The following is a 115343-nucleotide window of genomic DNA, read 5'->3' on the forward strand; positions in this document are numbered from 1 at the left end:
AAAGGTTCAGGTCGCATATACGTACAGACTATTAGAGAAAACTTCATTCTTTACAATTTAATTCATTAGCCCAAAAAACACTACTATTCCACTGTTTCTTAAAATTTATATAATAGGAAAAAGGACTTTTAAGCGCTTGATGTTGATAGTATTTGAATAACAATATTGTCTTATAGCCCAACACTTGTTCTTCGGTTTTATTATTCAACATAAAAAACATAACTGTTGGCGAAGGCTTGGGCTGGAGCTTATCATAACTCCATTTAAAAACGGGCTTTATCCTAAAACCACCACTAGGTGCTTTTAAATGTAGAATTGAAGGTTCTGGAACATAAATAACATCTATACCATTATTCCGTAATTGCATTCCAAACTCATTATCCTCACCATAACCAAATTCTAGTGCCATATTAAATTGGCATTTTTCTAATATTTCACTTTTTATAAAACTATTTCCTGAACCAAAAGTAAGTGACTGAATTTCATTTTTGTAGAGAATAGACTCCTTAACTTGTGGATAAGATGTTGTGATTGCCTTTGTTCCATACTTTTCTATTTTCAAAAAAATAGTACTAAGCAAAAAGGATTCAAATCGGTTATCATCATCCGCAAGAAAAACCCATTCACTCTTCACTTCTTTTAAAGCTACATTACGAGCATTGCAGGCTCCAGCTTGATGTGTGAAGATATGTTTTATTTCAAAGGGCCAACGCTCATTTACTAAATAATCCAATTCAGATATACTGTTTGCTATTGGATTTTGTTCTACAATAATTACTTTTTCAGGAAGGAGCGTTTGCTTCGCTAAATCGTGCAAAACAGCATACAAATAGGCCTTCCTTCCTATTGTTGGAATAATAACATCAATACTTTTATCGCGAACTACTTTTCGGGAAGATGCTACGGGTATTTTATCCAGATTAATGCTAGTATTGTTTCTTTTTTTATAGAAAAAGGAAGCTAGAAAAGGAAATACTAGTAATTTCTTTTCGAAAAAAAACAGATTAAATAACAATATAAAAATCCAACGTGTTTTATAATGTTGCTTAACAAAACGGAAAAGAGTGAAATTTGAGTGTCCTGTAATTTCTTTGCTATCGCAATTTTTAAAAAGTTGCGGTTCTGAATAGCTGAGCAATCCTTTAGGCATCAATAATTTTGCTAAAGAATTCAGATAATAATCAAAATCCGAGTTAAATGGAATTTCTTTACCAACTGCTAATACTACCGATGCATGAATCATTCCTACTGCACTGCTCATTTGCCACGTAGGGAAACATACTTTTTTATTAACTTTTACAAACAACGACTCATCAACATAACCAATCATATTTCCTAAATAATTAGCAGTATTGGGGTCATACGAGAGCAGTAATTTATCATGATGAAACAGTTTGCTTAACTCCCCAACGTTTAAATTATCTTGGCAGGCAACCGCACACCAAACAATACAACTATTAGGATATCGAACCGCAAGCTGAAACAATCCTTCTGCAATTGAAAGTCCAAAATCTAAAGCTATTGGTTGCCCTAAATGATCTTCAATTGTAGCAATTTTTTTAAGGGAGTGATAAATAAAAATCAATAGCTATTTTATTAACGATTTATAATAAGACAAACTCTCTTTTGCCACGACATCAATACTAAATTGCTGCATCACTTTTTGTCTTGCTGCCAAACCAAATTCCTGTTGCATTGAGTTATTCTTAAGCAAGCTATTTATTTTGTTCGCATATAGTGCGTGTTTTTTTGGATTAACCAAAAAACCACTCAAGCCATCTTCTACAACAGCTGTAGCCCAACCAATGTTAGACGTTACTACCGCTTTTTCCATTGCCATTGCTTCAATCCAAGACACGGGTAATGCTTCTGCAAAAGAAGGAAATACACAAACACTGGCTTGATTAATATGCGTTTGTATCGCATCATAAGGTACAGCTCCAATATAGCTTACGTTGAGCAAGGCGTCTTGAGTAAATAAACCGCGCATCATTTCCCATGTAGAAGTGGATCCTGAAATAATATCAGGCACATCCTTACCTACTAAAATTAATTGAGCAGTAGGATTGTTTATAAGGACTTCATTGAAGATGAATGGTAGTTCAAGTAATCCCTTTTTCCGGATCAAACTTCCAAAATACAAAATGGTATTGGGTACAACTTCTATTTCCTGATTTCTCTTAAAAGTAGCCGTATCGATAGCATTGGGGATAATATGGAAATGTTCTTTTAAACCAAAAACTTTATTTGTGGTATCAGCAGTAAACTGACTTACAGCAAGCAACCCAGTTGCTTTTTGTAACGCTCTTTTTTCATGAAATTTATTTTTCCATTTTACGGGACGCTGATCCAGATGACAAAAATAAGTATCGGAGCCATTCAATCGAATAACAACCGGACACTTTTTAGGGGAAATAAAAGAAGTGATTCCGGTCCAATCTGGTGCTTCTACAAGATCTATTTGCTGCTTATCATATAAGTTATTGATGATTCGTTCTAATTTTTTTCGAGTAAAAAACCAAGACAATCCCTTTATTTTGATATTTTTAATCTGTTGGATTGTAATCCCATTATCTTCAAAAACACTGTCATTGTTTTGACCATAAACAAGTACGCGAACAACACAGCCCTCATCTATAAGTCCCAGTGCTAGGTTTTTAATACTAGTTCCAATCCCGCCAGAAGCACCCGTAAGTGCGTGTGGATATTCAGGAGTTAAAAAAGCTATCTTCATTTATTGGATTTAAAAAAATCATTAATCACTACAGTTGTAAAAATACGAGCACCTGCATCGTTCATGTGTCCGCAAGATGAAAAATACTTATTTTCCTTTACTACATTTTCATAATTGTGAATCTCAGGGTAGGCCTTATGTACTTTATCAAAATAATTCATTCCCACAACATTCTCACACATGGGCGTCATGATAGCAATGAAATGAATATTATTGGCTTTACAAACTGCTTTAATCTCTTCATAATATTTATTATGTGGTAAAGGATTTAAGTTGACAATATTATTTTTCATATTTCCTTTAGTTGTATTGCCTAAAGGATAATAGCCTTTATTATCTAAAATTCTAGTAGGTTCCTTTATAGCGGTTTTAAACATATCTCTAAAACCTATTCTTGTTTCAAACTTGAGGTACCTGTAAAACGGAATATAATAGAGCTCGTTAAAATCATCTTGCTTATCAAAATGTTTTTTTACAGTTTCAGAACGATGTAAATAGGGTAAAAACTTAGCTGAAACCCCTTCTGCTTCGTGATCATTGGATAAATTTAAGTCGGCTTCCAGAATCACATTTTTAATCACATAGTTGCGTTCAATCATCAATTTAAGTAACAATGAAGCTTCATATAAATGCCCGCCACTCATCCCGTAATTGAATGTTTTCAAGCCTTGTTTTTCGAATAAATCGGAAACAAAATGATTATTGGCTCTAGACGAACCTAAAATAACCACATCATATTCACGCGCAGTTGAATTAAAAACATAATCAATTTTTCCTCTGTTTTTTGATCGTTTGTAAATGGTAGTGTAACCAAAGTCTAGCACTATTGCAACAACTACAAGAACGAGGCTCATTTTTAAAATAAAAAGTAAAAACTTTTTCATATCAATTGGTACTATATGTTTTTAAAACTGGAAGTAGATAAATTCCTTGTAATCAGAATAGGTCCCTAAGGCTATAATAGCAGCAATTGCTAAAGCTACTTTGAACCAACTGTTTTTACCCGAAAGCGGTTCTTCTTTGAATCGATTGTTCCATTCGACCACAACAAAAAGAATAATCATCAACAAGAGTTCGTAGTTGTATCTTTCATTAGACAAATATTGCGAACTGAAACTTCCGTCGGTAAATATTCTTTTGATGTACAAAACAGCATCTGTAATCGACTTTGCTCTAAAAAAGATCCAAGCCAAGCACGCTAATGCAAAAGTATAAAAGATGTGCAGGATCTCTTTTGCGGAAACGAAATTCCATTGCAATTGCACCATCTCCATATTAGACCTATTTTTATTAAGTAATAAAAGCGGTAAGAAATACAGAGCATTGATAAATCCCCAAGCCAGATACGTCCAATTAGCGCCATGCCAGAAACCACTAACTACAAAAATGATAAACACATTGCGTACTTGTTTCATTTTAGACCCTTTGCTTCCTCCCAACGGAATATATAAATAATCCTTGAACCACGATGACAACGAAATGTGCCAGCGGCGCCAAAACTCGGCAATATCTCTAGAAAAATAAGGGTAATTAAAATTTCTTAGTAAATCCATCCCGAACAACTTAGACATTCCCAATGCCATGTCCGAATAACCTGAGAAATCACCATAAATCTGAAAGGCAAAATAAACAGCTCCCAAAAGTAACGACAACGAATTCATATGGGTATAATTATCAAAAATAGCATTGGCATAAGTGGCACAAGTGTCGGCAATAACCACTTTTTTAACCAATCCCCATATAAATTGATAAGCACCTTGCTTGGCTTTCTCATAGTCAAACGTTCTTTTTACCTTGACTTGGGGTAACAAATGCGTGGCTCTCTCAATAGGTCCAGCAACTAAGAGTGGAAAATAACTCACAAAAAGAGAGTAATCAACAAAATTATATTCGGCTTTTATCCTTTTATAATAAATATCAATTACATACGATAAGCCATGGAACGTATAAAACGAAATTCCCACTGGCAAGACCACGTCTAGCAAAAAAGGAGATGACTTTAATCCGAAATCACTTAAAAGTGTCGCAAATGAGCTGGCAAAGAAATTGTAATATTTAAAAACCCCAAGAAACCCTAAATTGATTCCGATGCTTAACCAGAACCAAAATTTCCTGATTTTTTCGTTCTTGTTTTTTTCTATTTGGATTCCGGTATAATAATCCAGAAAAGTAGAAAAAACCAATAAAAATAAAAAACGCCAATCCCAGCAGGAATAGAAATAATAGCTCGCTAGAATTAAAAGTAGGTTTTGACTGCTTTTGGTTTTATTAAAAACAAACCAGTACAATACAAAAACGATGGGTAAAAATACAGCGAAGCTTAAGGAGTTAAAAAACATATTGAAGGGCTAAATTGAAGGCGCAAAAATAAACCTTTTATTTACACATTTGTATTGTGTATATAAAATGGTGAAAGATCTTTTTCTATTACTATAGCTTCTGGAGAAATTACTGCAAAATGACTAGAAATACTTTTTGTAACCACTGCATTTGCACCAATAGTAACATGATCTCCTATGGTAATATTACCAAAAACACAGGCGCCAGGTCCTACAAAAACATTATTACCTAGAGTAGGAACGCCTTTATTTTTACCATAATTACTTACACCAAAAGTGATTCCCTGTGAAATATTACAATTATCGCCAATAACCGTATCGCCATGAATAACAATACCGCCAAAATGACCAATGTAGAAACCGTTACCAATTGTTGTTCGATATGAAATATCAAAACCATATTTAACTTTTAATCTTCGCAACCAAACAAAGAAAAAAAAGAACAACAATCTATTTCGTTTTCTATAGTATTGAGTTAATCGAAAAATTGTCATAAATTTCAAGCCTGGATTAGGCATGATGACAAAGGTTTTTAGCAATGTTTTAAAACCAAGCGTACTGACACCACACCTTTTATAATCAGATAAAATAGTTTCTTTTAGCATTTTTATTTATTACAAATTGCGTTTATGGCTTGCCAGACCCTTTTTGAAGCCTCATTTGCAGGATGCTGGTTAATAATTTCAAACCATTCTTGCGCTTTAGTAGCTATTAATTTGTGCTCACCATTCAAAACTTTTTCGATTTTAAAGGCTATTTCATCAGCACTATTCAACCAAAAAACGGACTCTTTATGAGGCATTGATCTAAAATGTATGAATTTATATATCTTGTCTACAAACCAATCTTTTTTTACTTTATCAGGCACATCATAATTAATAAAACCACAAGGTTTACTGTTAGTTGCAAAATCAAACACCATAGAAGAACCTAAATTCACTACCATTTCAGTATGCGCAATCGTATTGATTTGTAATTCAATGTCTTTAATCGTGGGCAATATAGCACCCCAATTAGTTCCTTTATTTTCCCATAACGGCGCTAACGCAACAATAATTTCACTATATTTCTCAAGAACAGTATCGTATCTTTTTGAAAAATCTACGGGACATCTTCTAAAAATTACACCGAGATTATACCCCTTTTTATTCAACTCCGCTACCGCTGCAGCTACATCTTCTAAATAGCGTTGATCATCGGGACAAGTGGTTACATCATCTCCAGAATAACAAATGTATTTTTTATTTAAATCTAAATTATTATTTTCAAAAAAAACTTCTTTTGACAGCTTTTTCTCCTGATTAAAATGCGCTTCAAATTGAGGGGATCCAGTAATAAAAACCTGTGCTTCTTTTATATAAGGATAATAAAATAGAAGTTCTTTTTTCATGTATTCACTCCATACGCAATAATAATCTGTTTCAATAACCAGGGTGGCCTTGGGCAAATTATCCCAAGAAAAAATAAACGCAACCGTGGGAATTCCTAAAGCTTTAGCTGCCAATATAGGCGCTATAGAAACAGTATGCCTTTGATTTGTACAAAAAACCAAATCAGGTTTTTCTTTCTGCAATGTTCGTAAGCATTCATGATAAAAAAGCGTTTTTTGCTCTTTTTGAACTATTTTTTTGCGCACACTTATTAATCCCTTTTCAGAAGAATGAAAGGCTATAACAGTATTTATAAATACATTTTTTAATTTATTTTTAATCCCTGTAGTATTCTGTATAAAACGGTAGGAATTATAAGTCTGGTCTTTGGTTTTCTTGCTATTTAAATTCAATTCAATTTGCTGACGTGCATTTTTATACAATGTAGTTAAAGGATGTGGTTTAGCATTTTCAATTTTAATCTCTTCAAAACCTATTGTAGAGAGTTCAAAAGGGGTGCCATTCCAATACACACTATCAAACCCATTACGAATGCCTATATCATGAAAATCAGTATAGGCAAAATTGCGCAAACCAATTCCGTCTGGCAATAAAATAAATATTTTTTTATTTGGCATTATAACTCTCTAAATTGCTTTTGATGATTGATGGCCCATAATTCCCCATTTTCTATAGTCGCTAAAAACAGTTGTGCACTATTTCCTTTTCCAAAATCAGCTACTACATCAGTAGCAGTATGGGAATTAATTATGGTTAAGGCGCTATTTATACTTTCCTCTGTATAATCAACATTCACAATAGCAGCATGTACTGCTCTATTTTGTTGTCTTGTTCCTATGTTAATAATAGGAATATTATAATAAGGAGCTTCTCTAATCCCTGCGCTACTATTTCCTATAATAAATTGTGCATTTTTAAGTAAAGTCAAGAAATATTCAAATCGCAACGAAGGAAAAACTCTAAAGCGATTATTTCCTTTTAATCGTTCATACTCTTCAATAATAAACCGACTTCCTAAATCATTGTTGGGATAAATCACAACATAGTTGCGACTGTCAGCTAACAAACTACTAACAAAGTTAACGGCATATTCTTTCATTTCATTAGCTTCTGTAGTTACGGGATGAAACATAACTACAGCAAATTGTTCAAAATCAATTTGATAATATTCTTTAACGAGAGAAAGTAAAGGGAGACTATCCGAAAACATAATATCTATATCTGGAGAGCCAATCGTAAAAATAGAAGATTCAATTTCGCCCATTTGAAGTAGACGCTTAGCTGCATCATCATTAGAAACAAAATGAACATGACTTAATTTACTCACACTATGCCTAATTAGCTCATCTACTGTACCAGATAATTCTCCTCCTTCAATATGTGTGACAAGAATATTATTTAACGACCCTACTATAGCTCCTGCTAATGTTTCTACACGATCACCATGCACCACAATTAAATCAGGATTTATTTTTTTGACGTAACGAGATAACCCCTCAATAGTTTTGGCCAAAGTCAAATCCATTGTAGTTTCGTGAGTATGGTTTTTAAAAGTGTGAATGTTCTTAAAATGACAACGTTCAATCTCTATTAAAGTATAACCATATTCCTCTTGCAAATGCATTCCGGTAACAAAAACAAATACCTCAAAGCTGGGATGAACATCCAGAATTGAAATTAACGATTTTATTTTTCCAAAATCAGCACGAGTACCTGTTAAGAATATTATTTTTTTCATTAATTTATTTTTTCAATCACGAGTGTCATGGGAACGGAGTCGAAGCGCTTACGTGTAATTACGTTTTTCGTTTAACTAGATTCTCGACTCCGATCGAATGGACAATTGTTGTTGCACGCATCTCTGTCAGGCTGAGCGGAGTCGAAGCCCTTTTATCAAATCACTTTTCATATTAACAAGATTCTCGACTCCGCTCGAATTGACAATTGTTGTTTCAATTACGACTGTCAGGCTGAGCGGAGTCGAAGCTCTTTTTGTCAAATTACGTTTTATCTAAACTAGATTCTCGACTCCGCTCGAATTGACAATTGCTGTTTCATGCTCCACTGTCAGGCTGAGCGGAGTCGAAGCTCTTTTATTAACTCACTTTTCTTTTAAACCACATTCTCGACTCCGCTCGAATTGACAATTGTTGTTTCAATTACGACTGTCAGGCTGAGCGGAGTCGAAGCCCTTTTACAATCATAACCCTATTAAACAAAATTTTCGACTCCGCTCGGATTGATAATTGTTGTTTCATTTACTACTGTCAGACTGAGCGGAGTCGAAGCCCTTTTATCAAATTACGTTTCATCTAAACTAGATTCTCGACTCCGCTCGAATTGACATACGATTTTTCAATCACGATTGTCAGGCAGAGCGAACTCGAAGCCCTTTTATTAAATCACTTTTCATGTAAACTAGATTCTCGACTCCGCTCGAATTGACAATTGTTGTTTCATGTACGATTGTCAGGCTGAGCGGAGTCGAAGCTCTTTTTGTCAAATTACGTTTTATCTAAACTAGATTCTCGACTCCGCTCGAATTGACAATTGTTGTTTCAAGTACTACTGTCAGGTTGAGCGGAGTCGAAGCTCTTTTATTAACTCACTTTTCTTTTAAACCACATTCTCGACTCCGCTCGAATTGACAATTGTTGTTTCAATTACGACTGTCAGGCTGAGCGGAGTCGAAGCCCTTTTACAATCATAACCCTATTAAACAAAATTTTCGACTCCGCTCGGATTGATAATTGTTGTTTCATTTACTACTGTCAGACTGAGCGGAGTCGAAGCCCTTTTATCAAATTACGTTTCATCTAAACTAGATTCTTGACTCCGCTCGAATTGACAAACGATATTTCTCGGCGGCGTCGAAACCCATTTACTCAATATCTTCCAATTTCAATTGCTCATCATTCTCTATATCCCTCAAAGCAATGTTACCTATCAACTCATTAAATCGTTCGGCTAAAATTTCACCCGTTCCAGGTCGTTTTACCCAAATATTACCCATGGTAAACGGTTCTCCTTTTCGTATTGGCTTAATAGTACATACTGTGGCAAAAGCAAAATCGATGGTCACTTGTTCCTCTTTGGCTGGTTCTTTACTACCACCGCGCATTTGCCAAATTTCATTTGATGCTACAATTAAATCTGCACATGCTTTTTCGTCCATACTACACACAATATCTGGACCAGTGCGTTGCATAGTATCGGTAAAATGACGTTCTAAAATACTTGCGCCTAAGGCTACAGCTCCCAAACACGCATTGTTATTTAAGGTATGATCTGACAAACCAAATACCTTATCTGGAAAAGCTTCCTGCAGTTGTGTCATGGCACCAAAACGAACCAAATGAATGGGGGTCGGATACAAATTAGTAGTATGCAATAAAGCTACTGGCACTTTATGTTTATCAAAAATAGCTACCGCTTTTGCCACACTTTCGATAGTATTCATTCCGGTACTCAAAATAACGGGTTTACCAAACGAAGCAATGTGTTCTAGCAAAGGATAGTTATTACATTCTCCAGAACCTATTTTATAAGCTGGTACATTAAATTTTTCTAATCTGTTTGCCGCCGCTCTAGAAAATGGTGTCGAGATAAAGAGCATGCCTTTACTTTCAACGTATTTTTTTAAACTTAATTCGTCTGCTTCATTTAAAGAACAGCGCTCCATGATTTCATAAATAGAAACATCGGCATTGCCTGGAATTACTTTTTTGGCAGCACCACTCATTTCATCTTGTACAATATGTGTTTGGTGTTTTACTACCTCCACTCCTGCTCGATGAGCGGCATCAACCATTTCTTTGGCAACAGCCAAGGAACCCTCATGATTAATACCAATCTCGGCAATAACCAAAGGTGGGAAATCGGGTCCTATTTTTCTTCCTGCAATTTCTATATAAGGATTCATAAAATACGTTATAAGTTATGCCGCTCGATTGCGCTCGAGCTGGCAACTGTTTTACTTTGTCATGTCGAGCGCAGTCGAGACACTTTTTTTATTAAATATTCCGCATACTCTAAATCCTCCAGAGTATCTATGTCAACATTGGCGTAAATATGATTTACTTCTAACGGAAAGGCATTTTCAGAAATAATTATACCTTTAGCAATTAGTGCCGCTTTTGTGATGTAAAGCAAACCATTTTCATAAAATAAAGGGGCTAAATCTTGACTCCTTTGTCCTATTTCATAATTAAACGGAACAAATTTTTGATCTATTATTTTTCCCAATTTATCTTGATTTCTAGTTACCGTAAACAAACTATCACACTGTTTTGATTCAAAAGTAGTAAAAGCATCTTCTAATAAATTTTCGGTTCGAAGTGGATTTGTTGGCTGTAATAAAATAACATTTTCAACTTTGTACTCTATTGTTGCAAGCGCATGTTTTAATGCCGATACTGTAGGTTCATGATCACCTGACAAACTTTCTGGTCTATCAATGACTTTAACTCCATAATGAATTGCAGTTTTTTTGACAGCTTCATCATTTGTAGTAACATAGATCGCGTCAATGAATTTTAAATTATTTTGGGCATATAAAATACTGTGCGCTAATAAGGGAATCCCTCCTAGTAACAGATTGTTTTTATTTGTGAGTCTTTTAGAACCACCACGCGCAGGGATTATCACGATTGTTTTCATTAAACTTTACCTTTAAGTAGTTTGAATTTCTGGTACCCAATATATTTTTGCTGGCGCTAGACTTTGATAAGCAACATACTCCGTTGCAGTTAGTTTATTCCTATTTTTTAATATCTTAAAACCATTTTTTAATACATCAATTAGCACGATCCCTATTATTTTAAAAACCCTCCAATCCCCTTTTAGAACTTTTGTAGTAAATTGAATCCAAATTGAATACGCAATCTTTCTAGGAATAACTACTGCAGGATAAAACAATAAAAATAAAAACCATCCAGAGCGTAATGAGCTCCTTAAACGAATATGATAGTCATCATTTTTCTTTCGTAGTTTCATATCCACCCTATGATTTACGAGTACATCAGGCAAATAATTAATTTCCCAATTCTTTTTAAACAGTTGATACGAAGCAAAATCCTCTTCACCATAAAAAACAAACCATTCAGGATAATTGGGTATAGCACGCCAAGCCTGCATATTCCACACGTGCGCACATCCTACAAAACTTTGAACGCGGCAACGAACATCCTTAGAAATTAAATTATCAGGAATCGTTGTTCCCCAGTAAATCCTGAAAGCAATCAAACCACATTGGGGATTCGATTTAAAATAATTTTCAATTAAAAGTAAAGGATTTTCAGTCAAAAAATGAGCATCATCGTCTAGTGATATCGCATAATCCGCTGTAGTTTCATTCAGCATTTTATTCCTACAATATAAATACCCTTTAGAAATTTCATTTCTATAAAGAATAACATCCGGAAAGTTATTTTTTACAAAGGCAAAGGTACCATCAGTAGAACCATCATCATAAACAACACAGCTTACGTTATCTTGTAAAAACAAATAGTGAATTTTACTTAGTGTTATTTGTAAATCTTCCTTTCTGTTTTTAGTACTTATTAAAATTGAAAATGATTTTTTTTTCATGAATGAAAGCCTCAATTACCCACAACTTGGATTTATGTAGTAATAAAATTATACGTTTTTAATAAGTTTTTAGGTAGTTTTTTAAAACTATAAAACCATTTTGACATTGAACTATTAAATATAATTGTTGCAATTATTTTTCTTTTAATAAATACTATTGCTTGATTACAAGGTTTATTTTTAACAAAACCAGATACAATTTCGTTTTGATATTGGGCATTTTTATAAGTTACCTCTTGCATCCAATTTTCTAAAACATTACCCATGTGGAATGCAAAATTATCATATGTTGTAACCCTCCAGTAGTCGTATTTAAAATGTAAACTATCAAGATAGCCCTCAGAATCGCCTCCCAATTTAAAATTAAAATAAGAATGTACCTCGTCAAACAGTTGCTTTTTGTACGTAGCTACAAAATGTCCAGACCCTATGTACACGGTCGTTTCTTTTTGCTCTAAACCTAAGCTGAATTTTAAAAAATCTTTATTATAATCATCATTCCAACCAATGCTTTTGTAAAAGTTGATGAGCCCTTCTTTAGATTTTACAGGTAAAAATTTAACCTCATCTGAAAAGAACTTATCAAAAATCATATTTTCACAATTCGCTTTAAACATATTGAACTGAGGAACAATCCCAACAACACCTACTTTAGGCATTTTTTTAAATACCATAGCTGTTTCATATTGCCAATTGGGCAAAAACAAAACATCTGCATCTGTTATAGTCACGAGTTCAATATCATTACCCGTTACTCCTTTAATAATTGCATTGAGTTTGCCTATATTATGGGTATGAATAATTTCATGAATGTTTTTTTTACTATGCTCATTGTCTAGATATTCCTTTACCTCAATACAGCTCCCGTTATTTACAATACTAATAAATGTTTTAGAATGTGTTGTGGCAATAAGAGATGCTAAACAGAGTTTCAAGATTGCAAAACTATCTTTGAAATAACCTTCCTGATTAGGGATATAAACAGGGATAACAACCTGATGCAGGTAGGGATTTGATTCTTGTAATTTATCTTTATGTGGATTTGATCCTATTCTCATTTTAAATTAATTAGAAACTAAAAATAAGTTTCCAAGATTTTTGTTGATTATTGATTTACCTAATAAGCTATAATTTTGAAGTTCTAAATATTTTACTATTTCTGATGTAATATCGTTTTGTAAATTATCATCACTTTCAACGACAATTATTTTCGGTCTATATTTTGTCCAATCATTTGTTTTCAGAATTTCTAAATCATAGCCCTCAGCATCTACATCAAAAAAATCTAATCTATCATTTTCATTTAAATTCTGATCTAAAATTTCTTTCAAGGAATATAAAGGAATTTTAATCTTCTTTATAATTTTAGACTCTAAATTATGCTTCTTTATAAATTCATAGCTTAGGGTATTCATCGAACTCTCCTCTAACATATAATAATCTAAAGTCGTATTTGAATTTCCAATACCCGCATTTATAAAATGATCTGAGGACCTAAACTTATCATAAAGAGGCTTTAATTCAGGATTAGGATCAATACAAATGCCCTTCCATTTTCGTAGATAAAAAAAATACGTATTGGATGCTTTAATTGGATGCCAACAACCAATATCAACGTAGGTACCAGGAATGTCACTGTTAATTAGCTTCATTAATTGAATATCATCGCCCGATTTTGAGAAACTAATATTATATCTCTTTCTGATTATTCTCTTAAGCATATCTATTATCATAGAAAATTCTAACTATTGATTATCTGTTTCAATCTAATTTGAAAATTAATGTCACTAAAATAATTTCCAAAAGAATATACCGGTTCATAATTAACCATACACTCTAACATTAAATTTTCTAATTTTTCTTTAATTTCTTCAACATTCCCCATAGTAGCAATATATTTAGGATTACTAATTATATTTCTTAATTCACTACGTTGTGGCGAAACACAAAATACAGCTTTATTCAAGGAGGCTAAAAAGGGTGCTTTTCCCACTAATATACTAGAACTATATGGACCGTTTTCTAAAATAATAGTAATATTAGAATAGTTAGCTTGCTCGAAGGCTGAATTTGAGAAATTCAAAGTTGGTAGAATAATAATATTTGCGCAGTTACTGTACTTTTCAATTAAGAACTTAATATCTCCACCCCCCAAACGCAATACAAATTCCGTTTCACTTTTTAATTTTTCATTATTATTTATAATGGCTACATATGCCGAAAGTAATCCATCAATATCCCTTCCTGATTGTATGGAGCCATGATAACTAATGGCAAGTTTTTTTTCTTGTTTACGCACACTTACTACATCTGTTAAATTAAAAACAGAGCTAGAGAATTGATGTGGTAAAGTGTAAAACTTTTTTCTAGAACCGTATAAAAACTCTAAATCATTTGACATTAACTGAGATGTGCTCATACATACCTTTGCTTGTTGGACCACTTGAAACATTAATTTCAATCTAAACAACTCCACACCTGACAGCTTATGATGAGAACCTTGGTACCAAAAATAAGGATAGGGATCATGAAAATTAATAATAGCCTTTTTAAGTATTGGTAAGTTTCTTGCTGCTAATAATGTTTCGTGATCTAAACCAGAACTTCTAATAAAGATATAATTGTATTGTTCATAATCAATTTTTGAGATATAGGCGCTATAAGATTGATGCACAAAACGGTCGTATAATGAAATATGGAAAAATCGCCACGAAATTCGATTCAACCATTTTATTACAAAAGGAGCTTTTAGATTAAGAACATGTGTATCAATGTTATCTACAGGCAATAAATCTAATTGATCTTCACTTACGTGATTTTTTAAATACAATACATCAATTATAGCATCTGGGAATTGCGTGCGAAGCTTAGCCAAAAAAGATCTTGAAACAATACCTTCACTAGCTCCAGATACCTTCAAGTTTTGAGCTATTATTAGAAATTTCATTTAAAATTTTATTAACCATTGATTTATAAAAAACAGCACAATTATTAACCATCTTTAAGCTTTTTATCAAAACTTCGAACACTATTCTATTCTTTCTTTTAACTTTAATATTGGTTTTTCTACAATAACCCAAGAAAGGTAGCTAATCCCAATAATGAAAACCGTTTGAATAAGAAATTCCAAATAAGAAAACTTATTAATTGAAGCAGGGGTTATCCAACCTATTTTTTGAAGCACCCAAACCCAATATTTTGGCACGATATTATGATACAAATATATCCCATAACTTATAATTCCAATAAAATTTAAAACTTTATTATCAAGTATATAAGTGACCAAAATACTTTTAGAATCATACCTGCAATACCCAATAATCGCTATTGCCAATAATGATATAGCCAAACGTTCTGAAAAAAAAGGTATTACAGCAACTATATTATGTATGCAAACCAGCAATACTATTGGAAGTAAAATAAGCTTCGAAATTTTAACAAAGAGTATTTCGTAATCCGGTCTAATGATTTCAACATAGGCAAGTAAAGCACCTATTCCAAAAGCATTAACACAGGATATTGTCAGGATATTTCCTAATCCACTATAGAAAAAAGGCGCGCAAGTTCCGATAATAATAAGTAATCCTATAAATAATAATATTCGTTTTTTAAAAACAAACAATAACAACAACGGCCAAAATATATAAAACTGTTCTTCGACAGAAAGTGACCAAAGATGAGCTAATGAACCAAACCATCTGTTTTCATAATAATTCAAATAGTTCGAACCATAAAAAACATACCACAAAATATTTTCCCTAAATTGATTTCCAATAATACCTCCTGTTAAAAACATAAATAACAGCAATAAATAATATATAGGAAAAATTCGTAACGATCTTTTAATAAAGAATTTTTTTATAATTGTTAGGTTCGTCAAACCAACCTCCTTGTCACCAATTATTTGAAAAAAAAGTGTGCGAGAGATCAGAAACCCGCTTAAAACAAAAAAAACATCAACGCCGTAACTTCCTATAGGAAAAATGTTAACAATACTATCTGCTGGAAAACGATGAGAAAGAATGACAAAAATAACTGCTATAGCGCGAATACCATTTAATCCTGGTATGTATTTAATCATATTAAATGTTTGTTGTCTTTTTCCATTTTATATATTTATCGTAAAAATATAACCTTAATGGCAGTTGAAAATATATTAACTTCCATCTCCATTTTTCAAATAATGACAATTCTAGTTTATTTATAATTCTATTGAATAAATTATATTCTTTGTAGTCTAATGCTATTTGAATGAAATAACGAATTATTTCATAAGAAGCTAACTTCTTCTTGTGCAAATCATCAATTACTAATACTATAGCATCCGCATAAGAACGTAAACTTGCTAATTTTCTGTTACCAAAATCACCAGTAATAGATACATCGTGTTTTCTTCCATAATAAAGCGTTTTGTCAATCGATATACCTTTATTTACTGAAGTAATAATTCTTGCATAAACTTCCCATTCTTCTGCGTACTTTAAATGCTCTGTATATCTATGGGTAATGTAGCATTCTTTAGTCCACATAACAGCACAAGAATTAAACTGCAGTTCATTCCGTAATATTCTATTAATATCTGTACTATCTATATAAAAAGAAGTGTACTTTTTTGAGTAATCAAAATCATAAATAAAATTTCCTCGAAAAACATCTCGAATGTACCTACAAAAAGAAATACCCTTTGTCGCTAATTCATTTACACACAATTCTAAATTTTGGGGATGAGCAATATCATCATCATCAAAAAAGATTATATAATCCCCTTTGGCAAGATCTAAACCATAATTCCTACTGCCTGGTAAACCTTTTTTATACTTGGTCGTTCTTGGATAAAATTTAAATCTATTATCGGCTTCAAGTATAGGTGCTATTAATTCTCTAGTATTATCAGTTCCGCCATCATCTATTATCAAACACTCCCAATCATGAAAGGTTTGGTTTTGAATTGATTTTAGTGATTCAAGAATATATTCTGCTCTGTTGTAAGTTGCAAGGATAATGGAAACTTTGGGTTGCATTTATTTAAAAATTGATTTAATAAACCGAAAAGGCTTTAAAACGGCAGTTCCGATTCTAAATTCTAATCGTTGCGTATTTTTAATCTTTTCTTTTTCCTCTCTTTCTATCTTAAACAATAGATAAGTTACGAAGGTTTCAAAATTTCTCTTGTATAATTCTTGATGCTTATTATAAATATATTTCAATAGCTCATACTTTTTAAAGTTTGCTATAGTTGATGTAGAATTAGTCCTTCTTCTATAATTATATAATGGTTCTTGGATTATGTAAGCTCTCCCTCCGTCTTTTAAAATTCTAATAAAAAACTCCCAATCTTCAAATCCATTTCGCATTTCTTCATCATATCCACCACATAATAACCAATCTTTTTTTGTAAACATTGAGGTTCCTAACGCCTCATTTTCCTGTAAAAAATTAACTATTGTACCTCCAGAGGGTGAAAAAACATTTCTATTACCATTGTCATACAAACGATTTGCCATACAGCTAACAATTTTAATATCATCATTTGCAAAAAATAATGGTATCGCTTTTTCACAAAAACTGGTTTCAAAAAAATCATCACTATCTAAAACTAAAATATACTCCCCTTTTGACACTCGAATTCCTTGGTTTCTAGCAGTGCTTTGCCCCAGGTTTTCTTGCGTAATTAACTTTGTAACTCGAGACGCGACTTTTTTTAGGACTTCTTTTGTTTTAGTATTTGATCCATCATCTACAACAATGACTTCTATGTTAGAATAAGTTTGATTTAAAGCTGAATTAACAGCTTGCTCAACATACTGCCAGTCATTATAGCAAGGGATTATTATAGAAACAAGAGGTGTTTGTATCAAAATTTAGATTTTAATTCAGTTTTTCTTTTACTTTTTTCACAGCTTCAAGCCATTCTAAACCATATTTCGCATCTGGTTCTAGGTAATTGCCTTCCGCCCATTCGTTCCACGACTTAATCATGATAAACTGAGGATTATTATTGTTTTTTATAAGTTGATTAACGGCTACTTGTAAATGTTCCTGCCAAGCAGTTGGATTTGCATTTTTAAAAATTAAAGATTTTTTTCCACTCCTTGCAGAGTTGTCCCAATTAGGAAAAACACAGGAAATATACTTTGGATTGGGGAAATTTATATTAAAGGTTGAAACTCCTTTTTTGTAATCAAAAATTAATGGTTTTTTTCTAACCCCTATTTTATAAGATGCAGTTAATTTTTGTTTTAATTTATTTTCAACTTTACCTAAAAAACTGCGTGGTTTAAACAAAGATTTTTTTTCATAACGCATTTTATGAAAAACATCCATCCCAATTTGCCCATATATTGAAGTGTTATTAAGCAAAACATCTACTGAAGAAACTAATGTAGAAATAAAATAAACACCTCCAAATCCCTCATTAATAGCTAAAGTATTAAATAATTTAAGGAATAAATCTAAATCAGGAATATCTTCTATCCTATATATATGAAACATGGGTTTGTTAGCAACCTTAATATAACGCTCATCTTTAAAAAAAGGGAGTAAGTAATCAAAATAAGCACGGTACCCTTTTTCACCTTCATAGAGTTGCTCTATTAAAACATCTGGATTATCTAAACCATGCCAGATCCCTTTCCAGGTTTCATTTGCCCAACAGAAACAAAATGGCAACTTTATATTTTCATTTCTTAGCATTGCCTCAGCTGGCTTTTCTAACAGCATTTTTCCGTTTCCAAACCAATATTGATAATAAACAAAACCATCAATACCAAACTGTGCAGCAAGTTGTGCTTGCTTTTCCTGAGTATCAGGGACACGTAAATCATATAAACCCAATTCACCTGGTAAGATAGGTTGGTAATGTCCTTTGAATAAAGGTTTTGCTTTAGTAACGTTTGTCCATTCTGTAAATCCTTTTCCCCACCACAAATCATTCTCAGGAATGGGATGATATTGGGGAAGATAATAGGTTAGAAATTTAATTTTGTTTCCGGACATTATTTGACTTGATTTATACTAAGAAATTATTGTTTAGACTTTTTATATTTTCCAAAAATAGAAAAACCAAAGAAAACAGAACAAAAAACATCTATAGCAAATTTTTCGCTTTTTAATTTATACTCATATTCATTTCGGTTTTGTTCTAATTCTTGTTGCATCTTCTTAAAAGACCCATAATGTTCAACAAAAAAATCAGCATGTTTAACACTTAAATAATTTGATAAATAATCTGATTTTAATCCTTTTGTTTTATCGAGCATTGAATTAGACTTCACTCTATAATAAAACCCTACTTCTTCTAGTTTTTTTACTCCACCACCATTCTTAAGCATTGCAATCCAAAACTCCCAATCTTCCCAACCATATATCATTTTTTCGTCATAACCTCCAATTATTTTCCATTCTTGCTTTCTAAATATTGCTGAACAAAAAATAAGATTATTTTGACTTATATTATACAAGCTAAAATTAGGCAAAACCCAATTTCCAGATTCATCCCCAAACTTCTCTGCCTTACAATAAACTAATTTTAAATTGGGATCTCTTTCAAACTCTGGTACCGCTAGTTCCAAATATTTGCTACTAATTCTATCATCAGCATCTAATGGCAAAATGAATTCACCATCAGCTATCGCAATTCCTGAATTTCTTGCAGCACTTAATCCCCCATTTTCTTTTTCTAAATACTTAAAACGAGAATCTTTTATTATCCATGTATTTGCAATTGTTGCTGTATCATCTGGGCTACCATCATTTACTATAATACATTCCCAATTAGTATAGGTTTGCTTTAACACCGATTGCAACGCTTCGGACAAATACTGAGCTTGATTGTAACAAGGTACTATTATTGAAACTTTTTTAGTAATCATAGCTTTTAAAAATCGTCTTTAAAAATCGCTTAGTAATTTTTTTAAACTCTTTAAAATTAAAAAAGCGTAGGTAATAATAAAATAAATCTTTCCATTCTGACAAAGTCAATTTCCTAGTTTTAAGAATTTCGTTTTCATATTTTCTTAAAAGTGACGTTCGTTCTTTTTTTTTATAATATAGAAGCTTATCATATATTATTTTTTTATAAAATGAAACTTGTGACTTATTTTTAAGGAAACAATTATCCGTTTTACCTGAAATATTTAATTGCGATAAACGTACAAAAACAATGCTTTCATTAATACTGTAAATTGGTTTATTCCAAGAAAAATCAAGCCAAGCCTGATCATCACTATTCCAAGCCAGAGGATAGTCATAAAAATGATGTTTAATATATGTTTTTCTAGAAAAAATATACTCTGATAAAGAACTTCTGGTTTGGTGATTGAATTTTCTTAAATAGGAATCAGTTGCAGACTCCCAAACTGGATGTTCAAATTTTTCAGAAACTTCATTATTCTCTTGAACAATCATTTTAGTAGCAAAACGAATTACTTCAGCTTTTTTATAAAATTGATTATAATTTTCATACCAGGATGCAACAACATAAGCATCTAAATAATCATCGTCCCCCAAAATCATTATCCACTCCTCATTTTGGCTCAAAGCAATACAACGATCCCATTGTTTTACTAATGAAGTTCCTCCGACATTTTCTTCAAATCTGTGATAAATATGTTCAAATTTACCTTGGTATTTTTGTATCAGGCTCAATGGGTTTTCTGGACTTGCATCATCACCAATGTAGACCTTAAACCTTTTGTCCGTTTGGTTAGCTAACGATTGTAAGGTTTCTTCAAAGAAAGTAAGTTTATAAAATGGGATAATAATTGCTAGCATTTATTTATCCTGAAATTTAGAGATTACTTTTTTTAAAATTTTTTGAGGGGTTTTATAATTATTTATCAAGTACATTACTTTTTTAAATAAAGTAGAATTGAAAACAAATTTCACCAAAGGATTATACTTTTTTAAAAGAAACCATTTTGACTTATTGTGAATTTTCCAAAACATTTTATCATAACAAAACCTATGTAACAAATCCATTTCGTTTACTTCCTTAAAATGATTTATTTGTGAAGCCTGTTTATTATGTAATCTAAAATAAATTAAAGATTTATCCACAAAGCCAGTATCAAAATAACACAAAACTCTCCACCAAAACTCTATATCTAAAGCTTGAATTAAATCCTTGTCAAAGTATCCTGTTTTTTCAAAAATTCGTCTATTTAATAGAACAGCGGTTGGTTCTCCAAATTTATTTTCAGGAGAGTGCATGAAATATTCGTCTCCTAAACATTTCTTTCCTTTAACAACTCCATTAGTAACATTTATAGCTTTCCACTTATTATGTAAATTTTCAAAATTTCTAATCCATGTAGTAATAAACAAATCTCTTTTCTCGAAAATAAAATCTCTTTTACAATAAACTAAATCAACTTTATTAGTTTCTGCAAACGTAACCATTTCTTCAATACAAGTTTCTTTCAAAACATCATCTTGAAACAAAAACTTAATGTATTCCCCTTTTGATTTCTTAACGCAGTTGTTCCAATTTTCACCAATGCCATTTGGCTCATGATGAAAAATCCGAATGGGTATTTTTGTTTTTCCTTTAAACGCTTCAATTAACTTTAAAGTGGTATCATTTGACGCATCATCCGAAACCACTATTTCCAAATTAGCATAAGTTTGTATAATTGCAGAATCCATAGCTTCAACAATAAATTGTTCTCCATTATAAGTTGGAATACAAATTGAAACTAAAGGGGTTATTCTATCCATAAACGTTTTTTTATACGTAGCCATACCTCGACTAGCAATTCCTTTGAGGTCTTCATTTGTATTGTTTCACTTAGCCCAAGTTCAATCTTATTATTATCCAAAAAATAATGATAAAAACTCTGATTTACTTTAATACATGTATTCAATTTCTCCAAAACTTCCTTATCTATTCGGTTTTTATAAGTTTTCACAAAACCAATAATTCGTTCTAGCAAGAGTGCTGATATAAAATTATTTGAATTATTATGACGGACTAATAAAGCGTGAGTATAAGCCGTATTAAAATTTTTAAAATAATCTCCCTCTCTACTCCAGACCCCTACTCCCTCTCTATAAACAGCCATCTTTTGTTCTAAATATTTTAATTTACCCTGTTCTGCAAGCAACATATAAAGAAAATAATCGCCTATAGGTGATAATTCAAATTCTATAGGAAATCCGTTTAATACGTTTCTAAAAACTACTGATGGGGTGTGTATATAATTACCCAGTCGGGCTAAAGTTTCTATAGTCTCATAATTTTCAGGTACTACTGTAATAAAATCATCTACTACGGCACCATCTGTTTTTAAAATATCAACTTGATGAAAACACATTACATATTCTGTATTTGCTTCTAGAAAATCAACTTGTTTTTGCAATTTTAAAGGATCTGTCCAGTAATCATCACCTTCACAAGTTGCTATATATTTTCCTTGACATTTATGATAAGCATCAATATAGTTTAATTGCATTCCAATATTTTGCGAATGCTTAATATATTTTATTAAATTTCCTTTTGAATGACTTCTAATAACCTCATTAATGATTCCATCTGACGAATCAGGAGAACAATCATTAGCTACTATTAATTCATAACTAAAATTACATTCCTGATCCACAACACTCTCTATAGCTTGTCTAATGTATTTTTCGTGATTATAAGTAATCATTAAAACACTTACCATCATTGACTAATTTTTTTTTCCATATAAAAAAAATTTAATTCTCTTTCTATTTTAACGAATCCGTATTTTTCATAAAGTCTTATCGCATATTTATTTTCAACATGAACTTTCAAACCATATTTTTTAAATCCTTTACCTATAATTTCTTTCAATGAAAATTCTAACAAACTTTTTCCATATCCCAAATTTTCAAATTCTTCCTTAACAATAATCATCGTAAGAAATGCCATCTCTTTATTTGGTTCGTTATCATAATAAGCAATAAATCCAATCAAAATATCATTCTTAATTATTGAAATTATTGAGGCTTTTTTAATTATTTTTTCAACATAATTTTCCAAACCAATGTCGGAAAAATTCATTATAAATTCAGTGTTTAAATTCTTAAAAAGCTCAATAATTTGTTCTTTCATATCAATTCATATTTGTCAAACATATTTTTTATATCTTCCAAACTGTTAAACATCATGACATCAATAATTGAAAGCCAAGATATAAAATCATTATTATATTGAGTATAAACTATTGACTCTGTTTTAATAAAATTAAGGGCAATTCCGTTTTTATCAAATATTTCTTTATTATATAATTCTTGCCCCCCAATTGCATTAAAATAATTTGTAGCTCTTAATTCTTCACAAATAGCAATAACTTTATCTTGACCCTTTAGCCCATTATTTTTTTCTAAAGTTGAAGAAATTCTAAAAGCCGTATTAATTTGCAAGTAATTAGATATTTTAAATAAAGAAAATATCAAAAATCTAGATAAATTATCTTCATCACTTGACAAAATTTCCTCAATAACAGGAAATGCATCCCTAAAAAAAGGGGCCTTTTTATATTCTTGTTCTATTGTTTTAAGCAGTTTTTTTTTATTTTTTCCAACTGTAATTTCTTTAATTTTTTTAAAAGAACTCGCCCCTTCCACTTGCAAAATAAAATTATGTTCTTTTTTATTTACTAAAATACTATTTCTAGTAATCCATCCTTGTTTAATAAAATTCACATCATCATAAACCACAAAAACATCAACCGCATTAATTAACTGAAAATAACCTATATATGGAAAAAAATAGGGCTGCATAATAGCTACTTTCATAAAAAAACGACATTTATTAGTAGCGTTATTTTCACAAGTTCTGCTTCTGACAAGCCCACATACAAAGGCAAACACATTATTCTTGAAGCAATACTTTCAGAAACTGGCATTGATCTACCTTTTGTATATTCAATTGTATTTAAGGACGGGTAAAAATACCTTCTTGGGTAAATTTGATTCTTATTCAATACTTCTTCAACTAGCAATAAATCTTCTTCTGTTTCAAATACAACTGGATAATAACTGTAATTCCATTGTGTATTCTCTCGTATTTTTAAAGATTTTAATTTCGAAAAATCAAGATTTGCATTGTAAAAATCTACAACTTTTTTTCTTTCAACAAGTATTGTGTCCATATAAGGCAAAACTGCCAAACCCATTGCAGCTTGCAATTCAGACATTTTTCCGTTAATCCCTAATCCATAGAAAGCCAAGGGGCCATTATGTCCAAAATTATGGCTGTAAAACAATTGCTGTTGTAAAGCTTTGTCATTTGTAAACATAGCTCCACCTTCGCCAGTATGAAAAAGTTTAGTCGCATGAAAACTACAAGTATTTACATCTCCATATTCAAAAATTGATTTGCCGTTGTACTGTACTCCAAAACAATGTGCCCCATCATAAATAACTTTTAAATGATGCTTTTTAGCAATAGCTTCAATTACCGTCACATTACATGGATTTCCAAAAACATGAGTAGCAAGGATAGCAGTTGTTTTACTAGTAATGGCTGCCTCAATTTTAGTTTCATCAATTGTCCAATATTCAGGATGAATATCTACAAAAACGGGGATACAATTTTCCCAAACTATGGCTGCTGTAGTTGCTACATAACTAAATGGAGTTGTAATAATTTCCCCTCCATTAGCTAACAACTTCAACGCTATTTGTAATGGTATGGTTCCATTATTAGTCACTATTATATTAGTAACTTTTAAATATTCTTTTAAACTTTCTTCTAACTCTATTACTAATTCCCCACGGTTTGTTAACCATTGATTATCCCAAGCTCTTTGAACATGATGTTGGTATTCTTCAATAGGTGGTAAAAATGTCCTAGTTACGTTTATCATTAAAAATTAATTTTATAAGCATCAATAATGCCGTTTTTCTTAATAAAAACTAATTCTGCTAACCACAAAACTTGCGGATGAAAAGGTCTATTTAAATCCGTAATTTCAAACAAACGATAGCCTTGTTCATCCATAAAACTAATCATTTTCAAAAAACTGTTATCAAATTCTTTAATAAAGACACCAACTTCCACCATAAATATTTCCGTTTTACCAAAAAAGCTACTTGCTCCTTTCAAAACTTCAATATCTAACCCTTCCGCATCAATTTTAATAATATCAGGAGTTGGTAATTTACTATCTAATAACAAACCATTTAAAGTCACAACGGGAATCTCAATTTGTTCAAAACCAGCTGCTGCAGCCTCTTTTTCACTATACCTAAAAGAACAACTATCATCTCGATCTACAATTGTAAATTGAAAACTACCCGCTTTTTCACCCGCTCCAACTGCATAAAACTGCACTTTACTATTGGTGTCTAAAATATCTTGGAAAGAATTCTTTAACCAGTGTTGAGGTTCTAATAAAGTATAATAGGATTCAGGGAAATGTTTTAAAACTTCTCTTGTCCAACTACCGTGATTTGCACCAACATCAACAATATGTTTTGGTACAAAACCAATTGCTTTTAAATTATTAAATAAAATGCTTAACAAGCTATTTTTATTAAACTCATCAACAATCAAGGTTGGGATACTATTCACTTTAACATACCCAAGCTTTATTGCAAGTGGATTCATTAGTTTAATGAGTATTCTTTTTATTGTTTTTTTCAAAATTTCAATTTTAATCGATATTATATTTTACTCCATACAAACATAGGCTTTATGAAACCAGGTTCTCTTCCTAACCAGGAACCTATTTGCCTTTGCGATTCTTGTACAGAAAAATTCATAATATCTGATTCTGTAAATAGCGTTATTTTAGCATCTTCAATAAGGTACAAATCCATAAAATAAGTACCAATATTTAAAAACCCTTTAGGAAAAGTACATTTAATAGTATTCTCTCCATTTTCTAATTTAATCCCCGATTTTGAATTAGAAAAAGTAAATAAGGTTACCCCTTCATCATCTTTTAGTACATAAGTCAGATGTAATCTTTCAGCATTATTTTTAATAATAATCCTGGTATTAAACTCAATGATTTGTTCCTCATCTAAAACCTCATCAGCTATTCCACCCTTTGGGTTTATAAAAATCTCGTTTAATTTAAATCGATCATAATCGTAATCATCACTAAAGAACTTATGGTTTAGTGCTTCTGAATGTCCTCTTAAATAATTAGATACTGCATTTGTTATATCCCCTTCAAAAACCACCTTTCCATGTTCCAGCACAACTCCCCTCGTACACAAGCTCTTTACCGCCGCCATATTATGACTCACAAACAAAACCGTTCTTCCGCCTTGCTTTGAAATATCTTGCATTTTACCAATGGCTTTTTTCTGGAACTCGGCATCACCTACAGCTAAAACCTCATCGATAATCAATATTTCAGGCTCTAAGAAAGCCGCAACGGCAAAAGCCAATCGCACAGTCATTCCAGAGCTGTATCTCTTAACGGGTGTATCTATGTAACGCTCACAACCTGAGAATTCTATGATTTCAGCAATTTTTGAGGCAATTTCTTTCTTGGTCATGCCCAGAATAGCACCGTTTAAAAAAATATTTTCTCTACCGGTCATTTCTCCGTTAAAACCAGTACCTACCTCGAGTAATGAAGCCACACGCCCACCAAACTTGATACTACCAGTAGTAGGGGCAGTTACCCGCGATAAAATTTTTAGTAAAGTAGATTTTCCAGCACCGTTTTTCCCTATTATGCCTAATACTTCTCCGCGCTCCACTTCAAAATTAATATCTTGTAAAGCCCATACATAGTCGCTTTCGCCTTTTGTACTGCGATCATTAGTATCTCCTATTTTTAGATATGGATTTTCTTTACCGCGCACTTGATGCCACCAGCGGTTAAGGTCATGACTCAATGTACCTGTACCTACTTGTCCTAAGCGGTATTGCTTAGAAATATTTTCGGCTTTTAGGATAATATCTTTGCTCATTTTATTATTTTCACTCTTAAATAAAGCATTAGGAGTCAATTTATTTTTATTTTTATAAAACTCAGGTTTAACTTCACAATTATGTTGCTTATCTAAGTTCTTCCCACAGCTTCGCATCCTGAGTCCCAATAAATTGGATTTCTCAGCATTTAACGTGGTTATTTTACACCTACAACTACTCTAATTTTAAATCTTAATAATTACTAAAAGTTCTTTTAAAATTACGATTAATTAATAAAGAATCACCAACTAAACCGTATCTATAAAACTTTTTTCTGTTTTGTTAAAAAACAATACACCTACTAAAAACAATACTATTGTTACCACAAAGGTATAAACCAAACCTAGCACAGTCATCTCACCTACATTTAACAACATATAACGGGTAGTCTCTATTATATAAGCAAGCGGATTGTACTTGATTAACCAAACGTAATCAGGCATTTTTTGTTGTACTAAAGCCATAGGATAAACCACCGCCGAAACATACATTAACAATTGTACTCCAAAACCTAGGAGATAGCTAAAGTCCCTATATTTAGTAACCAGTGACGAAATAATCATTCCCAAACCCAAACCCAATACGCCCATTAAAACAATCAAAACTGGAAATAATAAACACCACCCATTCAAACTAATTGCTGCTCCTTGAAAGTAATAATAGATATAGAAAGCAATGAAAATAAAGAATTGGATTCCGAATTTTAATAAATTAGAAACCACGATAGAAATAGGCACGATGATTCTAGGGAAATACACTTTACCAAAAATCCCAGCATTAGCACCAAATGTATTTGAGGTCCCAGTAAGACAGGCAGTGAAGTAATTCCAAATCGTGATTCCAGCAAGGTTGAATAAAAACGGAGGAACCGTTCCTGTAGAAATACCGGCAAGATTATTAAAGATTATAGTAAAAGTAATTGAGGTAAATAAAGGCTGAATCAAATACCATAGCGGACCTAGAACAGTTTGTTTATACACCGTAACTACATCTCTCTTTACAAAAAGGAACAACAAATCCCTATATTGCCATACTTCCTTAAGATTAAGGGAGAAGAACTTATTTTTAGGTGTTATTTCAAACAACCAATCGTTATCTGTATTTTGGGACTGATTCATCTAAATGTACTAAAAAGCTATTAGTAGGTTAATATGCATTTTGCAACTCTATAAGTGTACCTGGTATTCTTAATCCACAAATATAGCATTTTGACCCTAATATTGTGTTTATTTTAAGATTTCTAATTTCCAAATCCCAGAACCAGTACCTATCTACCTGATTATAAATTATTTCAACAAACAGACTTGTATAATGATGACATAAGAAATACGCTAACCAACAACTATCCCTCCCCACAACTGTCACCCTGAGCGGAGTCGAAGGCCTGATTAAAACAAAACCAAAATTCACAACAAAACGAAAAACCGCCCTTAAATTAAAAACGTCAAAAAACAACGAAGCAACGACGCGGCAGCAGTCCGCGAGTGAAGCCTAAAAGGCGAACGGCTCGGGCTGCGGAGCAGAGTGCTGAGGTAGTTTTTAAGCTTTGATCCCGATAACTATCGGGATCAGGCACTGTTTTTTGTTATTATCATCCTGAGCGGAGTCGAAGGAAAAATCAAGAAAAAAAGTAAAAACGTGAAAAGAGAGTAAACATCATTTTTTAACTATTCAAACTAAAAATTCAGAAATATATCAAACAAATAATAAAATACACAACTGTCACCCTGAGCGGAGTCGAAGGCCGCCTGATGAACACAACTCAAAAACCCACAACTCAAAAACCCACAACGGTCACCCTGATCCCCACAACTGTCACCCTGAGCGGAGTCGAAGGCCCGATTAAAACAAATCAAAAAACCCACAACGGTCACCCTGATCCCCACAACTGTCATCCTGAGCGGAGTCGAAGGCCCGACTAAAACAAATCAAACATTCACAACTATTTCCACCACTATCACCCTAACCCCCACGACGATCACCCTATTTCCACAACAGTCATCCTAACCCCACAACTGTCACCCTGAGCGGAGTCGAAGGCTAGAATAACACAAATCCAAAACCCACAACTATTCCCACAACAGTCATCCTAACCCCCACAACTGTCATCGGGAGCGGAGTCGAAGGAAAAATCAAAGAAAAAAAGTAAAGAATCTGTAAAAAAACCTAAAACTGGCTCAAAAAAAAAGTCCAAACCATAAGGTCTGGACTTTTATTAAAGTTCACTCAAATCACTTAAAGTGAAACTACGGTTTGCGCTTCTTCATTATAATTTTAAGAAGTAACGATACTGTAAAACTGACCACAGCACCTACAAATGCCAAAACAACTGTTTTCAAAACATCTTCTGAATGTAGGTGAGGTACCAGACTCAATAAGGTACCTCCTGCTGTGTTTACCTTGGTAGAAATAGTAACAGACATCGCTACTTACAACTTACGAGCAACGCCGTTACCGCCACTCAAAGTGTCTAGAGCATCATCTTCACTCGTCGTAATTTGACTGATTGCAGAAAGTACCCCTCCAACAACAGCCAAATACCCTCCAATAGAACCCACAATAACAGGCAAAGCAATTGGAGCTGTCAAAATGACTCCACCAACTGCCGCCATTCCCAAACCAATATTTCGAAGCACTTTAAAAAATCTTGGTGTTGGCGCTTTTATTCTTTTTACTATAGTCATAATTTTTTGTTTTATTATTCCAGTTAAGGAATTAAGATTGAACAATTAAACACACATCAGCATCACGATCTAAAATTTTATCAACAATTCCCTTTAGTTTATAAAATGCTTTTCGGGATGACAATCCCCTTCCCTCTCCTGATAATTCAGTAACAGGAGCAATGCAACCACGCAGTTCTAAAAGGGCATTATTAGCAGGATGAATCAAAATGCATTTTCTATTCATCACTTTCATCACCTCTAAATGCCACTTAAATTTGGTACTGTAGCGTTTTCTAATAAAATACTTCCCTTCTGGAATACAAGAAACCGACGTTTCATTCTCTTTCCACGGCAATTCAATAGTATGGCAAATAATGCCCCCTTCAAAGCGCAACACACCATTTGTTCCATTAGGAAAATAAGTTCTGGAGAGTACTAAAACCATGTTACAATCCACTTATTAAAATCAAAGCCAATGGATTGTAGGAACCGTTTTTCAACGGATACATCTTTCCATTTACCTCCTGATAGTAAACCACTCCAAGAGCTAAAAAGAGCGGACTTACGCTATTAGGCTCAAGTACATTATCATGATGTATTGCCACAGTTGGACTTGTATCCCACTTAATAAGAGCACTTTCAGAAGTTGCCACAACAAAAGTTTCTAGTTCAAAATTCACTGCTGTACCTGCAGATGTAATTTTAAAATGGGTGGTCCCCCCTGGAGCGGCAAGCATGTTCGCAGGAACAAACGAAGCCAAGTCAATAGACAATACACCACTAACCCGATCAATTGCCCCTACAAAGGGGGCAAACAAACTACTTCTTAGCTTTCCACTAATGTTAAACTCAAAACCAATAAGCAATTCCGCCTCACCATCAATTACATTACGCAAGCCACGCTCATTGACAAGATCTGCTTGAATAACTTTAATCATACGTTGAGTAAGCCTACTCGCTACTTTCCCGTCTGACGCATTAAGAAGCAAGCCTCTCAATGCAGTTCGCAACGTTTTCCCAGCCTTTCCCGCACGGCCAAACTCTGCTCCATTCTCCCTCGTACGTTGAAACGCAGGGTCATTTGCAATTCTACTCGCTTCAACGCCGCCTTTCTCACGCGCCAGGTGCCCGTCCTTAGTCTTATAAAAAGTAATATCTCCAATAGTACCTTTTAATTTAATGATGCCTTTTTGTCTTGCCATAAGTCCTAAAAATTTTAGATTTAAAATAATTCACCTACTCTCTCATCTTCAACATTCGTTGCAACTAAATCTTGAATGATTTGATACAAAGATGCTAATAATACAGCCATGTTTTAAAAGGCTGTGGTCACAAACGGTACTAAAACGCACATAATTACCTACTTTAGTAAACATACAACACATTAATTTCCATAACTTTACAAAAAAAAAGCCACTTCCATGGAAAGGAGAGCGGCTGCGAAACCAGTAAAATTATAAAAGGTGATTGCAAAAAACATCAGGGTATGTATTTATCCCAAGGATGTACAACGAATTACAGGCAAAACATACAGGCAAGCCAGGTTGTATTTGAATAAGATCAAAACCAACTTAAACAAAGAACCACACCAACTAATTTCAATTGAGGAATTTTGCGTGTATTCAGGGCTCCAAATGGAACATGTACTACGTTGTATAATCGGATAAGGATATAAGGTCTTTTAAAAATAGACTGATACACAACCACAATAAAGCAATACCAGTTCAATAAGAAGTTCTAGCACTAGTTCAAATGACGAACCACTCCATCAAAAAAAAAATCCATCGTCAAAATCACACTCAAATTTAAAACGTCTAAAACAAGCAATAAGCACGTTTTTAATTTCTCCCCTTTGGGCAGCTAAAAACCAAAAAAAACACTAGGCTACTTCTGCTACCTCAACTATCATTTTTATCATTACCCCTCATAAACGCATATAGCTTCACTCTTAATAAATACTCCCATAACCTAAACCACCAATTATTTCATACCATGAAACACCTCAACTAGCTAATTCACCCAGAGTTACTCTTGGAGTAGGATACTAAAAAAATGACTAACCACCTCACTACAAACTACCTGTTCAATTCCCGAATTGAACACTATACTTTTAGCAAATAAAAATTACATTATATAGTTTTGTCTGTCTTTTCAAGCACTTGTCTTGATATTCCACAATCAATTCCTCACTATACAATCTAATGGAAAATCAAAAAACAGAACAACGCATAAAGGCTATTTACCAGATGCTTTTTGAAATGGCAACTGGTAATCTCGCTTTTCGAATTATCAAAACAGATCAAGACGACGAAGTCGATAAACTGTCTGAAATGCTTAATAAACTCGCTGGAGAAATGCATAATATACTACTCCAATCAGCTTACGTTAACCTTCATTACAGTTATCAAAACTTAGTACAAACAACATTTATCTTAGACAATAAGTTCCTTATCAGCAATTTTAATGCACACGTTCTACAAGCACTATACTATGAATCTGAAGAATTATTTCAGGCAGATTTCGGGAAATTTATTGCGCCACAATCCTCAAGTATTTGGAATAAAAAAAAGGAGGAAGCTTCTCTAGATGATAATTACCATAGCAATGTTCCTCTTATTTTTGTTACGGGTAATAATAAATTACTTCCTGCTTTTTGCACCATTTCACGGCTGCGTTACAGTGACAAAATAATAGTAAACTCCATTACTACAATAGTGCAAGAATTGCTGTCAGACCCGAAGTATGTACTAAAAATAAATCCAGAAAGACAATCCGAAGTGGTCATCATGCAAAATCTTTATGATTACATTTTAAATCACTTGGAGGAACCACTTCCTACCCTTAAAGAATTAGCTGTGCTTTTTGATTGTAATGAATACAAATTGAAACTTGGATTCCGTGAATTTTTCAAAACAAGTATATATAATTTTTACCACGAAGAAAGATTAAAAAGAGCACATGTGATGATCCAGCAAACCAAGATTCCGCTCAAAGAAATTGCAATAATGAATGGCTTTAACACCTACCTCAACTTTTATAAAGCATTTAAAAAAAAATTTAAATATGCACCAAGTGAAGTAGATCGTAGCCCGAATGAAGCTAATTAAATACGCAACAACTTCAACTCTATTTTGAATAACGAAAGTTCTGATTTGCATACTATTATAATTTTATATTGTAGAATTTTACAAGACTAAAAAAAGCAAATTATGACAACTTCTGAAAAAATTAAAAGTACAATAGTGAATATCATAAGTGGGCTCTTTATTTTGCTTTTTACGTATGCAGCTACCAACAAACTACTTGATTTCGAAAATTTCAAACAGCAACTGGGGCAATCACCGCTGTTGAGCTCTTTTGCCGAGCAAGTAGCATGGGCGGTTCCGGCAGCTGAATTTTTAATTGTCATCTTATTGGTTTTACCAAAATTTAAGTATCCAGCCTTAATATCATCTTTCGTGTTAATGCTAATGTTTACAACTTACATCTATATTATTTTAAATCATAGCGCATTTGTTCCTTGTTCCTGCGGAGGTATTTTAGAAAAAATGAATTGGCACGAGCATTTGATTTTCAATCTAGGATTGGTGTTGTTGGCACTGATTGGATTGTGCTTGCAACCAACACCATTTAGTACTATAAAAAAGAACTTAATTGTGATATCCAGTTCTGGATTAACAGCCTTTAGTATAGTAATCGCTTTATTTCTAATCTCAGAGAATATCCATAGTTATCACAATAAATTTGTGCGGCGCTTATCGAGTGCCCCTGCAACCAAAATCAAGGACTATAACCTCAAATTAAGGTCATACTATTTTGCTGGAGCAGATGGTGATCATGTTTACTTGGGAAACACAACCTCTCAATTATTAATGACCGTTGTAGATACAGCGTTAAATATAACAACAATACGCAGTATTACTCTTGATAAAATCGACCTGCCTTTTCGTTCACTGACAATTAGAGTAAACGCCCCCTATTTTTATATTTATGACGGAATGGTTCCTTGCATATTTAGGGGACAAATTTCGGACTGGAAGGCTAAGTTATACAAAAGTGGCTCTGAGTATTTTACCTATGCAGAAGCTATTGACTCAACCTCTTTGGCAGTTCGCGTACAAAAACGAGGAAATGGGGAAAGTATAATAGGGAAAGTTGATCTACTCTCTAATGAAAAGACAGTATTAAATCATAATTTATTGCAAAAACAGATGGACGGCCTTTTCGATACTGATGGCTCTTTAATGTATAGTAATGAACTTAACAAAATAATTTATTTGTATGCCTATCGCAATCAGTTTATTGTCGCTGATCCTAAACTAAATTTAGATTATAGAGGCAATACAATAGACACAATCGCACATGCAAATATTAAATTGGTAGATTTAGAAAAACGTGGAGAGCGAAAATTTGCAAAAAAACCGTTGCTTGTAAATAAAGATGCAGCCGTTTATGGCAATCTGCTCTTTGTAAATAGTAATATTCCTGGTAGGTATGAAAGCTTAGAAATGTGGAAACTAGCCAGTATTGTAGATAGCTATAATATCTCCTCAAATAGCTATCTCGAAAGCTTCTATGTCTACGATGTTGACAAACAAAAGTTACGGGACCTAATAGTACAGGGTGATAAGCTTTACGCCCTAGTGGGAAATCACCTTATATGCTACAAACTACAGCCCATAATTACAGCTAATTATAAAAAACAGAGTCGGTCGTAAACCCGACTAAGCAATCTATTGGCCAAATAGCAGGACAAGATCGAAAACCTGTAAAAAAGAGTAGATCATAACTTTTAATTTTTACGATTATGAAAACTAAAATTTTTAAATTCGGTATGCCGGTAGCGTTTGTTGCTCTCGGATTAGTTGGTGCTTTATCCTCAAATGCGATGGAAAAAAAAGCATCCGTACGAGCTAGTGAAACGGGGTATAAAAAGGTAATTGGTGCTGCCCAACCTTGTCAACCTGTAGAATCGTGTGATAACGTTCAAGGTCAGCTTTGTAAGTCAAGTATTGACAATTCACAGTTGTATCGTCGCATTAGTGACAACCAATGTCCAACGATGTTGTTTAGAAGTAATCCTTAATTTTTAAAGAAAAGCCGCCACAAAAAAAATGTGACGGCTTTTCAATTTAAGGTTGTAAATATTTTGCAAACCAGGCTTCAATTCGCTTTGTTAGATCCGCTTGATTTTTCTTATCTATTATTGTGTGAGATTCGGCGGGATAGATCAGCAAAGTATGTTCTTTCTTCAACCTTCTCAAAGCAAAATAAAACTCGATGCTTTGAAAATAATGGACCTGTTTGTCTTCTTCTCCTGTCCATGCCAATAAGGGTGTCGTTACTTTTTGAGCCAGTAAAACTGGTGAATTATTGAGGTAACTTATCGTATCTTCAAATAAAGACACTCCTATACGTTCCTGATCCATTTCATATCGATAAAACTCTGAAGTCGCATAATTACTGTTATAATTAAGATAACTTGATACTAAATGGGTAATTGCTCCCCCGGCGACTGCTGCAGCAAACCGATTTGTTTTTGTTATGATATAATCCGTTTCAAAGCCACCAAAGGAGTGCCCTGTCAATCCAATTCTATTGGGGTCAACAATATATTTTAAAAGAACCGCATCAACTGCAGCCAAAACACATTTTTTTGCTGATGCACCTGTTTGCCGCATTTCATAGACAATATCAGGCAAGAGGATAAAATAACCTTTTGACGACAATACCGAAAAGTTAATCCCATTCTCGTTCAATAGCGTCGGGTTAACATACCGATGTAAACTACCTCCTTGTCTTTCATAAATGCTAACAATCATAGGATACTTGATCGTAGGATCAAAATCCGCAGGATAAATTAAAATACCTGATAAGGGTTTTCCATCTACAACATACGAAACCTTCTCAACCTTAGCCCACAAATAGTTCATGTGTTGTGGATTACTTTGATGTAGTTCATTTAATTTCCCTGAAGAATCATGGAACATAAGTTTAGGCGGTTCATCAAACTGCTGCGAGATAAAAGTAAAAGCGTTACTATTTTTAGCCTTTACTACACGATCAGCTCTATTGTATTCCCAAACAATTGGGTTCACGCTGGTTATTGAATCATAGGAATAAAACCCACTATACCCTGTCGCAGCATTTTGGGCAGATAAAATCCAATGCGCTGAATTAGTGATGATAGCATTGGTTCTATCCATGTAATCGGACTTAGAGGAGAGCCTGCGTTGAGCCGTTGCAAAACGAAAAGTAGTTTTATTTTCACGCCCCTTGGTCAACCGTTTCTTTGTCTTTCCGTCAACACTAATCATCCAAATATCAAACTGGTCATAAATGAAAAGAGAGTTATCGTCTATGCTCCACCCTGCAATACCATATAAAGGAACCTGCCCCGCACGATCATAATCGATATCACGAACTGGAACGCCCATATCTTGCGTAATATTTCGGTGTTCCTCCTTCTTGAAATCATATACCCACCAGTCACCATTTACGGAATAAGATAAGTAATTGCCCTTGGGCGAAAATGCCGGCTCCATCCCCGTCCCAGGATATCCTTTGAGCAACAATCGCTTTGTACCTGTTTGAACTGCAGTTACATAAATATCCCTCGATCCTATACCATCAAAATGTGGCTCAGATTCGAATTCATTCCAAGTCAACGCATATGCTGCGCTACGACCAATTAATGCAGAGGGCTCTTCTCTATTGCTAATCTGCAAAAACCGACCCGAAGCTACAAACCATACCGCGATCTTATCCTGTAAGCTAACGTCTCCGTACATTTTTGAATGGGGATAGATTTGCTTGTCATTTCCATTCCATACTTGAACAACTTCGGCTGTATCTTCATTCAGCACATTTTCTTTCAACCTGAAAAAGATACGCTTTTCATCATTGGAAATAGTAACCGAACTAAAACCACCGCCTATACTCATATCCTTAGGAAAATTGGAACAGCTTTCCGGATCAAATAACAAAAGCTTCCCTGTAGTTAATCGATAGGCATACAGCTTGCCTCTCAAGCCATTATTTTGAACAAAGGCAATAGTTTGGTTAAGCCAACTCAGGTTTTTAATCTCTCCCTCTGTTAAAACCGGTATCTCTTTTTTCGCATAATTGCCAAATATCTCAAGAACCTGAACCTTCTCTTTTCCAGTAACGTAGGCAATTGCATCCTTGCGTGTATTCCATATCCATTCGTTGACATTATCAGCACTAGTCACGGTTACGCCAAGCCTATTTTTTACAGTTAAGCGTTGGTTCCCACTTTGATCATCACTAATCAATAGTAAGTAGTTACCATCTCCCGAAAATGAATAGCTGCTAATCTTCGGGAAGTAATTCACTTTTCCTGATCTTAAGTCTTGCACAACCAAGGTATCATTCTGCTTACAAACAAACCAATTTTCACCATTAAACACACCATTTGTACCATGAGGGAATGCGTATTTTTTGCTGCTTTTTGTTGCTATTGCAAATAGCGTATCAGCTGTATCGTATTGCAAACTGTAACTTGCCCACCCTCCCCTGTCAGAAATACAGTGCGATAGCATAGCACTCCATAAATGATAATCTTCTTCCGGTACCGTTTTCTTTTGTAAAACCTGCCCTATTGAAAGGAAGCCTATTAGCAAAAAACAATATGTAGCTAAGCGGAAGAAAAAAGAATGACGAAGTTTTTTCTCTCTCTGAACTATTCTAGTAACCATCATTTTGCGGGGCAAGATTCGGGTTTAACAACAATTCATTTTGAGGTAGCGGCAGTAACCTATCTGTAGTATTCCAACCCAATTTCACAGGAAACAATGCAGTATCCAGTAAGTCATTTCTTTTTAGGTCAAAAAAGCGGTGTCCAAATTCACAAAAAAGCTCTGTTTGGCGTTCCTCTAGCACAGCAGTGATAATTTCTGCATGAGTTGTTGCTGCTGTATTCCCTAAACCTGCTGTATTCCTTATCTTATTCAAATCTTCTTTAGCGCCAATCAAATCACCTTGATGGGCTCGGGCTTCAGCACGAATCAGATACTGCTCAGCTAGTCGGAGCACAATCGAGTATTCTACAGAACTCCCCGTATTGGAAAACTCTTTATATTTATAAGCGTGAGACCAACTAGTAACACCCGTTGTAATCATTTTTGTCCAGTGCACTTTTCGTTGATCATTAGCCTCAAACGCAGTAAGAATGGTCGGTGAGAGAGATGATGAAGGTGGCGGCCCGCTAAAAAACACAAATGTTGCAGCTTCCTTTGTATTGTCTCCCTCCATCGCAGGTAGCAATTGCCAAATCGTAGTTGTACTTTCTTTGAGGAAAACTTTATCAAGATCACTCTCCCAGACATAAATAGCTGTTTGGTTCAGAACGGCAGAAGCAGCATGGCAAGCCTGATCCCATAAATGGAGATAAAGATTAACTCGCGCCAGCATCGCATAAGCCGCATAGCGGTTTGGCCTTGCACGTTCAGTACTAATATACGATTCGGGCAAAAGTACAATAGCCTGCTCAAGATCAGATTTAACTAAGAGTAGGCCTTCATTTTCACCTATACGAGGCGCAATGCGATTGGCTGAATAATTGGTGCTACTAATATACGGCACACCACCAAAGGAATTTACCAAATAGAAATGAATCAACGCTCGTACAAAAAGAGCTTCTCCTTTCAATTGGTTACGGTCAGATTCTGGCAAAGAAACAGAATGATCCACACCTTCAATCACAGCATTAGCAGCATAAATTTGGCTATAGCTACTGTTCCATAATTGTGCTATTTCCGTTCCCGATGCTTGCAAAGTATTAGTACCGTAATTAAATGATAAACTACCCGGATTATAATAAGAGGTAAGTTCATCACTGTAGAGCCCCAACTGGTTAGACAACCCTGTAAACAGACCTGTAAACAGGCCATTATCGCGCATTTTTGTGTAAATATCGGTCATCGCGGCAGTAGCAGTAAGACGGTCTTCAAAAACAGCATCAGCAGTAAGCTGTGAATCTGGAAGGTCAACTGCTGTGAAGCTATCGCAGCTTGTAAACAGGATAGCAATACTTAGAATCAAAATAGGTAACATGGCTTTCTTGGATAGTATATTTTTCATGGCTTCAGTTAAAAAGTGATTTGTAATGTAGAAGTATAAATGCGTAAAGGGGGCATGAAACCGGCAACCTTAAATTCAGGATCCCCTCCCTTGTAAGAAGTGAGGACAAGTACATTTTGTCCCTGCACGCTCAGCTTGCAACTAAAGGATTTTGTCCATTGTTTTGGCAAATCATAGGTCAGTGAAATATTCTTCAACCTGATGTAAGAAGCATCCGCTATAACCGCATCGCTTTGGGAGTAAAGGGTATTTGCACGCTGGGCAGTAGGATTGATTCCTGTACTATAAAGCTGATTAGGACCACTATCTCCCGGATTTTGCCAGTGAGACACAAACGATGCCGGCTGGTTCGACATGGTTCCCGGCAAAACGGTTCCAAAGGCTTCAGTGTAGTTTTCCTGCTTAACAAACTGAAACAAAAAGTCCAGTTGCACCGCGCCGTACTTCAACTGATTTTGCAATCCCCCATAAAACTTCGGATTCAGTTCTTTTACAAAACCCCTGTCGTCATTAGCCGATAGTTGACCATCACCATTTAAGTCCTCAAACTGATAAGTACCAGTCAGCGGGTCAAGACCAATAAAATGGAATAACTTGACAATATTCAAAGGTTGACCAATGACAAATTGAGATTGATAAGATGATGCTTCCAGATCTGGAAAAGAGAGCAGTTTATTCCTAGCGCGAGTAAAATTGAAATTCGTTGTCCAACTCAATTTATCGCCTTGTAGGTTCAACGTACGCAAGCTCAATTCATAACCACTGTTTTGTACTTCTGCGTCAAGATTTGCCTGTATCGAGTTAAATCCAGTAATTCCTGGTAAAGGCACACCTAGTAATTGACTGCTAGAACGATTTCGGTACCAAGCCGCAGTCAAAAAAATACGGTCTTTCACAAATCCTGTTTCTAGTGCTACTTCAAGTTTTCGGTTGGTTTCCCATCCAAAATCCTTATTGAATAATCTTGTGGGTTGTAAGCCGCTTGTGCCTCCATAATTGCTGCCAGAGGTACTGTAGGTATCAAGGTATTGGTAGTCTCCTATCTGATCATTTCCGGTGGTACCATAACTGGCTCGTAGCTTTCCAAAACTGAGGAAGGCTGCATGTTTTTTTATAATGGGTTCGTCACCAAAAAGCCATGATGCCCCAACAGCCCCAAAGCTTGCAAACCGCTTAGCAATCCCAAAACGGCTTGATCCATCCCTCCTACCCGTCATATTGATACTATAGCGGCCTTTCCAGTTAAAATTTGCCCTGCCAAAAAAAGCTTGGTATTGGTATACCGTTGCATCACTGTTCATAATGGAGAATAGCGAGGCCGATGCTGGATTTTCAAGTAGACCGTTGCTCGAAAATCCATAGCCCATATGCACAACTTGGTTCGACACCTGCTGTTGAAAAGTGCTGCCGGCAAGCAAATCAATCTTGACTTGTCCTGCTGTCAACTGGTAGTTAGCCTGCGGCTCAATAATCCAAGAATTACGGCTGGTATTGTTCTCAAAAACTAACGAGGAGGAACTGTCTAAACCATATGCGGGGTTATACATTGTGGAAGGCAACAAATTTAATTCTTTGTAACGCAAATCGCTATAACCAAAACTCGATTTGAGTTCGAATCCTTTAAACAGACTGTAGGAAAGCAGTGCATTCGCAATAAGGTCATTAGTTCTCCCTTTAAAGTCCGTCGCAAGTAATTGTAGCGGATTTTCAAAAGTACCGTTTTCCCAATTCAAATTCCCTGATGCATCATAAAGCGAGGTGCATTAGGCGCTAAGCTTAGAGCGGTTCCCATAAAGTCAGCTGTTGGCATAATATTGTTTTGTACCACATAACCCGTGGTAAAATTAATCCTGAACCGTTGGTCTTCTGACTCATGATTAAGATTCAGGTGAACATTGCCTTTTTCATACTTATAGTCACCCGGAAACACAGTAGTCTCCTTATTATAAGTACCACTTAAAACAAATTGCGTTTGCGTTGAACCGCCTGACAATGAGGCTTGCATAGTACTAATACTGGAGTTCCCTCCCAATAATTCTTTTTGCCAGTTCGTATAGCGGTTTTGATCCCATGTTCCATTAATGTCATAGGCAGTAGCAGGATAATCCGTAACGCCATCATTGGCATACGCTTCACGCCTCATGGTGAGATATTCTTCGGTATTCATTAGCTTCATAAAGCGGGTGACATGGCCGGAACCACTAGAGACACTACCCGTGAATTTAGTTTTACCTTCTTTTCCTCTTTTGGTGCTAATGAGCACCACACCGTTAGCACCACGCGAACCGTAAATAGCAGTTGCATCAGCATCTTTCAATACTTCTATGCTTTCTATATCCCCAGGATTAATGCTATTTAACGGACTCGTTCTTCGTGGCAAATGTCCAGACGTAAAAAGACTTCCAATGGGTTCAGAAGCATAAGGCACACCATCCACAATATACAAGGGGCTGTTACCATCAAACCGCAGGCTATTTTGTCCGCGTATCTGGATATCAAATCCCCCACCGGGCATTCCCGTAGTCTGCGTAATATTGACACCTGCCATACGGCCTTGCATGGTGGCCAGCACATTGGTTACGGGTTGTGTTGCTATGTCTTTAGCACTAATTCGGGCAATGTTTCCCGTGCGTTCGCTTTCTTTAACGGTATAGTAGCCTGCATTTATTTTAACTTCCTGAAGTGCAGTGGCATCTTGATGCATTTCAATATTAATCATAGCGCGGCCATCAACAGGAATCGTTAGGGTTTTGTACCCCATAAAGCTAAAAATAAGGAGGTCGTTAGGAGATGCGGTGATCGTAAATTTCCCATCAAAGTCAGAGATAACAGTTGCTTTTACTTTTCCTTTTATAGAAATAGTAACACCCGTTAAGGGGTTGCTACCGTCTGTAATCGTACCGCTTATTTGGGTTTGTTGCGGTACGGCGTAGGTTTGCTTTAGTAGCTTGGTTGCTAAAGCAGGGGTGTAGCTAAGGGAGAACCCGATAATGATCAGGTACCAAAAAGCCCATCTCCCCTTGTAAAATGAATTTTTTTTCATAATATTGGGTTAGTTAATGGAAACGTTAGTTTTTTTAGCAAGGGTCCTCTAGTCAAGTTTGCCGACGAGTTAGAGGGCCCTTTTTGTTGTAATAGCCTGTACGGCACTGTAGTACTAATTCAAAATAAAGAACAAGACCGTACAGGCAGTAATGGAGTTTCTTTTTTTTTTTAATTCATAGGCAGACACAAGTTGATACGGTTAAACAATAAAGGCTATTGCGAGACGATAAAAAGGAAGAAGCGTTGCTAAGAATGAAGTGGAGTAAATACCAAAATAAGGAGCATAAAAAATGGCATGGAACTCAGCTTACTGCGCCGAAGGTACTGGTATACCGTGCAACAATAAGTGAGCCCACGCCATGGGACGTGAGCATCGTACTTATTATCTCGTTGCTTAAATTACCAGTTTTTCGACGCGAGATTCAAAGCGAATGCTTCAATATTTTAATATGAAGAAACGCAAATTTAATATTAATTACAAATCTATGCAAAAATATATTGTAATCCAAGTGGATTACATAAAGTTTTTAAAATAGAGCAAAATTGCACTATGGCAGAGTTAGAAAAAGAAGATATAATTTTAAAAAATAAAATAGCTGATAGAATCCAGTTCCTTAGAATAGAGACTGGACTTTCACAATCTGAATTTGCTCAGAAGCACGATATCGATAGACAAATTATAAATAGATGGGAGAGCACTATTAATAAAAGAGGAATTACTATCTACACAATTAATAAATTCTGTAAAATGATTGGAATCTCACTTAAAGATTTTTTTGACTTTTAATACTACTTCCAAATTGCATATTGAAATTTCCGAATTGCATAGCGTTCTAAAATACAAAATCATTTATTGCATTCTTATAATTTAAGAATACAGCAAATGAAGTGGTATGAAATTATAGGGTTAATGGTGGTATGGGTTTTAGGTCTTTATAGGAGAGCTAAGTTTTATGAGTCCATGAAAGATTATTTTTATAATGATCGATGGAGAACTGGGCGGAAGAAGTAAAAAATACTCCGTGCTAAAATTAGCTTTCTAGTGTGTATTCAAGTTAAGTCAAAATATCACTAAATGTGGGTATTGTAATCATAATTAAAAAAGACTTTATTTACGAACTAGAATATATAGCTTCAGATAGGGTAAAACTTTAAAAAAAGCGTTACTTATTGATGTTATATATTAGTTGTAATATATTTTAACGCCGAATTTTGCGGTGAAAAATTCCTTGCTTCACTCCTACTAAGAAAATAATCTGCAATCCAAAAAGTTGTCGTTTATAAAAGAAAATTAGAACAGTTTTATGTGAAATAGATTCTGGCGAAATCGTCAAGCCGAAAATAATTTGCTTGAATTAAAGTGATGCAGTTTGCGTCGAAATAGATTGTGGCGAAATCGTTAAGCCGAAAGTAATTTGCTTCAATTAATGCGATGCAGTTTGTGGTGAAAAATATTGTACCGAAATCATTAAGCCGAAAGTAATTTGGATTAATGAAAATGATGCAGTTTGTGGCGAAAAGTATTGTGCCGAAAAATTGAATAACGAGAAATCCTTGTGTTGATAAAAACATATTACAACAGCGGTTTGCATAAATGGCGAAATATGTGGTAAATTCACGTTTATCTTTCGCAAGAAATTTTATCTTAGCCGAAAATAATCGGTTACGAAGTTCGCCACTTCTGCAAGCCGCGACACGTTGTGCGAAACCATAAACCGAAAAAATGAGAAATGATAACTAAAAAAGAACTTTTTCTTAATTCAGATTTGAGATGTGGAGGGTTTTATGAATTATGCATTCAAGTTTGTAAAAGTGAAAATATTAAACCTATAAAAGAGTACACAGATTTTATATGGAACTTAAAAAATGTAGATGGACCATTTGACAAAAATTTTAATATTATAGAAGTGAATATTGAAAATATGGAACATCAAGGAATAATGAATCTTGGAAATTATTCAATTCCGTTTAAAACATTCAACATAAGAGAAGAAAACCCAATTGAAACAGGTTATAATTGGTTTGATATAAGTTTTTATGCTGAAGCAATTGAGAAAATATTTGGCGAAGAATATACAACGTGGACGGAAATTCAAAATTCCCCGAAATTATTAACCGCTTTTTTTCACCAAGTAATGAAATCTTTTTTTGAAATACATAATTTTGAACTTGCAATGATAGATTACGAAGTATCAGGTCAATATTATTTTAGTGATTTGAAAAGTAACTTCGAAAACTATACTTCGACAAAATTTTATATTGCGAAAAAACAAATTGAAGAAGTTGCCGAAATAAATAGAAAATTCATAATTGTAGTTGACTAATAAACAAAGTGAAAAATGGCTATCGCACAACAGCGGTTTGCAAAAATTGCGAAATATGTGGTAAATTCACGTTTATCTTTCGCAAGAAATTTTATCTTAGCCGAAAATAATCGGTCACGAAGTTCGCCACTTCTGCAAGCCGCGACACGTTGTACGAGACTTATGCCGAAATTACGCAGAAAACACTTTTGTCAACTAAAAATATATTTCCGCAGGAACTTTTAAGTATTGTGTTTAGCCGAACTGTGCGCGTAGAATCAAATCAGAAGAAAAACTAGTGGAAATTGATCTTATCGGAACTGTGCGCGTAGAATTGAATCGGAAACTGAAACGGAAAATTAGATTTTAGCGAAAAATGCGTGAAGAATTTTGTCTGTAAAGCGGAAACTGAAAACTGGACTTAGCCGAACTTTGCGCGTAGAAAATTAAATAGAAGAAAATAAGATTATTCGAGCAAAAAAAAATTGAATATTGCGGTTAAAATTGTAATTTCGACTAAAAATAAGCCTCGTACAACAGCGGTTTTGATATAGTGGGGTTTTAGTGGAATTATCGTTTCGCTTCAAGTTTTCATTAAGCCGAAAATTTATCGTTTACGAATTCCCCACCATTTCAAAGCCGCGACACGTTATAATATATATTTCGCCATTTTTGCGGTGAAAAAATCACTTACTTCGCACCTACTCAGAAAATAATCTACAATCAAAAAAATTGATGATTATTAAGAAGGTTTTGAAAAAGCTTGTGTCGATACAAATTCTGTTAAAATCGTTAAGCCGAAAGTAATCTGATGAAATTAAAGTGATGTAGTTTGCTTCGAAATAGATTCTGGCGATTCATCAAGCCGAAAATAATTTGCTTCAATTAAAGTGATGCAGTTTGTGTCGAAATAGTTTTTGGTGAATTCATTAAGCCGAAAGTAATTTGGTTCGATTAAAGTGATGCAGTTTGCGTCGAAAAATATTTTGTTGAAATCGTTACGCCGAAAGCATTTTGGTTAAATTAAAGTAATTCAGTTTGTAGCCAAAAGTATTGCGGTGAAAAATTGAATAACGACGAAATTTTGTGCTGAAAAATACATATTATAACAGCGGTTTGCATAAATGGCGAAATATGTGGTAAATTCACGTTTATCTTTCGCAGGAAATTTTATCTTAGCGGAAAATAATCGGTTACGAAGTTCGCCACTTTTGCAAGCCGCGACACGTTAGGCGATATTTTGAAAAAAAAACATGAGAAAGAATGAAAATGTAATTAAGGAAATAGATTCTTTTCAAACTATTCCTTTCCGCTTAAATGACATTTTTACAATACCTATATTCATATTTATAGGAACGGTTATCCTGATAATATTAAATCCAGAAGAAAAAAGTGAACAAACTTATTATCAATTATATTATATATTTATCCTTCCTCTAATAATATTAATGACTTTATTTTTAACATTGGGAAGAATTTTTATAAGATGGCACAACCTAAAATCATTAAAATACATTCTTACAAACCAAAGAATATTATTTATAGACAGACAATTTAATAATGTAGTTAAAGCTTTTGAATTAAATGAAATTGAAATAGACTTTACAGAAAATTCCTCAAACAACGGATATATAATTATCAAAGTTCCTGAACCAAAAGAATATGTTGATTCACTCGAAATAGCTAGTTTATTTTTCACAAAAAGAACTCGTGGAATTCCATTGTTTGAAAATAAAAATATAATGTATAATATTTCTAGCGTTCGTTTAGTATTTAAAAAGATAATTGAAACTCAAAAAAACATCGCCTAACACACGTCTCGCGCAATTTGCGAATTTAGTGGAATTACCGTTTTTTATCGTATTTTCGTTGAGCCGAAAATACTCGTCTTCGTAAGTCGCAAACTGCGCGAGGCGCGAGAACGTTAAGCAATATAATATCAAAAAAAAATCTGCTTAAATTCACATTTGTGATTAAGTAGTAAATATTTTGAAATCAGCATCTTAAGCGGAATTTGGAATGAAAAATTATTGCTGAAATGTTTCTGGCGAAAGTTGAAACGGAAAATGGTTACCGAAGTGTTTGTGGTGAAAGTTGAAACGGAAAATGATTGCGGAAGTGTTTGTGGCGAAAGTTAGAGCGGAAAATGATTGCCGAAGTGTTTGTGGCGAAAGTTGAAACGGAAAATGATTGTCGAAAGTTAGTGCGGAAAAATGATAAAAAACAATTAATAGAAAAAATTCTGAAAATTCATTCAAAATCCACAAAATATTACTAAAATTGTAGTATAATTACATTGCTTAACAACGGTTTTGCAATAGTGGGGTTTTAGTGGAATTATCGTTTCGCATCATGTTTTCGTTAAGCCGAAAATTTATCGTTTACGAATTCCCCACCATTTCAAAGCCGCAAGACGTTGCTGTGAATATCGCCAAATTTTGGGCTGAAAAATCAGAATAGAATATTTAATTGGACAATATTCTGGTTTAATGAAAGTGATACAGTTTACGTCGAAATGGATTGTAGCTGAGTTAAACGTGAAACGGAAATACTTTTGTTTAATGAAAGCGATGCAGTTTGCGTCCAAATATATTTTAACAGAATCGAATCGTTTAACAGAAAATAATTAACACCAATTAAAGCGATGCAGTTTGTGACGAAACATATTGCGGCGAAAAATAGAATTACGAAAACGATTGTGATTAATAAAATACTCACAGCAACACACGTTTTGCCGTATTTGGGGTTTTAGTGGAATTATCGTTTTTATTCGTATATTCGTTTAGCCAAAAATAATCGTTTTACATGCCCCAAACACGGCAAAGCGTAGGAACGTTATAATATATATTTCGCCATTTTTGCGGTGAAAAAATTACTCACTTCGCTCCTACTAAGAAAATATTCTGCAATCCAAAAAATTGATGATTATTAAGAAGGTTTTGAAAAAGTTTGTGTCGAAATAAATTCTGTTAAAATCGTTAAGTCGAAAGTAATCTGATGAAATTAAAGTGATGCAGTTTGCGTCGAAAAATATTGTGGCGATTCATTAAGCCGAAAGTAATTTGGTTAAATTAAAGTGATGCAGTTTGCGTCGAAAAATCTTATGATGAAATCGTTACGCCGAAAGCATTTTGGTTAAATTAAAGTGATGCTGTTTGTAGCCAAAAGTATAGCGGTGAAAAATTGAATAACGACGAAATTTTGTGCTGAAAAATACATATTATAACAGCGGTTTGCATAAATGGCGAAATATGTGGTAAATTCACGTTTATCTTTCGCAAGAAATTTTATCTTAGCCGAAAATAATCGGTTACGAAGTTCGCCACTTTTGCAAGCCGCGACACGTTAAGCAATATAATATCAAAAAAGAAAAATCTGCTTAAAATTCACATTTATGATTAAGTAGAAAACATTTTGAAATCAGCATCTTAAGCGGAATTTGGAATTAAACATTATTGCTGAAATGTTTGTGGCGAAAGTTGAAACGGAAAATGATTACCGAAGTGTTTGTGGCGAAAATTGGAACGGAAAATGATTGCCGAAGTGTTTGTGGCGAAAGTTGAAACGGAAAATGATTGTCGAAGTGTTTGTGGCGAAAGTTGGAGCGGAAAAATATAAAAAACATTTAGCTGAAAAACTTCTAAAAGTTCATTTAAAATCCACAAAATATTACTAAAATTGTCGTATAATTACATTGCTTAACAACGGTTTTGCAATAGTGGGGTTTTAGTGGAATTATCGTTTCGCTTCAAATTTTCTTTAAGCCGAAAATTTATCGTTTACGATTTCCCCACCATTTCAAAGCCGCGACACGTTGGTAGCAAGTTATCAAAAAAACGCAGAAAAATAGAAATATATTAGAATTATAATACTAAATGAACAAACGAAAAATATACGCAATTTCAATCATTCTCATAGCTGTAATATTTTACACTTATACTTTTATGCCAAGAAAATTTGAAATTGGAGGAGGTTCTTGTTATCAAGGAATAACAGCAATGTTTATAAGATTAATTTTAGAAGTTTGTGCAATTTTAAATATAATAGCTTTAATACTCTTGTTTAAGTCAAAAATAAACGCGCCAAAAACACTAAGCGTAATTTCTTTAATTATATGGTCTCTAATTAGTTTTTTTAATTTTGTTGACCAAACCACAGAAGACTTTATCATCCGAATAAAATATTTTACTCCTTTTTTAATTGTTAACATCTTAATTATTTTGATTATTAACCAAATAAAGAAAACTAAAAGCACATTAAAAGTTGAATGAAATATGAATAAAAACCAGCTACCAACAACCGTTTTGATATAGCTGGAATTTAGTGGAATTAACGTTTCGCATCAAATTTTCATTAAGCCGAAAATTGAGCGGTTACGAACTTCCAGCCATCTCAAAGCGGCAAAACGTTAGGCGATATTAACGCAAAAAACCTGAATATTTTGATTAATATATTAAAAAATGAAGATAAATTAATTCTAAAGTACACCATTGATGCTGATTATTTTTTTCAAAACAGAAATTGGATAGAAGAAAGATTAGAAAATAATGAATCATTTAAAATTTCAAAAATTTTTAAAATTTCTTCAGATCTTGAACTTAAGAAAAACGAAGATAATAATGAAGATTTTAAAGAATATAATTTCACAATTGGCTATAAAGAAGGAAGTAAATATAAAATCATAAATGAAGTTTTAGAGATTGAATATGATTGTTATTTAACTAATGATATCGATATAAATATTGAACATTTTTTATCAGGGACAAAAGTAAATATCATTCAAAAAATAATTAATCTGACAAAAGAAGATTTACTTATAGGAAATGAAGAGGGCGATAATTTATCATCAGATGATTTTGAAAATTTAATTAAACTCTTTCCAAATAATTATGAGATTAATTTATACCGAGATTCTAGAATTACAGCAGTTCTAAGAAACTTTTTCGATAATGTTCCTGATAAAAAAAATCAATATGAAAGATATCTCGAAAAGAAACCAATCACGCAAAAGGAACCTAATCTAGAGTTCAAAAAACTATTTTCAGAAAATGAAATTATAAAATATGAGATCATTTTAATCCAACTTAAAGAAATGTTGGAAAGTGAAGATAAATACAACGAAAATGATTGGCAAAATGAAATAGTAGATATTATTTCGTTAGTGTTTCCAAAATATATTAAAGTAATAAAAGAACTTAAGTTTACTGACACAAACTCAAAAAACAGAAGACTAGATTTTGGATTAATCGATTTCGATGGTAATTTAGATATTCTTGAAATTAAGAAATCTGCAAATATCAGTATTCTTAACAAAGGTTTATATCGTGATAATTTTATTGCGAATCGTGATTTAATAGGTTCGATTATGCAAATTGAAAAATACATATACTATCTCAACAAAGGAGGTAATCAATTATTATCCAAATTAAATAAAAAATATTTACCGGAAATAGGATTAGAAATTAACATTACAAATCCTAAAGGAATTATAATATTAGGCAGAAGTATTAACTTTAATAGTGAACAAAAAAGTGATTTTGAAATAATTAAAAGAAAATATAATAATATTGTTGATATACTTACATATGACAATTTAATCGACAGAATTGAAAAAATTATAAATTCATTCAAAATTGTGGAAGAAAAGTAACATCGCCTAACAGCGGTTTGCATAAATGGCGAAATATGTGGTAAATTCACGTTTATCTTCCGCAAGAAATTTTATCTTAGCCGAAAGATTACGGTTACGAAGTTCGCCACTTCTGCAAGCCGCGAAACGTTGTAATATATTTTAGCGCCGAATTGGAGAATTCAAGAACCTAACGCAACAAATGATAAATTTTATCTTTGTTGAATTATGGAAAAAAAGTACAAAAGATTATCCTTCGAAGAACGTATTATAATTGAGACTTTACTCAAGGAAAATAAGTCCAAAAGCTACATTGCAAAACAAGTAAACCGAAATAGATCCACCATTACCAAAGAAGTGAAACTTTGGATATTAAAGCCAACCGACATCTACAAGGCTGATTTAGCACATTGGTATGCTTTAGAAAACAATAAAATCAAAAGAACTCAAGATAAAATAAACTCACATCCCAGACTTAAAATGTTCATTTATAGAAGTTTATTAAAGGGGACGAGCCCTGAATTAATGGCTGGACAAATCAAGGTATTATACCCAAATGACCCTATTATGTCCATTTCTTACGAATCTATTTATAAGCATATTTATAGATTTAGACAATCTACGTTGGGTAAAAAACTAATCAAACTTCTACCCTATCATCATCACAAAAGACGGGACAAAAGGAAATATGGTATAAAAAAAACTCGAATCAAAGACCAAGTCAGTATTGATGATAGACCTAAATATATCGAGGAACGCCTTGAAGCTGGACATTTAGAAGGAGATTTAATGATTGGTGTAGCACACAAAAGTGCTATTGGAACCATTGTAGATAGAAAAACTAGATTTTTAATTATTGTAAAAATCAACAACAGAAAATCCAAAACAGTAACTCACGAATTTGCAAAGCTCTTAAATAAACAACCTCAATACCTCAGAAAAACAATGACTTACGATAACGGAATAGAAATGGCTAATCATAAATGGCTCTCAGAAAAAACTGGAATGGATATTTATTTTGCACATCCATACTCCTCATGGGAAAGAGGAACAAATGAAAATACTAATGGACTAATTAGAAGGTTTTTACCCAAAGGAACCGACTTTAACACAATAACTATTGAAGAACTAAAACGAATAGAAAACAACCTAAATAACAGACCTAGAAAGGTTTTAGGTTTCAAGACACCTAATGAAATGAGAAGCGAGGAAATCAACAAAATGAATCAAGCAACGGCTTAAGTTTGGAAATAACTTTTGGCTCCTTAAAAAGCCAAAAAAGTTATTCTAAAATTAAGCACATTATCTAAGAAAAATACTAAATTTGATTAATTAAAAAAAACTAACACTGTTGCGCTAGACCCTTGAATCCGCCATTTTGCGGTGAAAAATTCCTTGCTTCTCTCCTACTAAGAAAATAATCTGCAATCCAAAAAGTTGTCGTTTATCAAAAAAAATTGAAAAGTTTTATGTGAAATAGTTTCTGGCGAAATCGTTAAGCCGAAAATAATTTGCTTCAATTAAAGTGATGCAGTTTGCGTCGAAATAGATTTTTGTCAAATCGTTAAGCCGAAAATATATTGGTTAAATTAAAGTGATGCAGTTTGCGTCGAAATAGATTGTGGTGAAATCGTTAAGCCGAAAATAATTTAGATTAATGAAAATGATTTAGTTTGTAGCGAAAAGTATTGTGGCGAAATCATTAAGTAGAAAATAATTCGCATTAATGAAAATGATGCAGTTTGTGGCGAAAAGTATTGTGCCGAAAATTTGAATAACGAGGATTTTTTGTGCTAATAAAAACATATTACAACACTGGTTTAGCATGATAGGGAATTTAGTGGAATTTCCGTTTTTTTTCATATATTCGTATAGCCAAAAATAATCTGCTTAAAAGTTCCCCACCAAGCTAAGCCAGGAACCGTTGTAATATATTTTAGCGCCGAATTTTGCGGTGAAAAATTCCTTGCTTCTCTCCTACTAAGAAAATAATCTGCAATCCAAAAAGTTGTCGTTTATCAAAAAAAATAGAACAGTTTTATGTGAAATAGATTCTGTCGAAATCGTTAAGCAGAAAGTAATTTGGATAAATTAAAGTGATGCAGTTTGCGTCGAAATAGATTTTGGTGAATCGTTAAGCCGAAAGTATTTTGGTTAAATTAAAGTGATGCAGTTTGCGTTGAAATAGATTATGGTGAAATCGCTAATCCGAAACTAATTTGCTTCAATTAATGCTATGCAGTTTGTGGCGAAAAAAATTGGGACGGAATTATTAAGCAGAAAGTAATTTGGATTAATGAAAATAATGCAGTTTGTGGTGAAAAATAGAATAACGAGAAATATTTGTGCTGATAAAAAACATATTACAACACTGGTTTAGCATGATGGGTATTTTAGTGGAATTTCCGTTTTTTTTCATATATTCGTATAGCCGAAAATAATCTGCTTAAAAGTTCCCCACCAAGCTAAGCCAGGAACCGTTGGGTGAAATGACAAAAAAAAACAGACGTGAAAGAAAATAATGATAAATTTGATGAAAATTTACTTGAAGAAATTCGACTATGTTTTGGAGGGTGGATATTAAGAGGCAACAACTTTGAAATTGTACCTAAGGAATTAACGCATAGTTATTTATTAAATAATTTTAGTCCCTCGGAACAAATCAAAGAATATTATTATTCTCCTTGTCGAGATATGTTTACAGACAAAGATTTTGAATATTTCAAATCTACTGGTTACGTTGGAAATCCAAAAACAACATTAGATATTTATCCGTTTTGTTTTGATGGAGCATTTATTCAAAGAAAGCAACTTTATTATAGAATAGCCAGTCTAATAAGTAGGACGGAAAACTATAATAATAAACCATTAAAATCATTTATTGATCTTTTCCCATATTTTGAAGATTATGGCAAAGGATTTAAAGTTGGTTTTGAATCATTTGAAGATGATTGCATTAAAAAATTCCTACCAATGTTTGCTGATAAATCTGATTTTGTAAACAAAACTTTTGAATATGTTAATAAACATGTAATTTTTAGTCATAGTTGGAGGAATAATCACTCAGGCTTTAAAGTTTCAAAAAACATTCAACAAAAATTCGATTCACCAGGAGAAATTATCGAAGCATTTGAAGACGGTAAATTTCAAGGTTATTTTTATCGAGCTTGGAGTATAATTTTATCAAACGTTAATCTTTTTGAAAGTTTATTTAGCGAAATTACGAATGTCAATGCAATTGATTCTTCCATTATAAGTGACATCTTATATGCATCACATACAATGCAACAAAATAAGATTTTTTGGAATGCTGATGAAGATACAAAAACAAGACAATTACTAGATTTACTACCAAATAAATATCAAGTTAAAGATCAATCAAAATATGGTAAATCTTCTGTCGGAAAAAAAGCTGGAAGTGTTGATGGTGTTATAAAACATAATGAAATTGATATTTTTGTTGAAGCATTTTCTCTTAAAAGTCTTAACCGAAAAATTATTAAGACACATATTCATAAATTAGAATTAAACTATGATTCAAAAGGATTAAAAGAAAAGTTTATTATTATTTATTATAATTTAGCAGTAAATAAATTTGAAAACTCTGTAAAAAAGTATAAAGAATATATAGAAAATGAACATTTATTTGTTTTTCCTTTATTTAATGAAATTGAAGAGATTGAAGTCAATTATACAGACAGTAGATTATTAAAAACCTATCATAAAAGAGAGGGAAAAGAAGTTGTTTTGTATCACTTATTATTAAAGTTTCCTGAATAAAGTCACTTCACCCAACAGCGGTTTGCAAAAATGGCGAAATATGTGGTAAATTCACGTTTATCTTTCGCAAGAAATTTTATCTTAGCCGAAAGATTTCGGCTACGAAGTTCGCCACTTCTGCAAGCCGCGAGACGTTATAATAGATATTTTGCCATTTTGCGGTGAAAAAATCACTTGATTCGCTCCTTCTCAGAAAATAATTTGCAATCCAAAAAAATGATGATTATTAAGAAAGTTTTGAAAAACTTTGCGTCGAAATAAATTCTGGTAAAATCGTTAAGCCGAAAGTAATCTGATTAAATTAAAGTGATGCAGTTTGCGTCGAAAAATATTGTGGAGAATTCATTTAGCCGAAAGTAATTTACTTCAATTAAAGTGATGCAGTTTACGTCGAAAAAAATTGTGGTGAAATCGTCACCCCGAAAGTATTTTCGTTAAATTAAAGTGATGCAGTTTGTTTCCAAAAGTATTGCGGTGAAAAATTGAATAACGATAGAGTTTTGTGCTGAATAATACCTATTATAACACTGGTTTAGCATGATGGGGAATTTAGTGGAATTTCCGTTTTTTTTCATATATTCGTACAGCCAAAAATAATCTGGTTATAAGTTCCCCACCAAGCTAAGCCAGGAACCGTTGGTAGCAATTTTACCGCAGAAACGAAAATCAGAAAACAAAATTAAATGAAAATATTTTTAAGTTGGTCAGGAAATAAAAGTAAATTAATAGCCGAATCTTTAAAAGATTGGCTTGAACAAGTAATTCAGTCAACAGAACCTTGGATATCAACCTCAATTGAAATGGTCTAAAGAAATATCTGACAAATTAGAGGAATCTAAAGTTGGAATAATTTGTCTTACACGAGAAAATCTAAACGCACCTTGGATTCTATTTGAAGCAGGTGCAATTTCAAAATCGTCAGATTCTTATGTTTGTACTTTTTTGACAGACATTTCTTCACCAAGTGAAATAACAGGTCCACTATCTTCATTTCAACATACAAAATTTAGTAAAGAAGAGCTTTTAAAACTTTGTAAAACTATCAATAATAGAATTAAAGAAAATAAAGGCGGAAAATCTTTAAATGAGAAATCTTTAGAAGAAGTCTTTGATATTTTTTTTCCGAAATTAGAAACTAAAATTAATGAAATATTATCATTAAATGAAAGTGAAGTTGATACACTACCCCATTTAAGAACTGATAGAGATTTGTTAGAAGAACTTGTTGAAAATCAAAGATTATTAAAGGAAAAATTAAATGACGTTTGGACAAACAAAGAAGTCAATGAAATTATAACTCAATATGTTAATAAGTTCGTAGAGTCCAAAAACGTATCAGATTCTTATATAGTGGATGAACCGTATATAACAGAATTTTGCGAAAAATTATCCAATAATCCCTTAGTTAGAAAATTATTTGCGAAAAGAGAAGATTTAATAAAATTCTTGGAAGACAAATACGGATTACCATTCTAAAAAAAACTGCTACCAACAGCGGTTTGCAAAAATGGCGAAATATGTGGTAAATTCACGTTTATCTTTCGCAAGAAATTTTATCTTAGCCGAAAATAATCGGTTACGAAGTTCGCCACTTCTGCAAGCCGCGACACGTTGTACGAGACTTATGCCGAAATTACGCAGAAAAAACGTTGCCAACCAAAAATATATTTCCGCAGGAACTTTTGAGTATTGTGTTTAGCCGAACTGTGCGCGTAGAATCTAATCAGAAGAAAAACTCGTGGAAATTGAACTTATCGGAACTGTGCGCGTAGAATTGAATTGGAAAGTGAAACGGAAAATTATATTTTAGCGAAAAATGCGTGAAGAATTTTGTCTGTAAAGCAGAAACTGAAAACTGGACTTAGCCGAACTTTGCGCATAGAAAAATAAATAGAAGAAAATAAGATTATTCGAGCAAAAAAAATTGAATATTGCGGTTAAAATTGTAATTTCGACTAAAAATAAGCCTCGTACAACAGCGGTTTTGATATAGTGGGGTTTTAGTGGAATTATCGTTTCGCTTCAAGTTTTCGTTAAGCCGAAAATTTATCGTTTACGATTTCCCCACCATTTCAAAGCCGCGACACGTTAGCAGATATAATCCCAAAAATAGAACTTAAAGTGATAAAAGAAACATATTTCCTATTTTGTGAAAATCCTTTTGAATCAAATAAAGTTGATGAAGATTACGCAGACGAATTTGAAAGTGCAAAAATAAATGGATTCAGAACGTTACTTTTCAATTTTGACGATTTGACTAGTGAATTTTATTTTAAAAATGCAACTAAACAAATAAAAGCAAGCGAAAATTTAAGCAATGTAATTTATAGAGGCTGGATGTTGACACCAAAACAATATTCAAATCTGTATGAAGATTTACTTTCAAAAAACTACAAACTAATAAATAATGTAACTGAATATCAAAATTGTCATTATTTGCCTGATAGTTTAGAATTCATCGAAAGTAAAACTCCAAAATCAGTTTTTGAGAAATTTGAGAATTCTGAAAGTATTGAAAAACTAATTGAAAAAACAAAAAAATTCGGTTCAAATTCAGTAATTCTTAAAGATTATGTGAAATCTGAAAAGCACGATTGGGAAACTGCTTGTTACGTTTCAGATGCCTCAAATGTTCAAAATCTGAAAAACTCAATTGAAAATTTAATTAGACTTCGTGGAAAATATTTAAACGAAGGAATTGTAGTTAGAGAATTTATTGAACTCAACGATTTGACTATTCATTCCAAAAGCGGAATGCCTTTGACCGAAGAATATAGATTATTCTTTTTCAATCAAAAACTTGTAGAGATATATGATTATTGGGAAGAAGGTAAATATGATTTGATAAAGCCTGAAACCAAAGAGTTTGAAGAAATTGGAAAAAATGTAAAAAGCAACTTCTTTAGTATGGATATTGCACGTGAGAAAAATGGAAATCTAATAATTATTGAACTTGGTGACGGACAAGTTGCTGGATTACCAGATAAAGCAGAAAGAAATGAATTTTACAAGAAACTAAAAAATTACATCTGCTAACAGCAGTTACACGAGATTTGGGTATTAGGCTTAATTTGAAGATGGTTTTGTACTTGGAAAATTAGTCATTAACCGAAAGATTAGGCTTTCTTAATCCCAAACCTCGTGTAGCTGCGAAACGTTATAAGCCATGTTAAGACTGACAAATCCTGAAATAGGTTGACTAAAAATTAAACACTTTTAGTAAACTATGGAACCCACAAAAAACGGACACTGTCCAAAAATTGAGTACAAAAAAATTGGTTTTGACCTAAAACTTTCCATCATTGACCAAATTTCAAACGGTCAAATTTCGGTAAATCACGCTTCCAAATTACATGGAATTTCTCGCTCTTCAATAACCTATTGGATGAAAAAATTGCGTTCCTTTGAACAAAATTCTAAAGCCATGAGTAAAAACGAGGAAATCAAAAAACTCAAAGAACGAATCGAAGAACTTGAGTTCATCAAAGACTTTCAACAAATGATAATTGCTGATTTTGAAGTAAGCACTAATCTTGATTTTGCAAAAAAGTCATTACCCGAAGCATTACTAAAAGAAGTGGAGAAAAAAAAGAAAGACCTTTTAAAATAAAATGGTTCTCCCAATGCTTCGGAATAAGCAAACAGGCTTATTACAAACGAATGAACAAACAAAAAACAGAAGATTTACAGGCTGTAAAGATCAAAGAACTCATAACACCTATCCGTCAAAAAATGGTACGATATGGAGGTAAAAAACTACACTTGGATATCAAAGATGACTTTCTAAAAAATGATATAAAAATGGGTAGAGATAAGTTTATTCACTTTTTAAAATATCATAATTTATTAATCAAAAAAACAAAGCTTTATCATATAACAACTGACTCTAAACATGGGTTTTACAAGTCAGACGACTTACTTAAAGACCTTGAAATAAAACACGCAGAACAAGTCTTTGTTAGCGATATAACCTATATTAAATTAGCTTCACAACATGCCTATTTAGCCCTGGTTACTGACGTTTATTCCAAGAAAATAATGGGATACAAAATTGATACAAATATGAAAGTTCAACTTGTCAAAGACGCAATGCAAATGGCTGTTAAAAACAGACTTTATAAAAATGAAAATCTAATCCATCATTCCGACAGAGGTATACAATATTGCTGTCCGGACTTTGCTGAATTTGCCAAATCAAAGAACATTATTTTAAGTACAACTCAAAATTCAAGCCCTTACGAAAATGCAGTAGCCGAAAGAATAAACGGAATTTTAAAACATGAATTTGGACTAAATAAAACAATTCCAAATTTAAAAACAGCACAAAAAATGGTGAAACAAGCTATAGAAATTTACAATAATGAGCGTAGACATTGCTCTCTTGAAATGAAAACACCACAATATGCACATAAAAATCAAACCCATCAATACAAGCCTTATAAAAAGAAAAAAAATACTAATTTAGTTGCGTAGGAATGTTGACAAGTTTGGAAAAAAATCCTTTCAAAGATTTTTTCTAAACTTATCAATATTCCGACTACAATCACCTATTTTTGAAATTATACATTAACAAAAAAAGGTCAACCTATATCAGGACAAGACAGACGACCGACATAATAAGAAAAAATGCTAAGACAAGAATTGCAAACATATTTTGACAGAGTTTATCCCTTCTCTAAAATTGACACCGAACACACTCTTGGTGGACAAGTTCATATAAGATTTGAGCTTGGTGGAGAAGAATTGGAAAACGGAACAGAAGAAAGAGTTAAGCAATCAACAGACAGAGCATTGACAATTTTCAACGAAACATTTACTGACCCGACACACGAAATTTTCATTCTAATTTATGAATACCAAGGCGAAAATATTTTCAACGCCACAAACAACTATTTACATAAACAATTTCCTGACGACAGGTTCACGAAATTCTACATTCAATTGGAAACAGTAAATACTCGCTACTTCACTACAGACGAAAACGGGAATGATGTTTTAGAAAAAGATGAAGTTAGAATTATAATTGGAAAACTGTCTGTTAAGGACATTAACGTAAAAAATATTTTAAACGGAATTGCAAACACCGAAATGGGTTTTGACCCGGGAATAGACCAAAGGATTTTCTTTTTCGACCCAACTACTGACAAAGCATTTCAAATGTATGACGACAGAGGATGTTATGTTTGGAGCGACAAAGCAGACAAAATTCGGGACATTTACATAAAACGAAGTGATTGGATTGTTGAATATCACAGACCTGAAATCGAAGAATATTTTAAACTATGACAATAAAAACGGTTTATAACAGGCGTTCCTATGTAAAGCATCATTAAGTTATTAACAACTTTTGAGAGGGTTATATGTAAGGTGTTTTTCAAGTATAGAATTCCGTTCCAGCGGCTTGTTGAAAAATTTGGAAACAACTTTTTGTCGGCCGTAGGCTTTAGACAGAAAAAGTTATTCTAACTTTTTCAATAATACCACAAATTACTTTCTCTTTTTCTTCATCGTTTATCTTTTAAAAATCGTAAGATTCACGCTCCTATATGTGGTCTGCTTGCACAGCCACCAGCATCGGTATGATTGTAAGCCCCAAGAGCTTCGCTCGAACTGTTGAAGCAATAAATAAAATAGCTACCTGCTTGGCGATGTGGCTTCCGGTTACAGAACCCCCACGGCTGTTTTGTAAGCTGTTTTTCTTGTAGGGTTGAGCTTTTTTAAGATGGTTATTTTTATTTTCCAATAGCTATCGGTATTAAATCCCTATTGATTTGGTAAGCTGTTTCGGTTTTGATTACCGATAAAATGCTACGGGCCTTCTTATGAGCCACTTTTATAATAACGCTTTTTACGTTTTTTCCTTGATGTTTACGGTAATAGTTTTGCATCTCAACATCTTTTCTAATAGCGATCTAAGCTGCTTCTACTAAATAACTGCGCAATTGTGAACGACTTCTTGGCGTAATTCCTAAGTATTTTTCTGATCCTCCACTATTGTAGATTCCTGAAACCAATCCAACGAATTAACTAAATTGTCCTTCATTATTAAAACAACCTAAAGCAACGCATCCAGACAAGACTACGTTTACTAAATAACCTCCTATGCTAGGAATACTTTAAAAAAGTAAATCTCTCGTACTAGCCTTTCAGGAACAAGCACACATTGGATAGACATTATGTAACATTTTGAATAAACAGTTCAAACATTAGTATTTCACTTAAATTCGCCAAAGGATTTAAAATGCCTTCGTTAAGACAAAATAAATTTTATAAAAAAAGTACTTCATTAAAACAGATCAAATCTAATCACTTTTTCTTTTAAAATTGCCTATTGCAATTCAGGAAATGAACTATACAATTCAGGAATTCAATAGTACATAATTTGCATTAAATACAGCACTACAATAGATTTGTTATTTACTCCCAAATTCAATAACAACAAACCTACTATGAAATTATTTTCAGAATCCCTACAGTTAGAAATAAATTGTCAATTAGAAATGATAACGACACAAAGTCAAGAACTAGTAGAGCAATCAGAGCAAGCCATAAAAGTATTAATTACAGCTTTAGAAAAACTAAAAGCTTTTTCAATCAATTACAAGTTTGAAGATAAAAAGGAAGAAGTTAATTTTTTCAAAAACATCAAGCCACAGTTTACGGCAACACTTATTTATTTCAAAGAGATTAACGCAATCGAAAGCAAAAAACCGTACGGTTCCAAAAAAAAATTATGCAAATATTATACAAACGAAATAAGAAAACTAAAAAATTTCTTCAATAAAAACCAGGAATTACACCAGTATCACAAGACAAATAATAGTTGTCTTGATAAAAAATACTTTGTAAGAGGCAAATACAATATTAAATTAACTCCAGACAGTTTTTACTTTCAGGCAGACGAACGCTTTTCTACTGCTCATGATTACAAATGGGCTAAAATTATAGCAAACGAAGTATTAAAAACAAAAGTAGAATCATTAATAAAAAAACTAACTAAAAATCCTGAGCAAGGACAACCTTATAAAAAACAAAAATGGACAGCTTCAAAAGTAGAATTGATCGAATTAATCTATGCACTCCATACTGCGGGCGTACTCAATCATGGGAAATCAGGATTACAGGAGATTACGAAATGTATAGAATCTGTATTTGATATAAATTTAGGACAATTCCACCGTGTTTTTATAGAGATGCGAAACAGGAAATCAGAACGAACAAAATTCCTAACCAGTCTACGAAATAACTTACTAATCCGCATGGAAAATGCAGATGAAAACTAAATGAACCTTTATTAAATCGAGCGCAGTCAAATTGAAATAATGGTTCTCGACTCCGCTCGAACTGACAACAGACTACTTTACAAATAGTTTAGATGTAAAACGAAAGATTCAAGAATACAAAACAAATAATAAAACTCAAAACGGTAATCCTGATTCTCACCACTGTCACCCTGATTCCCCTCAACTGTCATCCTGAGCGGAGTCGAAGGCCCGATTAAAACAACCCAAAAACCCACAACGGCCACCCTAATTCCCACAACCATCACCCTGATTCCCACAACTGTCACCCTGAGCGGAGTCGAAGGCCCGATTAAAACAACCCAAAAACCCACAACGGCCACCCTAATTTCCACAACCATCACCCTGATTCCCACAACTGTCACCCTGAGCGGAGTCGAAGGCCTGATGAACACAACTCAAAAAACCACAACTATTTCCACAACCGTCACCCTGATCCCCAAAACTGTCACCCTGAGCGGAGTCGAAGCCCTGATGAACAAAACTCAAAAACCCACAACTATTTCCACAACAAAACAAGCACTAAACGACTAGCAAAAAAACACATATTTTTTCACTATATTTACCTAACAACCAATACAATAACCCAGTTAAAATAGTAAAAAAACAACCTTTATACCAATGAAAAAAATATATTTTATACTAGTATTGTTTTATGTTGGCATGGCGGCTCAAAATAATTTTAGATTACCCGACAGCCTTAGTACCAAAAGCTATAGTTACTTCAATGAAAAAATAAGGTATAAAGTTAAAGATTCTACCATAGAGAAAATACATGCTCACTCATGGCTAGCCAAAGCTAAATTTGAAAAAAACCACAACCAAATGACAATGGCCTACAAAGCACTAATCTATAAATTTGATAAAGAAATTAGTCTTAAATATGCTGATAGTTCTATTGCTGCTGCAATAAAAACAGCAAATTCAGAGTTAATTGGGTCTGCTTACATGATAAAAGGAGCGCTATTATTTGATAACAAAGAAATGATGAATGCTTTAGATAATTACCTTATAGCAGAAGTACATATCTCTGAAATAGAAAATGAATACCTAAGTTACAAATTAAAGTATTGTATAGCGCTAACTAAATATTACCTAGGCCATTATCAAGAAGCCATAGACTTATTTAAAGAATGCATAACCTACTTTAAAGAAGAGAATGATCATGCATATCTAAAATCACTTTATTCTTTAGGTCAGTGTTACACACGTACAAACAAGACTCCATTAGATAGTCAAACAAACGAAGTAGATTGAAATACGGTAGCTGACTTTGAAATAATGAGAATGAAACCATATTTCATTTTTTCAGAAAGTATGAATGAATCCTTTAAAGATAATTATGGCAGTGCTATATCTAAATTAACGACTGCATTATCAGAAATTAAAAAAAACAAAGACTTTGCTGATGAAACGATCGCCTCTTTTTATATAGGCAAAAACTACTGGATTAAAAATGACAAGGACAAAGCCATAGTATATTTTAAAAAAATAGAAAAAATCTTTGACAAAGAAAAATATATAAATCCTAAACTAAGAGAAGCTTTTGAACTAATTATCAATTATTACACCCTAAAAAATGATAAAAAACAACAGCTGCACTACAGCCAAAAATTAATAAAAGCCGACCAAGTAGTAGAAAAAAAACACCAATATCTTTCAGAAAAAACAACCAAAAAAAACAATACCAATACATTACTAGAACCTAATAAAACTTTAATAAACACGATAAATTACCCACTAGTTACAGTGATAACAGCAATTGCCACACTAATAACGTTGTTGTATAACAACCAATATTTTGACAAAAAAATATTTAAAAAACCAATACCACAAAAATTCGAAACTATAAAACCATCAGTACCCGCTTCTGTTAAGGAATTACCCTTTGACTTGAACCCAGAGTTGATTACAGCCATTCTAAAAAAATTAGAGAAATTTGAAAGCACCAAGAAATACTTAGAAAAGGACATAAATTTAATAAAACTAGCTACAATACTTAATACAAACACCAAATATGTGTCAAAAGTCATTGCAAAATACCGTAATAAAGGAAGTATAGAATACATCACTGATTTTAAGATTGATCACATCATCCACTTACTCAAAGAAGAAAAGAAATACCGCAATTACACAAACAAAGCATTAGGTGATGAAGCTGGTTTCGGATCCACACAGAATTTCACTAGAGCATTCCTTAACCGAACAGGAATATCACCTACCTACTTCATCAAAGAACTTAATAAATCAGTCAAACCTATCTCCCAGAACCTCCACCCTGATTTCCAACCACTGTCATCCTGACTTCCCACAACCATCACCCTAACCCCCACAATTGTCACCCTGAGCGGAGTCGAAGGCCCGATTAAAACAAAACCAAAATTCACAACGGCCACCCCTGAGTTCCAAAACCGTCACCCTGATCCCCACAACTGTCACCCCGAGCGGAGTCGAAGGCCAGATTAAAACAAAACCAAAATTCACAACGGCCACCCTAATTCCCACAACTGTCACCCTGATCCCCACAACTGTCACCCTGAGCGGAGTCGAAGGCCTGATGAACACAACTCAAAAACCCACAACTATTTCCAACACTATCACCCTAACCCCCACAATTGTCACCCTGAGCGGAGTCGAAGGCCCGATTAAAACAAAACCAAAATTCACAACGGCCACCCCTGAGTTTCAAAACCGTCACCCTGATCCCCACAACTGTCACCCCGAGCGGAGTCGAAGGCCAGATTAAAACAAAACCAAAATTCACAACGGCCACCCTAATTCCCACCACTGTCACCCTGATCCCCACAACTGTCACCCTGAGCGGAGTCGAAGGCCTGATGAACACAACTCAAAAACCCACAACGGCCACCCTAATTCCCACCACTGTCACCCTGATCCCCACAATAGTCATCATGAGCGGAGTCGAAGGCCTGATGAACACAACTCAAAAACACACAACCGTCACCCTGAGTTCAACAACCATCACCATGATCCCCACAACTGTCACCCTGAGCGGAGTCGAAGGCCCGATTAAAACAAAACCAAAATTCACAACAAAACGAAAAACCACCCTTAAATTAAAAACGTCAAAAAACAACGAAGCAACGACGCGGCAGCAGTCCGCGAGTGAAGCCTAAAAGGCGAACGGCTCGGGCTGCGGAGCAGAGTGCTGAGGTAGTTTTTAAGTTTTGATCCCGATAACTATCGGGATCAGGCACTGTTTTTTGTTATTATCATCCTGAGCGGAGTCGAAGGAAAAATCAAGAAAAAAAGTAAAAACGTGAGAAGAGAGTAAACATCATTTTTTAACTATTCAAACTAAAAATTCAGAAATATACCAAACAAATAATAAAATACACAACGGCCATCCTAATTCCCACCACTGTCACCCTAACCCCCACAACTGTCACCCTGAGCGGAGTCGAAGGCCTGATGAACACAACTCAAAAACCCACAACGGCCACCCTGAGTTCAACAACTATCACCCTAACCCCCACAACTGTCACCCTGAGCGGAGTCGAAGGCCCCGTTAAAACAAAACCAAAATTCACAACAAAACGAAAAACCGCCCTTAAATAAAAAAAGTCAAAAAACAATGAAGCAACGGCGCGGCAGCAGTCCGCGAGTGAAGCCTAAAAGGCGAACGGCTCGGGCTGCGGAGCAGAGTGCTGAGGTAGTTTTTAAGTTTTTTATTTCAAGGCACTGATTTTTTTGTTATTATCATCCTGAGCGGAGTCGAAGGAAAAATCAAGAAAAAAAGTAAAAACGTGAAAAGAGAGTAAACATCATTTTTTAACTATTCAAACTAAAAATTCAGAAATATACCAAACAAATAATAAAATACACAACTGTCACCCTGAGCGGAGTCGAAGGCCCGACTAAAACAAATCAAACATTCACAACTATTTCCACCACTATCACCCTAACCCCCACAACCATCATTCTGAGCGGAGTCGAAGTACAAATCAATAAAACTCAAACATTCACAACTTCTCCTTCACTTCTGAAATAAAAACAAAAAAAGCACACAACTTTACAAAAAAAAATACAACCAACCCCCAAAGAAAAACCCATAGAATGATGAACCAACAAGCCAATGAAAACCCACACGAAAATAAAAACTACCAAAAACACCTAAACCTATTCTTTGACCGCACCATGCAGGACAATAAACTACATCCCTCACACATTAGCCTATATATGGTGCTATTCCAAATCTGGAATCTAAATCAATTTCAAAACCCAATTAGCATAACAAGAGGAGAATTGATGCACCTAAGTAAAATTGCTTCTAAAGCAACCTACCACAAATGCATAAGAGAACTAAATGACAAAGGCTTTCTAAAATACGAACCCTCATTCAATCCCTACAAAGGAAGCAACGTACACCTCATCAACTTTGCGGCAAACCAATAATGGGAATAAAAAGCGAAACAATTAAACGGAAAAATCAACAACGATAAAATAAAAAAATGGTAAAAATAATAGCGCCCTTTTTGATAAAAGGCACCATAGGAGACATGAATTTTGTAGTAACCGCAGACGGAAACAACTATGCGCGTTTAAGAAGGGAACCGCCAGTTTCATCACTAGAATTCAGAACAAACCCAAAATACGAATGCATTCGCAATCACGGAAAGGAATTCGGACAATGCACTAAAAAATCAGTACTGTTTCGTCAGCTAGCAGTACAGTTCAATAGAGTAGCCAAAGAGGGCAGCTTCGCTGGAAGAGCAAACAAACTCCTCTTTGAAATTCTACAAGAAGACACCAGCGAAGAAAGAGGAAAAAGAACCCTCTCTGCAGCCTTAAAAACCAATAAAGGCAAAGAAGCCTTAGTAGGATTTGAAAGCAACAAACTAAGAGCCTTACAGCAAGTCCTTAAAATAAAAGAAGAATGGCACCAACAAAGTCAGACACTAACCTTGACCAACTTCAACCCACAAAACCAGCTAGACTGGCCAGACCAAGCAACCCAGGTACAACTAACAATTGCTACAGCAAATTGGGACTGTGAAAACGAAACCTTTGAAACAAACTATAGTGACACAATAGTACTAGACAAAGAAGCAGCCACACAAACCATTAAACTAACAACCGTCTCACCACAAGCAAAACAACTACACCTAACCTATTTGTGCATCTGTTTTGCAAAAAAGGACACCTTCAACTACAAACTGCTACACCGCAAATACAACACGGCAACAATTATAGCCCAGCACACACCATGATCCCAAGACAAACGAAAACCAAAAAACCGTACACAGTCCGAGTTGATTTTTTGTCCATCGAGCGCAGTCGAGAGGTAGTAGTGACTCACTACGGTACGCTAACTGACAATGAGACGCCGCCATAAAGGCTATGGAAAACGACATCGACTTATTAGAACGAAAAAAGGCCCACAAAGACGTTGTCTTTGTGGGCCTTTTTAAAGCGTAATACAGTTATTTATTTTAAATCCAAGTGTTCAAAGGCTGAATTCATACTTTTGAATTCAGGAACAATTTGCTTCATTTTCAAAACAACTTCTTCGTTCTTAAAATGATTGGCAATCTGAATCAATTCATCAATGTCAAAATGTAAAACTTCAAATTCATCTTGAAGCTCTTCAGCTATCATAATTTTTTCATGATAGGTAGGGATCGTTTTGGAAGTATCATTTAATAATTCTTCATATAACTTTTCTCCAGGCCTTAATCCTACGATCTTAATATTGATATCTTTATCAGGAATAAATCCAGCTAGTTTAATCATTTTTTTAGCCAAATCTATAATTTTTACAGGTTTACCCATATCAAAAATATAAATTTCACCTCCATTCCCCATTGCTCCAGCTTCCAATACCAGTTGGCACGCTTCAGGTATGGTCATAAAATACCGTATAATATCAGGATGGGTAATTGTCACGGGACCACCTTCAGCTATTTGTTTTGTAAACAAAGGAACAACAGACCCATTTGAACCCAAAACATTCCCAAAACGAGTGGTTATAAATTTAGTGGCTTTGAAATCATTTTGCTCTTGACTTTTAAGTTGAAGGGATTGCACATACTTTTCGGCAATGCGCTTACTAGCTCCCATTACATTACTGGGGTTTACTGCTTTATCAGTCGAAACCATAACAAATTTATGAACTTGATAGTGACAAGCCAAATCCGCAAGAATTTTAGTTCCCAAAATATTTGTTAAAATCGCCTGAGAAGGATTTTCTTCCATCAAAGGCACATGTTTATAAGCTGCAGCATGAAAAACCACTTGAGGTAAATACGTCCTAAAAACATTATTCATTGCTTCTTTATTTCTAACATCAGCAACTATAGTAATGATTTTAGACTTGAATTCATTGTTTTCCATTTCTAAAAACAAATGATGCAAAGGAGTCTCAGCTTGATCTAAAACAAGAACCGTTTTGGGATTAAAATGCAATACTTGCCTAACGATCTCACTTCCTATAGAACCAGCGGCTCCTGTAATCAAAACAGTTTTATCTTTCAACTGTTTTGTAATTCCTTTAGTATCTAAAACAATTGGTTTTCTTTCCAATAAGTCCTCAATTTGTATGTTTTTTACTTTTTGAGAAATTTCTTTCTGATTTTCCCAATCGGTAATTAAAGGCACCATGTACACTTTATAATTAAACTCCAAACATTGATCAACAATAGTCAATCGTTCTTTTTTGGAAATACCTTTATCAGCAATTATCACCCCCTCTGCACCTATCGAACGCATTAGAATTGGCAATTTTTTCTTTTGAACAAATATAGGTAGGTCTAACATTCGTTTGGACGAATTTTGATTGTTTTTATCTACAAAACCAACTATTTTAAATCGGGCAGGTGTTTCTAACTTTAAGGCTTTTGCAACAGAAATAGCATTGGCATCTGTCCCATAAATTAATGTCCTAATCAAAGTTACATTATTCGTTTCTGCAAAGTAACGTTCAAAAGTTTGTTTGATCACAACACGATACAAAAACAAACCACAAAAAGAAAGTAACATATTTATAAACAAAGCCGTATTTAAAAAGGCCTTAGTACCATAGACAATCGAAAAAATAAAATTCAACAGAAGAAAAAGAAGGAGTACCGACATTTGTGAAAACAAAAGCTTTACGGCATCAATATAGGACGAATGTCTAATAATCCCTGAATACGTTCTAAACAGCCAAAAAAAGAAAATATTAACTAAAAAAAATACAACTAAAAAAAGCACCTTATTGGACACAAGAATATAAGGTAAACCGGTACCGTGAAAAATCAGTTTAGTAAATAAAAATGCAATTATTAAAACACTTATGTCCATAAAAACAATGATCCATCTAGGCAAGTAGCTCAAGTTTTGGATATTAAGTTTATGATTCGTTCTTGAAAAAAAACCGGAGATTAAATCGGCCAGTCTTGGTTTTTCATCTATGTTCACAATCGTGTAGGATTTAATTATTGTTTAATTTTTATTGAAGACAAAAATACAATTAATTTATAAAAAAAATGTTTTTGTATTAAATGAAATTACAAATAGTGGTATTTATGCTAGTGAAAACAGCTCTTGGAAAACTTTTTTAATGCTCCTTTGTTCATCAGTGGTTAAATTGGAACTGGAAGGAAGACAGAGGCCACCATCAAAAAGAGCTGCGGCATTGTCCCTTCCATAATAGAAATGCTTTTCGAAAACCGGTTGTAAATGCAGTGGTTTCATTAAAGGCCTAGACTCGATGTTATTAGCGAGTAAAGCCTTACTTACATCTTCTCTTTTAATACCATTAGTTAATTCCGGATGTACTAAAATGGTAGTTAACCAATAATTAGAAAAATAATGCGCGTTGGGGACACTAAATACCGTGACACCTTGAAAAGCTTTAAAAAGAGTAACATAAAATTCATGCACCTTTCTTCTTAAAGTAACATGCTCTTTTAAAACTTCCATTTGACCACGACCGATACCCGCAGAAACATTACTCATTCTATAATTATAACCTAACTCCTGATGTTGATAATGAAGCGCTGCTTCTTTTGATTGAGTAGCCCAAAAAATAACCTTTTCTTTTAATTCCTTAGATTTTGTAACAAGCGCACCACCCCCTGAAGTGGTAATAATTTTACTTCCATTAAAGGACAGCACACTAACATCTCCAAAAGTACCACATTTTTTCCCATAATACGAACTACCCAAAGATTCCGCACTATCTTCTAATATTGGAATTCCATATTTATCAGCTATAGCTCTGACTTCGTCTTTTTTATAAGGAACACCATACAAGTCTACCGCAACAATAACTTTCGGTTTTTTTCCGTTGGCCATTCGATCCATTATAGCTTCTTCGAGTGCTACAGGGCATAAATTCCAAGTTTCTAATTCACTATCTATAAAAATAGGAGTCGCACCAAGATACAATATAGGATTCGCAGAGGCAGCAAAAGTCATCGTCTGACAAATCACCTCATCACCTGCTACTACTCCCAATAGTAGCAAACCCAAATGAATTGCTGCTGTACCGGAGTTTAAAACAGCCACATGACCGCAACCCAAGTAAATTTCAATTGCTTCCTCAAATTTAGTCAAATTCATCCCCACGGGAGCGACCCAGTTCGTATCTAATGCCTGTTGTATGTACTTTAGTTCTCCACCTCCCATATGAGGTAGTGACAACCAAATTTTATCTTTATTCATTTTTTATATAAAATAAAAACAATTGTTTTTATAATAATTTTCAAATCTCCAAAAAAAGTATGATTGTAAAAATAAGCTAAATTCAATTGTACTTTATCGGGAAAAATAATAGTGTCATTATAATTCAAAGGAGCATCCAGTTTACGTAATAACTGCTCTTCGTTTCGATATTTTAAAGAAGCTTCGCTTGTTAACCCCGGTTTCAAAGCCATTATTTTCCGAGATTCTCCTACTAAACGATCATAATAACCAGCTACATCAGGTCTAGGACCTACAAAACTCATATTGCCTTTTAATATATTAATCAATTGCGGGAGTTCGTCTAATTTAAACTTCCTGAGAAACTGACCAATTCTCGAAATTTGTTGGGGTACAGAATCTTTTTTAATGGTTCGCAATTTGTAAATCTTGAATTTTAATCCAAATTGACCTATCCGTTCTTGAACAAACAAACCATTTGATTTGGTATCGAAAGCGGCCATTAACCAACAAATAAAAATGAACCAAGAAAAAAACAATAAAGACAGTAGCCCAAATACAAAATCGAAAATTTTTTTATCCATATAAAAACTTAGTTGCTATAGTTCTTTCAAAATTATTTCAAGACTATTTTCCCAACCACCTTATAGCGAATTAAAAGATAAATCAAAGTCATAAACAGGAGGATTCCAATAGTAAACAAAAGCGATAACGCCCCTTTACTTTCTAGATAAAGCACCATTCCGTTGATAACCAACTGAATTACTGCATACAGTAACGAAACAAACACATGTGAAAAACCTTGCTCGTTGGCTAAATATTGGTACAAATGAGAACGATGCGGTTGAAAAATATTCTCTTTTTTGAGTAACCGATAGAGGATAGTGATCACAGCGTCAATTCCGTAAACACTAAAGAACAAAAGGTATCCTAATTGCCCCGAATCTGTAATTGTCTTTATCATAAAATAACCTAAAAACAAAGCCATACTGATACTTCCCACATCACCAGCAAAGGTTTTTGCTTTTTTCCGAACATTAAATAGTCCGAAAACCACACAAGACAATCCCATAGTGATGAGAAGTGGTAAGTACTCTTCGTTTATTGGTAAATAAGCAAAACTCACAACCGCCGTTAAGGCATACAAAACAGTGATGCCATTGATGCCATCCATAAAATTGAAGGCATTCACCCAACCAATTAGTAAGACAAATACAATAGGAAGCAACCATATTGCTTCTGAAAAAAGATGTAAATCATAAAACACTAAAAGCACAGCCGCTACATGTGTGGCAAATCGTGGCAATTGTGATAGCGGTTTAATATCATCAATAAAACTGACTAAAGCAACCATTGTGACAGCCAATGTTAGCTCCCAAGAAACAAATCCCAGGAAAAAAGCAATGACTAGGGCAATAGGAAAAATAATCCCACCGCCACGCAATGTTATCGATGTATGAGACGACCTACTGTTTGGTTTATCAATGATATTGTATTTATCGGCTATTTTAAAGTACAAAAGCTCAATAGCAACTAAAGCGATAAATAGGACTAGGTATTGTATATATGGCATTGTATTTTTTTAATAAAGAATATTTAAAACATTCTCAATAACGAACTATTTATGTTTCAACAAACCTAAAAGATATTCTCCATAACCTGATTTTTTCAAAGGATCAGCTAATGCTTTTAGTTGTTCGCTACTGATAAACCCTTGTCTCCAAGCAATTTCTTCGATACAACCTACTTTTAACCCTTGACGTTCTTCCAGAACTTGAACAAACTGTCCCGCTTGCATCAAACTATTAAAGGTTCCGGTATCTAGCCAAGCAGTACCCCTACTCAAAATCCCTACTTTTAGTTTTCCTTGCTCTAAATACACCTTATTAACATCGGTGATTTCATACTCACCACGAGGACTGGGTTGAATATTCTTTGCAATTGCCACTACCGAATTATCATAAAAATACAATCCTGGTACGGCATAATTTGATTTAGGCTCCAAAGGTTTTTCTTCTATAGAAAGTGCTTTTAGTTCCTTATCAAATTCCACGACTCCATAGCGCTCAGGGTCCGAAACATGGTAAGCAAACACTACACCACCTTGTGGCTTGGTATTCGAACGAAGCAATTCTTGCATATTCGAACCAAAGAATATGTTATCTCCTAAAACTAAGGCTACATCATCGTTTCCAATAAATTCCTCCCCAATAACAAAAGCTTGTGCTAAACCATTAGGAATTGCTTGTTCGGCATAACTGAATTTACATCCAATAGTAGAACCATCTCCTAATAATTTTTTAAAATTAGGTAAATCGTGCGGCGTCGATATAATTAAAATTTCATTGATTCCAGCCATCATCAATGTAGACAACGGATAGTAAATCATGGGTTTATCATAAACCGGCATCATTTGTTTGCTCATCGCCAAGGTAAGTGGATGCAAACGAGTACCTGAACCTCCTGCTAATATAATTCCTTTCATAATTTATCTTGTTGTGCGTAATTCGAATAGCGTGATCCGAACTGCATTATTATTTATTATTTACATATCTGATCAGACCAAAAAGCATTTTTTTGATTTTTTCAATTTGACCTAAATGGGTTTCGACGGATTTTGTAAATTCTAATCGTTTTGATAATAGTAATTGTGTTTCTAATTCAGATAGCGATCCCATAGCAATGTATAAAAATTGTATAAATTCTTTGTCTCCTTTTCTAGCAGCTCCCTCTGCTATATTACTAGGAATAGAAACTACCGCCCTCTTTATCTGACTCGTTAAACCATATTTTTCATCCGATGGGAAATCTTTAGTCAGTGCGTAAATATCTTCAGCAAGTGCCATCGATTGTTTCCAAACATCTAAATCTTTATGATCTTTCATATTTTATTTCGTAATTAGTAATTCGAAATGCGTAATTCCAATCAATTCTTATTTATTATTTGTTTATCCTATCAGTCCAAAAATATGTTAATGCATTTCCAAGCTACACGTATTCACATTTTAATCGGGTACGATGTATCCAAAATGAAACATTAATACCAATTCATTTTAAACATTTGACGAATCACGATTCACGAATTACGAATCACTCCTCTCAATTCACCAATTACCAGTCACGAATTACCACTCACGAATTACTTATATTGCTTCTCGTAATAACTAGCATACTCCCCACTCGTAATATTATTCAACCAAGTTTGGTTTTCTAAATACCAATTCACTGTTCTCTCCAATCCTTGTTCAAAGGTAACGGATGGCTTCCACCCCAATTCTTTATTAATTTTACTAGCATCAATAGCATAACGTAAATCATGACCGGGACGGTCTTTTACATACGAAATCAATTGTTCGGATGTTCCTGTAGCACGACCCAACTTCTCATCCATGATTTTACAAAGTAATTTCACCAAGTCAATATTTTGCCATTCATTAAAACCGCCAATATTATAGGTATCGTGATTTACTCCTTCGTGAAAAACCAAATCAATTGCTACGGCATGATCTTCAACAAATAACCAATCACGAGTATATTTACCATCTCCATAAACCGGTAAAGGTTTATTGTTGATAATATTATTAATAAACAACGGAATCAATTTTTCAGGAAAATGAAAAGGGCCATAATTGTTAGAACAATTGGTCAAAACATAAGGCAAACCATAGGTCTCTCCATACGCACGTACAAAATGATCTGAACTGGCTTTAGAAGCGGAATAAGGTGAGTTAGGATCATAAGCGGTTGTTTCTGTAAACAAACCTTCTGCGCCAAGGCTTCCATAAACCTCATCAGTACTAATATGGTAGAAACGTTTTCCTTCCATATTGTCTTTCCAAATCGTTTTGGCAGCATTCAATAAATTCATAGTACCAATCACATTTGTTTTCACAAAAGATAACGGATCAGTAATAGAACGATCTACATGCGATTCTGCGGCTAAATGTAAAACCCCATCAAACTGATGCTGTGCAAACAAAGCGTCAATAAAATTGGCATCCACAATATCTCCTTTTATGAAGGTGTAGTTTGGTGCATTTTCAATATCAGTGATATTTTCAAGGTTACCTGCATAAGTCAAGGCATCTAAATTAAATATTTGGTACTCTGGGTACTTTTTCACAAAGCGACGTACCACATGAGACCCAATAAATCCGGCACCACCCGTTATTACTATTTTTTTCATTTCTTTCTAATTATTCGAATTAATGCGAATTCCACAAATTAATTCATATTTATTATTCTTTTATAAAACAACGAAGGCATACCAAAATGAACCTACATCCCTAACTCCATTTTTGTGCATTTTAAAAATTTTTTCAACTGTGTATAAAATGTATTTGGAATATGAGATACCGATTTTATCTCCAAAACAGTAGTATCATAGCAAACAATACAAAATAAACTTTTAGGCTCGTTTTAATCAATTGCTTTTTTATTTTTTAAAAAGGATCTCTTTACCTAATACTTCTCGATACAATTTTATAAAAACGTTCTCGCTATTTTATAAAATCACTCGAAGTGACGGAAACCGAAACTCAAATCTCACCACTACTAACCCCGCCCTTAAATTAAAAACGTCAAAAAACAACGAAAAAACGAAGTGGCAGCAGTCCGCAAGTTGAGCCTGAAAGGCGAACGGCTCGGGCTGTGGAACGCAGTTTTGAGGTAGTTTTTAAGTTTTGAATTTTCAGGCAGTGATTTTTTTGTTTCTTTTTTGATCAAGCAAAAAAGAAAATTAGTAAATCATAATTTTCACTTTCAACAAAATGTCAGTGGTAGTAATTTTATAAAACTGTATCGAAAACTGCTGAATAACTTTAAACCTTAAACTTTAAACATTTTCTCAAACTCTCCTTATAATAAGGAACAGCAACACCATAAACCTCTTTAATCTTGGTTTTATCCAATAAAGAATAAGCTGGTCTCACTGCAGGAGTAGGATATGCAGAAGAAGGAATCCCCTTCACTTCACATTGCTCCCCTATAATTTCCTGAATAGCCAATACAAATTCGCACCAACTGATCTCTCCTTCATTCGAATAATTATAAATTCCAGGAATCCAATTCTCATTACTCACTATATCCATCATGGCTTGCGCCAAATCGGCAGCATAAGTTGGCGAACCTATCTGGTCATTAACTACGCCTAATGTATCACGTTCATATAGCAAACGTTGCATCGTTTTTACAAAATTGTTTCCAAAACGACTATACACCCATGAGGTTCTTATAATTACTACATCTGGGTTAACAGATAAAGCTGCTAATTCTCCAGCACGTTTACTAGCACCATAAACATTAATAGGATTGGTGACTGCGTCTTCTTTTAAAGCAGTTGACGACGTTCCATCAAAAACATAATCGGTAGAAACATGGATTAATTTCACATCATGCTCTTTAGCATAAGCCGCCATAACAGCAACCGCTTGATGATTTACAACATCGGCTAATTCTCTTTCTGATTCTGCTTTATCCACAGCAGTATAAGCGCCACAGTTCAAAATAATATCAGCTTGAATAACAGCCAACTGTTCTTTTAAAAGCATTGTATCTCCTAAAGAAACTTGCGTTCTGTCTGCAAAAATCCATCTATATTGCGGATAATTGACCGACAAAATTTTTAATTCCGAACCCAATTGTCCAGTAGCTCCTGTTACTAATATATTTTTCATTTTTTTAAAATTCATTTTGTAATAAAAGTGCCTGTAAAAAAACATATTGTCAATTTGGTTAATTGTGACAGGAACACTTTCGGGAAAATCGAGAGCTGATATTTAAAATTGCGTTAGCTATTTTAAAATGCTTTCGACAACCGCCAACGATATCAAATTAGTAACCAACAGACTTAAAACTTCCCCCCTTCGGGGGTTAGGGGGATTTAAAATTCCCAATCAATTGCATTAAAACTTGGCAAAATGATATCTTTTTCAGAAACAATCACTTCACTAGCCTCCACTTGCCAATCAATATTTAGTGTTGGATCATCATACCGAATCCCTCTTTCACTGTCCTTATGGTATAATTGATCTACCTTGTACATGACAGAAGCGGTTTCACTTAAAACAGAAAAACCATGAGCAAAACCATGCGGAACCATCAATTGCTTTTTATTTTCAGCACTAAGAACGACACTTACATGTTGTCCGTAGGTTAGTGAATTCTTGCGCAAATCTACCGCAACATCCAGAATTTCTCCTTGTAAAACGCGAACTAACTTCGCTTGTGCAAAAGGATTAATTTGTAAATGCAACCCACGAATCACTCCTCTTTTAGAGAACGATTGATTGTCTTGTATGAAATCATACATAATCCCATTATCATGAAATTTGGCTTGATTGTACGCTTCAAAGAAATAGCCACGTGAATCTTCAAAAACAGTTGGATTGATAATTACTAGGTCTTGAATGGCTGTTTTTTCAATAGTCATATTGTGATGTTATTTTTTATTTTTAAATGACTCAAAAGTTTGTTGCAAACCGTCTTGAGCTTTAATTGGTAATTGTTTACCTATTGCATTAATAATTTTAGTATTACTAACGACATAATTTTCGGTTAGTTTTTGCAGACGCTCCGTATTGAGTGGCAGATGCAAATAATCTCCTATTTTAGAAATCTTCTTAATTATAGGAGTCGGAATATTCAAAATTTTACTTTTCTTGCCTTGACTTTCGCCCAACAATACAATTAATTCATTTGTAGATAGTGATTGATCATCTGCTACATTATAAATCCCTGAAGGAATAGTTTCATTATTCAATAACTCTTTAATTACAAAACAAAGATTTTCTATACTCAAAAAAGAACGTTCGTTTTCAAAGTCTCCCAACGGCCACGGCAATCCTTTTGAAACTATTTTATATAGCAGATTTAAATTCCCCTTATTCCCAGGACCGTGAATCATACAAGGTCGTAGAATATAAACTCTTTTTCCTATTGGTAATTCTTTAGACAAAATATAATGCTCCGCTTGTTGTTTAGCAATACCATAATGGGTTTTAGGATTGGGAACAGTAGCTTCAGTCAATATCCCATCCACTTCATCTGCTACTGCTTTTACTGTACTCATAAAGATAAAAACAGAAGTCTCTGAACTTAAGAAAGCATCAAACAGTTGTTTAGTCAATTCAAAATTAGCTTCATAATATTCTTTAGAATTACATAGTTTTTTTAAATCGTGCACTTTACCTGCCAAATGAATTATGGCATTTTCTTTTAAATCAAATTTCTGATTGGGAATATAACGAACTTTCAATGACTGTAACGTGTGTGTATCTTGTAAATAGTGTTTTAGATTCCCCCCTACAAATCCAGAAGCCCCAGTAATTGCTACTTCCATTTTAATTAACTCCTATTATCCATAAATTCGATTCCTTCTCTACAAAGAGACAGTGTAGCCAACCTTCTATAGATAGTTTTTTATATAATTCATTATTAACGTCTTGATAACTGGAACTAAAAAAATTTTTATCTAAAACAATATTGTTTCTGTCAATTAAATAAATATTTTTTTGATTATAAAAAGAATACCTTTTTATCTCACTATTAGTAGTTATTATTTTTTTTCCAGCACCAATAGCTTCAAATGTGCGCATTGTTAGTCCTTTTTGTCCAGGATGATTAATATCTAAAATCACATTTGAATTTTTGTATAATTCTAAAATTTGATTTGTTGTTAAACTTACAAAACTTAGTTTTTTATAATCAAATAATTGAAATGATTTATCAAATATTTTTTTGAAGAAATACACTAGTCGGCCATGAATAAAGTAATAATAAAAAGAAGCTAACTTATTTTCATTACACCAATTTATAACAATATTGGTTATTCTATATCTATCTGAATGAGCCGTTCCTAGAAAAAGTAAATCATATTTTATTTTATTGTCTGACACTTTTTTTATTTCACTGTATGAGTCCAAATAAAACAATGGTCTGAAATTTAGGTTAAAATCAATTGCATCATCGGGATCAAAAGTGAATTTCCTATCAAAATATTTTAAAATTTTAGTAGGGTGGCTCTGATTTTTAAAAGAGTCCCAAGTATAAAAAATAAATTCGCAATCTGGATGGCTTTTCTTAAATGCTATAAGGAAGAATTCAGGAACTACTTCACCTCTATTTACAAACAAATAATGATAAATATCACTATTTGTTTCTAAAAGAATTTTTTTGTAATATGTATCAATTCTATGTTGATACACACTTCTTTTTAATCTGATTATTCCTTTAACAAAATTATTATTTGATGGTCTTTCATCGTAATAATTAACTTTAGCACCGAAATCAACTAATTTTTTTATAATCTCCCTTTCAAGATTGAAAGTTTGGACCGAAAAAAAGAGTATTTTTTTATTGTTTAACTTATTCTCTAATCTCATTTCAGTAAGCCTTTAGACTTCATTTCTTCAAGAGACAGACTTAATTTATCTTCTTGTATCTCCTGCTCTAATACCCAGGCGGAAAACCTCTTGATTCCTTCATTAAAATAAACCTTAGGCTCAAAACCTAAGCGCTTTTTTATTTTTGTTAAATCAGCAAAGTTATGACGTATATCGCCAATTCTAAACCTACCTGTAACGGTAACTGGAACATCTATTTTATATGCTTTAATCAAAGAATTTGCTACTTCAAGTACATCAATAGGTACACCTGTACCTACATTAAAAACATGACCACTAGCTTCTTCCTTTTCGATGCCCAGAATTGTAGCAGCTACAACATCGTCTATAAAAACAAAATCTCTAGTTTCCAATCCGTCTTCAAAAATTTGTATCTCATTATTATTTCTAATTTGCGTAGAAAATATGGACAATATTCCAGTATATGGATTTGACAAGGACTGCCCTGGACCATAAACATTTTGATATCTAAAAGCTACTGGTTTAATCCCAATCGTTGGACAAACCGTCATAGTCATCTGCTCCTGATTTTGCTTAGTAATTCCGTACACCGATGAAGGATGAATTTTAGACTCTTCATCTGTAGCTACCAATCGCAAATTACCAATACCATTAAATTTCACTTCAAAATCCCCTGCAAGCATATCTTCCTCAACTCTGTGATTTGGATATACTGCTCCAAGTTCAGGATGTATGTATTTTCCTTCGCCATAAATAGAACGCGAAGAAGCGATAACAATCCTTTTTACTTGATGTTCTTTATTAGCAAGTATATCTAACATAATTGCTGTACCCTGAATATTAACTTCTACATATTTTTCAATACAATACATCGATTGACCTGTACCCGTTTCAGCTGCAAAATGAACTATTACATCCTGATTCTTTAACGCTTTTTCCCAATCAGATCTAGAAGTAACAGTACCTTTAATAAAATTTACTTTATCTTTAATGCTGATGTATAAAGGTGATGTCTGATCTGGGTTTTCACCATGAATTTGGGGTGAAAGATTATCTAAAACACTTATTTTATATCCTTTTTCTATTAAAGCTAAGGCAAGGTTACTTCCTATAAATCCAGCACCTCCTGTTATTAATATATTTTTCATTATTTATATAATTATATTTTTTCCCATCTCTGAGTACTAAAATTGAATCTTTTTATTGGTTTGGCTGGCGAGCCAACTGCTATTACATATTTAGGTAGATCTTTTGATACTACTGAATTAGCACCTACAATTGTTCCTTTACCTATAGTTACACCTGGCAATACCGATACAAACTCTCCAAGCCAAACATTATCTTCAATAATTATTGGTTTAGATGACAATGGTCTGTCTATTGGTATACTATTTGGATTGCTATCATTCGAATCACCTGAATAACTTCCATGAGTACAATCTGAGATAAATATTTTACTGGCCATCAAAACATTATCCCCAATAGTCACACTATTCATTGCAGTAATATGAACATAATCATTAAGTTGGACGTTTTTACCGAATTTTAAAACATTTTTTTTGTTTTCCGGAAACGTCTCAATTCTACATCCTATCCCCGTAGTTAATTGATCACCAAAATCAATATTAGACTTATTTCTAACGTCAAATGGCAAACGAATTAACCTCGATTTCCTATAAAACAATTTTGTATGTATATACGCCAAAAAGAGTTTTACAAACCCTATAAACCCATATCTCTCAAGCATATTATCTCAGTTTTACAATCAATACTCTCCTGAAGTATTTCAAAATGGAATAAAAAACCGCAATTGAATATGTAAACAACGAAATAAACTTTTGTTGATATGCAAACGATAAGTTTTTAAGTTCCCCTTTTTCCATCTCTTTAAGATTAGCGCTTAAACCACTTACTCCAAAACCTACTTTCCCCTGCCCGTATAAAATCACTTGTTCATTTAATAAAGCACATCTATAATTATTAGCTACTCTCATGAAGTAATTACCTTCTTCAGCATACTTTTGTGTCTCATCAAAAAAACCAACCTTAACTACTACTTCTTTTTTAAACATTACAGTTGAAGGTTGGAAATAATTCTTAAAAATTAATTTTGATAAAGCTATAAAAATAATCTTAGGTTCTTCATTAATTGGTTTGTTAATTAGGCCACCAACAAAACCAATTGTTGGATTATTTAAAAATACATCTAACTGTTTTTCGGTTTTATCAACTAACCACTCATCGTCAGAATCCAACAACGCAATATATTCCCCTTGTGCTAACGCAAGCCCATTATTCCTAGCTGAAGAAACCCCTCCATTTTCTTTGTTTACTAATTGGATATCAGTTAGGCAACTATTATTTTTTATTATAGCCTCTACTATTTTCTGGCAATTGTCTATTGAACCATCGTTTACTACGATTATTTCTATTTTTCCTTTATAGGTTTGATTCAAGACAGAGAAAATACAGGTTTCAATTGTAGTTTCAGCGTTATACATTGGAATTATTACAGAAATCATAATTTAAATTTAAAATATTAACCTACTTATTAACAATTGACTATCTATGTAATTTATTTTTATTTTAAAAAAGTGGCTTTCTAATAATTCCCAGCTTGTCAAAAACAATCTCTTCTTTAAAGCCCTTTTTTGAACAAAACAGTCTATAAGCTTCTCCCGCTCCATCATATATGGACGATTCTGCTTGGCAGTCATCAACAATTATTACTCCACCTGGCACTAACAATTCATAAAGTATTGGAAGCACAGCTGCTGTAGGCATAAATAAGTCAACATCAAAAAGACAAAACGCAATCTCCCCAATAACGGAATAATCAAATTCTTTTGCATCACTCTTATATACAGTAGCATCATTTATGCCATGCGCAATTAAAGTTTTTGAATACCACTCTTTACTGTTTGATCTATAATATAAATAATTATCTATTTTCCCTCTGTTATTTTGTTCATAAAGAATGTCTTCTTTTGTAAACCCAAAAAAAGTATCAATTGCGTAAAAACGTCTTTTTGAAGACATTTTTTCAATGAATTTATTAATTACAATAGACGTTGCCCCGCCACCAACGCCAATTTCAACAACAGCACCATCCATCTTGATTTCATCTAAAGTATTAAGAATGAAATTCAATTGTGCAATTGACATATCAAATTTCATTACTGGAAGAAAGTATTTATTTAAAGGCGATTTAAAAAATAAATATTTTACTAAACGAAGGATTTTGTTTTTCATATTATATTAATTAGTGGCCATATAATAATTGTAAAGGTTTCTTTATATAGTATTGATTATTTAAATCTTATATCAAAGACCTTATTAAGTTAACAATTAACCCTTCTAATTATATATTTCTTTTTTCTAAATATAAGTTTATTTTAACAGCTAACACATACAAATTGGAATTGCATTATCTTAATTATATAGGGATTGTTACTGAAGTTTAATATAATTAATTACTAAAAATTTTATTCCATTTATCCATGATCTCTACTTCTCCCCAATTACTACTTCTTTCATACGCTTTATCAGAATAGCTACCTCTTAAATCTGGATTTGACATCAGTTCCGTCAGCTTTTTGACAAATCCATCCTCATCACCTAATTTTACTAAAACTCCACTATCATTATTCAAAATTTCATCTGGGCCTGTAGGGCAATCAAAAGCAATAGTGGGTAAACCAAAAGAAACTGACTCAACCAAAACCATTGGAAACCCCTCACTCCTTGAAGTTGAGACATAAATAGAAGCGCTTTTATAATACCTTTCCACATCAGAAACGGGACCTAGTATCGCCACATTTGGAATATTATTATCTACAATAAAATTCATCAAAAGCTCCTGATTTTCTCCTCCCCCAACTATTTTCAAATCCCAATCTTTAAGGGCTTCGATTTTCATTACTTGTTCCCAAATCCTCAATAGAGCCATTTGATTTTTATCATCAGTCAATCGTCCGATATTTAGTACTGTTTTAGAATTCAAATCACATCTCTCATAGGGTAAATTAGACCTAAAATGTGGTATCAAGACAGATGGAAACCCTCTTTCTTTATACCATTTACAATCAGCCACAGTTGGTACAATATGAGCTGGATATTTCTTATACAACACTGTTTTCATCCATTGATAGACAAAATTAAAATTGGAACGTGAACCATGCTCCGTAAGTACTATCTTTTTCTTCGGAATTTTGGCCACAATAGTTTCTAAGCAGGCATAAGGACTGATGATATAAAAAAAATCAGGATTTAATTCTTTAAATTTATCGTTAAGCTTCTTTCCAATTCCTAATAAATGCTTTCCTAAAGTTAGTACACGACTAAAACGACTATCCATATTAAGTTTCAGCTCATAGTCAAGACTCACTATCTCAACATTCTTTGGTAGCTCATAAAAAGTTATTGGGCTATCCTTCACCAATACTGTGACCCTGTAACTAGTTGAAAAATTCTTAGCCAAAGTAGCTATAACCCTTTCAATTCCTCCTGAAGGAGACATACTATTAATATAAAGTACAATATGTTGCATTATTTATTTTTAAATTAAAAAAGATGTTCTTAGTTTTCAAAGAACAATTCGTAAAAGCTTATTCTAAAAAATTATTAATTATTACTATTAAAGCACACACAAAGCATATCCCATAGAACAAATTCCCTCAATAAATATTAGTACCACATTACATTCTAACTTACTATTTAGTTCAAAGAATGTACATATGTTTGATCAAATCAAAAGATTAAAAATCATTTATATACCAAAAAAATTATTACTCCTCTTGAAATTTTTCTGCATATTTTTGAATATTAACAACAATATCACTATTGTTCCTTGCCTGATCTAGCTTTTCGTAATACGGAGTGATAAGTTCTTTATTATACAAAATGTTTTTTATAAAATCATTCATTTCATCTATATTATCAAATAATTTCCCAATGACTCCAAATTTATTAAAATTATATTCCCATTGTGTATTTTTTAATGCAATCATTGGCTTTCTATATTTAATACAGTCAAAATAACTTCCACTAGAAATTAAGTTATATTTATTATCCTCATTAAAAAAAACTAATAAATCACTTTGTAAAATTCGCTTAGAATAAGCTTCAGGATCTAACAAGTGATGCTTCCCTAAATCTGGAACATCAATTAAATCATGAAACTCAATATTTTCATTTCTACCGATGATGAAAAGTTTTAATTGCTCATTAATAATCTCTTTAGAAAAGGCTTCAGCAATAAAATTTAAATAATGAGAATTCTTATTAAGCGAATTAACACCTACTGTAGAAATAGTTAATCCTGAAGATATTTCTGTACTACTCTTGCTCATCTCCTCACCATAATAATAAGGCAAGTCCATGGAGATAAAATTTGGTAATGCCGAATTTACGCTCAGGCATAATTTTTCATATACAAACTCCGATATAACAACAAACTTATAATTACTTTTAAATACAGAATCAACTTTATATAATATCAATTGAGCCAAGCCATCTAATCTATGAGATAGCGATTTTTTTGCCATTAAATGCTGCAATTCACCATGTAGGAAAACAAAAACAGGAACTCTTTTGATAAAAAACAAACTGTGTATTTTTAAAAAAATATTTGAATATGCTCTGGATGAAAGCAAAAACAACTTTACACCTGGCTCTTTTTTATATTTCCTTAAAATTGAAATAGTTAATTTTATAATTTTAAAAATTAAATCTGATGATGAATTAGGCGACTTAATTTCCCTGAATTCTATTTTATTTCTAAATTCTTCAGGTATTGAATTATAGTAATCAGTAGTAGCATAAAAAACTACTTTCTTATTCTGAGCTAATTCTCCATAAAGTAAAGAAACGAGAAAAGTCATGTGTTCATTCGGTTTCCGGAACGGTTCAATAAAAATAGTCATACAAATACTCTTTTTTTTCTTAATTTCTAATCATAATTTGTCTGTACAATAACTTCAGGAACGACAAGACCAAAAGGTAAAATAATAGTTGGCCAAATTCAGCAGGTACACCACTCATTAATGGACTAAATAATAATATGTACACGAATTCTCTATATATATTACCAAATAAAAAGGAAGCTAATCGAACAATAAAAACTATTATCATAATTATGAATACAACGTTCATTAATAGAACATACCAGCCCTTGATAAAAGACAATAGTAAAACACCAGGAAGAGCATACATAACTCCATAATCACTACCAGCATTTGGGTCATAAATATTTGTGAAAAAATAAGTATAGCTTTTTAATTCATCTCTGAAAATCCCACCATAAAACGGTCTAAAAAACTCAATGATAAAGTCAAAATCACCGATACTATTTTTTACTGTTACAATTTGATGATAATGTTCAAAAAAATATTCTACTGCACTCAAACTGGAAACCCTTCCAATTAACTTAGCCAATACAAATTTAACCAATTCCGTAGTATCAAAAATCTGAATTAATTTAGCCTCATCACCATTTCGTAGTGATTCTCTATAATCAAAAAGCATTGGGATAAATTGAAAAGTCAACAAGAAAATGACAACAAAAACAACAAGCTTCTTTAAACTAAAACTCAATTTTCCTGATAAACTATAAATCAATATTAAGAATAGAAATACAAAAACAGATGCTCTGCTCAATGATAAAATCATAAGCAACACAATTACTATTAAATTACTTTTTTTAGAAAATAAATTTGAAACGATTAAATAGCCTGAAATCACATAAGCGTCTATTCGATTTACAATAACAATAAATGGCTTTACAAAAAAAGGAACTTGGTAAATGTCATGACTGGCTAATCGCCCTACCTCATATTTTAATGCTAAAAAAATATTCACTACTAATAAAGAAATAATGGCAGTGTCAAAATATTTTATTTCACCAAGAGCAGAATATTCCTTTAACTGCTTTTGCTTTAAATAGAAAAATAAAAAACAGAAAGGACTTACCGACGCAATGAATGAGAGAAACAAGACGAACATATTTACTTCAACAAAAGCTGTAAAATCACCATTTAAGCTACCAGAAAACAGTATATGAATTACACTAATAAACTGTATCAGTATACTAAAATAAAATACATTTTTTAGAGGATTTAGATTATTCTTCAACAAAGGTAATTTCAATATTATTAATTAAAAAGTTTGTTTTTATTAATAACGTATTTACAATATGCAACTTCAGCAAAGCCTGAAATAACAGTTGCAATTACAATCACATAAATATCCTTGTAAATTAACACACCAATAATAGAAACTAAAATATAAACAAAGAAAGCAACAAGCTGATTATATGTAATAAAATAATATTTGTTCTGAGGGACGAAAATAAAATTAATGTAACAGCCAACTACTAACCAAGTCAAAATAGTAATACTCAGCATAAGAGTTAGATTATAGGCAGGCATCATACCAGGCCCACCAAGAAACAAAATAGCATATTTCGCAAAAAGTGCAATCATTAAGATAACAAATAACCCAAAATAGATTTCGTAATTTATAATCTTTTTAACTAATGACCTATCTACCTTTTCCGAGGAAACAACCTTAGGAAATAAAGCACCATTAATACTCATCGCTAATGATTGCGGCAACAATATTAACTTTGAAGCCAAATCAAAATAAGCTACACCATTCATACCAATAAAAATCCCTATAATAATGTTAGTGCTCTGCTGACGAATAATGCTTGTTGATGAAGACCAAAAAAAAGGCAATGCTTCTGAAATAGTTGTTTTTACATTTAGAAAAGACACCAATCTTATATTTAATTTTTCTACGAATAAAAGGTAACCAAAAATTGATATACCACTAAACAAAGTAGACACTGTCATTATGATAGAAAACAAATCCAAATCATCTGAAGAACTTACAAAGAAAAATATAAATGGAAGCGAAAGGACTTTGAAAACAATTTGAAAATAAGTCACAATTTTCATCTTTTGCACTCCCTGAAAATACCAGGTAGGTACTAAAACACTTAAAATAGTTTGAAAATACACAACAAATAAAATAACACTATATTTTTCTAGTGATCGTACAAAAAAAAGCAATAGAAAAAAAAGAATTGACGAAGCAAAGAATAAGTACAATTTTGATGTAAAAACATCAGAAATTGTTTTGGATTTTAACTCAAAATTTTCAGAGTCTTTAGAAATTTTATTTAAGGAAGGTAAATCAAACCCAAAAGAAATAAAAACAATAAAATAGGTAACTATTGATAAGGAGAAAACATAGGTACCGTAATTTTCAGCGCCTAATTTTCTTATAATAAAAGGATATATAATAATGTAAAAAAGAGAATTCAATAACTGTAAAACGGTCATAAAAAAATAGTTCTCGATAATCAATTTATTATATCGTAATTTCGAAATAAATGATCTGATTTTCTTCATGACAAAAACTTCAAGACTCTTCTAAGAATCAAAAATGAAACCATTAAAAACCCTGCCAAAAAACCACCCATAATAATTCCTTCAGATAAAGCAAACCGTTCCTTTTTTAAAGGCAAGATAGGTTTATCAATAATTTGAATTAAGGGTGTCTCTTTGCGTAGTGTAACTTTAGCTAATTCGGACTGTTTCACCAATTCTGTCAAAATCGCGGTATTGGCCTGAACATCAACCTGCCTGCGTGCTGAAGGAGCACGTCGCACATTTAATGCAGGATTCAAATTAAAAGTATTATCATTAGCTACTGCTACACCAGTAATAGCATTATTTAATTCGCGACGAATCGAATCCGTTTGTCGTTCTAAAATCAACATGTTATCACGAGATTTCTTACTCTTGGTTTCAACATAAAAATCAGACACTTGCTTAGCCAAGGCTTCACAAAAGTATTTTGAAAAACCTTCATTTGTTGTTGCAACATCTATATTGATAATGGAAATTTTTTTATCTTTTTGCCCTACAGTCAAAGCAGTCTTCGATAAATCAGCATATATTACTCCTAAAATACTATCATGTACTCTTGTAAAATTCTTGCGCTTAATTCCTGGTAAAAATTGAATATTAGTTAGCTTAGGTTTATCTACCCAGCCATCTCTCCATCTATTATTCTGGATATACATCTCAGCCAAGGAAATCGTTTTACCATCTACTACCACAGGGCTTAACAAAGTTAGCTCGACCATAGAACGCGATTTAAACAATTCGGTTAAATTAGACCCCGTAAAAATACTTCCGCCACTGCTGCCTAAATCCAACCCTAAAGTACTTGCTAACCCTAAGGCACTTCCTAAACCTCCTCCTGATTTTTCATCTTCTAAGGCAAATGACAAACTAGCTGTATAGGTTGGTTTTTTAATAAAAGAATAGGCTATTCCTAAAAAAGTACCGACTATTCCAGCCAGTACAATTATTTTCCATTGAGAGAGCAAGTAATGAAACCACTCCTTTCCTTTCGCTATTAATTCTTTTAAAGAAATCTCGTCGTTTGGCATATTTTGATAATCCATGTTCATATCTCCTTAATTATTTAAAAGCAGTAACTATTAATAAAGCCAAACTTGCAATAACACTACCAATACTGACATATTCTGCGGTACTCATTTTCTTAACTTCTGGCTTTTCGGGTACTATAATTTGGGAACCGGGAGTTACTTTTGGATACGACCTAACAAATAAAAACGAATGGGTAACTGCCGCTTTACCATTCGGGTAAATGATATACGCCTTCTTTCTCCAACCTTTATTATCTAAACCGCCTACCGCATTCAAATAATAACCAAAACCTTTTCCTTTATTAAACGGAATCTCTGAAGTCAACAACACATTCCCCGTCACTTTGACTCCTTCATTAAAGGTTGCCACTTCAATCTCATCCCCGGGAAACAAGGTTACATTGGTACTACTGCTCCGGTCCTTAATAATAGATTTCCAATCTATTGGGATAATTGCATATTTCAAATCTTCTTTTAGTTTCTTTTCTAACTTATTTTGGATACTGTCTTTTTTACCCAAATTCAAATTAACACTTTCAACTTCTTCAATTTGTTTTGCCTTTATAGGTCGCTTGATCTTAACTCCTTCTAAATTCGCCAATGAAGTTAAACCACCGGCTCTTTCTACTATATCATATACTTTAGCTTTTTTACTAGCCAAAACATATTTACCGGCATAATGAACGGCACCTGATACCGAAACCATCTCTGGCTTATCATACACTGCCATTTTGCGAATATTAATAACATCAAAAGGACTTAATACAAAATTCTTAGCTTGTTCATTATCATTTGGAGTGATTTCAATATTAAAAAGTTCCGCCTTATTAAGGTTAGTATTATCAATTTGCTCAGCAATAATCATTCTAGCAATTTCAACCCTTTTGGATGCTGAACCAGTCAAACCTCCTGCTTGTACTAAAATATCATTTAAGGTCAATCCTTGATAAAAATCATATACCCCTGGTTTTTTGATTTCACCGTCGATAGTGACTTCATACGCTTCTACAAAATCCAAGACAGAATACACCGTTACTACATCTTCCTTTTTCAACATGATATTGGCATCCAAATCTCCAGACAGTGCTTTTTCCAAGTCAACATTTACAATTTCTGTAGTTAAATCTGATTTTAATCGAACAATTATAGCCCTCTTAGTATAGGCATCATCTTTCAAACCATCCGCCTGACTAACTAAATCAGACACACGCATTCCCTCAACAAAGGAGTAAGTATCAGGCCTAAAAACAGCGCCTTCAATCTTGATTCTATTTTCAAAACGATTTAAAATTTTTGTAACTCGAAAAAGATCGCCTGATTGTGGAAGGTAGCTATCAAACTCATTTACTTTAACATCCTTAACTTTAAATTCCTTGTCCGTTTTTTGCAGTACATTAACTGAAGCAGTATACGCTGACTCAGTAAATCCAGAAGCAAACGAGAGTAAAGACACAAAGTTTTCCCCTTTTTTCATTTCAAAAATCCCAGGACGTTTGACTTCTCCTTCAACAGTAACCCGACTACTATAAGCGGGAATACGAATAACATCATTATCTTTTAATCCAACATTAGCCGATTGATCACCTTGGACTAAAAAATCATAAATATCTATAATTTTAAATACTTTATTATTACGGAGCAATTCAATACTACGGTAGCTTCCGTTTTTTGCTGGACCACCAGCAAGATGCAAAGCATTATAAACAGAGGCTAACGAAGAAACAGAATAATTTCCAGGTTGTTTAGCACCAATAATCGTAACTCGAATAGTACGAATAGTACTCAAACTAATACTCACCTTTGATTGTCCTGAAGCCACTGTACTGTAAACCTTAGCGATAGCGCTTTTAATTTTTTGGGTAGCAGCTTCGATACTCATTCCTGCAACAGCAAGTTCTCCTATGTAATCAACAGCAATTTTTCCTTCTACAGTCACAGGAATGATCTCATTATATTGTTGCACTCCATAAACACTTACCTGCAATTCATCACCAGGTCCTAAAATGTAATTTATAGGCGTTGCCAATTGTAAATTAGGGGTAAAATCAAGAGTTGGCTTATCAAAAAGTTCTGAACCATAAACCAAGGCATTCAAACTGTCTTTAACCTTGTTATTTTTTATAGTGACCTGCTTACGCCAAAATTCAGAATTCTCTTTTTCAGTAGAATTAGCAACATCTTTTTCCGAATCTTTTTTTGGTTCCGAATTACTTTTATTTGGAGTGCCCGACTTAGAACTTGTAGATCGCTCTGCCAGCTTACTTTTTAATTTAGCGTACTCCGCCGAAGACATTCCTTTTGACAATAATAAAGGTTCCGCCTGCTCAATGCTAAGACGATTGCTATCAAGCTGCGCCTCAATTTTAGCCAGATCAGCATCCGAAAGATAATCTACATTCACACTACTCAAATCCTTTGATTGCAATACATCTTGTGCTTGCAAAGGATCCGAATGCAAAAAAGTACAGACAAGAACAAAAGTAAAAATTATTTTTTTCATAATTAACTATTATATTTAAATAGAAAGCGCTTTATATAAAGACTCAAGAACTTTCTATCAATGGCTTCGCCCTAGTAAACCCCATTTAAATGCGTTTACTAACTATTTTTATTTTATTTTTAAATTAAAACCACAAACTAACACAATACACTAGTGTCAATTTTGATTTTGCAAAGATAGAAAAAAAGAAAGCGTTTATGAAGCTTTAAAAAATGCTAAAAAAAAACATTAAATTAAAATACGTCACACTCCCTATAAACCAAACAATTGTACTCAAAAATATACCTTAATTTAGTTAGAAAAAGTACCCTCATTAATAATACTTGTTTATTAATTAAAAAAGAGGTAAAATGGTTGTATTAAGACAACAACTCTGGTTTTTCTCTTTCTAAGGTTCCATACAAACTCTTAACGTCTTGAGAAAACTCTTTCTGAAGAATGAGATGGGCAGAATCAGTGTAAATAAAGATAGTGTCTTTCATACCTATAAAAGCAGTATACTTATCCGTACCAATCACCATATTTCGATGTTTGTCAATAGGATGGCCAGTAGAAACTAAATAATCATAAACCGACTCAAAAGACCCCAAGTCCGACCAAACAAACTCAGAGGAGACTACTTTTATTTTTTTACTTTTTTCCATCACAGCATAATCAACACTAATAGAAGGAATTTGCATCGAAGCCTCAAGATCAACAACACCATTAACACTCTTCTCCCAAGCTATTTTAGACTTTTCATAAACCTGAGGTGCATACAGTTTCAACTCTTCTAAAAACACCGATGCTTTAAAGCAAAACATACCACTATTCCATAAAAAATTACCTTTAGCAATAAAATCAGCAGCCGTTACTTGATTAGGCTTTTCTCTAAATGAAACGACGTCATCACCATTCCTTTCAATATAACCGTAGCCTATTTCTGGTTTAGTAGGTATAATTCCAAAAGTAACAATAAATCCCATGCTAGCTTTAGCAATAGCGTCTTTCATAGCTTGATTGTAACGCTCCATATTCCCAATAATATGATCCGAAGGAGTAACGATTAAAATATCATTTTCTTGAGAAGCAAAGGCAGCAAAGGCAATTGCAGCTGCAGTATTTCTTGGAGTAGATTCAATAATATCGATATAGTCTGTAGCTGTTTTTTCTAAAATAGCTTTACTTAAATGACAATTATCAATATTACCCACCACCATTATTTTATTAGCAATAGAATTATTGCGATTTACTGTCATTTCAAACAATGATTTACCATCAAAAATTTCAAGATATTGTTTGGGGCTCGATTTACGTGATAAAGGCCATAGCCTACTCCCTACGCCACCAGTAAGTATCACATGTGTTATTGAATTACTATCCATTGCTATAAATTTTAATTATTTGTGTTATTACGATGCTACTTTTTCTTATAACCTTCCATCTGCTTGTTGTCCAAGAATCCCTTTTACATCGTACAAAAGACTTAAAGGATTCATGAGCTCAGCAAAATCCAAATCTAAAAAGGCGGCATGTGCTACCCCAAGAACAACAGCGTCAAATTTTTTATCCGGAACCGCCTTAGTCGTTTTTATCTTATATTCTTTCCAAACCACTTCCGGTGCAGCTAAAGGATCATAAACAGTCACTGTTATTCCATAATCCAATAAGGAGGCAATAACATCAACCACTTTTGTATTACGCACATCAGGACAATTCTCTTTAAAAGTAATTCCTAACATCAGTAAACTAGCGCCATTTATTGCTATTCCTTTTTTAATCATTAATTTAACTACCTGAGAAGCAACATACTCCCCCATGCTATCATTTAATCTTCTACCAGCAAGAATTATCTCTGGGTGATAACCTAATTCCTGTGCTTTTTGAGCTAAATAATAAGGGTCTACTCCTATGCAATGCCCCCCCACTAATCCGGGTTTAAAAGGTAAAAAATTCCACTTTGTCGCAGCAGCTTCTAAAACAGCACTGGTATCAATAGCCATTAGATTAAAAATCTTGGCCAATTCATTGACAAAAGCAATATTAATATCGCGTTGCGAATTCTCAATTACCTTGGCAGCTTCAGCAACTTTAATCGAAGGCGCTAAGTGCGTTCCGGCAGTGATCACACTTTTATAAAGAGTATCTACTAACGTACCTACTGCAGCTGTAGAGCCAGCGGTTACTTTCAAAATTTTCTCAACGGTATGCTCTTTATCACCTGGATTGATTCTTTCAGGGGAATAGCCTACAAAAAAATCCACATTAAACTTCAAGCCAGATACCTTTTCTAAAACAGGAACACACTCTTCCTCTGTTACACCAGGATAAACAGTCGATTCATAAATAACAATATCTCCTTTTTTTAGCACTTTCCCTACCGTTGCTGAAGATTTATACAAGGGGGCCAAATCAGGACGGTTATTTTTATCTACAGGAGTAGGTACGGTGACAATATAATAAGTACAGTCAGCGATAGCGGTTAAGTCTGACGTACAGTACAAACCATTTTTTGAAACTGCAGTAGAGTTTGGATTATGATCTAACAAAACAGCTTTTAAAACATTTTCCTCCAATTCAAAGGTAGTATCAATTGCTGACTTTAACTCGTTTATCCTTGTTTGATTAATATCAAAACCTACAACGGGGTATTTTGTTGCAAACAGCCGCGCTAAAGGCAGCCCCACATAACCCAGTCCAATAATTCCTATTTTTATATTCAAGCTCATTTTTCTATCTATTGTAATTAATTTTAAGCACACAACCCAACGTTTCTAAAACAAGTAAGTAATGATTACTGTTGATCTCTTGCACGGTGGCTTTTTGAGAGACAAACGGCCCCGAATCAAGCGTGATCGTATCACCTATTTTTATTTGATCAACACTAATATCATATTCATCTGAGCTATCCAACCATTTTTGTATCGTAGCAATTTCGTCATCTTTTACTATGGCCGCTTTCCCCAACCAAAACAAGTAACGCACTGCACCTGCTGATTGAAAAACTAAATTCCTATCTTTTTCTTCTAAACGAACAAAAACATACGAATTAAAAAGAGGCACTGCTACTTTTTTCTTTCTATCAGTCCATTGCCTAATTTGAATTATCAAAGGACAATAACATGTTATTCCCATTGTGTTTAATTGGGCCGCTACTTTCTTCTCCCATTTCGGTTTTGTATAGACTACGTACCAGTTCATTTTCTCTATATTAACTATTCATAACTGCGCAAGCAATTTTTTATTTTAAAAGATACTGTTAAAATAGTTAAGCACCAATTCCTTGATAAATAAAACCAATTTTTTTCAGTTCAGCTCCATTCAAAATATTTCGTCCATCAAAAATAAAAGCGGGTTTTTGCATTCCATCGTAGATTGTTTGCCAATTGTATTCTTTGAACTCATCCCATTCGGTCAAAACAGCAATAGCATGTGCTCCTTTACATGCTTCGTAAGGATCCTCAAAAGAGTGTACAAAATTTTTATTTTTATCGGAGGGACGTGTTGCTAAATAATTCAAATCTGCTAAAACTTTTTTCTCAGTAACCTTTGGATCAAAAACAGCAATTTGCGCTTCTTCATTAATCAAATCATCTGCTACGTAGATAGCAGCTGATTCTCTAGTGTCATTCGTATCTTTTTTAAATGCCCATCCCAAGAAAGTAATTTTTTTACCCGAAACGGTATTGTACAATGTTTGGACAATGTTATTAGAGAAACGTCTTTTTTGGTAATCATTCATAATAATCACCTGCTCCCAATAATCAGCAACTTCATTCAAACCATACGATTTAGCGATATACACTAAATTTAAAATATCTTTTTGGAAACAAGAACCACCAAAACCAACAGATGCTTTTAAAAACTTAGCCCCTATCCTACTGTCCATTCCTATTGCTTTGGCTACTTCACTGACATCTGCTCCCGTTTTTTCACACAGTTCAGACATTGCGTTTATCGAAGAGATGCGTTGTGCCAAAAAAGCATTTGCCGTGAGTTTCGATAATTCTGATGACCAAACATTAGTTGTCAAAATCTTATCCTTTGCAACCCAGTTGGCGTAAACTTCAACTAATGAGTCAATTGCATCTTGCCCTTCTAACGAAGTATCACCCCCAATTAATATACGATCTGGGTTTAATAAATCAGTAACCGCAGTTCCTTCAGCCAAAAATTCTGGATTTGAAAGAATTTGAAATTGCACTCCATTACCCGTATTATCTAAAATACTTTTAATAGCCTCTGCTGTTCTTACAGGCAACGTTGATTTCTCAACTACTATTTTATCCTCTTTAGCAACTCTAGCAATTTGTCTAGCGCACAACTCGATAAACTTTAAATCGGCTGCCATTCCTTTCCCTTTTCCGTAGGTCTTTGTAGGTGTATTTACCGAGATAAAAATCACCTGCGCCTCGGCTATAGCCTTATCTACATCTGTTGAGAAAAATAAGTTTCTCCCTCTAGCATCGGCAACAACTTCAGCAAGTCCTGGTTCGTATATCGGAATATTATTTACGTCATCATCATTCCAAGCAGCAATTCGCTCTTCGTTTAAATCAACAACAGTAACTTGTATGTGCGGACATTTTTGTGCAATTACAGCCATAGTAGGTCCCCCTACATATCCTGCACCAATGCAACAAATTTTTGTAATCTTCATTTTTTTATTTTTTCTTACTTCTTTATTCTTGCTTACTTGCCTATTTGCTAGTGCCTCTTCCCTATTGGCTATTACCCACATCCTTTTCCATTGCCAAATGCCTCTTTCCTCATTTCTATTGCCTACATCCTAATGCCTAGGCCTCTTTACTATTACCTATTGCCTAATGGCTAATGCCTAGTGCCTAGTGACTTTTTTCCATTGCCTCTTTACTCATTTCTATTGCCTACATCCTAATGCCTAGCGCCTCTTTTCTATTGCCTAATGGCTATTGCCTAGTGCCTCTTTTTTATTACCTCTTCACTCTTACAACAACCAACTCTCGTCAAAAAGACTACTTCAAATTATCCCAATACCAAGCTACTGCTTCTTGTAAACCTTCTTGTAACGAAAATTGAGGAGCATACCCTAACAATTCCTTTGCCTTATTGATACTCGCCAAGGAATGCGGAATATCACCTGCTCTATTAGGGCCATATTCTGGAACTACATTGGCAATTTCAGGGTTGTATTTTGACAAAAACTCTTTTAAATAACGCATTAAATCGTTTAATGTATTTCTATCACCAAAAGCAGTATTGTAAACGGTATTTACTGCTGCGCTATTGATAGTATTCATAGCCAACTCATTCATTTGAATCACATTGTCTATATAAGTAAAATCTCTTGAATAATTTCCGTCACCATTAATTTTAGGAGATTCTAATTGCATTAATTGCATTACAAATTTCGGAATCACAGCGGCATAAGCTCCGTTAGGATCTTGCTTTCTTCCAAAAACATTAAAATAACGCAATCCTATTGTTTCAATACCATACGTTTTACTAAAAATCTCAGCATATAGCTCATTTACGTATTTTGTTATTGCATAAGGTGACAACGGTTTTCCAATCACGGCTTCAACCTTTGGCAAACCTTCTGAATCACCATAAGTAGAAGAACTTGCTGCATAAATAAATCGTTTAACTTTAGCATCTCTTGAAGCAACTAACATAGTTAAAAAACCCGAAACATTCACATCATTTGTAGTAATTGGATCATTTATAGAACGTGGCACCGAACCTAAAGCGGCTTGGTGAAAAACGAAATCTTTATCTTTTACTGCTTTTTCACAATCAGCCGCATTACGAATATCACCTTCAATTAAGGTGAATTTTGGGTTATCAATGCAATTCGCTAAATTATGCTTGTGTCCCGTAGCAAAATTATCCAAGCAAGTTACTTCATGTCCTTTGGATAAAAAATACTCACATAAATTGGATCCTATAAATCCAGCACCACCAGTAATCAATATCTTATTATTCGTTCCTTCTGTCATAATCTTTTCTATTATTTCTGCTTATTATTTATTTCTTGAACCGCTTTACTAGTGTACTTAAAAAAGTTTTTTTCGTTTCAACTTCATGATAACCGTTACCATAACCGCCAGTATCATAATAACCATAACCGCCTCCATAGCCATATCCTGCGCCATATTTTGCTTTGTTCTGGAAACCATTTAAAATGATACTTACATTATTTAATTCCCCTCTTTTAATTCGGTTGTTTAATAATGTTATCATTTCTTTTTTAGAATAGTTCTGCCTCACAATATACAAAGAAACATCTGAAAATTGAGACAGTTCTAAAGCATCAGACACCAACCCTACAGGAGGTGTATCCAATATAATATAATCGTATTTTTTCTTTAATTCTTCAATAAATTCACCCATGCTATCACTAATAATAAGCTCTGAAGGGTTAGGCGGCACTGGTCCTGAAAGGATAACGTCAAGATAGGGTATTTGAGTAGGATTTGTGATCTCTTCTATTGTTTTTTGTTTGATCAAATAATTCACTACACCCAAATCATTTTTTAAATTAAACTCATCAAAAAGCTTTGGTTTCCTTAAATCCATACCTACAATGACAGTCTTTTTTTCGCTTAAAGCAAAAACTGTAGCGATATTTATTGAACAAAAAGTTTTTCCTTCACCTCCTACTGAAGACGTAATCATTAATGTTTTTGCCCCTTCTACATCTTGTTTTTTATACAAAAATTGTAGCGAAGACCGAATCGCTCTAAAAGATTCTGATAAAGCCGACTTCGGTTTATCAAAAACTGCTAAATCACTTGATTCTTTCAACAAGCCTACAACTCCTATTAACGGAATTTTAGTTAATTTATTGATATCCTCGACATTTTGAATCGAGTTATTTATGAAGAACATTGCAAAGACAAACAGCAGGGGAAACAATAATCCTAAAAATAAAGCCATAACGTAATTCACAGATGTTTTTGGCCCTACTAATCCTCCGCCAACATCTTTAGCAGGATCAATAAAATGAATGTCTGATAAATTGGCTGCTTTTACGATATCCGCCTCGCTTCTTTTTTGTAAAAATGTACTGTAGATATTGTCGCTTAAATCGTATTTTCTTTTAATTTTAATCAACTCTTGTTGGTCATCTGGTAGTTTTTTAATACTTCCCTCTGCTTGATTAATCTTATTAGTAACCATCGCAAGGTCGTACTGAAGCGACGATTTAGCAGAAGCAATATTCTCTAAAAGAACATTCTTAATGGCAGCCATTTGATTGTCAAAATCCTTAAATATTTTATCACTTTTCACAGCATAAGCCATTTCAGAGCGCTGGGTAGACAATGCAATTAACTTAGATACATTAGTCACAATATTAGGATCTTCGATGCCCGCAACTGAAGGCGCAGGAAGTTTTGCATAATCAACACTATTTCTCAAATAGGCTTTTAAAGAATTGTAGTAAGCCACTTTACGTGTTAATTCGTCTTTTTGAACATCAAATTCAAGAATTTTATCCGAAAACTTAGCACCGCCTTCTTCAATATCATAAATATTTTTATCCTTTCTAAATGTTTTTAACTCATTACCAGTTTCTTTTAACTGAGATTCCATAGAAACCAAAGTACTGTCTATGAAGGCTATGGTGTTAGTAGCAAATTGATTTTTACTATCCAGCTGTCTCTTAATTAACATTTTTACTGTCGCATTAAGATAAGTAACCATTCTTGCTTTATTAGTCCCCTGCATCCCTAAGGTGATGATGGAACTCCCCTTATCATCAGAACGCACATTGATACCTTTATAGCCCGATACAGTACCATTAAAATCATTAAAACGTACAAAATACTCGTTTCCTTTATAAAAACCTGGAGCGTCTTTTATTTGTAATTTCCAATTTAAAAAAGGCAAAGAAACCTGCTGACCTACTTTATACCTTTTTACAAATTCTCCTTCAGCAACAGCTGTTGTTGCATAGGAATTATCAGAATAAGTAAGTATGGAAACACTATTTTGTTCAAACGGAATACGAATTTCATACTCGCTTTCATTTATAAATTTGATTCCAATAAGCCCTCCCGCAAGTTGCCCCTTAGTCTTATCAATAGTGACATAAAAAGGAACGGCACCATAGGCATCTGTTAAATTATATTTGCCTTGAACCAAATAATCAATATAAAACTGAAGATTTTCAACCACTAATTCGTTATGCGATCTTGACTGTAATGTAGTTGAAATAGTTTGTACTTGATCAGAAATACCACCCCAGTTAAAAACCAAACTGGTAGTCGAAGTAAACAAGGGATTATTCTCTTCCTTTACAGAAATAAGGGTTTCCATTGCGTAAATTTTTTCTTTTCGAATATTTACCTGATAGGCAATAGTAAAGGAGATTATCAAACTCAATAAAAACCATTTCCAATAACCAGCAATCTTCATCAAGAAGCCTTTAAAATCAAAGCTTGCCTGGTTTTCAAAAATTGAAAAGTCTTTTATATCTAACATTATTTATAGTCTGTTTTTAATTCCTAAGTAATAAGAAAGTAGTTGTTGCAAGTGACAATAAGGTAATAATAGTCCCTAAGGATTCAATTCCTGTTTTTCCTGTTCCCCAAGTTTTTTGCTTAAGCGGCTTTACATAAATATAATCATTAGGTTGCAGGTAAAAATAAGGTGATTGCATTACCGCCCTATCAGTAAGGTCAATATCGTGCAACTCACTACCTGTAGGTGTTTGTCTAATGATAGTAACCTTTTTTCGGTTTCCTGTTATTGAAATATCTCCTGCATTTGCTATAGCTTCCATGATATTTACATTGTCTTGGAACAAAACTTTAGTTCCTGTACTTCCCACTTCGCCATTAATTGTATACCTAAATCCTGCTAACTTAACTGTAACAAATATATTGGCTTCTTTCTTAAAATACTCTGACAGTAATTGGCCCTCAATTTTTTTTCTAACTTCATCTAGTGTATATCCAATTACATTTACTTCACCCAGCATAGGCATTCTAATAGTACCGTGATCGTCTACAGTAAAACCACTAAAATACAATCCATCAGCAGATTTTTCAGAAGTTGCATCTTCAGTAGTATTAAAAATCGCAACTAACTTAGGGTCAATCGCTTTTATATTTATACTTAAAACATCATTTGTTTGCAATCGATAGGGCTTAGCAACAACTTCTTTAATCGAATTTGTTAACTCATCACCGTCTTTTTTTTGCAAATAAATCAAATCCTGTGTAGGGATACAAGAGCTAAATAATACGCTAATACTTAGGAATAAAAAGAAAGTATATCTATTCATTTTTTTATTTTAGATAACAAATATAGCTTTTCATTTTTTATATAAAAAGTTTCGTTATTTATTAAGACAATTAATTATTTTTGAAAGACTTTTCAAAGGGAACCCGATGCAAAATACTACGTCCTAAAGTAACTTCATCAGCATATTCTAGCTCATCCCCCACCGCTATTCCGCGTGCAATAGTCGACATTAAAATACCTGAATCAGCAATTTGTTTGTAAATATAAAAATTAGTGGTATCTCCTTCCATAGTAGAGCTCAAGGCAAAAATTATTTCAGACACCTTAGCTTGTTTTACTTTTTCGACTAAAGTGGTTATTTTTAACTGGCTAGGCCCCACTCCATCAATAGGAGAAATCTTCCCTCCTAAAACATGATAAACACCTTTATATTGTCCTGTATTTTCAATTGCCATTACATCTCTAATGTCTTCTACAACACAAACCAGTTGGTGATCCCTATTTTTATTGGCACAAATTTCACAAACAGCACTATCAGAAATATTATGACACTGCTCACAATATTTAATATCCGCACGCATTTGCACTAATGCTTGCGACAAAAAAGTGGTTTGCTCTTTGGGCTGCTTTAGCAAATGAAGCACTAAACGCAAAGCAGATCGCTTACCTATCCCCGGTAATTGTGCAATTTCATTAACTGCTTTTTCTATTAATTTTGATGAAAATTCCATAGCTGCAAAGGTAGCAAATTGTTTACTTTACTAATAAGTAAAATTTCGCATTAAGCGCCTTTTATCAAATAATTCAAGGGATAAATAGCGCATTAAACAAAAAATTGTATTTTGGTCTGCAAAAACCAAGCAATGACTCCATTTACAATACTCACGCTAATCATTATTTATTTTGGGATACTGTTTACAATCTCTCATTTTACCAGTAGAAAAGACAATGGAAACGAAGCGTTTTTTAAAGCCAATAAAAACTCTAAATGGTACTTAGTTGCTTTTGGAATGATTGGAACAGCCTTATCTGGCGTAACCTTTATTTCAGTGCCTGGTGAAGTAGGCGCTCCTAGTGGAGAACAGTTTAAATACTTTCAATTTGTTTTAGGGAACGCTATTGGTTTCCTGATTATTGCCAAAATATTACTCCCTTTATACTACCGCCTGAACCTGACTTCAATTTATGGTTATATTGAACGCAGACTAGGCACGTACTCCTATAAAACTGCAGCTACGATATTCTTGATTAGTAGAACAATAGGTTCTGCTTTTAGACTTTATCTTGTGGTAATTGTTTTACAACGCTACGTTTTTGATTTTTATGGCATTCCGTTTGCAGCCACTGTAATGATTTCGTTAGCATTAATTTTCGCCTACACTTACCGTGGTGGATTAAAGACCATCATTATCACGGATACCTTGCAAACATTTTTTTTAGTGACATCCGTATTTATGACTATTTATTTTATTTGTCAGAGCATGAACCTGAATATGGTAGAAGCATTTGAAGAAGTAAAAAACAGTAATTATTCTAAGATATTTTTCTTTGATGATTTTGTCTCTAGTAAGTTTCATTTTGTAAAACAAATTCTAGGCGGAATATTCGTGACCATAGCCATGGTGGGATTAGATCAAGACTTAATGCAAAAAAACTTAAGTTGTGCAACGATTAAAGAAGCACAAAAAAACATGTACAGCTTTACAGTAATATTTGTTTTGATAAATATTTTCTTTTTGAGCGTAGGAGCTTTACTGTATATTTTTGCCGCTAAAAATGGCATAGCAGTACCTACAGATTTAATCACAGGCAAACCAAGAACCGATCTTCTTTTTCCAGAAATTGCTTTTCACCACTTAACGATAATTCCTTCGGTGGTATTTCTACTAGGATTGACAGCAGCGACATTTGCCACTACTGATTCTGCTTTAACCGCACTAACCACTTCTTTTTGTGTTGATTTTTTAGCAATGGATAAAACAGAAAATCTCAACAAACCAAACGTGGTAAGAACAAGACACTTTGTTCACGTAGGGTTTTCATTATTGATGTTTTTTGTAATTATCTTTTTTAACGCCGTGAATGACAGCTCAGTTGTAGGAATGATCTTTAGAGTAGCCTCTTATACGTATGGACCACTACTAGGACTATACAGTTTTGGATTATTTATGAAATCCAAAACCGTTACAGACAAACTAGTACCTTTTATTTGTGTAGTATCTCCAGCTTTGACTTTCTTAATTAGCGAAAATTCGAAAAGCTTATTTTTTGGATATGTTTTTGACAACGAACTTATCATTATCAATGGACTGATAACATTTTTAGGTCTACTTATAATCAGTAAACCCACTACTGAAAAGGTCTCATTTTAATTTTTTAGCCTGATAGCAGTAAAAAATCCTTTCTCTTTTAAAGAAAAAGAGAATGATTACTTCGTCAGTTCGCTTTGCTCGGGTATAACAAATAGCAGGATTAGCTCCTAAAGAAATTAATACCTATTAGTAGTCAAAAGCACTAATGTACAAGCAACTTCTGATTTGATATTATTCAATGTTAATAACTGAACCAACTCAGGATTTTCGGTTCCAGGATTAAAAATAACGCGTTTTGGTTTTGCCTCTACGATATAGTTGTAATAATCACGTTGACGTGCTGGGTTTAAATACAAACTCACAGTATCTATATTTGATAACGGAATGGCTTTAGTTTTAATTTTAACTCCGGCAACTTCACCTGCATTTTGCCCAATAGCAAGAACAGAGTGTCCTTTTTCAGTAAGCATGGTAATTGCCTTAAAGGCGTATCGCTCTGGTTTTGTGGATGCACCAAGAACTAAAGTTTTTTTATTTTTCATTACTTGAATATTTTTCTACAAAAGTACTAAAATAGTATAGTTCATTTCAATTAAAATTAATATCTTTCTTTTCTGCTTTTGCATTAGCAATAAAAAAAGGGACAAACGATAACCTTTTCTTAATCTATTGAAAGCACACGCAACAACACTAACAAACTAATTTCGCCAAAAAAACATGGAACTTTTTATTTACCTATTTGCTGCTTTATTTTCCGTCTTAAATCCTATTGGAACCGTGCCTATTTTTGTTGGCTTAACAATGGACGACAGTAAAAGCGAGCGTTCCAGAATTTCATTATGGACAGCTATTAATGTCTTTATAATATTGATTATTTCGTTTTTCTTTGGAGAATATGTGTTGACTTTTTTCGGAATTAGCATAGAAGCGCTTCGAATTGCAGGAGGAATTATTATTGCCACGTCAGGGTTTTCATTGCTTACAGGAAATTTCAACAAAAAAAGAGGGGTTAATAAAAAAGTTGAAAACGACGCACAAAGAAGAAACGACATTGCCTTAACTCCACTCGCAATCCCCATGCTCGCTGGACCAGGATCAATTTCATTATTGATTGCTTTCTATCATGAACACAACACCCTATCTGACATTATAATATGTATTCTAGCGATACTTGCTGTTGCAATTGCTATTTTTATCACTTTACGAAGTGCTCATTATTTAGCCAAAATCCTTGGGGCTTCAGGAATTGTAGCTATTTCCAGAATTGTAGGTTTTATAGTTATTGCAATTGGGATACAATACATCATCAGCTCAATTATAACAATTGTACAAACGAATTTCATGAAATAACAAACTAAAAAAACACCTCCAAATACTGAAGGTGTTTTTTTTTATGTAAAAGTTAAGCTATAACAATACTAATCATAAAAAATCCCAATTGATAATTCGAGCAGAGTCGAGAACCACTCGCGTATCTCTAATGCGCTCGAAGTGATAAAAATTAGGCTGGACTATATATTTAAATAGTTTTAGGTACTATTATGCTTTTGGCAAAAATATCTCTGCCATCATGCAACGAGCACTTCCGCCTCCACATGCTTCAATAGTATCTAAACTAGAACTAAGGATTGTAGCATGTTTTTCTAATTGCTCAATTTGCTTAGCAGTCAAACTTGTATGCGCCGCAGCACTCATCACTAAGTATCTTTTATCAGCTGCTCCACGAACTTCTAACATGTTCCCAGCAAAATTATTTACTTGAGCTTCAGTGATTAAAATAACTTCTTTTCCGTCATCCTTTAAATTATCAAGAACCATTTTACGCTCTTTCTTATCATCGATACATTCTGCACAAATTACAGCAAAAGTCTCCCCTAAACACATCATTACATTAGTGTGGTAAATAAGTTTACGTTCACCATCAACTGTTTGAAAAGCTTCGAATACTACTGGTGCATAATCAAAATCTTCACAGAATTCGATAAACAACTCTTCGTCAGCTCTTGGCGACAAAGCACAATAGGCTTTTTCATTTGCTCTATCTAATAACAAACTACCCGTACCTTCTAAGAAAAAACCATCTTCTTCAGCAGAAGTATAGTCTACAATAGTATCGATCTTAAATCCTTTTTCCTCTAATTGATCTAAGATTTCTTCACGACGTTCAACACGACGGTTCTCAGCAAACATAGGGTAAAGTGCAACATCCCCATTTTCATGGAAAGAAACCCAGTTATTAGGAAAAATACTATCTGGTGTATCTGGGTTTAAAGTATCATCAACAACAGTTACATCAACACCTACTGCTCTTAATTTATTTACAAAATCGTCAAATTCTTGTTGTGCTTTAGCATTAACCGTAGCAGGCAAAAGTCCGTCAAGAACTTTTTGATAATAATTATTCACTGCTGTTTGTTCATTCATACGAAACGCCACTGGACGAATCATCAAAATTGAATTAGTAGTTTGTTTCATTTTATATTTTTTTTATAGCATTCTATTTAGCAAATCGAACAATTAACCTCTAATTAAAGGCAAAGTAGAACAGCGCAATAATCCTTCTTGTTTTGAAATTTCTGCGTAAGGAATCTCTTCGACGATAAAATCATTAGAACGCAACCAATTATTCAATCTAGTAAAATTTCGTTCAGATACAACAACATTTGAATCTATCGAAAAAACATTCGAATTCATCGTGTACATTTCGTCTCTTGTAATGTGGAATAAATTTTCCTTTCCAAAAAGGTTCACCAAGTACAAATAGTCTGCCTCTTCTCTAAAACCACTTTTATAAATAATTCCCTTGTCTTTCCCTACAGGTTGAAAACAACAATCTAAATGCAAAGCGTTGTCTCTCGCTTCTAACTTTGATTTTACTAAATCAAATTCTTTCACTATTTTGTTAGGGAACAACTCTTTTATAAATTGAACTCCTTCTTTATTAGTACGAGCAGTCATATAATCTTTATAATCACTCCCCTTGTAAGTACCAATAAAAATATAATCGTTCCAAAGCATCACATCACCACCTTCAATATGTACTTCTTCCGGCGGACGCACTACTTTTTTAGGATCCATTTTATCAATAACATATTGAATAGCGTCTAACTCTCTTTCTCTTTCAGGCAAAATGTTTGCTTTAACAAAAACATCATCAATAACAAAACCAATATCACGAGAGAAAATCTGATTGTAATTTTCTATTAACTCTGGTCTAAAAACAGTTACATTGTATTTTTTTAAAACAGTATAAAAAGCATCCATTTCTTCAATCATATCTTGCTCTACTGGATAAGTTCCTGCCAATATATGTTCTAATGATTTTGGATCATACGCTTCCTCTACAGAAGGTGTAGGTCCATTATTATTAGCACTACCTAATACTACTGCTTGTAGCTTTGACGTTTCGTTATTTACTTTTAATTCTAACATATAGCGTTATTAATTTGGACAAAGGTAAAAAAAAAGCCTCACTATTTAGTGAGGCTTTTAAGCAGATTATTTTATTTTTCTCCTTTTTTGAATTCTCTTAAGGTAGAACCTGTGTAAACCTGTCTTGGCCTTCCTATAGGCTCTTTGTTTTCACGCATTTCTTTCCATTGTGCGATCCAACCTGGTAAACGTCCAATAGCAAACATTACTGTAAACATATCAGTAGGTATTCCTAATGCTCTATATATAATTCCTGAATAGAAATCAACATTAGGATATAGGTTTCTTGATTTGAAGTATTCATCTTCTAAAGCAGCTGCTTCTAATTTTTTAGCAATTTCAAGAATTGGATCTTCAACTCCTAAAGTTTCTAAAACCTCTTTTGCTGCTTTTTTTATAATTCTTGCACGTGGATCAAAGTTTTTATATACCCTATGACCAAAACCCATTAAACGGAACGGATCATTTTTATCTTTGGCTTTAGCCAAATAAGCATCAGTATCCCCACCATTTTTATTGATTTCCTCTAACATTTCAAGTACCGCTTGATTAGCACCACCGTGAAGAGGCCCCCATAATGCCGAAACTCCTGCAGAAATTGAAGCGAATAATCCTGCGTGAGAAGAACCAACCATTCTTACCGTAGAAGTAGAACAGTTTTGCTCATGATCAGCATGAAGTATAAATAACTTATCTAGTGCATCAATTACAATTGGGTTTGGTTTGTAAGGCTGAGTAGGCAATTCAAACATTAATCGCATGAAATTTTCAACATACCCTTTAGTATTATCATAATAATTTAAAGGATATCCCATACTTTTTCTATAAGTCCAAGTAGCGATAACTAAAAATTTACCCATTGTTTTACAAACAGCGTGGTACATTTCTTTTTCATTATCTACATTAACAGACTTAGGATTAAATGCAGTTAACGCACTTGTTAAAGCAGCTAAAACTCCCATTGGGTGTGCTGTTCTAGGAAAACCATCAATGATGTTTTTCATTTCTTCATTAACCAGTGTATGTTTTCTGATATCTTCTTCAAACTGTTCTAACTGTGAAGCAGTAGGAAGCTCTCCAAAAATCAATAAATAAGAAACTTCTAAGAAGTCTGCTTTTTCAGCTAAATCTTCAATAGAATATCCTCTGTAACGTAAAATCCCAAGTTCTCCATCAAGGAAAGTAATTTTACTTGTACAAGAACCTGAATTCTTATACCCTGGATCTAAAGTGATAACACCAGTTAAATCTCTTAATTTGTTTATATCGATAGCTTCTTCATTTTCGCTTCCTTTAACCATCGGAAACTCAAATTTCTTACCATCAATTTCTAATATAGCTGTTTTTGACATAATATTTTGGAAATAAATCTTTATATTTAATAATTTACCAAATCTAAGGATAATAACATTAATTAAAAAGAGAAAAACACAATGATATTGTTAAATTTTACAAAAAAAGCCATCCGTGTTGAGTGAATGGCTTTTTAAGAGACTATTTCTTAAATTAATTAATCTTAAATGCTTTTTTCCCAGGGAAATAAGCCGTATCACCTAATTCTTCTTCGATTCTAAGTAATTGATTGTATTTAGCCATACGATCAGAACGAGATGCTGAACCTGTTTTTATTTGGCCACAGTTTAAAGCTACTGCTAAATCAGCAATTGTATTATCTTCAGTCTCCCCTGAACGGTGTGACATCACAGAAGTATAACCTGCATTCTTAGCCATATTTACCGCTGCAATTGTTTCCGTTAAAGTTCCAATTTGATTTACTTTAATCAAAATTGAATTTGCAATTCCTTCTTCAATTCCTCTAGACAAGCGCGCTACGTTAGTTACAAATAAATCATCCCCTACTAATTGTACTTTATCTCCAATTTTTTCGGTCAATAACTTCCAACCATCCCAGTCATTTTCATCCATACCATCTTCGATTGAGATAATAGGATATTTAGCCGCTAATTCAGCTAAATAATCAACTTGCTCTGCTGATGATCTAATTTTTCCAGTTTCTCCTTCAAATTTAGAATAATCATATTTACCGTTTACATAAAATTCCGCAGCAGCACAATCTAAGGCAATCATAATTTCATCTCCAAAAGTGTAACCTGCATTTTCAACTGCTTTTTTGATTGTATCCAAAGCGTCTTCAGTACCTCCAGGTAAATTTGGTGCAAAACCACCTTCATCACCTACAGCTGTACTTAATCCTCTATCGTGTAATACTTTTTTCAAACTATGAAAAATCTCTGTCCCCATTTGCATAGCATGAGTAAAAGAAGTTGCTTTTACAGGAAAAATCATAAACTCTTGAAATGCGATAGGCGCATCAGAGTGTGATCCACCATTTATAATATTCATCATTGGTACCGGCAAAGTATTCGCCGAAACCCCACCTACATATCTATACAAAGGCAATCCTAATTCATTTGCAGCCGCTTTTGCAACAGCAAGAGAAACACCTAAAATTGCATTCGCTCCTAAATTAGATTTATTAGGCGTACCGTCAAGATTAATCATAGTTTGATCAATCAAGTTTTGTTCAAAAACCGAAGTGCCTAATAACTCATCAGCAATGATTGTATTAACATTTTTCACTGCATTCAAAACTCCTTTTCCTAAGTAAGCTTTTCCACCATCACGTAACTCTACTGCTTCATGCTCACCAGTTGATGCCCCAGAAGGAACAGCAGCTCTTCCTAAAACGCCATTATCAGTAATTACATCTACTTCGATAGTAGGATTTCCTCTTGAATCGAAAATTTGTCTTGCGTGAATTTTAATAATAATACTCATATTACTTTATTTTTAAATTTTATATTACAAATATATTCTATCTTTTCTTATGATTTTATGAAAAAAAGTGAATGTTATTAACGAAAACGTTATAATTTTTTTTTAAAAAACAAAATAAAAATGATAAAGATAAAAATACAAAGATTTTTTTATCTTATATTTTTAATATAAAAAAACATAACGTTAGTATATAGCCACGATTTAATATCAACAATATAAAAAAAAAGGATAATATTCAAACTTAATATTATCCTTTTTTTTTATATTATTAGCCTTTCAAACTCTCGATAAACTCATCAAAAAGATACGAAGAATCATGAGGTCCAGGACTCGCTTCAGGATGGTATTGCACCGAAAAACATTTTTTATTCTTCATTCTCATTCCAGCAACTGTTCCGTCATTTAAATGCACATGAGTTATCTCTAAATCATTATTACGCTCTAATTCCTCTTTATTTACAGCAAAACCATGATTTTGAGAAGTTATTTCTCCCTTACCAGAAATTAAATTCTTAACGGGATGATTTATACCACGGTGGCCATTAAACATTTTATAAGTAGAAACACCATTAGCCAAACCTATAACCTGATGCCCTAAACAGATACCAAATAAAGGAATATCAGATTTTATTATACTCCTTGCAACCTCTATAGCATTAGAAAGTGGTTCTGGATCTCCAGGACCATTAGACAAGAAATAACCATTAGGATTAAAAGCAGCCATTTCTTCAAAAGAAGAATCGAAAGGAAAAACCTTTATATAGCAATCTCTTTTAGCCAGATTACGTAATATGTTTGTTTTAATCCCAAGATCTAAAGCAGACACTTTATACTTCGCGTTTTCATCACCATAAAAATAAGGTTCTTTAGTAGAAACTTTAGAAGCCAATTCTAACCCTTTCATGTCAGGTACATTTTGTAATGCTATTTTCAAATCCTCAACAGCAGTTCCATCTGTACAAATAACTGCATTCATCGCTCCATTATCTCTAATGTAGCTAACTAAAGCACGTGTATCAACATCTGAAATACAAATTAAGTTTTCTTTTTGAAAATAATCTTCTAGACTACCAGAAGCATCCTCGCGAGAATAATTAAAGCTAAAGTTTTTGCAAACTAAACCAGCAATTTTAATCCCGTCTGATTCGACTTCATTGTCGTTGACACCATAATTCCCAATATGAGGATTAGTAGTAACCATAATTTGCCCAAAATAAGATGGATCAGTAAAAATTTCTTGATACCCTGTCATCCCAGTATTAAAACAAACTTCACCAAAAGTAGTTCCGCTAATTCCAATTGATTTTCCGTGAAAAATTGTACCATCGCTTAATAAAAGGACAGCGCTTTGTCGTGTTGTATATTTCATGTGTAGTTAAATATAGTGCAAATTTAATTTTTTAATATAATGGAAGCAAATTTTTAAATTTTATTATAAAACAAAAAAGTTAAATCTGTAATTATGTTGAGTAAAAATAAGGATACCAACCAGACGAACAATTAAAATTAATTATTAGATAAATAAGAAATAGTTGGATTCCAAAAAAAGCAAAAAAAAAGGATAAACTATAAATAGCTTATCCTTAATTTTTATTGAATGATTATTTTCATAACTATTCAGCAGCGTCAGTAGATGTTTCAGTTTCAGCAGCTGGAGCTTCAGTAGCTTCATCACCTTTTTTTGCTTTTCCACCACGACGGCTTTTAGCTTTTTTAACTTCTTTTTTACCTCCATTATAAAGTTCATTGAAATCTACAAGTTCGATCATTGCCATATCAGCATTATCTCCCAAACGATTTCCAACTTTAATGATACGAGTGTATCCACCTGGACGGTCTCCTACTTTAGCAGCTACGTCTCTGAATAAATCAGTTACGGCATATTTGCTACGTAAATAAGCAAAAACAATACGACGATTGTGAGTCGTATCTGATTTTGATTTTGTTATTAAAGGCTCAACAAATTGTTTAAGCGCTTTTGCTTTAGCAACAGTAGTGTTAATACGTTTGTGCTCAATAAGAGAACAAGCCATATTAGCTAACATAGATTTTCTATGTGCTGTCTGTCTGCTTAAGTGGTTGAATTTTTTTCCGTGTCTCATGACGTGTATTTTTATACTTTCATCTTGATACTATCCGCTTTGGAGATCAAAATATGAAGTAATTTATTCTTTATCTAATTTGTATTTCGCTAAGTCCATACCGAAGGTTAAATTCTTAACAGCAACTAGTTCATCTAGTTCAGTTAAAGATTTTTTACCAAAATTACGGAATTTCATTAGGTCATTTTTATTGAAAGATACTAAATCTCCAAGTGTATCAACTTCAGCCGCTTTCAAACAATTTAATGCTCTAACAGATAAATCCATATCAACAAGCTTAGTTTTAAGCAATTGTCTCATATGTAATGATTCTTCATCATACGATTCTGTTTGTGCAATTTCATCAGCCTCAAGTGTAATTCTTTCATCAGAGAACAACATGAAGTGGTGAATTAAAACTTTAGCAGCTTCAGTAAGGGCATCTTTTGGATTAATAGAACCATCAGTTTTAATTTCAAAAACTAATTTTTCATAATCTGTTTTTTGCTCTACACGGAAGTTTTCTATTGCATATTTTACATTTTTTACCGGAGTAAAAATAGAATCTGTAAAAATGGTTCCAATTGCAGCATTCTGTTTTTTGTTCTCTTCAGCAGGAACATATCCTCTACCTTTTTCGATTGTTAAATCGAAATTCAGTTTGATTTTACTATCTAAATTACAAATTACTAGTTCTGGATTCAAAACTTGGAAACCTGAGATAAATTTTTGAAAATCACCAGCTGTTAATTGATCTTTACCAGAAACAGAAATAGTAACTGCTTCATTATCTATATCTTCAATTTGACGTTTAAAACGTACCTGTTTAAGATTAAGAATAATTTCGGTAACGTCTTCAACAACTCCTGAAATAGTAGAAAACTCATGATCTACACCTTCTATGCGAACAGATGTAATTGCATAACCTTCTAATGCTGAAAGCAAAACTCTTCTAAGTGCATTACCAACGGTTAATCCGTATCCTGGTTCTAAAGGTCTGAATTCAAACTTTCCTTCAAAATCAGTTGAATCAATCATGATAACTTTATCGGGCTTCTGAAAATTAAATATTGCCATAAATTTCGACTAAGTCAATTATTATTTGTTGTACAACTCTACGATTAATTGTTCTTTAATGTTTTCTGGAATTTGAAGTCTAGCAGGTACAGAAACAAAAGTACCTTCTTTAACGTCATTATTCCAAGTAATCCATTCATAAACATGACTTGAATTAGATAAAGAACGTTCGATTGCTTCTAAAGATTTAGACTTTTCACGAACAGCAACTTTATCACCAGGTTTAAGGTGGTAAGAAGCTATATTTACAACATCACCGTTTACAGTGATGTGTCTGTGAGAAACTAATTGTCTAGCACCTCTACGAGATGGAGCAATACCCATTCTGAATACTACGTTATCTAATCTAGCTTCACATAATTGTAAAAGAACTTCACCAGTAACTCCTTTAGTAGCTGATGCTTTTTTAAATAAACCTCTGAATTGTTTTTCTAAAATTCCATAAGAATATTTAGCTTTTTGCTTTTCCATTAACTGGATTGCATATTCAGATTTTTTACCTCTTTTTTTGGCCATCCCGTGTTGTCCAGGTGGGTAGCTTCTTCTTTCGAATGCTTTGTCATCTCCGAATATTGCTTCGCCAAATTTACGAGCAATTCTAGTTTTTGGACCAGTATATCTTGCCATTTCTAAAAAATTAAATTAAGGTAGAGATTATGAATTCAGGTCATATCCTTCGATAATCGTATATTCTACCTAGTTATACTTAAATATATTATTAAACTCTACGTCTTTTTGGAGGACGACATCCATTGTGAGGCATTGGAGTAACATCGATAATCTCTGTAACTTCAATTCCACCGTTATGTAAAGATCGAATAGCAGACTCACGTCCGTTACCTGGTCCTTTAACATAAACTTTCACTTTTTTAAGTCCTGCTTCAAGAGCTACTTTACTACAATCTTCTGCTGCCATTTGAGCCGCGTATGGAGTGTTCTTTTTAGAACCTCTAAAACCCATTTTACCAGCTGAAGACCAAGAAATAACTTCACCTTTTTTGTTTGTCAAAGAAATGATGATGTTATTGAAGGTAGCAGAAATATGAGCTTCTCCCGTTGATTCAACGATAACTTTACGTTTTTTTGCAGTTGCTTTAGCCATATTACTTATTATTTAGTTGCTTTTTTCTTGTTCGCAACAGTTTTTCTTTTACCTTTTCTAGTTCTAGAGTTATTCTTAGTTCTTTGCCCTCTTAAAGGAAGACCAGTTCTATGACGAATACCTCTATAACAACCAATATCCATTAAACGTTTGATGTTTAAAGAAACTTCAGAACGTAATTCTCCTTCAATTTTAAATGAACCAACTACTTCACGAATTGCTCCGATTTCGTCATCATTCCAATCTTGAACTTTTTTGTCTTGGCTTACTTGAGCTTTTTCTAAAATCTCAATAGCTCTACTTTTTCCTAATCCGAAGATGTAGGTAAGTGCTATAACACCTCTCTTATTTTTTGGGATATCTACCCCTGCTATTCTTGCCATAATTATCCTTGTCTTTGTTTAAATCTAGGATTCTTTTTGTTTATAACGTACAATCTCCCTTTTCTACGCACAATTTTGCACTCGGGACTTCTCTTTTTTACTGATGCTCTAACTTTCATAGTGAATATCCTTTAATATCTATAAGTAATTCTTGCTTTTGACAAATCGTAAGGGCTCATTTCTAATTTCACTTTATCACCAGGTAATAATTTGATGTAATGCATACGCATTTTTCCAGAAATATGAGCAATTACAATATGTCCGTTCTCTAATTCTACACGGAACATAGCATTTGATAATGCTTCAATGATCGATCCGTCTTGTTCTATTGCTGATTGTTTTGCCATAAAATTAAGCTACTGCTTTTCTATTTTTTCCACTTTTCATTAAACCGTCATAATGTTTGTTTAACAAATATGAATTGATTTGTTGAATTGTATCAATTGCAACACCAACCATAATGATTAATGAGGTACCCCCAAAAAACATTGCCCAAGATTGTTGAACATCCATAACACTTACAACAATCGCTGGGAACACAGCTATTAAAGCAAGAAATAAAGATCCTGGGAAAGTTATCAATGACATCACTTTATCTAAAAATTCTGAAGTTTCAACTCCTGGTCTAACACCTGGAATAAAACCACCACTTCTCTTTAGATCATCTGACATTTTATTAGTAGGAACAGTAATCGCAGTATAAAAGAATGTAAATACAACAATTAATGTTGCAAACAATAAATTATACCAAAAACCGAACATATTACTAAAAGCGCCAGCAATTGATTGTGATGCATCTGATTTTGATAACCCAGCAACTGCAGCAGGTATAAACATAATTGCTTGAGCAAAAATAATAGGCATAACTCCAGAAGCATTAAGCTTTAAAGGAATCCATTGTCTGTTACCACCCATTAAATCTTGTTCATAATCACCTGATGTAGTACGACGTGCATACTGAACTGGTATTTTTCTAATTGCCATAGTTAATAAAACACAGGCAACAATAACTAAAAGCCAAATAATAATTTCAATAACCAATAACATTGGTCCACCGTTGTTATTTGTAACTCTAGTTGTAAATTCTTGTATAAATGCTTGAGGAAATCTTGCAAGTATACCGACCATAATTAAAAGTGATATACCATTTCCAATTCCTTTGTCAGTTATTTTTTCTCCTAACCACATGGCAAAAATTGTACCTGTAACTAAGATAACTACTGAAGAAAATAAGAATTCAAAAGAATTAAACCCTAATAAAAATGCACTACTAGGTAAAGTTCTATATAGATTATAGATGTAAGTTGGGCCTTGAAGTAGAGTAATCCCTATCGTCAACCAACGTGTTATCTGATTAATCTTTTTTCTACCACTTTCACCGTCACTTTGTAATTTTTGCAAATAAGGAATAGCAATTCCCATTAACTGAACTACAATAGATGCCGAGATGTAAGGCATAATTCCTAGAGCAAAAACAGACGCTTTAGAGAATGCACCACCAGTAAACATATCTAAAATAGATCCAATACCACTTTTGGTTTGGCCAGCTAAACTTGTTAATTGTGTTGCATCGATTCCCGGCAGCGTAACATGTGCTCCAAAACGATAAACTAAAAGCAGACCTAATGTAATTAGGATTCTGTTTTTTAGTTCCTCGATTTTCCAAACATTGCTTATTGATTCAATAAATTTCTTCATAAATTGAAAAATTATATTGTCACAGCTTCTCCACCAGCAGCTTCAATAGCAGCTTTTGCAGTAGCAGTAAATTTGTGAGCGGTTACTTTTAATTTTGCTTTCAATTCTCCTCTTCCTAAAATCTTAACAATTTCATTTTTAGTAGCTAAACGATTTGCAACATATGTTGTCATATCGATAGAATCAGTTACGATTCCATTATCTACTAATAACTGGATTGTATCTAGATTAACACCTTCGTAATCTTTACGGTTGATGTTTGTGAAACCAAACTTAGGCACACGTCTTTGAAGTGGCATTTGCCCTCCCTCAAAACCAATCTTTTTAGAATAACCAGAACGAGATTTTGCTCCTTTGTGACCTCTTGCAGAAGTACCACCTTTTCCAGAACCTTCTCCTCTACCTAATCTTTTATTTTGATTGTGCGTTGACCCTTCAGCTGGTTGTAAGTTACTTAAATTCATAACAGTATTTGTTATTTAGCTTCCTCTACAGAAACTAAGTGTTTAACTTTGTTTATCATCCCAAGGATTGCAGGGTTTGAGTCATGTTCTACAACTTGACCCATTTTACGTAGACCTAAAGCCTCTAATCCTCTTTTTTGATCAAGTGGACAGTTGATTTTACTTCTAACTTGTTTTACTAATAATTTAGCCATAATTTCCTTGAATTAACCTTTAAAAACTTTTTCTAAAGAAACCCCTCTTTGTTTTGCAACACTGTAAGCGCTTCTCATTTGTAATAAAGCATCAAAAGTTGCTTTAACTACGTTGTGAGGATTTGAAGATCCTTGTGATTTAGATAATACATCGTGAATACCTACTGATTCAAGAACTGAACGAACAGCTCCACCAGCAATAACTCCTGTACCATGAGAGGCAGGAATTAAAAATACACGTGCACCACCAAATTTACCTTTTTGTTCGTGTGGAACTGATTGTCCATTTAAAGGAATTTTTACTAAATTTTTCTTAGCATCTTCTACTGCTTTCGCAATTGCTTCAGAAACATCTTTAGATTTTCCTAATCCATGTCCTACAACACCATTTTCATCACCTACAACTACAATAGCAGAAAAACCAAAAGCTCTACCTCCTTTTGTAACCTTAGTAACACGATTAACACTCACCAAACGATCTTTTAATTCAAGACCAGTTGGTTTTACTAACTCTACATTCTTGTATTTATTAGACATAATATATTAGAATTTAAGTCCAGCCGCTCTCGCGCCTTCTGCTAATGATTTAATACGCCCATGATACAAGTAACCTCCTCTATCGAATGTCACCACTTCTATCCCAGCTTTTAATGCTTTTTCTGCAACTAGTTTCCCAACTGCAGTAGCAACCTCTACGTTCGTACCTTTTCCTATTTCTTTTTCTCTTGAAGAAGCAGCTAATAAAGTAACTCCATTTACGTCATCAATAAGTTGCGCGTATATTTCTTTGTTACTTCTAAAAACAGATAGTCTTGGATTTGTAGTAGTACCACTAATC

Annotated in this window: 108 protein-coding genes (2 of these 108 only partly in view); 23 read left to right on the plus strand and 85 right to left on the minus strand. The window is 33.4% G+C overall.

What is annotated here, in order from left to right; genetic code table 11:
* The 31 genes from ACVEGE_RS03515 to ACVEGE_RS03665 form a co-directional block, all read right to left on the minus strand.
* Positions 1-47: the start of a glycosyltransferase family 2 protein gene (locus tag ACVEGE_RS03515; RefSeq protein ID WP_192500221.1), read on the minus strand. Its footprint begins 949 nt before the window's first position; the window shows 47 of its 996 coding nt (coding positions 1-47); its start codon is at positions 45-47; the stop codon falls past the left edge of the window.
* Positions 44-1585 carry a glycosyltransferase family 2 protein gene (locus ACVEGE_RS03520; RefSeq protein WP_192500222.1) on the minus strand — a complete coding sequence of 514 codons (1542 nt, stop codon included), beginning with the start codon at positions 1583-1585 and terminating at the stop codon, positions 44-46. The genes ACVEGE_RS03515 and ACVEGE_RS03520 overlap by 4 nt, the downstream gene beginning before the upstream one ends.
* A gap of 3 nt (positions 1586-1588) precedes the next feature.
* Positions 1589-2734, minus strand: coding sequence for a glycosyltransferase family 4 protein (locus tag ACVEGE_RS03525; RefSeq protein ID WP_192500223.1), 1146 nt, complete (start codon positions 2732-2734; stop codon positions 1589-1591).
* On the minus strand, positions 2731-3618 hold the full coding sequence (locus ACVEGE_RS03530) for a hypothetical protein (protein ID WP_192500224.1): 888 nt from the start codon (positions 3616-3618) through the stop codon (positions 2731-2733). Before ACVEGE_RS03530 ends, ACVEGE_RS03525 begins: the two co-directional genes overlap by 4 nt.
* Positions 3619-3639: 21 nt before the next feature.
* Entirely contained in the window at positions 3640-5073 is a 1434-nt protein-coding gene (locus tag ACVEGE_RS03535; RefSeq protein WP_458008619.1) for an MBOAT family O-acyltransferase, read from the minus strand.
* Between the two features lie 41 nt (positions 5074-5114).
* A complete protein-coding gene (locus ACVEGE_RS03540; protein WP_192500225.1) occupies positions 5115-5678 on the minus strand; it encodes a serine O-acetyltransferase in 564 nt (187 codons plus the stop codon).
* A gap of 2 nt (positions 5679-5680) precedes the next feature.
* On the minus strand, positions 5681-7081 hold the full coding sequence (locus ACVEGE_RS03545; RefSeq protein WP_192500226.1) for a glycosyltransferase family 28 protein: 1401 nt from the start codon (positions 7079-7081) through the stop codon (positions 5681-5683).
* Complete coding sequence (gene neuC, locus ACVEGE_RS03550) at positions 7081-8202, minus strand: UDP-N-acetylglucosamine 2-epimerase (RefSeq protein ID WP_192500227.1); 1122 nt, start codon at positions 8200-8202, stop codon at positions 7081-7083. Before neuC ends, ACVEGE_RS03545 begins: the two co-directional genes overlap by 1 nt.
* A gap of 1143 nt (positions 8203-9345) precedes the next feature.
* A complete protein-coding gene (locus ACVEGE_RS03555) occupies positions 9346-10386 on the minus strand; it encodes an N-acetylneuraminate synthase family protein (RefSeq protein WP_192500228.1) in 1041 nt (346 codons plus the stop codon).
* Positions 10387-10445: 59 nt separating this feature from the next.
* A complete protein-coding gene (locus tag ACVEGE_RS03560; protein ID WP_192500229.1) occupies positions 10446-11123 on the minus strand; it encodes an acylneuraminate cytidylyltransferase family protein in 678 nt (225 codons plus the stop codon).
* Positions 11124-11135: 12 nt separating this feature from the next.
* On the minus strand, positions 11136-12053 hold the full coding sequence (locus tag ACVEGE_RS03565) for a glycosyltransferase family 2 protein (protein WP_192500230.1): 918 nt from the start codon (positions 12051-12053) through the stop codon (positions 11136-11138).
* A gap of 32 nt (positions 12054-12085) precedes the next feature.
* Positions 12086-13111 carry a glycosyltransferase family A protein gene (locus ACVEGE_RS03570; RefSeq protein ID WP_192500231.1) on the minus strand — a complete coding sequence of 342 codons (1026 nt, stop codon included), beginning with the start codon at positions 13109-13111 and terminating at the stop codon, positions 12086-12088.
* A 6-nt stretch (positions 13112-13117) separates the two neighbouring features.
* Entirely contained in the window at positions 13118-13705 is a 588-nt protein-coding gene (locus ACVEGE_RS03575; protein ID WP_192500232.1) for an FkbM family methyltransferase, read from the minus strand.
* Positions 13706-13794: 89 nt separating this feature from the next.
* Complete coding sequence (locus ACVEGE_RS03580; protein WP_192500233.1) at positions 13795-15000, minus strand: glycosyltransferase family protein; 1206 nt, start codon at positions 14998-15000, stop codon at positions 13795-13797.
* 81 nt (positions 15001-15081) lie between these two features.
* On the minus strand, positions 15082-16134 hold the full coding sequence (locus ACVEGE_RS03585) for an acyltransferase family protein (RefSeq protein WP_192500234.1): 1053 nt from the start codon (positions 16132-16134) through the stop codon (positions 15082-15084).
* Position 16135: 1 nt separating this feature from the next.
* On the minus strand, positions 16136-17074 hold the full coding sequence (locus ACVEGE_RS03590; RefSeq protein WP_192500235.1) for a glycosyltransferase family 2 protein: 939 nt from the start codon (positions 17072-17074) through the stop codon (positions 16136-16138).
* Entirely contained in the window at positions 17075-17911 is an 837-nt protein-coding gene (locus tag ACVEGE_RS03595; protein WP_225738073.1) for a glycosyltransferase, read from the minus strand. It abuts the gene before it with no gap.
* 10 nt (positions 17912-17921) lie between these two features.
* Entirely contained in the window at positions 17922-19049 is a 1128-nt protein-coding gene (locus ACVEGE_RS03600; protein ID WP_192500236.1) for a glycosyltransferase WbsX family protein, read from the minus strand.
* Positions 19050-19075: 26 nt separating this feature from the next.
* Positions 19076-19924, minus strand: coding sequence for a glycosyltransferase family 2 protein (locus ACVEGE_RS03605; protein ID WP_192500237.1), 849 nt, complete (start codon positions 19922-19924; stop codon positions 19076-19078).
* Positions 19914-20825, minus strand: coding sequence for a glycosyltransferase family 2 protein (locus ACVEGE_RS03610; protein ID WP_192500238.1), 912 nt, complete (start codon positions 20823-20825; stop codon positions 19914-19916). The genes ACVEGE_RS03605 and ACVEGE_RS03610 overlap by 11 nt, the downstream gene beginning before the upstream one ends.
* Positions 20826-21770 carry a glycosyltransferase family 2 protein gene (locus ACVEGE_RS03615; protein WP_192500239.1) on the minus strand — a complete coding sequence of 315 codons (945 nt, stop codon included), beginning with the start codon at positions 21768-21770 and terminating at the stop codon, positions 20826-20828.
* Positions 21758-22720, minus strand: coding sequence for a glycosyltransferase family 2 protein (locus tag ACVEGE_RS03620; protein WP_192500240.1), 963 nt, complete (start codon positions 22718-22720; stop codon positions 21758-21760). The genes ACVEGE_RS03615 and ACVEGE_RS03620 overlap by 13 nt, the downstream gene beginning before the upstream one ends.
* Entirely contained in the window at positions 22717-23130 is a 414-nt protein-coding gene (locus tag ACVEGE_RS03625) for a GNAT family N-acetyltransferase (RefSeq protein WP_192500241.1), read from the minus strand. Before ACVEGE_RS03625 ends, ACVEGE_RS03620 begins: the two co-directional genes overlap by 4 nt.
* Positions 23127-23816 carry a WbqC family protein gene (locus ACVEGE_RS03630; RefSeq protein WP_192501986.1) on the minus strand — a complete coding sequence of 230 codons (690 nt, stop codon included), beginning with the start codon at positions 23814-23816 and terminating at the stop codon, positions 23127-23129. The genes ACVEGE_RS03625 and ACVEGE_RS03630 overlap by 4 nt, the downstream gene beginning before the upstream one ends.
* A complete protein-coding gene (locus ACVEGE_RS03635; RefSeq protein WP_192501987.1) occupies positions 23813-24889 on the minus strand; it encodes a DegT/DnrJ/EryC1/StrS family aminotransferase in 1077 nt (358 codons plus the stop codon). Before ACVEGE_RS03635 ends, ACVEGE_RS03630 begins: the two co-directional genes overlap by 4 nt.
* The gene (locus ACVEGE_RS03640; RefSeq protein WP_192501988.1) at positions 24889-25668 is read right to left on the minus strand and encodes an FkbM family methyltransferase; all 780 of its coding nucleotides are present in this window, start codon (positions 25666-25668) and stop codon (positions 24889-24891) included. Before ACVEGE_RS03640 ends, ACVEGE_RS03635 begins: the two co-directional genes overlap by 1 nt.
* Positions 25669-25688: 20 nt before the next feature.
* Positions 25689-26954 carry an ABC transporter ATP-binding protein gene (locus ACVEGE_RS03645; RefSeq protein ID WP_192501989.1) on the minus strand — a complete coding sequence of 422 codons (1266 nt, stop codon included), beginning with the start codon at positions 26952-26954 and terminating at the stop codon, positions 25689-25691.
* Between the two features lie 249 nt (positions 26955-27203).
* The gene (locus ACVEGE_RS03650; protein WP_173856491.1) at positions 27204-28073 is read right to left on the minus strand and encodes an ABC transporter permease; all 870 of its coding nucleotides are present in this window, start codon (positions 28071-28073) and stop codon (positions 27204-27206) included.
* Positions 28074-29384: 1311 nt separating this feature from the next.
* Positions 29385-29639 (minus strand): hypothetical protein, encoded by a 255-nt coding sequence (locus ACVEGE_RS03655; RefSeq protein WP_192500749.1) that lies wholly within the window; start codon positions 29637-29639, stop codon positions 29385-29387.
* A 31-nt stretch (positions 29640-29670) separates the two neighbouring features.
* Positions 29671-30066 carry a DUF5675 family protein gene (locus ACVEGE_RS03660; RefSeq protein ID WP_192500750.1) on the minus strand — a complete coding sequence of 132 codons (396 nt, stop codon included), beginning with the start codon at positions 30064-30066 and terminating at the stop codon, positions 29671-29673.
* A gap of 1 nt (position 30067) precedes the next feature.
* Positions 30068-30823: a hypothetical protein gene (locus tag ACVEGE_RS03665; RefSeq protein WP_192500751.1), complete on the minus strand. Its 756-nt coding sequence runs from the start codon at positions 30821-30823 to the stop codon at positions 30068-30070.
* Between the two features lie 999 nt (positions 30824-31822).
* On the opposite strand from ACVEGE_RS03665, the gene ACVEGE_RS03670 reads away from it, so the two are divergent.
* From ACVEGE_RS03670 to ACVEGE_RS03680, 3 genes are all read left to right on the plus strand, one after another.
* Positions 31823-32728 carry a helix-turn-helix domain-containing protein gene (locus ACVEGE_RS03670; RefSeq protein WP_192500752.1) on the plus strand — a complete coding sequence of 302 codons (906 nt, stop codon included), beginning with the start codon at positions 31823-31825 and terminating at the stop codon, positions 32726-32728.
* A gap of 102 nt (positions 32729-32830) precedes the next feature.
* A complete protein-coding gene (locus ACVEGE_RS03675; RefSeq protein WP_192500753.1) occupies positions 32831-34339 on the plus strand; it encodes a MauE/DoxX family redox-associated membrane protein in 1509 nt (502 codons plus the stop codon).
* Positions 34340-34455: 116 nt separating this feature from the next.
* Entirely contained in the window at positions 34456-34707 is a 252-nt protein-coding gene (locus ACVEGE_RS03680; RefSeq protein WP_192500754.1) for a hypothetical protein, read from the plus strand.
* 46 nt (positions 34708-34753) lie between these two features.
* Here the strand turns inward: ACVEGE_RS03680 and ACVEGE_RS03685 are convergent, their stop codons facing one another.
* Genes ACVEGE_RS03685 through ACVEGE_RS03700 form a run of 4 tightly spaced genes read right to left on the minus strand, consistent with a single transcriptional unit; the run spans position 34754 to position 41766 of the window.
* The gene (locus ACVEGE_RS03685) at positions 34754-37342 is read right to left on the minus strand and encodes a S9 family peptidase (protein WP_192500755.1); all 2589 of its coding nucleotides are present in this window, start codon (positions 37340-37342) and stop codon (positions 34754-34756) included.
* Complete coding sequence (locus ACVEGE_RS03690; protein WP_192500756.1) at positions 37329-38723, minus strand: RagB/SusD family nutrient uptake outer membrane protein; 1395 nt, start codon at positions 38721-38723, stop codon at positions 37329-37331. The genes ACVEGE_RS03685 and ACVEGE_RS03690 overlap by 14 nt, the downstream gene beginning before the upstream one ends.
* A gap of 8 nt (positions 38724-38731) precedes the next feature.
* Positions 38732-40456, minus strand: coding sequence for a TonB-dependent receptor domain-containing protein (locus ACVEGE_RS03695; RefSeq protein ID WP_225738103.1), 1725 nt, complete (start codon positions 40454-40456; stop codon positions 38732-38734).
* Positions 40453-41766 carry a TonB-dependent receptor plug domain-containing protein gene (locus ACVEGE_RS03700; protein ID WP_225738104.1) on the minus strand — a complete coding sequence of 438 codons (1314 nt, stop codon included), beginning with the start codon at positions 41764-41766 and terminating at the stop codon, positions 40453-40455. Before ACVEGE_RS03700 ends, ACVEGE_RS03695 begins: the two co-directional genes overlap by 4 nt.
* Positions 41767-42318: 552 nt before the next feature.
* On the opposite strand from ACVEGE_RS03700, the gene ACVEGE_RS03705 reads away from it, so the two are divergent.
* From ACVEGE_RS03705 to ACVEGE_RS03760, 12 genes are all read left to right on the plus strand, one after another.
* A complete protein-coding gene (locus ACVEGE_RS03705) occupies positions 42319-42555 on the plus strand; it encodes a helix-turn-helix domain-containing protein (RefSeq protein ID WP_192500757.1) in 237 nt (78 codons plus the stop codon).
* Between the two features lie 943 nt (positions 42556-43498).
* On the plus strand, positions 43499-44092 hold the full coding sequence (locus tag ACVEGE_RS03710) for a hypothetical protein (RefSeq protein ID WP_458008620.1): 594 nt from the start codon (positions 43499-43501) through the stop codon (positions 44090-44092).
* Between the two features lie 1232 nt (positions 44093-45324).
* Complete coding sequence (locus ACVEGE_RS03715; RefSeq protein ID WP_192501617.1) at positions 45325-45882, plus strand: hypothetical protein; 558 nt, start codon at positions 45325-45327, stop codon at positions 45880-45882.
* Between the two features lie 2133 nt (positions 45883-48015).
* A complete protein-coding gene (locus tag ACVEGE_RS03720) occupies positions 48016-48342 on the plus strand; it encodes a hypothetical protein (RefSeq protein ID WP_192501872.1) in 327 nt (108 codons plus the stop codon).
* Between the two features lie 170 nt (positions 48343-48512).
* Complete coding sequence (locus tag ACVEGE_RS03725; RefSeq protein ID WP_192501873.1) at positions 48513-49721, plus strand: Shedu immune nuclease family protein; 1209 nt, start codon at positions 48513-48515, stop codon at positions 49719-49721.
* A gap of 207 nt (positions 49722-49928) precedes the next feature.
* Positions 49929-50942 carry an IS30 family transposase gene (locus ACVEGE_RS03730; protein ID WP_173854735.1) on the plus strand — a complete coding sequence of 338 codons (1014 nt, stop codon included), beginning with the start codon at positions 49929-49931 and terminating at the stop codon, positions 50940-50942.
* 1266 nt (positions 50943-52208) lie between these two features.
* Positions 52209-53480: a hypothetical protein gene (locus ACVEGE_RS03735; RefSeq protein ID WP_458008621.1), complete on the plus strand. Its 1272-nt coding sequence runs from the start codon at positions 52209-52211 to the stop codon at positions 53478-53480.
* A gap of 795 nt (positions 53481-54275) precedes the next feature.
* Positions 54276-54956 (plus strand): hypothetical protein, encoded by a 681-nt coding sequence (locus tag ACVEGE_RS03740; protein WP_192501616.1) that lies wholly within the window; start codon positions 54276-54278, stop codon positions 54954-54956.
* 645 nt (positions 54957-55601) lie between these two features.
* Positions 55602-56516 carry an ATP-grasp domain-containing protein gene (locus tag ACVEGE_RS03745; protein WP_192502043.1) on the plus strand — a complete coding sequence of 305 codons (915 nt, stop codon included), beginning with the start codon at positions 55602-55604 and terminating at the stop codon, positions 56514-56516.
* A 190-nt stretch (positions 56517-56706) separates the two neighbouring features.
* On the plus strand, positions 56707-57090 hold the full coding sequence (locus tag ACVEGE_RS03750) for a helix-turn-helix domain-containing protein (protein WP_192502009.1): 384 nt from the start codon (positions 56707-56709) through the stop codon (positions 57088-57090).
* A gap of 23 nt (positions 57091-57113) precedes the next feature.
* The gene (locus ACVEGE_RS03755; RefSeq protein ID WP_458008648.1) at positions 57114-57953 is read left to right on the plus strand and encodes an IS3 family transposase; all 840 of its coding nucleotides are present in this window, start codon (positions 57114-57116) and stop codon (positions 57951-57953) included.
* Between the two features lie 153 nt (positions 57954-58106).
* Entirely contained in the window at positions 58107-58766 is a 660-nt protein-coding gene (locus ACVEGE_RS03760) for a DUF3885 domain-containing protein (protein WP_192501963.1), read from the plus strand.
* 256 nt (positions 58767-59022) lie between these two features.
* Here ACVEGE_RS03760 and ACVEGE_RS03765 read toward each other — a convergent pair whose 3' ends face one another.
* Together ACVEGE_RS03765 and ACVEGE_RS03770 are read right to left on the minus strand one after the other, a co-directional pair.
* The gene (locus tag ACVEGE_RS03765; RefSeq protein WP_192501964.1) at positions 59023-59223 is read right to left on the minus strand and encodes a hypothetical protein; all 201 of its coding nucleotides are present in this window, start codon (positions 59221-59223) and stop codon (positions 59023-59025) included.
* Between the two features lie 169 nt (positions 59224-59392).
* Positions 59393-59494, minus strand: a complete 102-nt coding sequence (locus tag ACVEGE_RS03770) for an IS110 family transposase (RefSeq protein WP_225738194.1) — start codon at positions 59492-59494, stop codon at positions 59393-59395.
* Positions 59495-59929: 435 nt separating this feature from the next.
* Between ACVEGE_RS03770 and ACVEGE_RS03775 the strand changes: the two genes are divergently transcribed.
* From ACVEGE_RS03775 to ACVEGE_RS03800, 6 genes are all read left to right on the plus strand, one after another.
* Positions 59930-60763, plus strand: coding sequence for an RteC domain-containing protein (locus tag ACVEGE_RS03775; protein ID WP_192501965.1), 834 nt, complete (start codon positions 59930-59932; stop codon positions 60761-60763).
* Between the two features lie 639 nt (positions 60764-61402).
* Positions 61403-62038 (plus strand): hypothetical protein, encoded by a 636-nt coding sequence (locus tag ACVEGE_RS03780; RefSeq protein WP_192501991.1) that lies wholly within the window; start codon positions 61403-61405, stop codon positions 62036-62038.
* Between the two features lie 30 nt (positions 62039-62068).
* On the plus strand, positions 62069-63085 hold the full coding sequence (locus ACVEGE_RS03785) for a helix-turn-helix domain-containing protein (RefSeq protein WP_192501992.1): 1017 nt from the start codon (positions 62069-62071) through the stop codon (positions 63083-63085).
* 608 nt (positions 63086-63693) lie between these two features.
* A complete protein-coding gene (locus ACVEGE_RS03790) occupies positions 63694-63918 on the plus strand; it encodes a hypothetical protein (protein WP_458008622.1) in 225 nt (74 codons plus the stop codon).
* Positions 63919-64858: 940 nt separating this feature from the next.
* On the plus strand, positions 64859-65197 hold the full coding sequence (locus ACVEGE_RS03795; RefSeq protein WP_173856490.1) for a hypothetical protein: 339 nt from the start codon (positions 64859-64861) through the stop codon (positions 65195-65197).
* Positions 65198-65253: 56 nt separating this feature from the next.
* Positions 65254-66012, plus strand: coding sequence for a hypothetical protein (locus ACVEGE_RS03800; protein WP_192499681.1), 759 nt, complete (start codon positions 65254-65256; stop codon positions 66010-66012).
* Between the two features lie 217 nt (positions 66013-66229).
* Here the strand turns inward: ACVEGE_RS03800 and ACVEGE_RS03805 are convergent, their stop codons facing one another.
* The 30 genes from ACVEGE_RS03805 to recR form a co-directional block, all read right to left on the minus strand.
* Positions 66230-67780 carry a polysaccharide biosynthesis protein gene (locus tag ACVEGE_RS03805; RefSeq protein WP_370566921.1) on the minus strand — a complete coding sequence of 517 codons (1551 nt, stop codon included), beginning with the start codon at positions 67778-67780 and terminating at the stop codon, positions 66230-66232.
* Between the two features lie 525 nt (positions 67781-68305).
* On the minus strand, positions 68306-69448 hold the full coding sequence (locus ACVEGE_RS03810) for a DegT/DnrJ/EryC1/StrS family aminotransferase (protein WP_192499679.1): 1143 nt from the start codon (positions 69446-69448) through the stop codon (positions 68306-68308).
* Positions 69445-70011, minus strand: coding sequence for a sugar transferase (locus ACVEGE_RS03815; RefSeq protein WP_192499678.1), 567 nt, complete (start codon positions 70009-70011; stop codon positions 69445-69447). Before ACVEGE_RS03815 ends, ACVEGE_RS03810 begins: the two co-directional genes overlap by 4 nt.
* Before the next feature lie 32 nt (positions 70012-70043).
* On the minus strand, positions 70044-71000 hold the full coding sequence (locus ACVEGE_RS03820) for an MraY family glycosyltransferase (RefSeq protein WP_192499677.1): 957 nt from the start codon (positions 70998-71000) through the stop codon (positions 70044-70046).
* Between the two features lie 45 nt (positions 71001-71045).
* A complete protein-coding gene (gene rfbA / locus ACVEGE_RS03825) occupies positions 71046-71912 on the minus strand; it encodes a glucose-1-phosphate thymidylyltransferase RfbA (protein WP_192499676.1) in 867 nt (288 codons plus the stop codon).
* Between the two features lie 49 nt (positions 71913-71961).
* Positions 71962-72312, minus strand: coding sequence for a four helix bundle protein (locus ACVEGE_RS03830; protein WP_192499675.1), 351 nt, complete (start codon positions 72310-72312; stop codon positions 71962-71964).
* 254 nt (positions 72313-72566) lie between these two features.
* Complete coding sequence (rfbB, locus tag ACVEGE_RS03835; protein ID WP_192499674.1) at positions 72567-73613, minus strand: dTDP-glucose 4,6-dehydratase; 1047 nt, start codon at positions 73611-73613, stop codon at positions 72567-72569.
* A 92-nt stretch (positions 73614-73705) separates the two neighbouring features.
* On the minus strand, positions 73706-73822 hold the full coding sequence (locus ACVEGE_RS03840; RefSeq protein WP_370566922.1) for a GxxExxY protein: 117 nt from the start codon (positions 73820-73822) through the stop codon (positions 73706-73708).
* 425 nt (positions 73823-74247) lie between these two features.
* Positions 74248-75102: a dTDP-4-dehydrorhamnose reductase gene (gene rfbD / locus ACVEGE_RS03845; RefSeq protein WP_192499672.1), complete on the minus strand. Its 855-nt coding sequence runs from the start codon at positions 75100-75102 to the stop codon at positions 74248-74250.
* 206 nt (positions 75103-75308) lie between these two features.
* Positions 75309-75857: a dTDP-4-dehydrorhamnose 3,5-epimerase gene (gene rfbC / locus ACVEGE_RS03850; protein ID WP_192499671.1), complete on the minus strand. Its 549-nt coding sequence runs from the start codon at positions 75855-75857 to the stop codon at positions 75309-75311.
* A 9-nt stretch (positions 75858-75866) separates the two neighbouring features.
* On the minus strand, positions 75867-76766 hold the full coding sequence (locus tag ACVEGE_RS03855; protein ID WP_192499670.1) for an NAD-dependent epimerase/dehydratase family protein: 900 nt from the start codon (positions 76764-76766) through the stop codon (positions 75867-75869).
* A 1-nt stretch (position 76767) separates the two neighbouring features.
* A complete protein-coding gene (locus tag ACVEGE_RS03860) occupies positions 76768-77808 on the minus strand; it encodes a lipopolysaccharide biosynthesis protein (protein WP_192499669.1) in 1041 nt (346 codons plus the stop codon).
* Positions 77805-78938, minus strand: coding sequence for an NAD-dependent epimerase/dehydratase family protein (locus tag ACVEGE_RS03865; protein WP_192499668.1), 1134 nt, complete (start codon positions 78936-78938; stop codon positions 77805-77807). The genes ACVEGE_RS03860 and ACVEGE_RS03865 overlap by 4 nt, the downstream gene beginning before the upstream one ends.
* Positions 78939-78949: 11 nt before the next feature.
* Positions 78950-79537 (minus strand): DapH/DapD/GlmU-related protein, encoded by a 588-nt coding sequence (locus ACVEGE_RS03870; protein WP_192499667.1) that lies wholly within the window; start codon positions 79535-79537, stop codon positions 78950-78952.
* A 1-nt stretch (position 79538) separates the two neighbouring features.
* Positions 79539-80312 carry a glycosyltransferase family 2 protein gene (locus ACVEGE_RS03875; RefSeq protein WP_192499666.1) on the minus strand — a complete coding sequence of 258 codons (774 nt, stop codon included), beginning with the start codon at positions 80310-80312 and terminating at the stop codon, positions 79539-79541.
* A gap of 64 nt (positions 80313-80376) precedes the next feature.
* Entirely contained in the window at positions 80377-81042 is a 666-nt protein-coding gene (locus ACVEGE_RS03880; RefSeq protein ID WP_192499665.1) for a TylF/MycF/NovP-related O-methyltransferase, read from the minus strand.
* A gap of 217 nt (positions 81043-81259) precedes the next feature.
* Positions 81260-82339, minus strand: coding sequence for a glycosyltransferase (locus ACVEGE_RS03885; protein ID WP_192499664.1), 1080 nt, complete (start codon positions 82337-82339; stop codon positions 81260-81262).
* 238 nt (positions 82340-82577) lie between these two features.
* Entirely contained in the window at positions 82578-83714 is a 1137-nt protein-coding gene (locus ACVEGE_RS03890) for a hypothetical protein (protein ID WP_192499663.1), read from the minus strand.
* A 19-nt stretch (positions 83715-83733) separates the two neighbouring features.
* Positions 83734-84921, minus strand: coding sequence for an oligosaccharide repeat unit polymerase (wzy, locus tag ACVEGE_RS03895; protein ID WP_192499662.1), 1188 nt, complete (start codon positions 84919-84921; stop codon positions 83734-83736).
* Positions 84922-84941: 20 nt separating this feature from the next.
* Complete coding sequence (locus ACVEGE_RS03900) at positions 84942-86204, minus strand: oligosaccharide flippase family protein (protein ID WP_192499661.1); 1263 nt, start codon at positions 86202-86204, stop codon at positions 84942-84944.
* On the minus strand, positions 86201-87253 hold the full coding sequence (locus ACVEGE_RS03905; RefSeq protein ID WP_370566920.1) for a Wzz/FepE/Etk N-terminal domain-containing protein: 1053 nt from the start codon (positions 87251-87253) through the stop codon (positions 86201-86203). Before ACVEGE_RS03905 ends, ACVEGE_RS03900 begins: the two co-directional genes overlap by 4 nt.
* 31 nt (positions 87254-87284) lie before the next feature.
* The gene (locus ACVEGE_RS03910; protein ID WP_192499660.1) at positions 87285-89753 is read right to left on the minus strand and encodes an SLBB domain-containing protein; all 2469 of its coding nucleotides are present in this window, start codon (positions 89751-89753) and stop codon (positions 87285-87287) included.
* Between the two features lie 359 nt (positions 89754-90112).
* Positions 90113-91117, minus strand: coding sequence for a mannose-1-phosphate guanylyltransferase (locus tag ACVEGE_RS03915; protein WP_192499659.1), 1005 nt, complete (start codon positions 91115-91117; stop codon positions 90113-90115).
* Between the two features lie 45 nt (positions 91118-91162).
* On the minus strand, positions 91163-92461 hold the full coding sequence (locus ACVEGE_RS03920) for a nucleotide sugar dehydrogenase (protein WP_192499658.1): 1299 nt from the start codon (positions 92459-92461) through the stop codon (positions 91163-91165).
* Between the two features lie 4 nt (positions 92462-92465).
* A complete protein-coding gene (locus ACVEGE_RS03925; RefSeq protein WP_192499657.1) occupies positions 92466-92933 on the minus strand; it encodes a UpxY family transcription antiterminator in 468 nt (155 codons plus the stop codon).
* Between the two features lie 67 nt (positions 92934-93000).
* Positions 93001-94392 carry a UDP-glucose 6-dehydrogenase gene (locus ACVEGE_RS03930; RefSeq protein WP_192499656.1) on the minus strand — a complete coding sequence of 464 codons (1392 nt, stop codon included), beginning with the start codon at positions 94390-94392 and terminating at the stop codon, positions 93001-93003.
* A 334-nt stretch (positions 94393-94726) separates the two neighbouring features.
* Positions 94727-95710 (minus strand): SDR family oxidoreductase, encoded by a 984-nt coding sequence (locus ACVEGE_RS03935; RefSeq protein ID WP_192499655.1) that lies wholly within the window; start codon positions 95708-95710, stop codon positions 94727-94729.
* A gap of 28 nt (positions 95711-95738) precedes the next feature.
* Positions 95739-98198, minus strand: coding sequence for an exopolysaccharide transport family protein (locus tag ACVEGE_RS03940; protein WP_192499654.1), 2460 nt, complete (start codon positions 98196-98198; stop codon positions 95739-95741).
* Between the two features lie 16 nt (positions 98199-98214).
* A complete protein-coding gene (locus ACVEGE_RS03945) occupies positions 98215-99003 on the minus strand; it encodes a polysaccharide biosynthesis/export family protein (protein ID WP_192499653.1) in 789 nt (262 codons plus the stop codon).
* A 70-nt stretch (positions 99004-99073) separates the two neighbouring features.
* A complete protein-coding gene (recR, locus tag ACVEGE_RS03950) occupies positions 99074-99694 on the minus strand; it encodes a recombination mediator RecR (RefSeq protein WP_173857082.1) in 621 nt (206 codons plus the stop codon).
* 132 nt (positions 99695-99826) lie between these two features.
* On the opposite strand from recR, the gene ACVEGE_RS03955 reads away from it, so the two are divergent.
* Positions 99827-101335, plus strand: a complete 1509-nt coding sequence (locus ACVEGE_RS03955) for a sodium:solute symporter (RefSeq protein ID WP_192499652.1) — start codon at positions 99827-99829, stop codon at positions 101333-101335.
* 116 nt (positions 101336-101451) lie between these two features.
* Here ACVEGE_RS03955 and ACVEGE_RS03960 read toward each other — a convergent pair whose 3' ends face one another.
* Positions 101452-101817, minus strand: coding sequence for a CoA-binding protein (locus tag ACVEGE_RS03960; protein ID WP_173852679.1), 366 nt, complete (start codon positions 101815-101817; stop codon positions 101452-101454).
* Between the two features lie 175 nt (positions 101818-101992).
* Between ACVEGE_RS03960 and ACVEGE_RS03965 the strand changes: the two genes are divergently transcribed.
* The gene (locus ACVEGE_RS03965; protein ID WP_173852677.1) at positions 101993-102625 is read left to right on the plus strand and encodes a MarC family NAAT transporter; all 633 of its coding nucleotides are present in this window, start codon (positions 101993-101995) and stop codon (positions 102623-102625) included.
* A 189-nt stretch (positions 102626-102814) separates the two neighbouring features.
* Here ACVEGE_RS03965 and ctlX read toward each other — a convergent pair whose 3' ends face one another.
* From ctlX to rplR, 17 genes are all read right to left on the minus strand, one after another.
* Entirely contained in the window at positions 102815-103750 is a 936-nt protein-coding gene (gene ctlX, locus ACVEGE_RS03970) for a citrulline utilization hydrolase CtlX (protein WP_192499651.1), read from the minus strand.
* A gap of 42 nt (positions 103751-103792) precedes the next feature.
* Complete coding sequence (locus ACVEGE_RS03975) at positions 103793-104707, minus strand: dimethylarginine dimethylaminohydrolase family protein (protein WP_192499650.1); 915 nt, start codon at positions 104705-104707, stop codon at positions 103793-103795.
* Between the two features lie 71 nt (positions 104708-104778).
* Positions 104779-106059, minus strand: a complete 1281-nt coding sequence (locus ACVEGE_RS03980) for a citrate synthase (protein ID WP_192499649.1) — start codon at positions 106057-106059, stop codon at positions 104779-104781.
* Positions 106060-106213: 154 nt separating this feature from the next.
* Positions 106214-107506, minus strand: a complete 1293-nt coding sequence (gene eno, locus ACVEGE_RS03985; RefSeq protein ID WP_173852670.1) for a phosphopyruvate hydratase — start codon at positions 107504-107506, stop codon at positions 106214-106216.
* A gap of 268 nt (positions 107507-107774) precedes the next feature.
* Complete coding sequence (gene carA, locus ACVEGE_RS03990) at positions 107775-108875, minus strand: glutamine-hydrolyzing carbamoyl-phosphate synthase small subunit (RefSeq protein WP_192500704.1); 1101 nt, start codon at positions 108873-108875, stop codon at positions 107775-107777.
* 244 nt (positions 108876-109119) lie between these two features.
* Positions 109120-109608: a 50S ribosomal protein L17 gene (rplQ, locus tag ACVEGE_RS03995; RefSeq protein WP_187017216.1), complete on the minus strand. Its 489-nt coding sequence runs from the start codon at positions 109606-109608 to the stop codon at positions 109120-109122.
* A gap of 63 nt (positions 109609-109671) precedes the next feature.
* Entirely contained in the window at positions 109672-110664 is a 993-nt protein-coding gene (locus tag ACVEGE_RS04000; RefSeq protein ID WP_026706997.1) for a DNA-directed RNA polymerase subunit alpha, read from the minus strand.
* A gap of 21 nt (positions 110665-110685) precedes the next feature.
* Positions 110686-111291, minus strand: a complete 606-nt coding sequence (gene rpsD, locus ACVEGE_RS04005) for a 30S ribosomal protein S4 (protein WP_066334062.1) — start codon at positions 111289-111291, stop codon at positions 110686-110688.
* Positions 111292-111382: 91 nt separating this feature from the next.
* Complete coding sequence (gene rpsK, locus ACVEGE_RS04010; RefSeq protein ID WP_024981527.1) at positions 111383-111766, minus strand: 30S ribosomal protein S11; 384 nt, start codon at positions 111764-111766, stop codon at positions 111383-111385.
* Between the two features lie 8 nt (positions 111767-111774).
* Positions 111775-112149 carry a 30S ribosomal protein S13 gene (rpsM, locus tag ACVEGE_RS04015; RefSeq protein WP_173852664.1) on the minus strand — a complete coding sequence of 125 codons (375 nt, stop codon included), beginning with the start codon at positions 112147-112149 and terminating at the stop codon, positions 111775-111777.
* Between the two features lie 2 nt (positions 112150-112151).
* A complete protein-coding gene (ykgO, locus tag ACVEGE_RS04020; RefSeq protein ID WP_008992256.1) occupies positions 112152-112268 on the minus strand; it encodes a type B 50S ribosomal protein L36 in 117 nt (38 codons plus the stop codon).
* 12 nt (positions 112269-112280) lie between these two features.
* Positions 112281-112496, minus strand: a complete 216-nt coding sequence (gene infA / locus ACVEGE_RS04025; RefSeq protein WP_007136545.1) for a translation initiation factor IF-1 — start codon at positions 112494-112496, stop codon at positions 112281-112283.
* A 4-nt stretch (positions 112497-112500) separates the two neighbouring features.
* Entirely contained in the window at positions 112501-113847 is a 1347-nt protein-coding gene (gene secY, locus ACVEGE_RS04030; protein ID WP_173852662.1) for a preprotein translocase subunit SecY, read from the minus strand.
* A gap of 11 nt (positions 113848-113858) precedes the next feature.
* Positions 113859-114311: a 50S ribosomal protein L15 gene (rplO, locus tag ACVEGE_RS04035; RefSeq protein WP_173852660.1), complete on the minus strand. Its 453-nt coding sequence runs from the start codon at positions 114309-114311 to the stop codon at positions 113859-113861.
* An 11-nt stretch (positions 114312-114322) separates the two neighbouring features.
* Positions 114323-114505 (minus strand): 50S ribosomal protein L30, encoded by a 183-nt coding sequence (gene rpmD, locus ACVEGE_RS04040; protein WP_026707002.1) that lies wholly within the window; start codon positions 114503-114505, stop codon positions 114323-114325.
* Between the two features lie 12 nt (positions 114506-114517).
* On the minus strand, positions 114518-115042 hold the full coding sequence (rpsE, locus tag ACVEGE_RS04045; protein WP_026707003.1) for a 30S ribosomal protein S5: 525 nt from the start codon (positions 115040-115042) through the stop codon (positions 114518-114520).
* Positions 115043-115048: 6 nt separating this feature from the next.
* A protein-coding gene (gene rplR, locus ACVEGE_RS04050; RefSeq protein WP_173852659.1) for a 50S ribosomal protein L18 crosses the window boundary here: on the minus strand, positions 115049-115343 show its 3' portion. It continues 56 nt past the right edge of the window; the window shows 295 of its 351 coding nt (coding positions 57-351); its start codon lies off the right edge, out of view; its stop codon occupies positions 115049-115051.

It is taken from the genome of Flavobacterium sp. PL002 (assembly GCF_054165825.1).

Bases quoted from the DNA above. Each gene is read 5' to 3' on its own strand.
- ACVEGE_RS03525 (WP_192500223.1), bottom strand. From the start codon at position 2,734: ATGAAGATAGCTTTTTTAACTCCTGAATATCCACACGCACTTACGGGT.
- ACVEGE_RS03530 (WP_192500224.1), bottom strand. From the start codon at position 3,618: ATGAAAAAGTTTTTACTTTTTATTTTAAAAATGAGCCTCGTTCTTGTA.
- ACVEGE_RS03535 (WP_458008619.1), bottom strand. From the start codon at position 5,073: ATGTTTTTTAACTCCTTAAGCTTCGCTGTATTTTTACCCATCGTTTTT.
- ACVEGE_RS03540 (WP_192500225.1), bottom strand. From the start codon at position 5,678: ATGCTAAAAGAAACTATTTTATCTGATTATAAAAGGTGTGGTGTCAGT.
- ACVEGE_RS03545 (WP_192500226.1), bottom strand. From the start codon at position 7,081: ATGCCAAATAAAAAAATATTTATTTTATTGCCAGACGGAATTGGTTTG.
- neuC (WP_192500227.1), bottom strand. From the start codon at position 8,202: ATGAAAAAAATAATATTCTTAACAGGTACTCGTGCTGATTTTGGAAAA.
- ACVEGE_RS03555 (WP_192500228.1), bottom strand. From the start codon at position 10,386: ATGAATCCTTATATAGAAATTGCAGGAAGAAAAATAGGACCCGATTTC.
- ACVEGE_RS03560 (WP_192500229.1), bottom strand. From the start codon at position 11,123: ATGAAAACAATCGTGATAATCCCTGCGCGTGGTGGTTCTAAAAGACTC.
- ACVEGE_RS03565 (WP_192500230.1), bottom strand. From the start codon at position 12,053: ATGAAAAAAAAATCATTTTCAATTTTAATAAGTACTAAAAACAGAAAG.
- ACVEGE_RS03570 (WP_192500231.1), bottom strand. From the start codon at position 13,111: ATGAGAATAGGATCAAATCCACATAAAGATAAATTACAAGAATCAAAT.
- ACVEGE_RS03575 (WP_192500232.1), bottom strand. From the start codon at position 13,705: ATGAAGCTAATTAACAGTGACATTCCTGGTACCTACGTTGATATTGGT.
- ACVEGE_RS03580 (WP_192500233.1), bottom strand. From the start codon at position 15,000: ATGAAATTTCTAATAATAGCTCAAAACTTGAAGGTATCTGGAGCTAGT.
- ACVEGE_RS03585 (WP_192500234.1), bottom strand. From the start codon at position 16,134: ATGATTAAATACATACCAGGATTAAATGGTATTCGCGCTATAGCAGTT.
- ACVEGE_RS03590 (WP_192500235.1), bottom strand. From the start codon at position 17,074: ATGCAACCCAAAGTTTCCATTATCCTTGCAACTTACAACAGAGCAGAA.
- ACVEGE_RS03600 (WP_192500236.1), bottom strand. From the start codon at position 19,049: ATGTCCGGAAACAAAATTAAATTTCTAACCTATTATCTTCCCCAATAT.
- ACVEGE_RS03605 (WP_192500237.1), bottom strand. From the start codon at position 19,924: ATGATTACTAAAAAAGTTTCAATAATAGTACCTTGTTACAATCAAGCT.
- ACVEGE_RS03610 (WP_192500238.1), bottom strand. From the start codon at position 20,825: ATGCTAGCAATTATTATCCCATTTTATAAACTTACTTTCTTTGAAGAA.
- ACVEGE_RS03615 (WP_192500239.1), bottom strand. From the start codon at position 21,770: ATGGATAGAATAACCCCTTTAGTTTCAATTTGTATTCCAACTTATAAT.
- ACVEGE_RS03620 (WP_192500240.1), bottom strand. From the start codon at position 22,720: ATGATGGTAAGTGTTTTAATGATTACTTATAATCACGAAAAATACATT.
- ACVEGE_RS03625 (WP_192500241.1), bottom strand. From the start codon at position 23,130: ATGAAAGAACAAATTATTGAGCTTTTTAAGAATTTAAACACTGAATTT.
- ACVEGE_RS03630 (WP_192501986.1), bottom strand. From the start codon at position 23,816: ATGAAAGTAGCTATTATGCAGCCCTATTTTTTTCCATATATAGGTTAT.
- ACVEGE_RS03635 (WP_192501987.1), bottom strand. From the start codon at position 24,889: ATGATAAACGTAACTAGGACATTTTTACCACCTATTGAAGAATACCAA.
- ACVEGE_RS03645 (WP_192501989.1), bottom strand. From the start codon at position 26,954: ATGAGCAAAGATATTATCCTAAAAGCCGAAAATATTTCTAAGCAATAC.
- ACVEGE_RS03650 (WP_173856491.1), bottom strand. From the start codon at position 28,073: ATGAATCAGTCCCAAAATACAGATAACGATTGGTTGTTTGAAATAACA.
- ACVEGE_RS03655 (WP_192500749.1), bottom strand. From the start codon at position 29,639: ATGACTATAGTAAAAAGAATAAAAGCGCCAACACCAAGATTTTTTAAA.
- ACVEGE_RS03660 (WP_192500750.1), bottom strand. From the start codon at position 30,066: ATGGTTTTAGTACTCTCCAGAACTTATTTTCCTAATGGAACAAATGGT.
- ACVEGE_RS03665 (WP_192500751.1), bottom strand. From the start codon at position 30,823: ATGGCAAGACAAAAAGGCATCATTAAATTAAAAGGTACTATTGGAGAT.
- ACVEGE_RS03670 (WP_192500752.1), top strand. From the start codon at position 31,823: ATGGAAAATCAAAAAACAGAACAACGCATAAAGGCTATTTACCAGATG.
- ACVEGE_RS03675 (WP_192500753.1), top strand. From the start codon at position 32,831: ATGACAACTTCTGAAAAAATTAAAAGTACAATAGTGAATATCATAAGT.
- ACVEGE_RS03680 (WP_192500754.1), top strand. From the start codon at position 34,456: ATGCCGGTAGCGTTTGTTGCTCTCGGATTAGTTGGTGCTTTATCCTCA.
- ACVEGE_RS03685 (WP_192500755.1), bottom strand. From the start codon at position 37,342: ATGATGGTTACTAGAATAGTTCAGAGAGAGAAAAAACTTCGTCATTCT.
- ACVEGE_RS03690 (WP_192500756.1), bottom strand. From the start codon at position 38,723: ATGAAAAATATACTATCCAAGAAAGCCATGTTACCTATTTTGATTCTA.
- ACVEGE_RS03700 (WP_225738104.1), bottom strand. From the start codon at position 41,766: ATGAAAAAAAATTCATTTTACAAGGGGAGATGGGCTTTTTGGTACCTG.
- ACVEGE_RS03705 (WP_192500757.1), top strand. From the start codon at position 42,319: ATGGCAGAGTTAGAAAAAGAAGATATAATTTTAAAAAATAAAATAGCT.
- ACVEGE_RS03710 (WP_458008620.1), top strand. From the start codon at position 43,499: ATGATAACTAAAAAAGAACTTTTTCTTAATTCAGATTTGAGATGTGGA.
- ACVEGE_RS03715 (WP_192501617.1), top strand. From the start codon at position 45,325: ATGAGAAAGAATGAAAATGTAATTAAGGAAATAGATTCTTTTCAAACT.
- ACVEGE_RS03720 (WP_192501872.1), top strand. From the start codon at position 48,016: ATGCCAAGAAAATTTGAAATTGGAGGAGGTTCTTGTTATCAAGGAATA.
- ACVEGE_RS03730 (WP_173854735.1), top strand. From the start codon at position 49,929: ATGGAAAAAAAGTACAAAAGATTATCCTTCGAAGAACGTATTATAATT.
- ACVEGE_RS03750 (WP_192502009.1), top strand. From the start codon at position 56,707: ATGGAACCCACAAAAAACGGACACTGTCCAAAAATTGAGTACAAAAAA.
- ACVEGE_RS03760 (WP_192501963.1), top strand. From the start codon at position 58,107: ATGCTAAGACAAGAATTGCAAACATATTTTGACAGAGTTTATCCCTTC.
- ACVEGE_RS03775 (WP_192501965.1), top strand. From the start codon at position 59,930: ATGAAATTATTTTCAGAATCCCTACAGTTAGAAATAAATTGTCAATTA.
- ACVEGE_RS03780 (WP_192501991.1), top strand. From the start codon at position 61,403: ATGAAAAAAATATATTTTATACTAGTATTGTTTTATGTTGGCATGGCG.
- ACVEGE_RS03785 (WP_192501992.1), top strand. From the start codon at position 62,069: ATGAAACCATATTTCATTTTTTCAGAAAGTATGAATGAATCCTTTAAA.
- ACVEGE_RS03790 (WP_458008622.1), top strand. From the start codon at position 63,694: ATGAGCGGAGTCGAAGGCCTGATGAACACAACTCAAAAACACACAACC.
- ACVEGE_RS03795 (WP_173856490.1), top strand. From the start codon at position 64,859: ATGATGAACCAACAAGCCAATGAAAACCCACACGAAAATAAAAACTAC.
- ACVEGE_RS03800 (WP_192499681.1), top strand. From the start codon at position 65,254: ATGGTAAAAATAATAGCGCCCTTTTTGATAAAAGGCACCATAGGAGAC.
- ACVEGE_RS03805 (WP_370566921.1), bottom strand. From the start codon at position 67,780: ATGTTACTTTCTTTTTGTGGTTTGTTTTTGTATCGTGTTGTGATCAAA.
- ACVEGE_RS03810 (WP_192499679.1), bottom strand. From the start codon at position 69,448: ATGAATAAAGATAAAATTTGGTTGTCACTACCTCATATGGGAGGTGGA.
- ACVEGE_RS03815 (WP_192499678.1), bottom strand. From the start codon at position 70,011: ATGGATAAAAAAATTTTCGATTTTGTATTTGGGCTACTGTCTTTATTG.
- ACVEGE_RS03820 (WP_192499677.1), bottom strand. From the start codon at position 71,000: ATGCCATATATACAATACCTAGTCCTATTTATCGCTTTAGTTGCTATT.
- rfbA (WP_192499676.1), bottom strand. From the start codon at position 71,912: ATGAAAGGAATTATATTAGCAGGAGGTTCAGGTACTCGTTTGCATCCA.
- ACVEGE_RS03830 (WP_192499675.1), bottom strand. From the start codon at position 72,312: ATGAAAGATCATAAAGATTTAGATGTTTGGAAACAATCGATGGCACTT.
- rfbB (WP_192499674.1), bottom strand. From the start codon at position 73,613: ATGAAAAAAATAGTAATAACGGGTGGTGCCGGATTTATTGGGTCTCAT.
- rfbD (WP_192499672.1), bottom strand. From the start codon at position 75,102: ATGAAAAATATATTAGTAACAGGAGCTACTGGACAATTGGGTTCGGAA.
- rfbC (WP_192499671.1), bottom strand. From the start codon at position 75,857: ATGACTATTGAAAAAACAGCCATTCAAGACCTAGTAATTATCAATCCA.
- ACVEGE_RS03855 (WP_192499670.1), bottom strand. From the start codon at position 76,766: ATGGAAGTAGCAATTACTGGGGCTTCTGGATTTGTAGGGGGGAATCTA.
- ACVEGE_RS03860 (WP_192499669.1), bottom strand. From the start codon at position 77,808: ATGAGATTAGAGAATAAGTTAAACAATAAAAAAATACTCTTTTTTTCG.
- ACVEGE_RS03865 (WP_192499668.1), bottom strand. From the start codon at position 78,938: ATGAAAAATATATTAATAACAGGAGGTGCTGGATTTATAGGAAGTAAC.
- ACVEGE_RS03870 (WP_192499667.1), bottom strand. From the start codon at position 79,537: ATGCTTGAGAGATATGGGTTTATAGGGTTTGTAAAACTCTTTTTGGCG.
- ACVEGE_RS03875 (WP_192499666.1), bottom strand. From the start codon at position 80,312: ATGATTTCTGTAATAATTCCAATGTATAACGCTGAAACTACAATTGAA.
- ACVEGE_RS03880 (WP_192499665.1), bottom strand. From the start codon at position 81,042: ATGAAAAACAAAATCCTTCGTTTAGTAAAATATTTATTTTTTAAATCG.
- ACVEGE_RS03885 (WP_192499664.1), bottom strand. From the start codon at position 82,339: ATGCAACATATTGTACTTTATATTAATAGTATGTCTCCTTCAGGAGGA.
- ACVEGE_RS03890 (WP_192499663.1), bottom strand. From the start codon at position 83,714: ATGACTATTTTTATTGAACCGTTCCGGAAACCGAATGAACACATGACT.
- ACVEGE_RS03900 (WP_192499661.1), bottom strand. From the start codon at position 86,204: ATGAAGAAAATCAGATCATTTATTTCGAAATTACGATATAATAAATTG.
- ACVEGE_RS03905 (WP_370566920.1), bottom strand. From the start codon at position 87,253: ATGCCAAACGACGAGATTTCTTTAAAAGAATTAATAGCGAAAGGAAAG.
- ACVEGE_RS03910 (WP_192499660.1), bottom strand. From the start codon at position 89,753: ATGAAAAAAATAATTTTTACTTTTGTTCTTGTCTGTACTTTTTTGCAT.
- ACVEGE_RS03915 (WP_192499659.1), bottom strand. From the start codon at position 91,117: ATGGATAGTAATTCAATAACACATGTGATACTTACTGGTGGCGTAGGG.
- ACVEGE_RS03920 (WP_192499658.1), bottom strand. From the start codon at position 92,461: ATGAGCTTGAATATAAAAATAGGAATTATTGGACTGGGTTATGTGGGG.
- ACVEGE_RS03925 (WP_192499657.1), bottom strand. From the start codon at position 92,933: ATGAACTGGTACGTAGTCTATACAAAACCGAAATGGGAGAAGAAAGTA.
- ACVEGE_RS03930 (WP_192499656.1), bottom strand. From the start codon at position 94,392: ATGAAGATTACAAAAATTTGTTGCATTGGTGCAGGATATGTAGGGGGA.
- ACVEGE_RS03935 (WP_192499655.1), bottom strand. From the start codon at position 95,710: ATGACAGAAGGAACGAATAATAAGATATTGATTACTGGTGGTGCTGGA.
- ACVEGE_RS03940 (WP_192499654.1), bottom strand. From the start codon at position 98,198: ATGTTAGATATAAAAGACTTTTCAATTTTTGAAAACCAGGCAAGCTTT.
- ACVEGE_RS03945 (WP_192499653.1), bottom strand. From the start codon at position 99,003: ATGAATAGATATACTTTCTTTTTATTCCTAAGTATTAGCGTATTATTT.
- recR (WP_173857082.1), bottom strand. From the start codon at position 99,694: ATGGAATTTTCATCAAAATTAATAGAAAAAGCAGTTAATGAAATTGCA.
- ACVEGE_RS03955 (WP_192499652.1), top strand. From the start codon at position 99,827: ATGACTCCATTTACAATACTCACGCTAATCATTATTTATTTTGGGATA.
- ACVEGE_RS03960 (WP_173852679.1), bottom strand. From the start codon at position 101,817: ATGAAAAATAAAAAAACTTTAGTTCTTGGTGCATCCACAAAACCAGAG.
- ACVEGE_RS03965 (WP_173852677.1), top strand. From the start codon at position 101,993: ATGGAACTTTTTATTTACCTATTTGCTGCTTTATTTTCCGTCTTAAAT.
- ctlX (WP_192499651.1), bottom strand. From the start codon at position 103,750: ATGAAACAAACTACTAATTCAATTTTGATGATTCGTCCAGTGGCGTTT.
- ACVEGE_RS03975 (WP_192499650.1), bottom strand. From the start codon at position 104,707: ATGTTAGAATTAAAAGTAAATAACGAAACGTCAAAGCTACAAGCAGTA.
- ACVEGE_RS03980 (WP_192499649.1), bottom strand. From the start codon at position 106,059: ATGTCAAAAACAGCTATATTAGAAATTGATGGTAAGAAATTTGAGTTT.
- eno (WP_173852670.1), bottom strand. From the start codon at position 107,506: ATGAGTATTATTATTAAAATTCACGCAAGACAAATTTTCGATTCAAGA.
- carA (WP_192500704.1), bottom strand. From the start codon at position 108,875: ATGAAATATACAACACGACAAAGCGCTGTCCTTTTATTAAGCGATGGT.
- rplQ (WP_187017216.1), bottom strand. From the start codon at position 109,608: ATGAGACACGGAAAAAAATTCAACCACTTAAGCAGACAGACAGCACAT.
- ACVEGE_RS04000 (WP_026706997.1), bottom strand. From the start codon at position 110,664: ATGGCAATATTTAATTTTCAGAAGCCCGATAAAGTTATCATGATTGAT.
- rpsD (WP_066334062.1), bottom strand. From the start codon at position 111,291: ATGGCAAGATATACTGGTCCAAAAACTAGAATTGCTCGTAAATTTGGC.
- rpsK (WP_024981527.1), bottom strand. From the start codon at position 111,766: ATGGCTAAAGCAACTGCAAAAAAACGTAAAGTTATCGTTGAATCAACG.
- rpsM (WP_173852664.1), bottom strand. From the start codon at position 112,149: ATGGCAAGAATAGCAGGGGTAGATATCCCAAAAAATAAGAGAGGTGTT.
- ykgO (WP_008992256.1), bottom strand. From the start codon at position 112,268: ATGAAAGTTAGAGCATCAGTAAAAAAGAGAAGTCCCGAGTGCAAAATT.
- infA (WP_007136545.1), bottom strand. From the start codon at position 112,496: ATGGCAAAACAATCAGCAATAGAACAAGACGGATCGATCATTGAAGCA.
- secY (WP_173852662.1), bottom strand. From the start codon at position 113,847: ATGAAGAAATTTATTGAATCAATAAGCAATGTTTGGAAAATCGAGGAA.
- rplO (WP_173852660.1), bottom strand. From the start codon at position 114,311: ATGAATTTAAGTAACTTACAACCAGCTGAAGGGTCAACGCACAATCAA.
- rpmD (WP_026707002.1), bottom strand. From the start codon at position 114,505: ATGGCTAAATTATTAGTAAAACAAGTTAGAAGTAAAATCAACTGTCCA.
- rpsE (WP_026707003.1), bottom strand. From the start codon at position 115,042: ATGTCTAATAAATACAAGAATGTAGAGTTAGTAAAACCAACTGGTCTT.